The sequence below is a fragment of the Streptomyces sp. NPDC044704 genome (assembly GCF_056433525.1).
Map to the genome: position 1 here is coordinate 632,845 of NZ_JBWKGY010000001.1, position 115,343 is coordinate 748,187.

Genomic DNA, 115,343 nt, shown 5'->3' on the forward strand with positions numbered 1-115,343 from the left:
CGGTTTGCTGCCGTGCGGACGCCGGGCGAGCCCCCGAAGGCCGTTGTGGCCCGGCGGCCGGGGGCTACGCCGCGACCCGTCCGGCCCCCTCGTAGGGGCTGTGCATGGTGAGGAACCGTATGTCGAGGTCGGTCTCCAGGTAGTCCATGCGCCGCTCCCAGAAGGCCTGCATGTGGGGGAGGGCCAGGTGGGCGTCGAGATCGGCCTGCGAGCTCCAGGCCTCGTAGAAGACGAAGACGCCGGGGTCGTCGCGGTCCTCGTGGAAGTGGTACTCGAGGCAGCCGGCCTCCTGCCGGGTCGGCTCGACGAACGAGAGCAGGAGCTCCTTCAGCTCGTCGGCGCGTCCGGGCTTGGGGCGAGCGGTGCCGACGAGTACGAACGGCTGGGGCATGGGGTTCCCTCCCTGATAGGTACGATTGATCTCGTACCTGTCGGACGTTATCGAACTCGCAGGTACGATGCAATCCGTACCTGAAGGAACCCGAAGGAAGGTGCCCCGCATGCCGGACGACGAAGGTCATCCGAGCGTCGAGGAGATCGAGCTCGGCTCGGTGCTCTCCGCCCTGGCCGATCCGCTGCGCCGCCGAGTGGTGCGCGAGCTGACGGCCGAACCCGACGGCGCGGCACGGACCTGCAGCTCGTTCGAGCTGCCGGTCTCCAAGGCGACCGTCACGCACCACTTCCGCGCACTGCGCGAAGCCGGGCTGATCCGGCAGGTCGACCGGGGCAACAGCCGGATGGCCAGCCTGCGACGGGCAGACATCGAGCAGCGGTTTCCCGGACTGCTGGGCCTCGTGGCGGCCGAAGCGGACCTGTAGCCGTCCCCGCCCCCGCGAGCGGCCGCCCCTGCGCGCCGCGGCGGGATCCCCCCGGCGCGGCGAAACGCGCGGTGCCTGCCGTTGCCGGCGCGGCGGTCCGGGCAGACTGGACGGATGACGACACCGGGTACCACGGGTCCGCGCCTGCGCAACGGCGCGTACGGCTACGGCCTGGTGACCAAGGCGCTGCACTGGAGCGTGGCCGGGCTCCTCGTCGTACAGTTCACCCTCGGATACCGGATGGCCGACGACGGCGGCCACGGACGCGGGCGAGGGCGGGACGGGGACTCCGGCCGTGGGCGGGGCAGGGGCGGCGAGGACGGGTTCGTACTGTTCGGCGAGGACCGGCTGCTGACCGCACACGCGCTGATCGGAACGGCGATCCTCGTCCTGGCCGTCATTCGTCTCGTCTGGCGCCGGACCACCCCCCTGCCCCCGTGGTCCCCTGCGCTCTCGCCGGCCGAACGCAGACTCGCCCACTGGACCGAAGCCGCCCTGTACGCGCTGCTGTTCGCGATGCCCCTCACCGGAGTGTGGCTGTTCGCCGCGGGCGACGACGACGCGCTCGCACCGCACGTGGCGGCACACCTGGCGTTCTTCGCCGTGCTCGCCGTCCACCTCGCACTGGTACTCGGCCACACCCTCGTGCGCCGCGACCACCTGCTGCGCCGCATGCTCTGAACCACCGGGCGCAGCCACGCCGGCCCGCCCATCGGACCGCCCGGGGACTCGGGGTCGCGAAGGGCTTCGGTCGCCCTGACGTCCGTACCGGCATGCCGTGAACGGCGTCGGGCGGACCTTCTATCTCCAACCGGCGTTGTTCCTAGAATGGCCGCATGGAGGACATCGATGCGATCGCGGCGTTGCAGGACCCGGTACGGCGCCGTCTGTACGAGTACGTGGCGGCACAGGGCCGGGAGGTCGGCCGCAACGAGGCGGCCGAGGCCGTCGGGGTGGCGCGCACGCTCGCCGCGCACCATCTGGACAAGCTGACCGGGGCGGGGCTCCTGGAGAGCGGCAGCCGCCGCCTGTCGGGCCGTTCCGGGCCGGGCGCGGGCCGTCCCGCGAAGGTGTACGTGCGGGCGCGGGCCGAACGGTCGGTATCGCTGCCCGCCCGCGACTACCGGACCGCCGCCGAACTGCTCGCCGAGGCCGCCGAACAGGCCGGGCTGGATGCCGGGTTGTGCGCGGCCGCGCGTCGCCGGGGAGAGGCCCTGCGCGGGTCGGCGGCGCCCTGCGGCGACCTCGAAGAGGCGATGGCGGCACTGTCCGCCCGCGGCTACGAACCGCACCTGGAAGAAGCCGGGAGCGCCCAGAATGCTCGGGGCGCCGAAGACGGCGACGAGCCGGCCGGGGCGGCCGAGCGGGTCATCCGCATGCGCAACTGCCCCTTCCACGCCGTCGCCGAACGCTTTCCCCCGCTCGTCTGCGGGATGAACCTCGCGCTGCTGGAGGGGCTGCTCGGTGCGGACGGTCCCCTCCGGGCCCGCATGGACGCCCGTCCGGGGGCGTGCTGCGTGGTCGTCGAGTCTTCTAAAAACAATGGGGATTGACATAGAAAACGGGGCCGTGCTGGGATGAGGTCATGACCGCATCCCCGCACGCCGCATCCCCGCATGTCGCATCCCATCTCGCCCAGTTGAACGTCGCCACGCTCCGCCACCCCCTGGACGACCCGCGCACCGCGCCGTTCGTCGACATGCTCGACCAGGTCAACTCCGCCGCCGACAGCGCACCCGGCTTCGTCTGGCGGCTCGTCGAGGAAGGCGCCGCCGACGCCACCGGCCTGCGCCCGGCGGGTGAGGACGTCATCGTCAACCTGTCGCTCTGGGAGAACCAGGAGACCCTGTGGGACTTCGCCTACCGCAGCGGGCACCTGGAAGTGATGCGGCGACGCCGGGAATGGTTCGAACGGCACGTCGAGGCGCACATGGTGCTCTGGTGGGTCCCCGCCGGACACGTCCCCACCGTCGGCGAAGCGCTGGAGCGGCTGGCGGAGCTGCGCTCCCACGGGCCGTCCCCGCGGGCGTTCACCTTCGCCTCCTCGTACACCCCTGCCGAGGTTCCGCCGCGCAGTTGAACGGCGCCGCCTTCGGCCCCGCGGGCTCCTGCTCAGGCCCCTGGCGCGAACCGCTTTCGGCACACCTTTGGCATGATCACCGCATGCATCGAGAAGACGGTCCCCCGGACGGCGCGAAGCGGCTCGGACGCGCGGCGCAGGAGGGCGACGCGGATCTGGTCACCGAACTCCTCGCCTCGGGAGTCGAACCCGACGCGCGGGACGGACACCGGCCCACGGCTCTGGAATCCGCGGTCAGCGCGGGCCACGCGGACGTCGTCGCCGCGCTCCTCGGCGCGGGCGCCGACCCGTGCCAGTACACCGGCGAATACGCGGAGCAGACCCCGCTCTGCCAGGCCTTGGCCTGGGGACACACCGACGTCGCGAGGCTCCTCCTTGCCGCGGGAGCCCCCACCGGCATCCAGTCCCGGCACGGCCACCTGCTCCCCCTCGTCCTCGCCGCGAGCTGTGACCGGACCGACGACCCGGCCCCCCTCGTCGACCTGCTCCTGGAGTACGGCGCGGACCTGGAGGACCGGTCGATGAAGGGCGAGACCCCTCTCGAATGGGTGGCGGGCATACCCCACCCCGAGAGGGTCCGTCACCTGCTCGCCCGCGGCGCCGCCCCCACCCCGTTCGCCGTGGCCCGCGCCCGCGGCGCGGCCCAGAGGCATCCGGAGCTCGCCGCCGTGTTCCGGGAGATCGAGGAGGCGGTCCTCCGGGCGGCTTCCGCGAGCCGCTGACCGGGGCCGGCGGCTTCCGGGCGCCAGGAGGACCCGGCCGGAGACCACCCGCGCCTGCGGGGCGACGCCTTCCGAGCTCGTTCACGATCAGCGTGCATCGCATCGGTTTCGGCGGGCAGGTGCCTCAACGGGCCGCACCGCGGGGGTGGGTCTTCGAAGGGATGTGATCTTCATGAGCGTTGACGTTCTCCCCTCACCGGGACCGCAGGGCGCCACCGCCCCGGAGGCTTCGCCGCTTCCCGAGCCGGCCGTGTCGTGGGCGGTGGGCATGCTGATGGCGACCGTCCCCGGCCCGGCTCACGTGGCGGAACGGGTGCTGTCCACCGCAGCCGCGCAAGCCCGTCTGACCGTCGCCGAGTTCGCGCGGGGGATGGCCGCCGGATCCCGCGGCACGCTCGTCGCCGCCCACATCGACGGGGCCCTGCACCACGCGGTGCGGGCAGCCCAGCAGCCGGGCTCCGAACCGCCGAGGTCCGGCCCGTACCTGATGCCGACCCGTGCGGACGCCGCCCACGCGCTCGGCCGGTTCTACGACGCCCGCGCCCGCCTGGTCGCCGCCCCCACCGACGACGCGGCACGCCGCACGATGGAGGACGCCGTGTACACGCTGTGCGTCCTCATGGCGCAGCCTTCCGCGCACGCGGCGGAACGGGAAGCCCTCCAGTACACGCAAGGCTGAGGGCGTGGCCGACGCCGCGGGCGCGCCGGGCGAACGGCCGCCCCGGCTCCGGAACGAAGTCCGGCCGCATCCTCGGCGGGGTCCGGGTCGTTGATTTCGCGGTTCCGGCCCGCGATCGAAACGAGACCCGTGTGAGCAGCCCGATCGGCCTGTCGCAAGAGAGCGTCGACGCTCTCCGGCACCTCAAGGACAGGCGAGAGGTCAATACCGTGATCCTCCGCTCCACGGAGGTACAGCCCCGGGCCCTGGTGCCGGCGGCGGAGGCCAACCTGACGCACGACGAGCTGATCGCCGCGCTGCCCGCGGACGAAGCGCGGCTGGTCGTCCACGAGTTGTCGTTCGCGACCCGGGAGGGCACCCGCAGGAACGAGCCGCTGCTGATCCTGTGGGTGCCGTCCGACGCCGGCGCCGAGGAGGGTTCCTACACCACCGCGTACGCGGCCCTGAAGGAGTTCCTCGCCGACGTCCACGTCCACCTCACCGCCCGGCGCAGGGAACACCTGGAGTACGGACGTCTGGTCGCCCTGGCCGGCTGAAAGCCGCCACCGCCGCGAACCCTCCGACTCCGCTTCGGCGAACAGGGTGAAGCGCCGCGACCCGGTGGACCTTTCCGGCCACGGCACTAGCAGGACCGGGAGCAGCGTGCGCGCCCGAGCACCTTCATGGCCGAATCGTGCGGGGGCCTGGGCAAACTCCGCACACCACAAGATCACCTCATCGGGGTAATCACACCGGCGTTTGCGGGACGAATGACCTTGGGCCGATAGCGTTCTCAACGGATCTGGGCCAATTCTCTGACGTTTGTTCCCCTTTGCTCCTGGCCTGGATCGCGTGCGCACCGATTCACCGCCCCTCGTGAAGGAGAACCCGCTCATGACCGTTGACAGCAGCCCGGAAGCGCAGCTGGAGCCGCCTCGGCAGTCCAGTCTGGGGACGGCGGCTGCGCGCAACCTCGCCACGACGACCAAGTCCGCCCCGCAGATGCAGGAGATCACCTCCCGCTGGCTGCTGCGGGTGCTGCCCTGGGTGGAGACGAAGGGCGGCACCTACCGGGTGAACCGCCGGCTGAGCTACACCGTCGGAGACGGGCGCGTCGAGTTCGTCCAGGACGGTGGCAGCGTCCGGGTGATCCCCCGCGAACTCGGCGAACTGGCCGTGCTGAAGGGCTTCGACGACCTGGAGGTGCTCACCACGCTCGCCGGCCGGTGCGTGCAGCGCGACTTCCGGGCCGGCGAGGTGCTCGTGGAGCGCGGTACCGCCGCGGGCCAGATCCACCTGATCGCCCACGGCCGGATCAGCCAGACCTCCGTGGGCAAGTACGGGGACCAGATCGCGGTCGCGGTGCTGGCCGACGGCGATCAGTTCGGTGAGAACGCCCTGCTGGACGCCGACGCCACCTGGGACTACACGGCCACCGCCGAGACCCCGGGCACCCTGCTCACCCTGTCCCGCGCCGATTTCGCGGCCGTGGTCGCCGCGGCGCCGAGCCTCCAGACCCACGTCCGGGAGTTCAGCGCGCTGCCCCTCCAGCGGCAGAACAAGCACGGCGAGGCCGAGATCGCGATGTCCGCCGGGCACACCGGCGAGGCCGACCTGCCCGGCACCTTCGTGGACTACGAACTCAACCCCCGCGAGTACGAACTCTCCCTCGCGCAGACCGTCCTGCGGGTCCACACGAGGGTCGCCGACCTCTACAACGAGCCGATGAACCAGACCAAGGAGCAGCTCCGGCTCACCATCGAGGCGTTGCGCGAACGCCAGGAGCACGAGCTGATCAACAACCCTGAGTTCGGCCTGCTCCACAACGCGGACTTCAAGCAGCGGATCCAGACCCACTCCGGCCCTCCCACCCCGGACGACCTGGACGAGCTGCTCTGCCGTCGCCGCGGTTCGAAGTTCTTCCTCGCCCACCCCAGGGCGATCGCGGCGATGGGACGGGAGTTCAACGCCCGGGGCCTCTACCCGGACCACGTCGATCTCGGCGGGCAGCAGGTTCCGGCCTGGCGGGGGGTCCCCATCCTGCCCTGCAGCAAGATCCCCATCACCAAGGAGAACACCAGCTCGATCCTCGTCATGCGAACCGGTGAGGACAACCAGGGCGTCATCGGCCTGCACCAGACGGGCCTGCCGGAGGAGTACGAGCCGGGCCTGTCAGTGCGCTTCATGGGCATCGACGAACGGTCGATCATCTCCTACCTGGTCACCACCTACTTCTCCGCCGCCATCCTGGTGCCCGACGCACTCGGCGTGCTGGAGAACGTGCAGATCGGGCGCCGGCGCGACTAGGTCGCGTCCTCGCGGTCCTGCCCGCCCCGACCTGCCCGGGCCCGGGCCTTCCCGGGGCCTCCGGACCGGTCGGGCGTGCCCGGCACCGCACATCGCTCACCCACCTCACCAAGGAGCAACGGATGCCCGACCCCGGGCTTTCCCCCTTGCAGTCGGGCCTGCCCGGCGCCGCGACCCACTTCGGGGCCCACGTCCTCGCGAACGCCCGGACCCACCTCACCGCAGCCCCCGACGCCCTGACCACCCTGCCCGAGATGCCTGCCCTCCCCGGCCCGCCCGCCGTTCCCGGCAGCAGCGCGGAAGCCGCCGCACCCGTGCCCGCGGCGGGCCCCGCGCCCGTACCAGAACCCGCGAACGGCCCCGCGCCCTTCGGTGACCCGGGCGCCCTGGGTCGGATCCTGCGAGGCCCGAGCGGCCTGGGTACCGCGGGCCTGTACCTGACGAGCCGCCCGGAACCCGCATCCCCTCCGGCACCGGCGGTGCCCGCGCAACCGGCGGCCGGCCGGCCGATCCCGGGGCTCTACCACCACCCGGTGCCGGAGCCCGATCCGGCACGGGTGGAGGAGGTCAGCCGCAGGATCAAGGCCTGGGCGATGGACGAGGTCGAGCTGTATCCCGAGGAGTGGGAGGACCAGTTCGACGGCTTCTCCGTAGGCCGCTACATGGTCGCCTGCCATCCGGACGCCCCCAGCATCGAACACCTGATGCTCGCCACACGGTTGATGGTCGCCGAGAACGCGGTCGACGACTGCTACTGCGAGGACCACGGCGGCTCGCCCATCGGTCTCGGCGGACGGCTCCTGCTGGCCCACACCGCTCTCGACCCCCTCCACACGACGAAGGAGTACCAGCCGCAGTGGGCGGAGTCGCTCCACGCGGACGCCCCGCGGCGCGCCTACCGCTCCGCCATGGAGTACTTCGTCCAGCAGTCCTCGCCCTCCCAGACCGACCGGTTCCGGCACGACATGGCCCGGCTGCACCTGGGCTACCTCGCCGAGGCCGCCTGGGCCCAGACGGACTACGTCCCCGAGGTGTGGGAGTACCTGGCGATGCGCCAGTTCAACAACTTCCGCCCCTGTCCCACCATCACCGACACCGTCGGTGGCTACGAACTCCCGGCGGACCTCCACGCGCTGCCCGCGATGCAGCGGGTCATCGCGCTCGCCTCGAACGCCACCACGATCGTCAACGACCTCTACTCGTACACGAAGGAACTCGCCTCCCCCGGGCGGCACATGAACCTGCCCGTGGTGATCGCCGAACGCGAGGGCACCTCCGAGAAGGACGCGTACCTGAAGGCGGTCGAGGTCCACAACGACCTCATGCACGGCTTCGAAGCCGAAGCCGCCGCCCTGGCCGTCGCCTGCCCCGTCCCGAGCGCGCTGCGCTTCCTGCGCGGGGTGGCCGTCTGGGTCGACGGCAACCACTACTGGCACCAGACCAACACCTACCGCTACAGCCTGCCTGATTTCTGGTAATAGCTGCTGAAGATGGGACGATCCATGACCAGTACCGACCTCGGCACCACCACCAACTCCGTGTTCATCCCCTCGCCGGCCACCGCCTACCAGGGGGACATCGCCCGCTACTGGGACCACGAGGCCAGGCCCGTGAACCTGCGTCTCGGTGACGTGGACGGCCTCTACCACCACCACTACGGCATCGGTGACGTCGACCGTGCCGCCCTCGGCAGCCCTGACGACAGCGGCTACGAGCAGAGGCTGATCGCCGAACTCCACCGCCTGGAATCGGCGCAGGCCGAAGTCCTCCTGGACCACCTCGGCCCGATCGGGCGCGATGACACCCTCGTGGACGCGGGCTGCGGCCGCGGCGGTTCGATGGTCATGGCCCACCAACGTTTCGGAAGCAAGGTCGAGGGCGTCACCCTGTCGGCGAAGCAAGCGGACTTCGCCAACCAGCGTGCCCTCGACCTCGGCATCGAGGACCACGTGCGCGCCCGCGTCTGCAACATGCTCGGCACGCCCTTCGAGACCGGGCAGGCCGCGGCCTCGTGGAACAACGAGTCGAGCATGTACGTCGACCTGCACGACCTCTTCGCCGAGCACTCCCGCATCCTCGCGGTCGGCGGCCGCTACGTGACCATCACGGGCTGCTGGAACCCGCGTTACGGCCAGCCCTCGAAGTGGGTCTCCCAGATCAACGCCCACTTCGAGTGCAACATCCACTCCCGGCGGGAGTACTTGCGCGCGATGGCCGACAACCGTCTCGTACCGCAGGCCGTGATCGACCTGACCCCCGAGACCCTGCCCTACTGGGAACTGCGGGCCACTTCCTCCCTGGTGACCGGGATCGAGGAGGCGTTCATCAACTCCTACAAGGACGGCTCGTTCCAGTACGTCCTGATCGCGGCCGACCGCGTCTGACCGACCCGACCCGACCCGACCCGACCCGAACCAGCCCCGGCCCGGCCGCGTAGCAGCGGCCGGGCCGGGGCGTGTGGTGAGGCAGTGCGACCGGTTCCGGGGCCCCGCCGCCCCTGGGGGAATCCCAGCAACAGGCGGACCACACGACGGCCTCGCGGACGGCAAAAGCAAAGGCAAGGAGAGCTCTCTCCTTGCCACTCTCAAGATATAGCGCACCGGGGGGCTTGCGGCAAGACCCGGGTGGTGCCGCAAAATCATCCGCCGAAGCCACCACCTGCGGAAATGAGGGGCACGACGTGCGTGAGTTGTCGACGGACGGGGGCCGCCTCGGAGGTATCACGATGACCGAGCAGCAGTACGTACTGGACCTCCGAGAGGCCGACGGGACGCGGATCGACGCCGTCGGCGGCAAGGGCGCGCACCTGGGCGTGCTGTCGCGGATCGAAGGCATCCGGGTACCGGACGGCTTCTGCGTGACGACGGACGCCTTCCGGCGGATCATGGCGCAAGCGCCGTCGATCGACGACCGGCTCGACCAGCTGTCGCGCCTGAACCCGGACGACCGGGAGGCGTTCCGCACGCTCAGCGCGGAGATCCGCCGGACCATCGAAGGCACCGCGATCCCCGGCGATCTCGCGGAGGCGATCACCGGCGCGCTCTCCCGGCTCGGCGAGCGGACCCCCTGCGCCGTCCGGTCCAGCGCGACGGCGGAGGACCTGCCGACGGCCTCCTTCGCCGGCCAGCAGGACACCTACCTGAACGTGGTGGGGCCGGCGGCGGTCCTCCGGCACGTCAGCCGGTGCTGGGCCTCGCTCTTCACCGAGCGGGCCGTGGCCTACCGCCAGCGGAACGGCATCGACCACCGTACGGTCCACATGGCCGTGGTCGTCCAGCGGATGGTCTTCCCGGAGGCGGCAGGCGTCCTGTTCACGGCCGACCCCGTCACGGGCAACCGGAAGGTCGCCACCGTGGACGCCGGCTTCGGTCTCGGCGAGGCCCTGGTCTCCGGCCTGGTGAACCCGGACGTCTTCAAAGTCCGGCACGGTGAAGTCGTCGAGAAGACGATCGCCGCCAAACAGCGTGCCCTGCACGCCCTGCCGGCCGGCGGTACGCGGGAGGTCGCGGTCGACGCGCGGCGGCAGGAGCAGCCGGCGCTGACGGATGCGCAGGCCGTACGGCTCGTGCAGCTCGGGCGGCGGATCGAAGCGCACTTCGGCCGCCCGCAGGACGTCGAATGGTGCCTGGTCGACGACGGGTTCCACATCGTGCAGAGCCGGCCGATCACGACACTGTTCCCCGTCCCGGAGACCGGCGACGAGGAGAACCACGTCTACGTCTCCGTCGGCCACGGGCAGATGATGACCGACCCCATGAAGCCCCTCGGGTACTCCATGTGGCAGCTCACGGCCATGGTGCCGATGCACGAGGCCGGCGGGAGGCTGTTCGTCGACGTCACCCGGCGCCTGGCCTCGCCCGCGAGCCGCGCCGGCCTCCTGGATGCCTTGGGGAAGGGCGATCCGCTGATCAGGGACGCTCTGGAGACCGTCCTCGACCGCGGCGACTTCATCCCGTCGCTCCCGGACGCGGGCCCCGGCGGGCCGCCGGCCGGCGGCGGGGAGTCCGACCCGGTCGACGCCGATCCGGGCATCGTCAACGAGCTGATCGAGCGCAGCCGGGCGTCCGTCGCCGCCCTGGAGCGCGACATCCGTACGAAGACCGGACCGGAGCTGTTCGAGTTCCTGCTGGAGGCCTTCGAGGAGCACAAGCGAGTCCTCGGTGATCCGCTGAACCTCCAGGCGATCATGGCGGGGATGGAGGCCACGTGGTGGCTCAACGACAAGCTGTACGAGTGGCTGGGCGAGAAGAACGCGGCGGACACGCTCACGCTGTCCGCCCCCGGCAACGTGACGTCGGAGATGGGGCTGGCGCTGCTCGACGTCGCGGACGTGATCCGCCCGCATCCGGAGGTGGTCGCGTTCCTGCAAGGAGTCGGCGGCGAGGACTTCCTCGACGAGCTGGCGAAGCTCGCGGGCGGAGCCGAAGCGCGCGACGCCATCGGGACCTACCTCGACCGGTACGGCATGCGCTGCGTCGGCGAGATCGACATCACGAGGCCGCGATGGCGCGAGCGCCCCAGCACGCTCGTGCCCGTGATCCTCGACAACGTCAGGAACATCGAGCCGGGCGCCGCCGGGCGCCGCTTCGAACAAGGGCGGCAGCGGGCACTGGAGAAGGAAGGGGACGTACTGTCCCGCCTGCGGGCCCTGCCGGAGGGGGAGCGCAAGGCCGAAGAGGCCAAGCGGATGATCGACCGGGTCAGAACCTTCATCGGGTACAGGGAGTACCCGAAGTTCGGCATCGTCAGCCGCTACTTCGTCTACAAGCGGGCCCTGTTGGCGGAGGCGGGGCGCCTCGTGGAGGCGGGCGTGCTTTCCGAGGCCGAGGACATCTTCTACCTCACGTTCCAGGAACTCCACGACGTCGTGCGCTCCAACAGGCTGGACGAGCAGCTCGTCCGCCGGCGCGAGGAGGCGTTCCGCGCGTACCACGCGCTCACCCCGCCCCGGGTCCTCACCTCGGACGGTGAGGCGGTCACCGGGGCGTACCGGCGCGACGACGTGCCGGCCGGCGCGCTGATCGGCGTACCGGTGTCCGCCGGGACCGTCGAGGGGAGGGCCCGCGTCATCCTCGACATGGCGGAGGCCGATCTCGAAGCGGGCGACATCCTGGTCACGACCTTCACCGACCCCAGCTGGTCGCCGCTGTTCGTCGGAATCGCGGGCCTGGTGACGGAGGTGGGCGGCCTGATGACCCATGGTGCGGTGATCGCCCGGGAGTACGGTTTGCCGGCCGTCGTGGGCGTGGAGGGGGCGACCCGGCTGATCCGGGACGGGCAGCGGATCCGCGTACACGGCACCGACGGGTACGTCGAGATCCTGCCGTGACCCTCACCCGGCCGCGTGGCCGGCCCCCTCCACCGCGCCGGCTTGACCGCCCGGACGACGGCGGGGATCCGCCGGGGGAGCGCCCGCGCGGATCAGGGGCCGCAGGCCGAGGGCCCGGGTGCTCAGCCGGCGGCCGTGCCGAACCACTTGGCCAGGTGGCCGAGCAGCTCCCGCTGGTCCTCGCCGGCCCACGCCACGTGGCCGTCCGGCCGCAACAGCACTGCGGGGACGTCCAGTTCCTCGCTGACGTCGACCACGTGGTCGACCCGGTCCGCCCAGCCCTCCACCGAGAGCCGGCCGGTCTGGTCCAGGAGCAGGCCGCGCCCGCCGCGCGTCAACTCGTAGAGACGGCCCTGCTTCAGCCGCAGGTCCCGCATCCGCCGGCCGAGCAGTTCGTCACCCTCGCCCAGGTCGTAGCGGACCCCGACCGCCGTGATCATCTCGGTCACGTACCGGTTCACCTCCTCGAAGTCCAACAGCTTCGAGAACAGTTCCCGCAGTGCCTTCGCACCCGCACCGGACTCCAGCAGCACGCCCTGCGCCAGGGTGCTGGTCAGCACACGGGCGCCCTCCGGGTGCCGTTCGGCGTGATAGCTGTCCAGCAGTCCCTCCGGCGCCCAGCCGGCCACCTCCGCCGCCAGTTTCCAGCCGAGGTTGAACGCGTCCTGGATGCCGAGGTTGAGCCCCTGCCCGGCGGTCGGCGGATGGATGTGCGCCGCGTCGCCGGCCAGCAGCACGCGTCCGACCCGGTAGCGCTCGGCCTGCCGGCTGGCGTCGCCGACCCGGGAGATCCAGCGCGGCGAATGCGCGCCGAAGTTGGTCCCGGCGAATGCCCGCAGCCGCTCCTTGAACTCTTCGAACGTCGGCGCGGCCGTACGGTCCTCGGCCAGCCCCTCGGCGGGCACGATGATGCGGAACACCCCGTCCCCCATGGGAACGGCGCCGAACCGGACGTGGGTCTCGCGGATCTCGGCGACCACGGCCGCCAGCTCCGCCGGTTCCGCGGTCACCTCGACGTCGCCCAGCAGCGTCTCGACCTTGGCGGGCTCGCCGGGGAACCCGACGCCGAGCAGCTTGCGCACCGTGCTGCGGCCGCCGTCGCAGCCGACGAGGTAGCGCGAACGCAGCCGCGTACCGTCCGTCAGCTCGACGGTGACCCCGTCCCCGTCCTGGCTCAGCCCGGCCACTTCACAGCCGCGCCGGATCTCGGCACCGAGTTCGACGGCACGCTCGTTCAGCAGCCGCTCCGTGACCGTCTGCTGGATGGCGAGGCCGTACGGATGCGCGGTGTCCACCCCGTCCGGCCACGGCTTGATGATCGCCGCGAAGAAACCACCGGCCTGGAACTGCTCCCCGGCCGCGAGGAACCGGTCCAGCAGGCCGCGCTGGTCCAACGCCTCGACGCTGCGCACGTGCAGGCCGCGCGCACGGGACTGGCCCGCGGGCTCGGCCAGCTTCTCCAGCACGACCACGTGCACACCGTGCAGCCGCAGTTCGGCGGCCAGCATCAACCCGGTCGGTCCACCGCCGGCAATGATCACATCGGTCATCAAGAATTCCCCGTTTCCGCAGGTCCTGGCTTTTCCCGCTGATCTTGCAGCATGGCGGGGCCCTTGCCGCAAGCCCCCCGGCGCACGGTATCTTGATCTTGAAGCCGAGGTCGTCGGCTGGGCCTCGCGCCCCAAGTCCAGCCGCCCGCGCCTCACCCCACGAGATCCGGCGCCCGCAGCACGGCGGACGGGACGCCCCACGCGTCGACGAGGTCGACCGCGAGGGGACGGACCTTGCGGCAGAGGTCGTTCACCTGGCGGCTGATCGCCTTGGAACGCTGGACGGTCAGCCGCCCGTGCTCCATGAACCAGGCCCGGTCCTCCTCGATCGCCGACAGGGCGAACAGGTCGCAGAGGAGGGCGAGCGCCGCCTTCTCGCCCCCTTCGGGCAGCCCGCGCACCTTGTCGACGAAGGCCTCCGTCACCAGCCGCTCGACATGTGCGCGCGCGAGCGCGATGACGTGGTCCTGCACCTCCGAGAAGACGGCGCCGGCCTCGCGCTTCCGGTCGATCCCGCCCTTGATCCGCCGGGCCAGTCCGGCGAGCATGTGCTCCTCCCGGAAGCGGACCATGGCGAGCTGGTACTCCGGATCGAGCAGGCCGGCCTCCCGGTCCCACTCGTCGCCGCCGGGCAGCAGGTCGCGTACCCGTTCGAGCAGTTTGTGGGCCGACGTCCGCTCGATGACCGTCTCGACGGCGAGGCCGGTGACGTAGCGGACCACGCCGAGCTGGTCGAGGTCCTCGAACTCGCTGGCGTGATCGGTGAGCAGCCCCTTGGCCACGAGCTGCAGCAGGACGTGGTTGTCACCCTCGAAGGTGGTGAAGACGTCGCTGTCGGCCTTGAGGGCGGCGAACCGGTTGACGGCGAGATAGCCGGCGCCGCCGCACGCCTCCCGGCACTCCTGGACGACCCCGGTCGCGTGCCAGGTGCCGAGCGCCTTGAGGCCCGCGGCCCGTGATTCGAGCCGCCGCCGCGCCGTCGCGTCGTCCTCGATGCCGGAGAAGACCTCGTGCAGCTGCGTGCGCACGACGTCCTGCGCGAAGTGCAAGGCGTACGTCCGGGCGATGAGCGGCAGCAGGCGCCGCTGGTGCAGGCCGTAGTCGAGGAGCACCTGCTCCCCGCTGTCCGGGGCCGCCTCGAACTGGCGGCGCCGCACCGCGTACCTGGTGGCGATCGTCAGGGCGACCTTGGCGACGTTGATCCCGGCGCCGGCGACGCTGACCCGGCCCTGCACCAGGGTGCCGAGCATGGTGAAGAACCGCCGGTTGGGGTCGTCGATCGCACTCTCGTAGACGCCCTCGGGGGTCACGTCGGCGAACCTGTTGAGCAGGGCCTCGCGCGGCACCCGCACGCCGTCGAACCAGATGCGCCCGTTGTCCACCCCGTTGAGCCCCATCTTGCGGCCGTCGTCCTCGATCCTGACGCCGGGCGCCGTCTCACCGCCCACCCGGAGGGGGACGACGAAGGCGTGCACGCCCCGCGACCGGCCGTCCACCTCCAGCTGGGCGAAGACGACGGCCAGTTCGGCATGCCGGGCCGCATTGCCGATGTAGTCCTTGCGCGCGCGGTCGTCGGGGGTGGTGATGACGAACTCCCGGCTCGCCGTGTCGTACTCCGCTACGGTGCCGAGCGCCTGGACGTTGGAGCCGTGCCCGGTCTCGGTCATCGCGAAGCAGCCCATGAGCTCCCCGGTGATCAGGTCCGGGAGGTAGGCGTCGTGGTGGCGCCCGGTGCCCAGGTGCAGGATCGCACCGCCGAACAGCCCGAACTGCACGCCGGCCTTCACCAGGACCGACAGGTCGCCGTAGGCCAGCGTCTCGAACGCGGCGATCGAGGCCCCGACGTCGCCGCCCCCGCCGTACTCGGCGGGAAAGCCCATGCCGGTCTGGCCCGTCGCGGCCATCTCGACGACGATCTCCCGCACCCGCTCGCGGAACGCGTCGATGTCGAGCTCTTCGGCCTCTTCCAGGACGGAGGCGTACGTCGTCAGGTTGGTCCGGACGAGGTCGCGGATGCCGGCGTACCCGCCGTCGAGCACCTCGGTCAGCGAAGCGACGTCGATCTCGGGCCGCACGTGACCGGTCGCGGGGGCGGAAGCGTTTTCGGGAGCCATGCCGCTCCGCTACCCCGCCGCGGGACGATCAACCGGGAGCCGCCCGGCAGGGAGGCACGCGGTGCGCCCCGGTGCGCCGGTCCGGGCCCGGTCAGGGCCGGACCGGCGCACCGGGGCGTCCGCGGCAGGCGGGTCAGACGTGCTCCGGGACCGGGGTGCGGAGCATCGTCGCGCAGCGGTGGAGTTCCGCCGCGAGGGTGTGGCAGCGCCGCAGCAGAGCCCCGTCGGGCAGGGGGGCCGTGCCGGACGGGCCGGGGGCGAAGTCGGCCGGACAGGCCGCGATCTGCGTGGGAGCCACCCAGCCCCCGAGCGCCTTGGCCACCGTACGCAGGTGCTCGCACACCACGCCGCCGGTGCGCGGGCCGGAGCCGTGGGCGACGAGCCCCACCGCCGTGTCGGCCAGCCAGTCGCCCGGTACCTCGTCCAGCGCGAGCTTGAGCAGGCCCGAGTAGCTGGCGTGGTGCACGGGACTGGCCAGGACGACGGCGTCGTGGTTCCGCGGCAGGGCCCGAAGACGGGGGCCCGCGGGATCCCCCAGCTCGATCGTCGTCACGGTGGCGCCCCGGGCGAGCAGGGCATCGCCCACCAGCGCGGCCAGCGCGGTGGTGCCGGAACCCGCCCGGGGGCTCCCGCTGATCAGGAGGGCGTGCACGGTCGGTTGTCCTTTCCTCGGGCGGGTGGCGGCAGGCGCGGGAGGTGGCGGCGGGGCCGGGCCCCGGTCCTCACGCGGCGTCGATCAGCGTCCACGGCACCGTACGGCCGAGCGCCTGACGGGGCTTGCTGCGCGCCCAGTGCAGCACCGACGCCGCCATCACCCCACCCGGGTCGGTGACCTTGTGCGTGGGCTCGAAGGGCTCGCTCATGCTGGTGTAGCTCTGGAACATCGCCAGCAGCTTCACGGCCTCCTGCTGGACGGGGGAGAGCCACTGCCCGGCCAGCGGCAGGAAGAACCGGTTCCAGCTGTCGGTGGACACGGTCGGCGGCTGCGCGATCGGGTCGACTCCGTGCTCGGCCCGGAACGCGTTGAGGGTGTCACAGGTGATGCGGACCAGGTCGGACAGGCGCATGCTGTCCTGCCCCGCCGAGATCACCTCGGTGCGCGGCGACCCGGGCGGGGTGCCGAGGGCGGCGCCCGCGATCACCTCGGCGACCTCGTCGACGGGGCTGATCTCGGCGTATCCGTCCGGGTCCCCGACGACCACCGCCGCCAGGCCGGAGACCAGTGCCGGGAAGAGGCTGTAGGGGCCGGAGAAGCGGCCGATGCGGCCGTCGCCGCGGCGGCCCAGCACCAGGGGCGGGCGGACGATCGTCGCCGGTCCGCGGTGTTCGGTGGCCACGATCTCCTCACAGGCGGCCTTCGACCACTCGTAGCCGTTGCGGTAGCCCTCGAACTCCTCGCCCCTGAGGTCCTCGGGGGCGCGTACTCCGCCCACGTAGGCGGTGGAGACGTGGACGACGTGGGTGTCCGGGCCGGCGAGCGAGAGCACCGCCCGCAGGGTCCGTATGTTGGCGTCCGTGGCCTCCTGACGGGTCATGGTCCACCGGGTGGACGCCGCGGTGTGCACGATGACGTCCCAGGGACGTCCGGTCAGGGGGTCCGGGGCGGGTTCGGCGCCGATGTCCCAGGGCACGGGCCCGGCGTCACCGCCGGCCGCACGCCGCGCGGTACGGACGAGGGCGGGAGCGGCAGGGCCGTCGGCCCCGGACGACGCCCCGGTGGCTTCGGCGGCGAGCCGCTCGGCCACTTCGGTGCCTACGACGCCGGAAGCGCCGGTGACGAGGATGCGCATGGCAAGGCTCCTGGGGTTCAGGTGGCGGGTTGCAGGACCAGGCAGACGTTCTGTCCGCCGAAGCCGAAGGAGTTGGAGAGCACCGGCGCACTGTCGACGCCGCGCGGGGCTCCGGCGACCACGTCGATCCGGTCGGCCTCCGAGGCGGTGGTGAGGTTGGCGACGGGCGGTACGATCCGCCGCTCGGCACAGACCAGGGCGATCGCCGCCTCCAGCGCGCCGGAGCCTCCGATGAGGTGCCCGGTGACACCCTTGACGGCGGTCACCGGCGGGGCCTGCCCGTTGAAGCACCGGTGGATGGCGGCGGCCTCGGCCCGGTCGTTGGCCTGCGTCGACGTCCCGTGCGCGCTGATCTGGCCGATGTCGGACGGCAGCAGCCCGGCGTCCGCGATGGCCTGCGCCATGCACGCCGCAGCGACGGCCCCGTCGGCGTGGGGGGCCACGATGTGGTGGGCGTCGGCGTTGGTGGCGTACCCGGCGATCTCGCCGAGGATGGTCGCCCCGCGGAGCAGCGCCGACTCGCGCCGCTCCAGTACGAGTACGGCCGCGCCCTCGCCCATGACGAACCCGTCGCGCTCGGCGTCGAAGGGGCGGCTCGCCTTCCCGGGATCGCCGTTGCGGGTGGACAGCGCCTGCATCCGCGAGAACCCGCTCAGCATGAAGGTGGTCACCGCGGAGTCGAACCCGCCGGCGACGGCCACGTCGAGCTCGCCGTACTGGATGCGCCGGGCGGCTTCCCCGATGGCCGTGGCGCCGCTGGCGCAGGCCGTGGCGTAGGTGACGCAGGAACCCTGGAAGCCGAAGCGCATCGCCACCCGGGCGGCCGCGGAGTTGGCCATGGTCCGGGGGACGGAGTGCACCGGCATGGCCGTGGGGTTCGCGTCGTTGTCCCGTACGAGCCCCTCCATGGTGGGGAGACCGCCGATGCCGGTACCGAGGTGGACGCCCACGCGGGAGGGCGGGAGCTCGGGCAGGCCGGCCTGCCGTACCGCGTCGGCCGCCGCGCACAGGGCCAGTTCGGTCGGCCGGTCGATCTGACGGCGCTCGCGGCGGGTGATGTAGGAGTCGACGTCGAACTCCGGCACCCGGCAGGCGATGTGGACGGGGGAGCCCGCGTCGATCAGGTCCGTGTGCACCGCGGCGGCGGGGCGCGCCGCGAGGACGGTCTCCATGACCTCGTCGAGGGTGAGGCCGGCCGGGGACTTCACGCCGATCCCGGTGACGACCACGCGCGGGCGTTCGGCGGGGCGGACCGCGGCGGGCGCGGTGTGCTGCCGGGTCATGAACGGGCCGCCTGGCGCTCCGTGAGGAGGGCGACGGCATGGCCGACGGTTTCGGCCCGCATCAGGTCCTCGGCCGCGATGCGTACGTTGAGGGCGCGTTCGAGCTGGGCGCCGATCGACATCATCTCCAGGCTGTCGATGCCGTATTCGGCCCGCAGGTCCGTGCTCTCCTCGATGACGTCGGGGGTGGTCCCGAGGACATCGGCGATGGTCTCGCGGACGACGTCGAAGAGGTCGGCGGGAGACAGGGTGGTGGGTTCGGTGGGGTTCACCTGGTTCCTCCGGTGTGCTGGTGGGCTGGTGTGCTGGTGACGGGTGGGGTGGTGGTCGCGAGCGGGGCTGGGGCCGGTCGGCGGCGGGTGTCAGCCGGGGAGGCCGGCCGGGGCCGCCGCGCCCAGCGCCGCATCGAGGATGGACAGTGCCTCGTCGAGCTCCGCCTCGGTGGTGACCAGCGGGGGCAGCAGCCGGACGGTGGTCGGGCGTCCCAGGCAGGGCGAGACGAGCAGGCCGTTGTTGGCCAGGGAGACCACGGCCTCGCCGGCCGCCGCCGGGGTGGTGAACTCGATGCCCCACAGCAGGCCCCGGCCGTGATGGCCGGCCATCACCCGGGGGTGGCGTTCTTCGAGGGCGCGCAGGCCGTCGGCGAGCAGGGCCGACAGCTTCGCTCCGTGCTCCGCGAGTTCCTCGACGGCTTCCAGGGCCGCGGGGAGCGCGGCGCAGCTCAGCGGGTGGCCGCCGAAGGTCGCCGAGTGCAGGAACGGGTCCTGCGCCAGCGGGGCGTACAGCTCCTCGCTGCACACCACGGCCGAGAGCGGCACCACGCCCCCGCCGAGCGGCTTGCCGACGAGTACGGCGTCCACGGGCAGGCCGTCCGCGAGGGCGACCGAAGGCTCCCCGCAGCGGCGCAGCCCGCACTGGATCTCGTCCGCGATGGCGAAGGCGCCGTGGGCGTGCGCGTCCTCGCACCACTGGCGCAGGACATCGGTGCGCAGCGGCACGGCGCCGTTCTCGCCCTGTACGGGTTCGAAGACCACGGCGGCGACCGGGGCGGCCTCCAGCTGCGCGCGGACGGCGTACGGGTCCTCGGGGTCGATGTGGACCACGTCGACGACGGCGCCCCGCAGGCCGGCCCGGAACAGCGGGCTGTGCGTCAGGGCGAGGGCTCCCAGCGTCTTGCCGTGGTAGCCGCCGGTCACCGCCAGCACCCGGTCCCGGCCCGTGGCGAGCCGGGCCAGCTTCACGGACACCTCGACGGCGTCGGCCCCGTTCAGGCCGAAGTAGACCTTGGGGAGCCGGCCGCCCAGGTAGTCGGAGAGCAGGGCGGCGGACCGGGCGGCCACCGGGTTGGCCAGGCTGCGCGTCGACGTCGGCATCACCTCCAGCTGCCTGGCCACCGCCGCGACCACGCCGGGGTGACGGTGGCCGAGGAGGGCGACCGCGTAGGAGCCGAAGTCGAGTGCGGAGCGGCCGTCGGAGAGGGTGACGCGGGAGCCCAGCGCACTGGCCTCCACGGCCCCCTGGCCGGCGAACTTCCCGGTCAGGGCGAGCTTGGGGGACTGGTGGCGGCGGAGTTGGTCGAAGACCTCGCCGGCGGTGGGCGGGGCGGTCGTGGACGTGTCGGCCACGGGGGACCTCCTGGAGGGGGTGGGATGGTGGACGCGGGAGGCGCGGACCGCCTCGTCGGGTCGCGTCAGCGGGCGGCGTCGGCGGTGAGTCGTCGCTCCAGCGCGTGCAGCATCTGCTCGGCGTTCTCGCGCAGGGCGGTGGCGGCGACGGGGTTGAGCATGTCGGCGAGCAGCGGGATCCCTATCTCGAACTCGACGGTCAGGGAGACGTGGCTGCCGCCGTCGTCGGAGGGCCGCACGGCCCAGTGACCCACGAAGTGCGCCAGGTCGCCGCTGACCTGGTGGAAGTCGAAGCGCCGGGCGACGTGGTCGAGGCGCTCGGCCTCCACCCACTCCAGGACCGAGCCCTTGAGGTGGACGGACCAGGCCGTCGTGCGCTCGTCCTCGCCGGAGCGGTCGACGATCGTGACGGACTGGACGCTGTCCATGCAGGAGGCGTAGCTCTCGACGTCGATGACGGCGTGCCAGCTGTCCTCGGGGCGGGCGGCGATGGGGATCTCGACCTGGACGAGGGGCATGGTGGTTCTCCTTCGAATGCGGAATGCGGAATGCGAATGCTGATGCGGACGAGGAGCCCGTACGGGGCTCGTCGGTGATGTTCGGGAAGATCCCGGGAACCCGGCAGAGCCGGAGCCGGAGCCGGGACGGGCTCCGGGCGGGCGCGTGGCCCGTCAGGACTTGGGCGCCAGGGCCTGCTCGCGGGCGGCCTCCAGGGCCGGCGGCAGCAGGAGGCGCAGGACCGTACGGGGCAGCCGTCCGGTGTGGGTGAGCGCGTACGACTGCTCGACCAGCTCGCAGCCGAACTCGCGCTTGGGCTCGTACGCGGTCTGCGCGAAGCGGATGTGGCGGCAGCCCCGGCCGATGGCCAGCTCGATCGCCGCGTAGTGGAGGTTGTGGTAGAGCCGCGCCCGGTGGGCCAGCCCGTAGTCCAGGCCGATCCGGGCACCGACCGCGCCGGTGCCGCGGAACAGGCAGTGCAGGTAGCCCACGAGGCGGTCGCCCTCGAAGCAGGCGACCAGCCGCTGATCGGTGACCTCCCGCTCGCCGTCGCCGGTGTCGGCGCCGTCGGCCAGGGCCCGTACGAAGTCCTCGTCGAGCACGTCGAGGGTCTGGTCGGCACGGTCCATGACCTGCCGGTACAGCCCCATCATCTCGGGGACGAGGTGCCCGAACCCGTCGAGGACCTCCATCCGCAGGTCCTCCTGCTGCCGGAACTTCCGTATCTTGTTCCGGGCGTTACGCCGCGGCTTGGCCGGCAGCGACGCCAGGAAGCTCTCGAAGTCCGCGTGTCCCAGGTTCAGTTGGGTGTCCGGCAGGGAGGCGACGGTGAAGAAGCCGGCAGCCTCCAGGGCCGGTCGCAGCACGTCGAGGTCATGCGGGGCGAAGTCCTTGAAGACGACGGTGCCCAGGCGGTGGTCGCGGGCGAAGTCCATGACCTCCCGCACCAGAAGCCGGGCCGCCGGCGCCGGGAGCGGGCTTCGGCCCATCACGTGGCCCTGCCCGAGGAAGTTGCCGCAGAACAGCATCGGCACCCGCAGGAGCCGTGGGAAGACCCGAGCCACCGGTGCCATCAGGCGGCGTTCGCGCGGCCCCACGACCCGGTCGAGCCGCAGGCCGCGTACGGCGCTGAGCGGCAGGACCGCGACCGGCAGGCCGTCCCGGCGCACGAGCAGGTAGGCGTACGCGTCCGGGCCGATCTCGGCGCGCTGCATGGCGGCGAACACGTCCCGGCCCCACATCGGGTCGTCGGCCGGGGCCAGTTCGTCCCACACCTGCCGGGGCACGTCCTCGGCGCGGTCCAGCCGCTCCACCGTGTAGGCCGCTTCCCGCCCGGGCGGTACGGCCGCCCCGACCGCCCCGCCCCGGCCGGCCGGGGCGGCCCCGCCGTCAGCCGACACGGAGCGGCCCGCCGTCGAGCGCCGCGCACAGCGGCTCGGCCATCCGGGCCCGGGCCGGCGGGTGGAAGTTCAGGCCCGCGGCCGCCGAGGCCAGGTAGGTGCCCTCGTCGGAGCCGATGAACGACATGCCGCCCAGCGCCTCCAGGGCCGCCGCCGTGGTCCGGGCGATGGCGTCCTGGGCCGCGTACCGCGCGGTGAGCGCGGCGACCAGCAGGGGTTCGCCCCACTCCGGGGATTCCCCCATGGTCCGGGCGACGGCCTCGACGGCGAGCATCGCCGCGTCGACCTCGGTCACCAGCGCCGCCCGCACCGCGGCGGGGGCGCGCCCGTGCAGGGTGACGCGCTCCACCAGGGCGCTCGCCGTGCCCAGGTAGCCGGCGGTCATCAGCAGTTCGAACCAGAGGAAGCCCGCCACGTTCAGGGAATCCAGCACGGAATCGGCGGTGACCTCGGTCAGTACGACCATCTGCGGGTCGAGGGCGACGTCCTCCAGGACGACCTCGTCGCTCTCCGCGCCGGCCAGCACCGTGCTCTGCCAGAAGGGACGGACCGAGACGCCCGGCGTGTCGGCGGGGACGATGGCGACCGCGAGCCGTTCGGTGCCGTCCTCGTCCGCCATCACCACCGAAGCCGTCAGCAGGTCCATCGAACGGGCCAGGCTGCAGGGCTTCTTGCTGCCGTTCAGCACCACCTCGCCGCCACGGCGCTCGGCCCGGATGCCGGGCCGCAGGATGGACTGGCCCGTCACGCCCTCCGAGAAACCGGACGCCAGCAGCATGCGCTTGCCGACGATGGCCTCCAGGAGCATCCATTCGAAACCGGCGCCGTTCTTCGCGGCCTCCACCAGGCTCGCCACGGAGAAGTGGTGCATCGTCGTGGCGACGGCGAGCGACGGGCAGCGGGCGCCGACCGCGCGCTGCAGGCGCACGGCCTGGAGGGGGTCCGCGCCGATCCCGGTGTTCTGCCGGGGTACCAGCAGGGCCGCGCCGCCCGCCTCGCGGAACGCGGCGATGGCCGGGCTGCCCGGCCGCTCCAGCTCGGCCAGCGGATGACGGGCCAGCTCGGCGTCGAGGCCGGGGAGCAGCGCTTCGAGCACCGCCCGTTCGGTGTCCAGAAAGGCCATGGGTCAGTCCTTCGTCGTCGTGGCGCCGGCCGTGGCCCGCGTACGGGTCGTTCCGGCTGCGTCGGTGGTGGTCAGGGGCAGGTCCTCGTACATGCGGAGGCTGAAGGACTCGCGCCGTACCGGCGTCCCCGCCAGGGCGAGGCCGGGGAACCGGGCGAAGAGCCGGCGGACGGCGATGGAACCCTCCAGCCGGGCCAGGGCCGCACCGAGGCAGTAGTGCGGGCCGGCGCTGAAGCTCATGACCCTGCTCCCGGACCGCCGTACGTCGAACCGGTGCGGGTCGGGGAACTGGGCCGGATCCCGGTTGGCGGCGGCGAGCACCGTGGTGACGTTGGCCCCTGCGGGCACGGTGACCCCGCGGATCTCGGTCGCCACGGAGGCGATCCGCTCGGTCATCTGGACGGGCGTGTCCCAGCGCAGCGCCTCGTCCACGGCCTGGGCCGCGAGTTCCGGATCGGCGTCCAGGGCGGCCCGCTGACCGGGATGGGTCAGCAGGGCGTGGGTGACGATGCCCAGCATGGCGGCGGTCGTCTCGAACCCGGCGACGAAGGTGAGGATCAGGGTGTCGACCACCTCCTTCCTGGTGAGCCGCTCCTGTCCCTCTCCGGTCTCCAGCAGCACGGTGGCGAGGTCCTCGCGGGGCTCGGCCGCCCGGCGCTGCAGCAAGTCCTCGAAGTACACGCGCAGTTCGGTCACCGCCGCATCGGCGCGGGCCCAGTCCTCCTCGGTGCGGACCGGCTCCAGCAGCCGGCTGGCGTCACCGCCCAGGCGCTGGAAGCGGAGCCGGTCCTCGGCCGGGACGCCGATCAGCTCGCCGACGACCGCCACGGGCAGCGGATAGCCCACCAGTTCCTGGAAGTTGGCCGCACCGCCGTCCGCCGTGGCCTCGGCGAAGGCGTCGAGCAGGGAGTCGGTGAGCTCCTCGACGGCGCCGCTGAGGGCGGCGACGCGCCGCGGGGTGAACCCCGCACCGATCAGCCGGCGCAGCCGGGTGTGGTCGGGCTGGTTCGCACGGAGCATCGAGGCGTAGAAGAAGTCGGCGGCGGGGTGCTCGCGCCAGTCCGGCAGGTTGTCCTCGCACCAGCTCAGGTCGGGCGTACGGAACGAGGAATCGGTCAGGACCGCCTGGCAGTCCGCGTACGTCGTCAGGAAGTAGGTGTCGAGGTCCTTGTCGTAGTAGACCGGAAAGTTCTCGCGGAGCGTTTCCAGCGCGAGGAACGGGTTTTCCCGGCCTTCCGGTGTGAAAAGGGAGAAGAGCAGGGCCTGGGGGTCCAAAGGGGGGTCCTCAGCAGATCGGCGTGCGGCCCCGGGATGCCGCGGAGTGCCCGGGCCGCCCCCCGGCAGGGACGTCCGGAGGGGGAGAGGACATCCGTGCGGGGGGCGGTGACAAGAGCCTGTCACCGCCCTGCTCGCGCGGCCTCAACAGCGCATCAACGGAACGTCAACCGGACCGCGCACCCCCCGTGGCGGGGAAGGCCCGGGCCGTCCCCGAGGGGAAGGACCGGGCCGCCGCGTCATCCGCCGCCGAGCCTGGCCTCGACATCCGCCGCGTCCGGCATGCGCAGTTCACGGAAGAGCTGCAACGCCTGGCGGTGGTAGTACCCCGCCTGGCCCGGCCGGCCCAGGGCGCCGACCGCGTCACCGAGTTGCACGAGCGCCCGCCCGAGCAGGTACGTGTCCCCGTGCAGGGTGGCGACGTCCCGGGCCTCCGTGGCGTGGGCCACGGCTTCCTCGTGGCGGCCCAGCAGGTTCAGCGCCTCGGCGATCCCGCCCAGCACCAGCGCCTCCCGGAACGCCGAGCCCGTCGTCCGCCACAGCCGCAGACTGGTGCGCATGCAGGCCAGGGCCTCCTGCCGCTGCCCCGTGTACAGCAGGACCTGCCCGAGGGCGCGCAGCGCGTTCGCCTCACCGGGCCCGTCCCCGCAGGACCGCGCCAGCTCGACGGCGGTACGGGCCGACCGTACGGCTTCCCCCGCGTTTCCCGTCGCCAGCTGCGCCAGGCACAGGAAGCCGAGGGTGACGGACTCGCAGGCGGGGCTGCGCGGCTCCAGGCTGAGCGGCAGCGCCTCCGTGAGGTGGCGCACCGCGGTGGGGAAGTCCCGCCCGGCCAGGGCGCACCCGCCGAGGGCGTTCAGCGCGTGCGCGAGCAGCGGCCACCGCTCCTCGCGGCGGAAGACGTCGGCCGCCTCCCGCAGGTGGGGCAGCGCACGGCCCATGTCGAACCGGATCGCGAAGGAACCGCCCAGCATGAAGTGCGCGATGCCGCCGGCGACCGCGTCGGCCGCCCCGCGCGCCGCCGCCAGGACGGCCCGGGCGGCACGCTCCAGGTTCCGCGTACCGGTGCTGTCGCGCCCCAGCGGATCGGTGGCCAGCAGCAGGCGCGCGCAGACGGCCGCCGGGACCTCGGCGAAACCGGCGGCCTGTTCGACGAGGGCCAGCAGGTGCTGCCGTTCGTCGAACAGCCAGGTGGTGGCCTCCGCCGGGCCGGTGAAGGCGCGGGCGGGGTGCGCGCCGGAGCCGGGCCGTCCCGCCGGAGCCCGCACCTCCGCGGCCGGTATCTCGTCGGCGGGGAAGGGGTCCCCCACGGTCGAGGCCCAGTAGGCGTCCCGGGCGACGTCGGTGTAGGTGCTCAGCAGCCGCAGCATCGCGCCCCCGCGTTCCGCCGCGGGCAGCTCCTCGGCCCCGGACGTCCGGGCGAACAGCCGCAGCAGGTCGTGGTAGCGGTAGCGGCCCGGCGCCGGCGACTGGAGCAGGCTGGCGTCGACGAGGTCCTCGCACAGCACTTCCGCCTCCTCCCGGGTCCGGTCCAGCAGGGCGGCGGAGCTCAGCCCGCCCAGCTCCGGGACGTCGGGCAGGGCCAGCAGCCGGAACGCCCGCAGCTGTTCCGGACCCAGGCGTGCCGTTCCCAGCCGGAAGGTGGCGTCCACCGCGCCGCCGTCCCCGCTGAGCTCCGTCACCCGCCGCCGCTCGTCCGCGAGCCGCTCGGCCGTCTCCGCGACCGACAGGGCCGGTGAGGCGGCCATCCGGGCGGCGACGACCCGCAGGGCGAGCGGGAGCCGTCCGCAGTCGGCCACCAGCGCCCGGGCCGCCGCTTCCTCCCGTCGCACGCGCTCCTCCCCGACGAGCCGGACCAGCAGGTCCAGCGCCACGCCGTCCGTCAGTTCCTCCAGGTGCACCAGTGCCGCTCCGGCCAGGCTGCCGAGGCCGGTGAGCCAGTTCCTGCTGGTCACGAGGAGGCCGCAGCCCGGTGAGGTCGGCATCAGATCGCGTACCTGGCGCAGGTCGTGGGCGTTGTCGAGGACGAGGAGCACGCGCCGCCCGGCGAGGAGCGAGCGGTGGAGCGCGACCCGCTCGGCGGTCTCGGCCGGAAGCTGCGCCGGTGTCACCCCGAGGGCCCGCAGCAGGTCACCCAGGACCTGGTGGGGATCGGCCGGCCGGGCGTCCATCCCGCACAGGTCGACGAAGAACACCCCGTCGGGGAAGCTCGCGGCCGCCTCGTGCGCGACCCGCACCGCCACCGCCGTCTTGCCGACTCCGCCCATCCCGCTGACCGCGCCGACGGCCGCCACCGAGCCGCTCTCCAGGACCTGCCGCAGACGTACGACCTCCGCGTCGCGGCCGACGAGGTCCGCCGGGTCGGGCGGGAGGCTCAGCATCGGCGACATCAGGGCCGTGGGGGCGGGTGCGGGGGCGGGCGGGGCGGCCGCCGCCGGCGCGGTCGTACCGGGTGCCGCGGAACGGAGCGGCCCCGAAGTCCGTGCCGGGGCGCCGCCCGGGGGAGGGGACTGCGGGCTCCCGGGGCCGTTCGCCGCCGCGGGCCCGTCCGCCTCGGGAGCGCCGGGACCGGCAAGGATGCGCAGCCGGATCCGGTCGAGGCCCGTACCGGACCCCGGCCCGTCCGCGCCGCGCAGGGCTTCCCGGGCCCGGGCGTACACGTCCAGGGCCTCGGTCTGACGGCCCGTCTCGTACAGCGCCGTCATCAGGAGTTCCTGGAGCCGCACGCGCCCCGGATGGGACCGGGCCGGCCCGCGCAGCTCCTCCACTGCCCGCGCGTGGCCGCCGAGCAGCAGCGCCACCTCCCACCGCGCCTCCAGCACCGCTAGCCGCCGCTCGCGCAGCGCGGAACGCTGGGCGGCGGCGAACGGACCGGGCACCCCCGGCAGGGGTTCGTCCCCGTCCCAGAGGTCCAGCGCGGAGTCGTACAGCGCGAGCGCGTCACCGGTCCGCCCGGCGAGCACCGCCCGGGCCGCGCTGCCCGCCCGCCGGTCGAAGACGGTCAGGTCCAGGGCGTCCGGCAGCAGGTGCAGGGCGTAGCCGTTCGGCCGGGACACCAGCACCCGGGCCGGGGTGCGGGGCGCCCGTCCGGGTTCGATCACGCGGCGCAGCGCGGCCACGTGGCCGCGCAGGGCCCCGGACGCACCGCCGGGTGCCGCGTCGCCCCAGACGGCGTCGATGAGGGCCTGCGTGCTGCCCCTGCGGCCGTGACGGAGCAACAGGGTGGCGAGCAGGGCTGCGGCCAGGGGTGGACGTACGTCGGTCCCGCCCGCCCCGGTGTGCACGCGCAGCGGGCCGAGCACCCGGAAGGACAGGGCGGGCGGTGGAGCGTCCAGGGCGTGGATGGCGGGGGAGGGGGAGGGGCGGTGGGCGGGTGGCACGGGGAGGTTCTCCAACGGGTTCACGGGCGGGAACGAACGCCGACGCAACGGCGGCCGGGGCGTGTGGGCCCCGGCGACGCGGCCGGACAGGGGTGAGGCGCCCACGCGGGCGCCGCGCGCGGAACAAGGCCGCGAGTGGGGAGGGGGTACGGGCCGGGCGGGGCGCGGGGAGGAGGTGGGGGCGGTACCGGGGCGCCGGACGGGGTCTCGCCGAGGGCAGGTGCCGGGGGTCGGGGGCCGGGGCGTCGGGGCGTCGGGCCGCGCACCGTGGTGCCGCCGCGGCCCCCGCCCCCGCACCCGTCAGGAGGCCAGGCCCTCGCGCGCCCCGCGAGCGGGCCGCAGCGGGCCGCCGCCGAGCCGGAGATCCGTGCCGCCGGGAGCGAAGAGGACCGGCGCGGGCCGGTCCCGGTCCGCCCGGGGCGCCAGTTCGTCCTGCTGGACCGAGACGGCGAACTCCCGCAGGAGGCCGTGCACGTGGTAGCGGTCGGGCCGTTCCGACTCCAGCCAACTGCGGTCCACGAGTTCCTCGCACAGGGCGCGCGCCTCGCCCGACGGCAGCCCCAGGGCCAGGGCCACCGCGGTCGGCCCGAACCGCCCGTCCGGCTCCCGCAGCAGCGCCACCCGGGCGAACGCCGCCCGCAGGGAGGCCGGCAGGTACCCGTACTCCCGCTGGAACGCCTCCCGTACGGACAGGTCCGCGATGGCGAGCGCGGCCAGCCGGTGACGGCCGCGCAGGGCCCCCACCACCGAGGCGATCGCCCAGGCCGGACGCGTGGCGAGCCGCATCGCCACGATCCGCAGGGCCAGGGGCAGCCCGCCGCACAGATCGGCGAGCTCGGCGCAGGCCTGCGGTTCCGCCGCGACGCGCTGCGCGCCGATCGCCGTCTCCAGCCATGTCAGGGCCTCGGCGCGGGAGAGCACGCCCAGGTGGGTGTGGTGGGCTCCCGCGAGACCGGAGAGCCGCGCGGTCGTGGTGATGAGTGCGGCGCAGCCCGGGCCGCCCGGCAACAGGGCCCCGACGGAAGCCGGTTCCGCGACGTTGTCGAGGACCACCAGGACGCGGCGCTCGGCGAGCTCCGAGCGGTACAGCGCGGCCCGGTCGGCCTGCTGCTCGGGGACCGGCGCACCGGGCCCGCCGAGCGCGCGGAGGAAGGACTCCAGGACCACCGCCGGGTCGATCGGTGTGCCGTCGGCGGCGCGCAGGTCGGCGTACAGCTGCCCGTCGGGGAACTCGGCGCGCACCCGGTGCGCGGCGTGCACGGCCAGTGCGCTCTTGCCCGTGCCGGTCGAGCCGGACACGACGACGACCGGAGCCGGACGGGCCGCTGCCGGGGACCGCAGGCCGTCCGGGGTCCGGGCTCCCGAGCCGGTCAGCTCGGCGGCCACCTGCGCCAGCGCCTCTTCCCGGCCGGTGAAGTCGGCCAGATCGCGCGGAACTTGGGCAGGCCGCCGGAATGCGTCCGCCCCGGGCTCCGGCCCGGACCGTACGGCGGCGGCCCCGGCGGCGGGCACCTCCCGCGGCGCCCCGTCCGCCGCCGTCACCCCTGCCGTCCCCGCCGCGGGGTGACGTCCGGTGGCGCCCCCGCCCGCCGGGTCCGCCCCGCCCGGCCCGCTGGTGATGCCCTCGGCCATCGTGGCCATCTCGCGCCCCGGGTCGATCCCGAACTCCGCCGCGAGGAGCCGCCGGGTCCGCTCGTGGACGGCGAGCGCCTCCGCGCCCTGTCCGCTCAGCACGTACGCCCGCATCAGCAGGGCGCCCAGCCGCTCGCGCAGGGGATGGCGCTCCGTCAGCTCGCGCAACTCCGGCACCACGCTGACGTGTTCTCCGAGTTCCACGTCCAGCGAGAGGCGGGTCTCCAGGGCGGCGAGCCGCTGTCCGGCCAGCCTGTTGCGCTCCGCCTCGACACCGGGCCCGCCCAGCCCCGCGAGGGGTTCGTCCCCCCACAGGGCGAGCGCGGTGCGCAACAGGGCCCGCGCCTCCTCGGGGCGCCGCGCCGCACGGGCGAGGTCGGCGGCGGCCACGTCCCGCCGGAACAGCCCGAAGTCCACCGCTTCGGCCGGTACCCGCAGGGCGTAGGCCCCGTGCTCGGAGACCAGTACCCGCGTCCCGTCGCCTTCGCCGTCCGGCGCCTCGATCTCCTTGCGCAGCCGCGAGACGTACGTGCGCAGCGACCCCACGGCGCGGGCGGGCGCCCGGTCACCCCAGATGTCCGCCACCAGCGCGTCGACCGGCACGGGCCGGCCCTCCCGCAGCAACAACAGGGCCAGCAGCGTCCGTTGCTGGCGCGACCCCAGTTCCAGTTCGCGCGGGCCGCGCCAGGCCCGCAGGTGGCCCAGCAGGGCGAATCGCAGGGTTATCGCCTCGGTGGTCATGTCATGCCCCCATGTTCCGTACTGTCCGGCCCGGCGCCGCCGGTCCTCCTCCTGTGCCCCACCGGGAAGGAGTGCCAAGTGCCGCGGGAGGTCGACCCGCCGAACACCCGGTGTGCTACGCCGATTTCGGCCGGGGACATCACCCCGGCCGCGCGAAAGCCCACCTGAACAGCAGTTTCTCTCATGGCCGGGAAACGGAGGGCCTTGTTCGGCCACCGGCGCGTCGCCCGGACGCGACCGCGGGCGGGCAGCAGGACGCCCGCCCGCAGGAGCACGGGCGGGGCGGCCGCACTCCCGCCGGGCCCGCGCAGGCGTTCCGCGACGGTAGCGGTGCCGGGCGGACGTGGCCGCCGCGCCGCGCCGCCGGGATGCGGAGTCGGCCGGATTCTTGCCTCCCGCCGCACGGTTACCGAGAGTACGCACCGTCAGGGGTGTGAGCCGGGTGACCGGTCGAGCCCGGTGCGTGACAGGACGGCCCGCCCTCCGCCCGCGCGAGGGCCGGCACGATCCGGAAGAGACGGCCTACGCGGCCAGCCGTGCCCCGGCAGCCGCCCGTACCTCGGGCGTCTCCATCGGGTCGTCGCGCAACCCCCTGATCCGCCGCAGGGCCTGGGGCCGGTCCGGTGCCGAGGCGATGCCCAGCAGCCGTGCCCGCTCCTCGCAGTCCCAGAGCGACTCCGTGTACGCGTCGTCCAAGCCGGACGGGTCGATCGCGGCGAGCGCTTCCAGGTAGTCGGCGCGCTCGTACGAGTGCGGGGTGCTGCGCCAAAAGCGCCACAGGACGGGCGCCGCGGCCGCCGCTCGGGGTCCGAAACGGGCCAGTCGCCCGGCCGTCGTGTCGGGGCCGCACCAGGCGCGTGCCTCCCACTGTCCGGCGAGTTCGGCCACGAGCCCCGGCAGCGCTTCGGGCCCGGGGTGGTCGGCCAGGACGTCCGCCCCCAGCCGGGCCAGCCACGGTCGCCCGTCCTCGGCCCACCCGCGCGCCGCCGGCACGGCGAGGGCTCCGAGGCGGTCGACCGCCCGTCGGAGCAGCGGCAGGGGCCGGCGGCCGTCCGGGGTTCCCAGCGAGGGCACGAGCGGGATCAGCGCCTCGGCCGGCTCCCGCCCGGCCAGCGCCCGCAGTGCGTCGATCCTCGTGTCGGACTCCGTGCGGTCGGCGGCCAGCAGGGCGAGCAACTCCTCGTCATCCAGCTCTCCGAGGGACGGCCGGGGAGGGAACCGGCGGTCCGGCACCTCGATCCCGAACCGGCTCCACGGCTCGCCGGGCCACGGAAGGTCCTCCTCCGCGCCGATCCGGGCGCGCGCCACGTCGCCGAGGTCCTCCCACCACTCGGTCGGCCAGCCCTCCGCGACCGACTCCAGTACGGAGACCCAGTGCTCGCCCTCCCGTATGTACGCCCGAAGCGCCTCCCGGGCCTCCTCCGAACCGGCGAGGCCGAGCGGTTCCAGTACGTCGGCGGCCCGCAAGCAGGCCTCCTCGTCCCCCGCCAACTGGTCGATCAGCGGCGTCGGCGACAGCTCCAGGTCCCTGATCAGCCGCGCCTGGTAGAGGTAGCGGGTGTCGGTCTGGCCGTCCCACTTCCAGTCCCGGCGGATCCCGTCGTACACGAACGGAGCGGCGGCCGCCGGATCGTGCCGTGCGAGCTCCGCGCCCAGCCCCCGGCCGCGCTGCAGCAGCCCCTCCAGGGTGTCGTGGCGGGCATAAGGCAAGGTGGGGGACGTCTCGTCGTGATGGCTCATCGACCACACCCTGCCTGGCCGGGGGCCCGGTTGCCATGCGTTATCGGCGGGCCCGCCGCCGTGCGGGCGGTCAGGCGGGGATGTCCACCACGCCGACCGGGGCCGTGGTGGGGCCGGTGGACCCGGCGGCCGACTCGACGGTGACGCCGACGGCCGTCGCCTGTTCGACCGGCCCGTCCAGGAGCTGGATGTGCCAGTTGCCGCCGCCCGCCAGGGTGCCGGCCGAACGGGTGGTGCCGTCGTCGTCGTACCAGAGCGCGTACACCTGGTCGGCGGGGAGCTTCGGCAGACCGGTCGCGATGAACGCGGCCCGGCTCTGGCTGCGGGAGACGATGACGCAGCCGGTGGCTCCGTCCTCGAACCGCGCGGCGCTGACCCGGGCGTCCGGAGCCGCGAGTACCTCCGCCAGCTCCTGGGCGGGGCCCGCGGGACGCGCCGCGGTCAGCCCGGCGCGGGCCTCCTCGGCCTCCTGGTGCTGCCACAGGGCGATGCCGCCGAAGGCCGCCGCGACGGCGGCGCAGGCGGCCAGGGCCCACCGCAGGCGCCGTACGCGGCCGGCCCGGCTCCCGGGAGCGGCGGCCCGGCCCCCGGGCGCGCCCGGGGCGTGGGACGGGGCGGTGAACGGGACGGGACCGGGGGAGCCGGACGGGTCCGCGCCCTCCTGCGGCGTACCGGCGATCCGCTCCAGCACCACGGCCCGCAGCTCCGCCGGCGGCGACACCGGAGGGGAGGCGCACAGGCCCGCGACGACGGGCGCGAGCGCGGCGGCCTCGCGGCGGCAGGACACACAGCCGGCCAGGTGCCGGGCGAAGGCGGCCTCCTCGTCGGGCGGCATCGCGTGCAGCAGGTACGCCCCGAGCGACGCGTGGGGGTCGGGCGCGATGCTCATCGGGACGCCTCCAGACAGTCACGCAAGCGGTGCAGTCCGTCGCGGAGCCGGGATTTGACCGTCCCCTCGGGCGCCTCCAGCGAGCGGGCCACCTCCCGGTAGGTCATCCCCTCGTAGAAGGCCATCCGTACGGCCTCCCGCTGGGGCCCGCTCAGCCCGTCCAGGCAGCGCCGCACCCGGGCGTACTCGTCACGCCCCTCGACCTCGTCCGCGACCTCGTCGAAGGGCGGCGTCAGGTCGAGCAGGGCCGCCTTCTCCTCACGAACGCCGCGCGCCTCCGCCGAACGCACGCGGTCCACGGCCCGCCGGTGGGCCAGCACCAGTACCCAGGCCTTCGCGGTCCCGATCTCGGGGCGGAACCGGGCGGCTGTGCGCCACACCTCGACCATCACCTCCTGGGTTACCTCCGCTGCCTGGTCCTCGTCCCGCAGGACCCGGCACACCACCCCCGTCACCGGGGCGACCAGCGCGTCGTAGAAGGGGGCGAAGGCCTCCGCGTCGCCCTGGGCGACCCGCAGCAGCAGCGCGTCCGGCCCGTCCACGGGGTCGGCGCCCGCGCCGTCCGCGCTCACCGCCCTGTCCGTGCTGTCTGCCGTGCTGTCCGCCATCTAAGGTCCCGTGCTCCTCGGGTGCGTGGGGTTCCGATCCCATCACCGCTCGGGACCGGGCGCATCCGGAGGACGGGTCCCACGCGGGCGAGGGCCCGCGGTGCGGGCCCTCGCCTACCGTGCGTCCTGCGGGTGGAAACAGCCGCTACCAGCGGTGCTTGTACGAGCAGTCCCAGTGGCCCTTGACCCACTGCTTGTCCCACTGGCCGGGAACGTACACCCACTTCCAGTGGCCCTGGTTGCCCCGCTTGGAGTCGTCGTGGCCGCCGTTGCGGTCACGGTCCCTGTCGCCGTTCCCGTTCCCGCGCTCGTCCCAGCGGTTGTCCCAGCGGTTGTCCCAGTGCTTCTTGACCCACCGCTTCTCCCAGTGGCCCTTGACCCACCGCTTCTCCCAGTGACCCTTCTTCCAGACGCACCGCTTGTCGTGGTCGCTGGTGACGGACGTGGAAACGACCTGGGTGGCGGCCGGGGCCGCCATCGCGGGGGCCGCGGCTCCGAGCGCCGCCCCGCCGACGAGGATGCCGGTCGAGGCGACGGCCACCGCCATGTGTCTGACACGGATGGGAACGGACATGGATCCCACCTCCTCGCCCCCACCGAAGTGAGAGCACCGACTGATCTGACACAAGTAATACGAGGCTGCCGATGGGGGTGGATGGGATGGTTCGTCCCCTTTTTTGAGGCGTCCGGCGTACCTGTCGCACAGGACGCCGGGCGACCCGGCAGAACCGGCGTCCCCGGCCGCTGCGACTACGGACGCTGCGACCACGGCCGGCGCGGGGAGGGCCGTGCGGGCGGGAGCGCCCGGTGCACCGTCCGTAGCACGACCGAACGCGGAGGCTGCCAGACGCCGCGGTCCTCGAACGGCCAGGCATAGACCGGGGCTCCGTCGCGGACGCAGCCGAGCAGGTCCGGCGCCGCGAGTTCGTGAGCCGACCACGCGTAGAGCTGTTGCAGTCGCGGGACGATCACCCCGAAATCGAGGAGGCGGCCGAACCCGGTCTCCGCGTCGAGATAGGTCCGCACCGGGTCGCGGAGCGGGTACTCGTCGGGGAGCACGCGCGACAGCTGCAGGAAGATGCCGGTCATGCCCAGCCTCGGATCGCCGAGGAGAGGGGCGAGCGGACGCAGCGGGCCGAGGGAGAGCCGGGGAGCCACGACGAGGGCGTGGGCGTACAGAACGCGGACGAGGACGACGTTCATGAAGAACCGCTCGGTCTGGTTCTCCGCCTCCGCGAGGCCGCGGTTTTCCAGGTAGGCGGCGACCACGCTCCCGTTGTGCGCCCGGTACCAGGCCCGGGCGGTGGGGTGGCCGACGAAGTCCAGCCAGTGGTCGACCGTGCGCGAGGAGGGAGGCCCGGGAAGCCCGCCGCTCAGGCCCACCGCCTCGCAGCCGTCGCGGAGAACGCGTTCGTTCACCGCACGCCACCACGCACTGCCGGGCCGGCCGTCGGACGCCGGCCGCAGCACGCCCCGCCGAAGCTGCCAGCGCATGAACGACATCGCGGCCCGCCGGAACGGCAGGTGCCGCGGCGCCCTGCCGAACGGGCCGGAGTAGCAGCGCCCCATCAGGGCCATCCGCCCGGCCGGGTCGTCACGGACGGGTGCGACCTGTCGCGCCGCCCACGCCGCGGCCGTGACCTCGGACGTCATGCCCACAGGATGACACGACCCGGCCTACGAGGATCCGGCCCGCCGGTCCGGCAGGTACCAGCGGTACGGCGCGACGAGCGCGTCGATGCCGGCCGGCCCCCAGCTCCCGGGCGCGTACGGCTCCACCGCCGGCGGGGCGTCGAGCAGCGGGGCCGCCACCTCCCAGAGCCGTTCGATGCCGTCGGACCGCGTGAACAGGGACTGGTTGCCGCGCATGGCCTCCAGGAGCAGGTGCTCGTACCCCTCCAGGAAGTTCTCCGCGGCGAACGAGGTGCGGTAGTTGAACACCATGTCGCCGTCCGCCAGCCGCATCGACGGCCCCGGTTCCTTCACCAGGAAGCGGGCGGTGATGGAGCCGGGATCGTCGAAGTCGATGACGAGTGCGTTGCCCCGGCCGTCCGCGGCGGCGCGCGCGTCCAGCGGAAACATCCGCAGGACGGGCTCGCGCAGGCCGAGCGTGACCACGTGCCGGCCCTCGGCCAGGGCCTTGCCCGTGCGCAGGTGGAACGGCACCCCCGCCCAGCGCCAGTTGTCGATCTCTACCCGGACCGCCGCGAACGTCTCCGTGTCCGACGCCGGATCGACGCCCGGCTCGTCGCGGTAGCCGGTGTACTGGCCGCGGACGACGTGCGCGGGGTCCAGCGCGCGCATGCTGTGGAAGACCTTGACCTGCTCGTCGCGGACCGCGCCCGCCTCCAGGGCCACCGGCGGTTCCATGGCGACGAACCCGAGCAGCTGGAACAGGTGGGTGACGACCATGTCGCGGAAGGTTCCGGTGCCCTCGAAGAAGCGGGCGCGGCCCTGGATGTCGATGTGCTCGGGCACGTCGATCTGTACGTGGCTGATGTGCTCGCGGTTCCACAGCGGCTCGAAGAGCCCGTTGGCGAAGCGGAGCGCCAGGACGTTGTCGACGGCCTCCTTCCCGAGGAAGTGGTCGATCCGGAACACGCGTGACTCGTCGAAGACGGCGTGGATGGCGGCGTTGAGCTCCCGGGCGGACGCGAGGTCGGTACCGAAGGGTTTCTCGACGATGACCCGGCCGTCCCCGGCCAGCCCCGTCGCGCCGAGCAGGTCGATCATCGAGGTGAACGCGACGGGGGGCACGGCGAGGTGGAAGAGCCGGCGCGGCTTGCCCCCGAGGGCCGACTCGGCCTCGCGCACCGCCGTCATCAGCGGTTGAGCCGCACCCGTGTCGGCCGCGCCGAAGGACAGAGCGGCCGCGAATGCCTCCCAGGCCGGGCCCTCGGGCCGCGAGCGCCCGAATTCCGCCACGGCCTGCTGGGCGTGGGCCCGGAACTCCTGGTCGCTGAGCGCCTCCGCCGCCGGTGCGGTACCGACGATGCGGTAGCGCCGCGGCATCAGCCCGGCGCGGGCCAGGTGGAACAGCCCGGGCAGGAGCTTGCGCCGGGCCAGGTCGCCCGTCGCGCCGAACAGGACGATCACATGGTCGGCAGGGGGCTCGGAGGCCGCGGCGGCCTCGGGGGGCTGGGCGGGCTGGACCATCGGGCATCCTCACTCGTCCGCGCCTGAGCGCTGCACCGGCACGGCGCGGGGCCCCGTGCCGTCTCCGCCACCGGGGCGGCGGCCGTGCGTCCTCAGGCCCCACTCTGCGCGCCCCGCGACGATCCGGCACCCCGGGCCCGTCCGAACCGGTCCGGGCCGCGAGCGGGGTGCACCGGCCGGCCGCTCCGGGCTGCGATCCTGTCCACCATGGAGACGGACCCTGACGACGTCCTCGGCCGGCGCGTCGCGCCGGTGCCGGAGCCGCTGCGCGGTGACGAGGCGTTCACCGGCGCGTCGGGTCCGACGGACCCGTTCACGGTGCTGGACTTCTGGCGCTACGCGATGCCGGACCTGCGGACCAACACCACCCGGGGCCTGCTGGCGGAGTTCCTGGTTCACCGGGCGCTGGGCGCGCGGGTGCGGAACGGGGAGTGGGAGAGCTTCGACGTCCTGACCGACGACGGCCTGCGCGTGGAGGTGAAGGCCAGCGCGTACGTGCAGGTCTGGGATCAACGAGGCCCCTCCGCCATCCGGTTCACCCGGCTGCGCGGGCGGACCGGGACCGCGCGCGGCGGCGACGGGTCGGAGCCCACCTACAACGCCGACGTGTACGTGTTCGCCCTCCACACCGCCCCCGACCACGCCGCTTACGATCCGCTCGACCTGGGCCAGTGGTCCTTCTACGTCCTGCCCGGCCCCCGGGTGGAGGCGCTGGCCCAGACCAGCCTGGGCCTGGCCACGCTGAGCCGGCTCGCCGGACCCTCCGTCCCCTTCGACGCCCTCGCCGCGCGGGTGCGGTCCGCCGATCCGCGGCGTGCGGCGGGGGCCGCGCCGGGATCCGTACCGGCCGCCCGCGTTGCGGCGTCCGGACCCGCATCGTGGCGGGCCGCGTCCGCAGCCCCCGCGGATCACATCGGCGAGGGGTGACCGGCGGCTTCGTGGACGCGTGACCGGGTCAGCGCAGGCGAAGCCCGCCCGGCAGCTCCTCCTCGATGATCTCGACCAGCCAGTCGAAGGCGGTGGGGCCGCGTCCGGCACGCGCCTCCGCGAGCCTGACACCCACACCGGCCCTGTTCGTCGGATGGCACCGCGCGAGCACCAGTTCGAGCTGGCGGGCCGTCTCGGCGTGGCCGAGGTTCCGCCGGGACCTCTCGTGATCACGCCATTCGATCGCGAAGTCGCCGTCGTCCGGCGTTCCGAAGCCACCGCGGAGGCAGTCGGCGAAGGCGTCGAGGTTCCGGCCGAAGTAGCCACCGCAGCCGATGCTCTCGCCGGCGACCCGCCAGAAGTCTTCCAGCGTCCCGACCCGGCTCCCGTCCAGCACGTACGTCACCGTCACAGCCCGCAGACTACGTCCGGCCGGGCGGCCCGCCCACTGCTTTTTTCGCCCTCGCGGACCTCTGACCACCCGCACCCCCGCCCGTAGCCGCCCGCCCGTCGGGTGCGGTCTCGGCCAAGGCGTAGGGTGATCCGCGCAGCGGTACCGCAGTACCGCACGGCGAACAACACCAGGGGAGGGGACCCACCACGATGAAGCTCGGCGAAGCGCTGGCGGAGCGCGCGGAGGCGGCACGCCGCGTCGAACAGCTGCGGGCCCGCATCGTGGCCAACGCCCGCCACCAGGAGGGCGAGACCCCCGCCGAGGACCCGGCCGGGCTGCTCGCCGAGGTGACCGAGACCCTCGACGCCCTGGAGTCCCTGATCCGGCGCATCAACCGGACCAACGCCGCCGTCGACATGGGCGCCGACGGCACCCTCACCGACGCCCTCGCCCGCCGCGACACCCTGCGCCTGCGCCACTCCGTACTCACCTCGGCCGCCGACGCCGCCGCCGGCAGCGGGGAGCGCGGCCACGGCCGCCAACTGCGCTCCGAGCTGATGGTGCTCCCCGCGCTGCCGGTCGCCGAGCTGCGCACCCGCGCCGACGACGCCGCCCGGGAGATCCGCGAGATCGACGTACGCATCCAGCGCACCAACTGGGAGTCCGACCTCCTGGACTGAGACCCGCGATGTGGAGCAGGTAGTCGCTCCGGAGGCGTGCACGACCGAGGGCCGGCGGTTACCGGCCCGGCTGGCGCGTGGAGAGCAGCGCATCGGGTTCGACTCCCGAGACGACAGTGCCGCTCAGCAACGTGACGAGTCACAGTGCATCGCGCACCGTTATCACCATGTGCAGATCCGGTCGTGACGAGGGCGGGCTCGGGGCATCCGCATCGCAGGACGGCGCCCGGTCCGGGAGTTCACGCTCCCGGACCGGGCGCCGCGTCGTGTGACCGGCCTTCCACCGGGATGCCTGATCACGGGTGGGGCGTGGTGGTGAGGCGGTGCAGCGCGGCGTGGGCGGGCGGGCCCCAGGTGGGCTTGCCTCCGGGACGGCCCAGGACGCCGGCGTGTCCGATGTGGATGCCGGAGAGGGCGCGCAGTACCGCCCAGCCGCGGGCGCGACGCAGGGTCGCCGCGTCCGCGGCCGGGCGGTAGGTCTCGTGGAAGCGGACGCCGGCGCCGTCCGGCAGCAGGATCCAGGCGGCGGCGAGGTCGCAGGCCGGGTCGCCGGCGAAGAGGTCGCCGAAGTCGATCACGCCGGAGAAGGTGCCGTGCGTGGTCAGGATGTTGGCCGGATGCAGGTCGCCGTGCAGCCAGAGCCTCGGGCCCGCCCCGGGCGCGGCGGCGGCGTCTTCCCAGACCGCGCGGACGGCGTCGGGGTCGCGGATCAGCCCCAGTTAGGTCGCCGAGACGAGCCCTTGGGTGAAGCGTTCGGCGGTGGCGGCCAGCGGGCCACCGCGGTCCCGGCCCGTCGGGGCCCCCTCGGGGGCGGGGCGGTGGAGGGCGGTCAGGAAGCCGGCCAGGGTGACGGCGGCCTCCGCGGGCCGCGTCGCGGGGGGCACGGTCGGCGGGCTCGCCCGGGACCCAGGTGGTGACGAGCCAGGGCCGCGGGAACCGCTCGGAGGGCTCCCCGAGGCGCTGCGGGACGGGGACCGGGAGGGGCAGGTGCGGGGCGAGGAGGGGAACCCAGGCGTGTTCCTTGCACAGCAGCGCGTCCGAGGACCGCGTCGCCCAGGGCAACCGGACGGCCAAGTCGTCGCCGAGGCGCCACAGTTGGTTGTCCCAGCCGAGCGCTGCGAGCTGCAACGGGCGGTCCGCCAGGTCGGGGTGCTGCTCGCGCAGCAGATCCCGGACCACGTCCCCGGTGATGTCCCTCTCGGTGGTCGTCATGTGCGGCAACGGTAGCCGGACGACGGCCCGCCCCGACTCTCACGGTCGGGCTTCCGGCTCGTAGGCGGTGAGGGCCAGGGCCGCGTCCTCCCCGGCGACGACGTGGACGGTCAAGCTGCTCGCTTCGTCGAAGCGCAGGGTGAAGACCGGGTCGAGGTCCATGAGGAAGTCGAATACCTCCTGGTCGTCCTCGGACAGGGGAGGGTCGAGTACCGCGTCACACGCCCAGAGGGCGTCACTGGCACTGACTCTGATCCGCAGGCCGAACGCGCCCAGGCAGGTTGACTGGTTGGCCCACCATTCGAGCACCGCTGTGCCCTCCCAAACGTCCATGCCGGGAGTATTCCGGCTGTACGGCCGGCCGGGCATCCGAGATTTTCACGAGCTCGGCAGCACTGCCGCGGGCACGTCACGGCAAGGCTCCGACGCAGTCGGGTGGTTGAACTGGTAACCGGTTGTGAAGGGTTGGCGCTCGTGCCCCGGGCGGCGCATGATGGAGACAGCGCTCTCACCCGCATGGACGGAGGAGAGTGACAGCCCTTCTCGGCTCTCACGCCCGTCCCGTACAGCCGGCGTGGTCGATGCCGATCCGAGTGTTCGGAACACTCACACACGCACACACTCGCGTGGACGCATCATGGAACGAGGACACCGTGGCCGCTTCCAAGCTCTCACTGTTTTCGAACAACTTCCCTGACTTCTTCATCATCGACCGCAGCGGTGTCATCGACATCGCGAAGATCGAGACCGAAGAAGACCGTCGTAACGCCACGTTCCAGTGGACCGGCCCCAGCATCGACTTCGATGAAACGGGAATGCTGGTGCGCGCGGTCGCTCCGCTGGGGTTCTGCCTGCGCATCGCGACGTTCGACGACTTCCGCATGCACAGCAAGTTCTTCACCGGGATCATCGACCCCCAGGTGAAGGCCGAGGTCATCCAGGAATCGACCTTCGTCCTGCAACGGGCGGAAATCGACCCGAACCAGGCCTCGTTCCGTTCCGTGAAGTTCCCGGAACGATTCATCCGGCACCGGAACTTCGAACTCTTCGCCGAGCCGGTGGTATCCCCGGACGAGCTTCAGTCCGCCTGCTTCAGGATCACCCAGCCGCTCCACCCGGACGATTTCTGACGGGTCAGCGGTTGGCGTTCGACGGGCCGAAGAACTCGATCTCCGTGATGGCGACCTGTTTGTCGGCGGAGACCGCGTGCGACGACTCGACGGTGAAACGGACCTTCGTGACCTCGCCGACGCGGAACGGACGCCGCTGACCGCCCGCCCCCTGATCCAGGGTCAGCCGGCGCGTGGTGACCTTGCCGTCCTTCCCGGTGATCGTCGCCGTGACACGGTGCGGCAGGGCGGACTCGCCGATCTTGTCGGCCCGCGCGGAGACGCCCGGGGTGATGATCAGGTCCAGCAGCCGGGTCGGCTCGTTGAAGGTGGCCTCGATCCACTCGCCCTGGCCGGACTGCGAGACGCCGGGACCCCACCAGGTGTTGCTGCGCTTGTCGAAGGCCAGTTCCGGCGCGTGGTCCGGATACGAGCGGGAGGCAGCGATCCGGTCCGGTGCGACCGGGGCGCGTTTGGCGAAGTGGTCCAGGGTGGCGTGGACGCCGTCGGGCAGGTACACGAAGCCGAGGATCGCCAGCGTGACGACGACGGCCAGGGTGATCCACGTGCCGATGCGGTCGAAGACGCGGCGCAGCCGGGGCCGCTCGCCCGCCCAGGGCGTCTCGTGGTGCCGCCCGCCGAAGAGCCGGCGCCACCAGGGAGCCCGCCGTGGTGCGGCGGCCCCGTCAGTCCCGGCCAGCGGCATCGCGCAGCGCACGCAGTAGTGACGGTCGGGACCGTTGGGAGTCGAGCACCAACGGCACGGCGGGCCGCCCGCGGTGCCGGGCTGCGGGCCGGGGGCGCGCACGGCAGGCCGGTCGGCGTCCGGCCGGCCGGGCAGGACGGGCACGGCGGCAGCCGGACCGGGGTGCGGTGCCTCCGGTTCGGTCACCGGCACCAGGAGGGAGCGCGCCCGGTCGGACACGGTGTCGCTCAGCGCGTGCGGGGCCGGGGCGGCGGGCCCGGATGCGGCGGGCGCGGTCCCGTCCGGCGGCGGTACGTCGCCCGGCGGCGCGGGGTCCTCCGGCGACGGGGGACCCGGGCGCGACGGAGCGGGTCCGGCGGACCGACCGCCGTCGGAGGCCCGGGCCGGACCGGCCGGCGCCGCGCGGCCCGGCCCGCCTGGCCGCGCCGACGGGCAGGGCCGATCCGGCTCCCCGGCGCCCCGGTCCGACCCGGGGCGTCCAGGCGCGCCGGGCGCTCCCGCGGCAGCGGAAGGTCCCGTACCGCCGACGGATTCCGGCGGTTCCGTGACGGTCGAACGCCTCGCGGTCCCCGGCCCTTCCGGCCCGTCCACCGGCCGCGCCGACGGTCCCCCCGAACCCTCCGGGGCGGACGCCGCGGCGGGTCCGCGCTGGTGTGAAGGGCCTGCGGGCCGTGCGGTGCGGGCCGCCCGGTCCCAGCCGAGCACGGCGCCGCACGCGTCGCAGAAGGACTGGCCCGGCTCTGCGCGCGTTCCGCACTCGGCACAGTTCTGCGTGGTCATGTCTCCGGGGTCCTTTCGGCGGCGGTCACCTTGACCGAGTAGGGCATGTGGGCGGGGCGGGCGGCGGCGACGAGGGAGTCCAGGCGGTGGACGTCGGCCGGAGTCGGGTCGGGCAGCCGGAGGGTGACGCGCAGACGGGGGCGGGGGGCGCCGGGGAACGGGCCGAGCGGGCGGGCGTTCCAGTCGGCGCCGCCGCTCTCGGTGATCTCTGGTGCCACGCCGAACGCCAGTCGTACCGCCTCCGCGAGGCCGCGGCGGGTGCCGCGGATCCGGTGGAGCGCGACGGCCGCCGCGACGGCGGCCCGCAGCCGGGGCTCGGGTTCGCCGCCGTCGGTCTCGGCACCCACCCAGGTGCCGAGCCAGCGGGTGAAGTCGGCCGGGGCCAGCGCCGGGTCGAAATAGGTGTCCAGGCAGTCCAGGACGTTCAGGATGGGCGCGAGGACGTCGTCGAGCCCACCGACGAACCGCTGGGCCAGGTCGTCGTCGGCGAAGACGGCGGGGAGCATCGGGCCCAGCGGGAGGGAGGAGCCGAGGCCGTCCACGGAGCCCCGGTGAGGAGCGGCCGTCATCCGCCGTCCCCGATCACCCGGACGCGGTGGTCGAAGGAGAAGACCAGCGAGGGCCGCTCCAGGTCGATGCGGTCGGTCGGGCTGCCGCGCTTGCCGGTGAGGGGATCAGCGGGGTGCAGGACGACCTCGTCGACGAGCTCCACTCCGGGGACCCGCTGCAGGACGGCGAACACCTCGCCGGTCTGGACCGGTCGGCCGAAGGGCCAGCCCTGACCGTCCGCGCCGCCGGTCAGCGGATCGAGGTGGCGGTAGAGAGCGTCGTGCGCCTGGCGGCGCACCCGGTCGGTGTCGACTCCACGGAAGGCGTGCACCGTGGCGACGACGGTGACGCCCTGGTAGTACGGCGGGCCGACGGCCAGCCGGGTGCCGATGAGACGGCGTTCGTCGAGGTGGCGCGTGATCCGGCCCAGCAGGGCGTCGCCGGGCACCAGCTGCTCGAACCGCAGCCGCCCGCCCGGGTCGGGAACGGCCTGGGGGACGACGAGGACGCGGACCGCGTAGGCGCCGTGCTCACCTTCCTCGCCCTCCAGGCAGGTGATGCGCGCGGTTTCGGGCGCGGCACGGCGGGCGAGCTCCTCGTAGTCGCGCAGGGTGACGGCGCGGTCCTGGGCGCGGAGCGTGATCGGCGCCCGCAGCTTGGCCTCCTCGACCGTCTCGCCGTCGACGCCGCCGCGCGCCGCCTCCCGGTTGACGACCTCGGCGACGTACGGCACGGAAGTGCGCAGCACCTGGACGGCGCCGCGCGCCACGTTGCCGCCGCGTCCGCCGCCGGTGCGGTAACGGTGGGCGCGGACGACGGCGCCCTTGGGGGCGACGGCCCCGTACTGGCGCAGGGTCCCGTCCGCTTCGCGGACGGCCGGGCCGAAGGCGATCTCGCCGGTGGCGGCGTCCAGGGTGACGTGGCGGTCGCCCGGCCGGGACGCGGCGAAGTGCGGGACCACCTGCCAGTCCCGCCAGCCGACGTCGTCGGCGGTCTGCAGGAGCAGCGGCGGGTCGTCGGCGACGACCGGGGCGTGGGTGAGCCGCAGCCGCTGGCCGGGCAGCCCGGTGGCCTCGCCGAGGGCCTCGTCGTGGACGGTCTCGGCGTGCACGGCGCGGGTGGTGCCGCCGACGGTGTAGGCCTCGACGGAGCGGATGCTCGGCGAGCTGGTGTAGAAGGGCTGGCCCGGCACCGGACGGGTGACGCGGCAGCGGACCCAGCCGGCCTCGTGCCCGCCGGCCCGCGAGAGCACGTGACCGCCGGGCAGGTGCAGGACGACGTCGCCGGGCCGGTTGAGACCGCCGGTGCCGTCCCGGTCCACCTCGCAGGGCTGCCAGCCGTCCTCGGTCCACGCCTCCCACACCAGCGGCGGCTGGCGGGGATCGACACCCACGCCGTCGACGCGGCTGTCGAGCTCCAGCGCGAGCGCGCAGTGCGGAGCGGCCGCGGTCAGACCGAGGAGCATGCAGTCACCGGGGCCCGGAGCCTCGGCGAAGCACAGGACGTCCTTGCCCTCGACGAGGTCCGTCGTACGGTCCACGACGGGCTGCCCGTGGTGCTGCACCACCACGTGGGACAGCGCGCACGGGACGACGGCCAGGTCGCGCTCGGTCGCGAAGACGACGGCCTCCTCCCGCTCGGTGCGCAGCGTGGCGACCTCGGCACCGGCCGGGACCAGGATCACGTCCTCCTGCGGTGCGGACAGCCAGAAGGTGACGTCCGTGCGCGCCGCGGAGGGCGGGAAGAGGGTGATGCCCACCAGGTCGAGGAAGGCGAGGTGGTTCTTCTCCGGGACGCGGTTGAGCCGGTAGACGATCTGGTCCGCCATGTGCGCGACCGTCTCGACGAGCGTGACGCCGGGGTCGGAGACGTTGTGGTCGGTCCACTCCGGGGCGCGCTGCTGGATGTAGCGCTTGGCGTCGTCGACGAACTGCTGGAAGCGCCGGTCGTCGAGGTTGGGGGAGGGCAGGGACATCAGCGGTCGCTTTCCGAGGAGCCCGGCGCGCCCGGCTCGTCGTGGGAGGGGATGACGTAGAAGGGGAAGACGAGGCTGCGCGGGTTGTTGGTCCCGCGGATGGAGTACCGGACGTCGATGAACAGGACGCCCTGGTCGGAGCCGGTGGAGACCTCCACGTCGTGGACCTCGATCCTGGGTTCCCAGCGGTCCAGGCTCACGTACACCTCGTGCTGGATGCGTCCCGCGGTCTGCTCGTTGACCGGTGCGAAGACCAGGTCGTGGATGGCGCAGCCGAACTCCGGGCGCATCGGCCGTTCGCCCGGGGCGGTGGCCAGGACGAGCCGGATGGCCTCCTCGACCTCGCGCTCGCCACTGACCAGCGCGATGCCCCCGGTGGGTCCGATGCGCATCGGGAACGCCCAGCCCGAGCCGACGAACTGTTCGGCCATCAGGGGGCCACCTGCCTCTTCCTGCTGCCGACGGCACGGGCGCGCCGGTGCGGTCGTCCGGTCATCCGAGGGGGTACTTCACGGTGTTGACGAAGAGCAGACCCTGGAGGTCGACCCGTACGGCGCGGATGCCGACGTTGGCGATGGAGTTGACCTGGACCGCCCCGCCGGCGGAGATCATGGCGGCGCCCAGGGCCTTCAGGTTGAGCGCGCCCAGCGCGTCGACGGTGACGGCGCCCCCGAGCGAGCGGAGGTTGACGAGGCCGCGGCCCTGGATGTCGAGGATGCCGCCGCTCTTGATGGTGAGGCGGCGCCGGGCGCTGAGCGTCAGGTCGGTTCCGGCCTCGACGGACACCGAGCGGCCGCCCTTGATGGTCACCGACCCCTCGCTGTCGACGGTGATCTCCGTCTTGGTGCGGTCGAGGTTGATGGTCAGCCGGTCGTCACCGCTGGCGATGCGGACGCCTTGCCTGCGCCCGCCCGTCCGCTGGCTGAGCAGGTCGACGCGGTTGGCCTGCCGGTCGGACAGGGTGTGCCGGGCGGCCTTCCTCTTCAGCCCGTCGTGCAGCGGCACGTCGTCGACCCGGGTCGGCAGGTCCCGGCCGTTGTAGAGACCGCCGATCACGAACGGGTGGTCCAGCGCGCCCCGGTCGAAGGCGACCAGCACCTCGTCGCCGACGTCCATGGGGAACACGCCGCCGCCGCCCACGCCTCCGGACTGCACGCTGCGGGCCCAGTCGCTCACGTACGTGTCGTCCAGCCAGGGGAACTGGAGTTTGACCCGGCCCTGCTTCAGCGGGTCCTGCACGTCGGTGACGACGGCGTTCGCCACACCGGGCAGCCGGGCCGCGCTCGTCGTGTCCGCGCCGCCCCCACCCGACGCCAGCCCGTAGAGGGAACGCCACTGGCGTCCGCTCACCGTGATCCAGGACTCGTAGTGCCTGCCGTCGCCGAAGACGTGCCGCACCGAGGTGACGGTGTACTTGCCCTCGAACGGCTTGCCCACGTCGCCGAGGGCCACGGGCACGCCCGGCCGCAGCTCGGGACTGCCGTACACCGCCACCTCCAGCTCCGCGAACGACGAGGTGACGTCCGCGGCGAGGGCCTTGGCGGCGTTCTGGACCTCGTCCTGCCGGTCGTACGGCGTGGCGGTCTCGACGAGCTGCGCCGACGCGAACTTCCCGGCCGCCTGGCCCGGCGTGAGCCCGATGGAGATGCCCGGATCGGTGGTGACCGGCGCCGTCTCGACGATCTTCTTCTTGGTGGTGACGTTCCAGCCGCGCGACTCGACCGTGCCGACCTGGTCGGCGGCGGTGACCGCCGCCCGCAGCCGCAGGATGTCGTGGCCGGCCTGGAGCACGAACGGGCTCTTGTCACCGTCCGTCTGCGGGGACGGCCCGCCGGCGGACGGGGTCGGCGTGACGAACCGGAACTTCCCCCTGGAGTCCAGGGACATCACCATGTTGTTCTCGTCGGCGAGCCGGGAGAGGAACTCCCAGTCGCTGACGTTGGACTGGCTGATGAAGCCGTACGTGCCCTTCGTCGGCTGGATCCGGCCGATCGGTACGCCGTCCAGCGCGGCGAGCTTGCGGGCGATGTCGGAGGCCTTCTGGTTGCGGTAGGCGACGACACGGCGCCGGCGCACCATCCGGTGCCCGAGGTCGTAGCCGCGGATCACGGTGAAGCTTCCGGTGCCGTCGTAGTCGGCCTCCAGCGCGGTGACCTCGCCGGTCAGCAGTGGCTTGCCGCCCCCCTGGCCGTCGGAGACCGGCGTGAGGACCACCCGCGTGCCGAACGTGACGCCGAGCTTGCCGAGGACCAGACGGTACGGGTCGCGGAAGGTCAGCCGGAACGCGGCGGGCACGCCGACGCCCTGGTCGACCCAGCCCTCGACGAGCAGCGGGGCGATGTCGTCGGGGAGCTTCGCGGAACCGATCCGCACCTGCATGATGCTGGAGAACGCGGGCTGCACCATCAGCGCGACACCTCCTCGGGCGCGGGAAGCACCAGTTCGGTGCCCGTCGGCAGCCGGGACGGGTCGTCGATCCCGTTGATCTCGGCGATCGCCCGCCACACGGTGGCCGTGCCGTACTCCCGCCACGCCAGCGACTGCAGCGAGTCGCCCGCCACGACCCGGTGCACGCGCTGGGCGGTGAGCGCCCCGGACGTCGGGTTCTGGCCCTTGGTCTTCCCCGGGATCTCCACCAGGTGCACCTGACAGGTGGCACGAATGGGTATGCCCGTGGTCCCGAAGAGGCTGTACGACGCCTCGACGGAGCTCACGTACGCGACGAAGCGGGCGGTGGAGAACGACCCCCACTCGAACACCACCCACGGTGGCGACGGCTGGTCGGCGGCGATGCTCTTCGCCGTCACCTCACAGCATCCCAGCAGCGACTCGACCTTCTTCAGCACCGTGTTCCCGGTCGGCGCGGTCGACGAGTCCAGGAAGATCTCCAGGGTCATCTCGCGCGGCTCGGCGCCCATGAACTCCGGCTTGGAGCCGTCGCGCACGGCCATCGTCGGCGTCGCCTTCCACTGCGCGCGCTGACTCAGGGACAGCTGCGCCGGATTGAACTCGAAGCCGAACGTCCGCATCAGCGTCCCGGGCGTCGTGCTCGTTCCGACCGGGGGCTCATGGATCGCCAGCGTCGCGCGCACCAGGCTCTTGCCGGCGCCCCTGCTGCTCGTGGCCATGGGTGTGTGACTCCTTTCCGCTCCGTCGCGCCGTCAGTCCGTGAACCCGTGGTGCGCGATCTCCAGGACCTCCGTCGCCACGGCCGGACTCGCGGGGTCGAGGGTGGGCCCCTGCCAGCTCACGGGCAGGACGTCGATGAGCCCCCAGCGGGCCACCAGCGACCCGTCGGCCCGCAGCGCCGCGATCTGTGCGGTGGGCCGCTTGATCCCCGTCTGGACCGACGAGATCCACTTCGCGACCTTCGCGGTGTCCGGGGTGAGCGGCCGGGTGAGCCGGATGGTGGAGAACGTGACCCGGGTCGGCAGGTGCCACACGAAGCCGTTGTTGCCGCCCTCCTGGCGGTGCTCGACCTCCACCTGGGACGACAGCCCCTCGCACCCGTTGAAGTACCCGAGGCTCTCACCGTCGATGGTGAGGGTGAACCAGATGGTGGACCCGGGGTCCTGACGGGGCATCCGAGATGGGCCTTTCTGTCGTTCTGCGGGGGTGGCGCGCGCTGACCGAACTGACCGGCAGCGGGCGGCCGGTACGGGACGTCCGTCAGGCGCGCGGATCGCGGAGCCTGCCGATCCGTTCGCGGTCCATGCGCAGTTCGGTTCGGACGAGGCGGGTGACCCGGTCGATGATCCGGTGCACCAGCTCGTCCAGCTGGAACTCGGTCAGCTCGCGCGGATCGAACGCGCCGGCGAGCACCGCGGTGTACTCGGGCGGCGGATCCGGCGGTGCCGGCGGCTGCGGCGGCTGCGGCGACGGTCGGCTCCCCGGCGTCGAGGCCACGGTGGCCGCTACGGCGTCGGTGGACCGGCCGGAGCCGGAGTCGGAGCCGAGGGAGGGAAGCCGCTGGACCGTCGGCCCGGACGGCGCCGAACCCCCGGACGCCGGGACGGCGGGCACCGTCGGGGGCGCGGCCGCGGGCGGCGGAGCCAGCGGAACCACGGGGAGCGGACCCCGCGCCGTGGCGTCCGCGCCGGACGCGGCGGGCCTGCGCGGGGGAACGCCCTTTACGGAGAAGGCCCGTTGGACGGGCAGGGCGTCGGCGGTACGGGGAGGGGCCGGCGCGGGCGGCAGGGCCCGGGGCAGCCGGGCCACTGCGTCCGGCGTGAACGGCGCGGTCGGTGCGGTCGGTGCCGAGGGCCGCTGGACCGGAGGGGCGGCGGAATCACCGGAGCGGGGACCACGGTGCTCGGGTGTGACGACCGGCGCCGTACGGACGGGCACGCCCCCGAGCGGGGCGCCGAGCGGGGAGCGTCGCCGCGGGGGCGTGCGGACGGTTGCCGGGACGCGGGCGAGGGCCGTGGGTGACGCGGGAGTGGGAGCGGAGCGCGCCGGGGACGGAAGCGGCGCACCGAGCCCCGCGCGGGGAGGCACCGCACTGCGCTGCACCGTGGCCGGGGCCCGGTGCTCCGGTCCGGAGCCCGGGGCAACGGGCCCGTGCTGAGACCCCGTACGGCCGGGGGCCGACGGGGGTACGGCCGCGGAGCGTCGCACCGGGGGCGTCGCCGTGCCGGGACGGGCGGCCGGGGGACCGCCGTCGGGCGCCGGGGCGGGGGAGCTGGTGGGCCGGCCGTCGTGCGGGGACGCGGAGGCCGCGGTGCGCTGGACGGGCTGAGTGCGGGGAAGGCGGGTCGGCCCGGGAGCGGCGTAGCGGGGGGTGGTGTGCGGAGTCGGCCGGGGCGACGCCGAGCCGCCGGTCCGCGGCGCCTCGCCCGGCGCGGGCGTCGAGCGCTCGGCGCGGACGGTGGGGTGCGCTTGCGGGGGAGCGGCGTGCGCCGCGGGCACGCCGGTACCGGCCGCCGGGACACTGCTCTCGGTCGGCGACGGCGTGGGCGTGGGCGTGTGGGGTCGGACGTCCCGCTGGGCGGCGGGCCTGGCGGCCGTGCCGCCGGACACGGCAGAGGGGCGGCGGTCGGCAGTCGGGGCGGGCGGCGCCGCTCCGGGTGCGGGCGCCGGGCGCCGACCGGGCGAACCGGCCCCGGGCACCGGTGCCGGGGAGGCGGGTGCGGGGCCGGAGGTACCGGTCGCGGGCGACCTCTCGCCCGCGCCGGACGGGTTCGCGCCCGTCTCCCGGGAGCCGGCCGCTCCGGCGGGCCCGGCCAGGGGCGCCCGCGTCGGCGCGACGCCGGACGCGTCCGCACGCGGCGCCGCCCCGGTGGACGGCGTACCCGGCCGGGACACCGCACGCCGCGCGACGGACGCCACCTCGGAAGCCGAAGGCCCTCCCCTGGCCGGAAGCCCGGACCCGCCGGACTTGTCGGATCGGCTGGACCTGTCGGACCCGCTGGGCACGTCGGACGTGCTGGGCACGTCGGACCTGTCGGTCCCGCCCTGTACGCCGGACACGTTGTTCCCGCCGGACGCGCCGGACCTGCTGGGCACGTTGGACCTGTCGGTCCCGCCGGACCTGCTGGGCACGTTGGACCTGTCGGTCCCGCCGGACCTGCTGGGCACGTTGGACCTGTCGGACCCGCCCGGCACGCCGGACCCGCCGGACCCGCCGGACCCGCCGGGCTTGCCGGACCCGCTGGGCACGCTGGACGCGCCCGACCCGCCGGACCTGCTGGGCACGTTGGACCTGACGGACCCGCCCGGCACGCCGGACACGTTGTACGCGCCGGGCACGCCGGATCTGTCGGCCCTGTCGGCCATGTCGGCCATGTCGGCCCTGTCGGACCCGCCGGACGGGACGGGCCTGTCGGACCCGCTGGGCACGTGGGGCCCGTCGGAGCCGCTTGGCCCGCCGGACCCGGCCGGCACGTCCGTGTGCGGTGTGGCGTCCTCGGGGCGGCGGACCGCATTTCGCTGTACCGGCGCGCCAAGTCCCGCCCGCCCACTGCCCGGAGCCATACGTTCCGGAGCCGGGGGACGGGGCGGGGTGGCCCGTACCGGAGCACCGTCCTGTACGGAGCCGTTCCGCAGGGGGCGGGTGGTCTGCGGCTCGCCCGTGGGCGGGGCCGGAACGACGGAGTCACCCGGGGAGGGCGAAGGGGCCGGGGGCGTTGCCGTGGGCCCGGGGCGGGCGGCCGCAGCCCGCTGCGCCGGGGCCACGGGGCTCGGGGCGGAGGCGGCCGCGCCGGGGCCGCCCCGGTCGGCATCGGCCGACGGGGGCGCCGCCGGTACCGGAAGGGCGGTCCGGCGCGTAGCGGCGAGGGTGCGTTGGACGGCCGGGGCCGCGGGAGGCGCCTTGGACAGGAGCTGCCGCGTCCGGGGCGGAGCCGGCCGCAGGGGCGTCACCTGGACGCCACGGTTCGCCTCCCGCGCCGGCGTCCGGCTCGTCGCCTGAGTCCGCGTCCGCGACGGGGCCGGTCCGCCGACGGGCGAGCGCGGTGCCAGGGGTGCCGGGGCTACGCCCACCGTCGGCACGGACCCGGCGGCCCGGGCCCCCTCGCGTGCCGAAGGGGCCCCGGTCGCCTCGGGGGACCGCGATTGCGCTGCGGACCACGTCTCCGTCGGGATCGCCCGGAGCGGCGCCACGGGCAGGCGCCGCACGGCGGGTGCGTCGGCCGGCCGGCCCGACGGCAGGTCCGGGGCGGGCCGGCCGAGTCCCACGACCGGCCCGGCGGCCCCGGTCAGCGCGCCGGAGAGCAGACTGCCGCCCGCCGCGGGGTCCAGGACCGCGGGGGAGGGCGCCCCGGTGAACGACGGGTTCTGCCAGGTCGGCAGCCGCCCGCCGAAACCGGCCTCCGCGACGCCCGTCGGCCCGGCGTCCGTGGTCCGCCGCAGCGGCGGCAGCCCGGCCCAGGCGGCGACGGCCACCGGAGCCGGGGCCGGCGCGGAGGCCGGGGCCGGGGCGGAGGGCGCGGGAGCCGTGCCCCCGGCGGCCGCCCCCGTGCCCGCGGGTCCGCTGCCCGGCGTCGGGGCGCTGCCGGGCGCCGCCGGGACGTCGTCGTTCCGTCGCCCCCGCAGCCGGTCCAGGAATGCCACTGCTCAGCCCTCCGGCGCGGCGCGCGTCACGAGGGACGCGATCTGCTCGGTGTACCGGCGCCGGTCCTGGTGTTCCAGGTCCAGGATCGCGTCCGGGCCCCAGTGGAAGTGGAAGGCGACGTACGCGATTTCCTCGTGCAGCCGGTCGGTCGCGTACGTCACGATTCCCCCAGGCGGCTCCCGCCGAGTTCCACCTCGAAGGGCTCCGCGCAGTGCGGGCACCGCACGGCCGCACGGGTGTGGCCCTCCGCGTTGATCTGGCGGTAGAAGTCCTGGAGGAACGCCAGGTCGGACGCGAACATGTTCTCCACGATCCCGTCGTGCACCATCGGCAGCTCGCCCAGCCGGGTGATGACCCGGCCGAGCAGCACCACCGAGAGGTACGCCGGGTTCTCCTGCACGCGCACGTCCCGCAGCGGGACCAGCTCGTCGCGCGCCGTGGACAGCCGCATGACACCGGCTCGGTGCACGGTGCCCGCGTCGTCGACGTACCCGCGCGGCAGCTCGAAGGGGAACTCGGTGCGCAGCGACTGCCGCGGTGCCGGATCGGCCGGCGGGACCGCGGGTGCGGCGGCGGGAGCCGAGCGGGGGAACTCCGCCCCCGCCGCCGCGGTCTGGGGCGCCGTGCAGGCCGGAGCCTTGGCAGCCGAACGCCGCATTATTCGATGACCAGTTCTTCGAACACGATGGTGACGGACTCGGTCAGCGCCGCCGCCTCGCCGGCCTTCACCGTGCTGGTCTCGATCTTGCTGCACCAGGCGTTGCGCAGGTTGTAGCGCTTCACCGGGTTGTCCTGGTAGTCCATCATGATGATGGAGGCGTTCTTGCGGGCCGTGCTCATCTGGCCGCGGATCGAGTCGTTGATCCATTGCGTGAACGACCCCGACTGGGTCATGCCCCGCACGACCGTGCACTGGCCGTTCTTCTGCACGCCCGGCATCAGCGACACCTCGGGCCGGCCCTGCGCGCTGTTCTGCTGGAAGGTGATGACGTCCTGTTCGAGGGTGAGACCGCTGACCTCGGCGAGGTACTCGACCATCACCCCGTCGATCTGGAGGCCGAAGTTGTGTGACGTGAGGGCGTCACCCGGCTGGAGACTCATGTGTTCGCTGTCCTTCTGAAGAGGGGAGGGGCACGAGGAGGCGACGGGGACGGACGCGGGTTCCGTCCCCGGTCACTCCTCCAGCTCCCCGTTGCCGCTGGAGAACTGAGCCAGCCGGAAGATCACGAACTCGGCGGGTTTGACCGGCGCGATGCCGATCTCGCAGATGACCCGGCCGAGGTCGACCGACTCCGGCGGGTTCGTCTCCTCGTCGCACTTGACGTAGTACGCCTGCTCGGGGCTCTGCCCGAACAGGGCGCCGCTGCGCCACTCGTTGACCAGGAACGCGGAGACGTTGCGGCGGATGCGGGCCCAGAGGTTGTGGTCGTTCGGCTCGAACACCACCCACTGGGTGCCGATCAGGATCGACTCCTCCAGGTAGTTGAAGTACCGGCGGATGTTCAGGTAGCGCCAGGCCGGGTCGGAGGAGAGGGTACGGGCGCCCCAGACGCGGATGCCGCGGCCGGGGAAGGCCCGGATGCAGTTCACGCCGATCGGGTTGAGGAGGTCCTGCTCGCCCCGGGTGATCTGGAGTTCGAGGTCGACCGCGCCGCGGACGACCTCGTTGGCAGGGGCCTTGTGGACACCGCGCTCGCTGTCGTTGCGCGCCCAGATGCCGGCGACGTGTCCGCTCGGCGGCACCAGACGGGACTGCCCGGTCGCCGGGTCGAAGGACTTGATCCAGGGGTAGTACAGGGCCGCGTACTTGGAGTCGTAGTTGGCCGTCTCCTGGCGCCAGACCCGGATGTCACGGGCGTTCAGGCCGGGTGGCGGATCGATGATCGCGACCCGGTCGCCCATCAGCTCGCAGTGCGCGATCAGACCGAGCTGGACCGCCTTGAGGGCCTCCAGGTCGATCGCCCCGCGCTGGTAGGCGGCCATCAGGTCGGGCACGGCGACCATGGAGATCTCGTCCACGGCCTCCAGGCCGCCGAAGCCCGTGCGGTCCGCCGAGTCGCCGAGGTACTGGGCCGGGCCGGGGTGGGAGCCCTCGGCGCGGCCGGCCGGTGCGGTCGGCCCGTCGGGCGCGGGCGGCGGCGCCGGCAGCGCCACGGTCTGGTTCTCGGGACGGGCCGGCGGCGCGGACGGGGCCGCCTCGGTCACGGCGATGAGCTTGGAACGTTCCTTGACGTGGGTGACGACGTACGCGCGGCTGCCCTTCTTCGCGGTCACGTCGAAGGTTTCCACCGGCTTGTCGCCGTCCTTGACGATCAGCTTGAAACGCTCGGCGGGCCCCTCGCCCTCGGCGTCGGCGACCTCGACGGACAGCGGCCCGCCGCGGCCCTCCGCGAGGGCGGCCACGGCGAAGGTACCGAGCGGCCGGGACTCGGCGGCGGGCAGCGCGGCCGGGGGCGTCGCACCGGCGACCGCGGCGGGCGCGGACTCCTGCCCCCGGCCCGCGGAGTCCTCGGCGGAGCCGCCGACGCGCACGACGTACGCCGCCGAACCGCCGTTGTTGAAGAACCCGTAGAGGGAGTGGGCGAGGTAGTAGCCGTCGGTGAAGTCGCCGAACGCCGCGACGTACTGGGTCCAGTTGGTCACCAGAGTGGGCTCGTTCAGCGGGCCGGTCGGCGCCAGACCCACGAACGCGGCCACCGACGTGCCGACTCCCTCGATCGGGCGCGAACCGCTCGCCACCTCCTCGACGTAGACGCCGGGCGACAGATAGGACGGCATGCTCTGCTCTCCTCGGGTACGAGACAGGACACCCCCACCTTGACGCGCGCGTCGCGCCCGTCGAAACGTCCCCCGGTACCCGGGCGGGGGCACCGTCGTTGCCCCCGCCGGTGCCTGGAGGGGCAGCGCCGGGACACGCGGCGGCGGGGACCGCCCCGGCTGCCCCGAGGTCTGCCCCCGTGACTCCTGACCGGCGGCGGGCGCGCCGTTAGCGTGCCGGGGGTGAGCCTATGGACTTCCCTGGAACCCGCCTCCGTCACCGTCGACCCCGGCAGCAGTACGCGCGTGCGTCTGCGCGTGCGCAACACCGGTGACGTGGTGGACGAGTACCGTTTCGAGCCCGTCGGCGACGTGGCGCCCTGGACGACCGCGGAGCCCGCGACCCTGCGGCTGTACCCGGGCACCACCGGGACGGTGGAGCTGACGTTCGCGCCGCCCCGGACCCCCGACGCCACGGCCGGGCCCAACCCGTACGCCGTGCGGATCACGCCGGCCGAGCACCCCGAGGCCGTGACGGTTCCGGAGGGGAACCTGACGATCACGCCGTTCGCCGAGGTGCGCGCGGAACTCGTGCCGCCGACCGTCAAGGGCCGCTTCCGCGGACGCCCCAGACTGGCGGTCGACAACCTCGGCAACACCAAGGTGACGGCGTCGGTCGCGGGCAGCGACACCGGGGACCACCTCGCGTACGAGATCCGCCCCGGCAACCTCCAGATCGAGCCCGGCCGGGCCGCGTTCGTCGACACGACCCTGCGGCCCCGGCAGATCATCTGGTTCGGCTCCAAGGAGGAGCGGCCCTACACCCTGGCGGTGCGCCGCTCCGGAGCCGAGCCGCTGGAGATCGAGGGGACCTACGTCCAGCGCGGCTTCCTCCCGCGCTGGCTGGCCACGTCCTTCGGGCTGCTGCTGGCCCTGGGCGTCACCTTCGTGATGATCTGGATCGCCTACCAGCCGCAGGTCCGCACCGAGGCCACCGAGCAGGCGGGCTCCGCCCTGCCCACCGCCCTGCCCCTCTCCCCACCGCCGCCCCCGCCGCCCTCGCCCAGCGCCGCACCGCAACCGCCGAAGACGGAGGAGCCCAAGGACGACGACGCCGACGACAGCGCCGACGGCGGCGGGCAGCCGCCGGAGCCCTCGGAACCGCCGCCCGTGGTGCCCGCCGAGAACGTCCTGCTGCGCAACGCCGCGACCCGCAGGTGCGCCGATCTGCCGGGCCGCGACAAGGGCGCGGTCAACACGGTCGTCCAGCAGGGCGACTGCGTCGAAACCGCCGGGGACAACCAGCTCTGGAACCTTGAGGTGAAGTACCCGAAGCTCGGGCCCGGCGGCAGTCCGCTCTTCCAGATCCGCAACGTCAAGGACCAGTTCTGCATGGACCTCGGCGAGTACGGCGGCCGGCCCGTGGGCACCGGCATCGGCGAGTTCCACTGCGACGGCACCACCGCCGACAACCAGCTGTGGTGGATCGAGCAGCAGGAGAGCGGCGACTACTGGATCCGCAACTACGCCAGCAACAACAAGTGCCTGAACGTGAACGGCGGGGCCGCCGCCGCGGACCGGCTGAACATCGCCGACTGCACCAACACCGGCAACCAGGAGTGGAAGGTCATCCGCCCCAAGGCCGACTGAGGCCCGCGGCGGCCGGTCCCGCGGCGGCCGGTCCGGTCACCGGGCCCGGCCGCCGGATCACCAGCAGCCCTCGCCCGGCACCAGCCGCCCCGCCTTGCGGTACTCCCGGCGGGCGCCCTCCAGGAGGTCCTCCGCCGTCACCTCGCCGCCGCGCCCGGCGGCGAGGTAGGCGGCGGTGACCACCGCGCAGCGGATGGAACCGCCGGCCAGCTCGAAGTCCCGGGCCAGCGGGGCCGCGTCGATGCCCTCGGCGGACGGTACGTGCGCCAGCCCGTGCCGCCACAGCGCGAGGCGCTGCCCGGCGTCCGGGAAGGGGAAGTCGACCACCAGGTCGAGCCGCCGGGTGAACGCCGCGTCCATGTTCGCGCGCAGGTTGGTGGTGAGCAGCGCGATCCCGTCGAACGACTCCAGCCGCTGGAGCAGGTAGGAGCTCTCCATGTTGGCGTAGCGGTCGTGCGCGTCCTTGACCTCGGAGCGCTTGCCGAAGACGGCGTCGGCCTCGTCGAAGAGCAGCACCGCGTCGGTCCGGTCCGCCTCCGTGAAGATCCGCTCCAGGTTCTTCTCGGTCTCGCCCACGTACTTGTCCACGACCGACGACAACTGGACCACGTACAGATCGAGACCCAGGTCGGCCGCGACGACCTCCGCCGACAGGGTCTTGCCCGTACCGGACTCCCCGGCGAACAGGCCGAGGACGCCCCGGCCCCGCCCGCCGCCCGCGCTGAGCCGCCAGTCGCCGAGCACACGGTCGCGGTGGCGGGCCCGCAGGGCCAGTTCGCGCAGCTGCCCGAGGGGCCCTTCGGGCAGGACCAGGTCCTCCCAGCCCACGGCCGGCCGGATGCGACGGGTATGGCTCTCCAGCCCCGAGGCCGACTGGCGGCGCGCCGCGCGCCGCACATGGGCGGCGGTGACCGGACCGCCGTCGAAGGCGGCCAGCGCGCGTGCCGCCCGCGCCCCCCGCCGTACCCGGTCCCCGCCGAGCCGGTACGGGGCGACCGTCGCGGCCAGGTCGAAGCCGTCGGCGTCCGCGCCCAGCGCGTCCCGCCAGGCGGCCGTTCCCCCGTCCCGGCGGCCCGGCGCGTCCAGGACCAGGGGGTCCTCGGGGCACCAGTGCGGGTCGTAGGGGCGGGCATCGGCCAGCAGCACCGTCACGTCGGGTGTCGCGGCCAGCGCCCGCACCAGCGGGCCGGGCCGTTCGGGCAGTGACGGCACGACGACGGCCCGGCCGCTGAGGCGGGCCTCGCGCAGCAGCTCGGCGACGTGTTCACCGGGCGCGGCGCAGCACAGCGCGTCCAGGCCGGCGGCGCGCAGGGCCGCGGAGTACGCGGCCAGGCCCTCGCCCTCGCGCTGTTCGCGCAGGTAGACGGTGGCGGGTCCGGACTCCAGGAGGGCCGCGAGCCGGTGGGTGAACCGCTCGGAGGCCGTGTCGCAGGGCAGCGGCTCCGGCATCGGGCGCAGCAGGCCGAGCAGCGCGGCGTCCGGGGTGTCGTCTCCGAGGAGGTGCCCGGTCAGGCGGTCGGGCACGCGCAGCGAACGGGTCAGGAAGGGACGTTCGGGCTCGTCGACCTCCAGCAGGCCGAGGGCCGTGAGGGGCGCGGAGGCGTGCAGCCGGGCCCGGGCCGCGGCGGATCGCGCGGGTACCGCGCACAGGTCGAGGGCAAGGCCGACGGTGGCCCGGCGCCTGCTCACGTCGTCGTTGAGATAGCCGTAGAGCGGTTCGAAGGTCCGGTCGACGTCGGGAGCGAGGGCGACGAGTACGACGGCGACGTCGAGTGCGGTCAGACCCGCCCGCCGGGCCAGCCGGGCCAGCCGGTCGCCGGCCGCGTGCCCCTCACCGACCGGATGCCCGGCGTCGGCACCGGATCCGGTCACGTCGTCCGTCATCGCGGGCCAGGTGCCGAGGAGGTGGCGCACCGCCTCCTCGGACAGGTAGAGCCCGCGCAGGGGGTCGTCGGCGGTGGGATCGCCGGCGGTCCGCCGTTCGACGAGCGCCGACACCCGCCCGCGCAGCCCGTCGAGACGGGCGAGCAGCGCCCGGGCGGGGGCGCCGACGGCGTCGTCCGCCGGCGCCCCGGCGCCCGCCGTGTCCGGGCCCGGCGCCGAGACGGCGTACGGGGCGCTCACCGCGGGTCCGGGCGGCGGAAGGTCTCCTGGCGGGAGGCCGCGCCCTTGCGGGCGGCCCGTGCCTCCCGGGCGGCCGCCACCTGGCGGGGACGGTGCGAACGGCTTTCGGACGCCGGGCCGCCGTCCGGACCGGCGACCCGGAGCGTCGCGCCCTCGGTGACGGGCGGCCCCGCGTCGTACTCCGGGAAGGCCGGGAAGGGCGCGGTCACCACGAGGTCGAGGGACGGCTTCAGTTCGCCGCCGAGCGCGGACCAGATCTCGGCGAGCGACCGTGCCTCCGTCTGGGTTCCGGCCACCGTCAGCGGCACGGAAAGCCCCAGCGTCCGCAGGGAGCCGGGCAGTTCGTCCGGTGGCAGCACCTCGCGGGGTAGCAGCGTCGCGAGCACGGCGGACAGCAGCCGGTGTTCGTCCCGTGGGGTCTTCGTCCACGCCGTCACCAGGTACGACAGCCTGAACCAGCGCGGCGGCTGCCTCCGCCGCACGACCACGTCGCGGTCGTCCCGCACCGCGGTCTGCCCGCGCTGACGCCGGGCCACCTCCTCCCGGATGTCGTACAGGTAGGTGTTGATCACGGGGGCGTTGCGGCGGGCGGCCCAGTCACGGGTCGGCGCCTCGAAGGACACCTCGATGCCCGCCCCCGTCAACGCCCCGCCGCCCAAGAGGCCCTTGAGCATCTCGTCCACCTCGTGGATCACGCCTGCACTCCCGATTCCGCCCGCACGGCCGCATCCGGCCCCGCCCGTCGTCCACCGTCGATCGTCCCCCGAACGGCCGCCCGGGCCGCAGGGGCACGGGGGACGGCAGCCGGGCAGTGCGCCCTGCCCCCGCGGACACGCCCCCGCCGCCTCCGGCTGCCCGGACGGTCAGATGTAGCCTTCCCGAAGGGCAAAAGCCACGGCATGGGCCCGATTGCGCAGGTGGAGCCGTGTGGTGAGGCCGTGCACGACGTTCTTGACGGTCCGTTCGGAATAGGACAGCTTGCCCGCGATCTCACCGGTGTCGAAGCCCTCCGAAACCAGACGCAGGACGTCCACCTCACGGGAGGTGAGCCCGAGGAACGGCGCCCCCGGCGCGCCCGTCGCACCCCGGTGCAGCGTGCCCACCTGGTGGATGAGCCGGCCGAGCAGATCGGCGGGCAGGTCGCCGTCACCGCGGTGCGCGGCAAGTACCGCCTGCGCCAGCCGCTCGGCGGTGGCCTCGTGACGCCAGACGATCGCGCCGACCCCGCACTCCACCACCTCCAGCAGCTCGTTCTCCCGCATCGCCCCCACCACCAGAACGACGCGCGCCCCCTCGCCGCGCACGATCCGGCGCAGCCGGGTCAGAGCCGCCTCGTCGAGAGCGTCCTCCACCAGCAGGGCCACCGTGCCCGGACCGGACTCCTCGCGCAGCTCGACCTCCGGGCGTCTGCGCAACTGGCCGACCGCTCCCTCGAAGCTGATCGGATCGGCGGCGGACACCGCCACCGGAACGCGCCGGTTCGTGGAGCCCGCGCAGCGGACCGGGGGAGAGGACGTGGTCGTGGTCCGGGATGAGTTGAGCAACCGTTTCCCCTGTTCGGCGGCCCACCCCGCAGCGCGGGCCGTAGCGGATGAGCAGCTCCCACCCTTCTGCGGGCGCCACGGGGACCGCAATCGTGGAGCACCACGAGCCACACCACGAGACCCCGTCGGCGACCACCACGAGACCGGCCTCCTGCCCGTGCGTCGCAGCAGGTCACGGCACGTCCCGTCGGAGTCGGGGCACTCCCGGACGCCGGCAGTGAGGTACGCCACTCCACACCACCCCGGCACGGATTCCGTCGTCTCACCCGGCGGCGGAGCACAACCCTTCAGCGCAGGAGGCACCCATGACCGAACCGCTCCTCGAACGCGACGGCGCCCAGACCCTGATCACGGACGAAACGGAACGGGCCCGCTCCGGTTCCGGCCGCCTGGTGCTGCTCCAGGGAGCCACCGGCACCGGCCGCAGCTCCGTACTGGAATCCGCCGTCCGGGACGCCGCGGGCCGGGGCCTGCGGGTGCTGCGGGCGCGCTGCTCGCCCGAGGACACCGCGGTGCCGTTCGCCACCGTGCTGCAACTCCTGGGACCCGTACCGGACTTCAGTGAACTCGGACCCGACCGTGACGACCGCGGGAGCGCCGCCCGGCTGTGGCGGCTGCTGCGTGCGTACGCGGCCGAGGGCCCGCTGCTGCTGGCGGTCGACGACGTCCACCTGGCCGACGCCCCGTCACGCCGCTGGCTGCGCGAAGCCGTACGCCACATCGACCGATTACCGCTCCTGCTCGTGGCGAGCGAACGCAGCCAGTACGACATCGACTCCCGCAGCGCCGGGCTCGCCCGGTCCCTGCCGCCGTCCCTCGTGCGCACCCACACGATCGACCCGCTCAGCGACACGGCCGCCGCGCGGCTCGTCCGCGCCGCCGTGCCGGCGGCCGGACCCGACTGGACGGCGGAGTGCTTACGGGCGGGCGCGGGCAGCCCGCTGCTGCTCCACGCCCTGCTCGACGACCTCGGCGGCGCCCGGGAGACCGGCCCCGTGGCGGACACGGTCCCGCCACTGCCGGACACCTGCGCCGCGCTGTATCCCGGCAGCTACCCGGCGGCCGTATCGTGGTGGCTGGACAGCGCGGGCGCCGCGACGGCCGAGGTGGCCCGCTGCCTCGCGGCGCTGGAGGAGGCGTGGCCGGACGCGGAGGAACAGCCGCCCCGGCGCGAACCGGGCACCCCGCTGGTACCGGACGTGGCCGGGGTGCTGGCCGAGGCCGCCGGTGCGGATCCCGCACGGGTCAGCGGCTGGCTCACCGCGACGACCCGCATCGGACTCCTGCGCCCGGACCCCACCGGCCTGCCCCGTTTCGCCCACCGGCTGCTGCGGGACGCCGTGCTGAACGGCTGGCCGACGGAGCGACGGGAGGCGGCGCACCGGGTGGCGGCGAAGGCGATGCTGCGCCGCGGAGACCGCGTCGAGGCGGTCGCCGCCCATCTGCTGCGCGCACCGGGCGACGGGCTCCCCTGGGCACTGCGCGTCCTGCGGGACGCGGCGACGGTCGCGGTGCACGACGCCCGCCCCGGCGACGCCGCCGGCTACCTGCGCCGCGCCCTGGACGAACCGCTCCCCGACGACCGGCGCCAGCAGCTGCTGACCGAACTGGGCTCACTGGAGTACGCCTCGGCCGACGGCACGGTCGCGATCGCACGTCTGGCGGAGGCACAGCACCTGCCCGCCGCGCCCCGGGACCGGGTGCGTGCGGCCGTCGCCCTCGGCACGGCCCTGGTCGGCCGCGGCGAGGTCACCACGGCACTGGAGGTGCTGCGGCGCACGGAGGGCGGTCTGGCGGGACATCCGGGGCTCACCCGCACCGTGCAGACCGCCACCGCGCTGCTGTCCGACGCCGACCTCGCGACCCGTCAGGAGACCTACCGCAGGCTCTCCGAGAGCGGCGAGTACGCGCCGGAACTCGTCGGCACCGCCAGCCGGGCCCTGCTGGTGCGGTACGAGGCGACGGCCGGGCTGATCTCGGCCGGCACGGCCATGAACCGCGTACGGGCCCTGCTCGCCCAGCCCTCCGACCCGCTGGCCGAGCCGTTCCTGCTGGGGACGGCGGCGGCGGTCGCCGAATGGGCCGGCGAACTCGACGAGGCCGAGCGGCTCGTGGACCGGGGCCTGGCCGGCCAGCACCCCGCACTGCTCCACCCCATGGAGCACGCCCTGCTCAACACCCGCGCGGACATCGCCGCGGCCCGCGGAGACGTCGCCCGCCTGATCGCCGTGCGCGGCGACGGCGCGGCCGTCGCCGCGCGCGCCCACAGCGGCCCCTCCAACCGGGACGCCCACGTGCTGATGGCCCTCGTACACACGGGGCGCGCACAGGAGGCCGCACGGCTCGCCGACGCCTTCGACCTGAGCCGGGCCCCGGAATCATGGGAGCTGAACCGCTTCCTCTACGCGCGGGGAGTGCAGCGCCTCGACGCCGGCGACCCGGCGGGCGCGCTCCACGACTTCCTGGAGTGCGGCCGCCGCCAGACCGCCCGTGAGGTGCTCAGCCCGGTCGTCACCCCCTGGCGGACAGCGGTCGCCCAGTGCCGCCTCGCGCTCGGCGGCAGCCAGGAGGCCCTGGCCCTGGCCACCGAGGAGCTGCGGCTGGCCCGGGTGTGGAACACCCCGCGGACGGTGGGACGCGCGCTGCGCGTCCTCGGCGCGGCGACCGGCGGCCGCCGGGGACTGGACCTCGCCGAGGAGGCGGTCGAGACCCTCAGGGACGCGCCCGCCGACGCCGGAATGGAACTGGTCGAGGCCCTCCTCGCCCAGGGCCGCCAGCTCCTCGCCGCCGGCGAACGGGGGCGCGCCCGTGACCGGCTGCGCGAAGCGGCGGACCTCGCCGAACGCAAGGGCGGCCTGCGGCTGCTCGCCCTGGCCGAGCAGGCCCTCCGCGAGGGCGGCGCCCGGGTCCCGGCCGCGGCGCGGACCGGTTCGGGAGCCCTGACGGGCAGCGAGCGCCGCATCGCGGAACTCGCCGCGGCGGGGCGGACGAACACCGAGATCGCCGACCTGCTGCACCTGGCCCGCCGCACCGTGGAGACCCACCTGACCAGCACCTACCGCAAGCTCGGCATACGCCGCAGGGCAGACCTGCCCGCCACCCTGGCCCGCGCCCGCCCCCCGGTCGCCGACGTCACGGAACCGGCCTGACACCGGAGCGGGGCCCCGCCGCCGGTTCGGGGAGCGACTTCGACGGCGACACGACCTGGTTCCGCGGCCCCCTGCGAGGTGGCGGCCGTAGGGTCGGTCCTGTTCCCGAGGAGGACTTCAGATGCGCAGCGTGACCTACTCGATGGGTGTCTCCCTTGACGGCTACATCGTCGGGCCGGACGGCGGCTTCGACTGGACGACGCCCGAAGAGGAGGTCTTCCGCTTCTGGATCGACGAGATCCGACAGGTCGGCGTCCACCTGATGGGACGACGGCTCTACGAGACGATGCTGTACTGGGAGTCCGCCGACCAGGACCCGTCGCTCGGCGTCCCCGAACGGGAGTGGGCCTCGCTCTGGAACCCGCTCCCGAAGGTGGTGTTCTCCACGACGCTGTCGACGGTCCAGGGCAACGCCCGCCTGGCCTCCGGAGGGGTGGCGGAGGAGATCGAGCGGTTGCGGGCCGAGCCGGGGGACGGCGACATCGCGATCGGCGGCGCGACCCTCGCCGCCGAGGCGGCCGCGTCGGGTCTGATCGACGAGTACCAGGCCATCGTCCACCCGGTACTGGTCGGCGGTGGCATCCCGTTCTTCCCCCGGGACGAGCGCCGGGTGGATCTCGAACTCGTCGACACCCGCACCCTCGGCTCGAAATGCGTCTACCTCCGCTACCGCGTGGCACGCCGGCCCCCGCCCCAGGCGAGCCCGTAGGGGGACCCCCCGGCCGAAGCCCCGCAGCGCCCTCCGCCGTGAGCCGCCCCCGTCCAGCATCCCGACGGGGGCTCGGTGGCCGGCCGGGTGGTCGCGCTGGGCGGGGACACCCTCGCCTACCGGAGCGGCGACGCCCATCTCACGCTCAACGGCAAGGTCCTCGCGGAACCGTACACGGACCACGCCGTCGTGAGCGGCGGTTCGGACGACTTCGAGGTGAAGGTGCCCGAGGGGAGACTCATCGTGCTGCCGGACAGCCGCTCCACGCCGATCAGCGACCAGTTCGAGCCCGAGGAAGGGGCCGCGTCCTCCGAGGAGACCGGCACGTTCCCCGTCTCGGCGGTGCAGTACCGCGTCGTCGCCGCGGACGGGAATCCCGCAGCGGCCTGGATCGCCGGCCGGGCCGCCCTGTTCGGCGGTCTGGTCCTGATCGCGGTGGGCGCGACCCTGGCGTTCGCCTCTCGGGTCGTCCGCCGCCGGGCCGAGCGGGCGGTCGTCTACCCCTGGAGCTGACCGCCGAGGAGACCCGTACCGGTCCTCAGGTCGACGCGGATGTCCCCACGGCGACCGCCATCCTCCGCCAGGGACTCGAAACATGGCTCGGCGACCTGAAGGCCACCGCCGAGGCCCGCACCCACTGATGAGCCACCCCGGCGTACCGGCCCTGACCGGCGGCCACGTTCACCGGGGCGGCTCGCACCGCCTGGGCAGCGTCACGGTTCCGGGCCGGTGCTCGAAGGTGTCCATGACCAGCCACTCGTCCAGCTCGGGGTCGTACAGGTTCTGGACGCCGAACTGCAGTACCTGCCAGAAGGTGCCCCGGTCGTTCTCGTCGACGTAGATGTCGCCCAGGGCGAGCGGCAGACGCGGGTAGTTGCCGGGAGGCAGCTCCGGGAGGACCACGCCCACCCTCCAGTGGTTCACGTGCCGCTGCGGGGTGCGCCGCAGGGTCTCCCGCCCGACGAACCGGGCGTTCTCGAACCCCTCATTCAGTTGCTCCAGGTTGAAGCCCGGGATGCGTGAGCAGGGGTGTTCGGTCAGGCCGGGCCATTTGTACGTCAGCGTGTAGAGCGTGTCGTGGTAGATCAGGTTGGTGAACCAGATCGGGTACTGCGGTCCCCCCGCGGTCATCTGGCTGTCGCCGTCCCGCCCTTCCCAGGTGAACGGCACCGTGATGTCCAGGTCCCGGACGATCCACTTGCCCTTGCCGCGGAAGTCGCGGGGGAGCCGGGGCGGAGGCGGCGTCGGGGAGGAGTCCCCGACCGACGGCGCGGTCCCGGTCCGGGGCTGGGCGCCGACCGAGGGGGGCGCCCCCAGGACGAGGGCGATCGCTCCGGCAAGAACCGCCGACGTGGCCGTCCGGCGTCTGCCCTTCCAACCCATGGTCTACCTCGGCTGTCGCGTCGGGCGCCGTCACGGCGCGGGACAATCATGGAGATGCTGGGACAAAGTCCCCGCAATCGGAGATTCCGAAACCGATCAGCCGGATCTCAGGGCCGCCAGGAAGTCCAGTCTGGTTTCGAGACCGGACAGGTCACGACCGGTGAGCTGTTCGATGCGGGTGACGCGGTGGCGCAGGGAGTTGGTGTGCAGGTGGAGTCGCGCGGCACAGTTGGTCCAGGACGCGTCGCAGTCGAGGAAGGTGCGGAGCGTGGTCACGAGGTCCGTCCGGTGGCGTCTGTCGTGATCCCGCAGGGGGCCGAGGAGGCGGTCGGCGAAGGCTCGCCGGCTGTCGGCCGGGATGAGGGGGAGCAGGGACAGGATGTGGGTGGTGAGGTCGTCCGGGCCCCGCACGGTCACCCGTTCGTGGCCGGCCCGGGCGATCCGTAGGGCGTTGCGGGCTTCTTCGAGGGCGCGCCGGGCGTTCCCGGGTTCGTCCACCGGAACGCTGACGCCGGCGCAGACGCGGTCCGTCGGGCCGAGCCACCGCGCGAGTGCCGCCGCGAGGCGGCGCTGGAGGGCGGCGCAGTCGAGGGAAGGGTCGGGGAGGCCGGGCGTGGGTTCGGGCACCAGGACGAGGAGGACGGCCTGTTCGCCGTCGACGGTGGAGGCGATGTCCTGCGGCGACACCCGCACCGGGCCGTCCGGTTGGAGCAGGGCCTCCTCCAGGAGCACGCGCAGGGCCGCGGCGGGGACGGGGCGGCCCCCGTGCCACTCTCCCCGGGCGATCACGAACTGTTCGCGCGGCCAGGTCAGCTGCCCGCTGACGATGGACTGCGCGGTACTGCGCAGCCGGACGGGTATCTCCTCGGCCGGGACGGTGCCGTGCAGCAGTTCCAGGGCCCGGCCGGCGAGGTCCCGGAGCGCGGCCTTCGACCGCTCGTGCGCGGATCGCGCGTCGGTGACCAGTTCGACGAGCCGGCCCAGGAGTTCCGCGTCCGGTGCGGGCCAGTCCGACATGTCGGCCTCGACGACGACCAGCCAGTCGCCCAGCTCTTCGGCATGCGACCCCGGCCCGAGGGCGTCGGGAACGCCGGAACCATCGGAAACACCGGAAACACCGGGTACCTCGCTCGCGTCGGGTACCGCCACGAGGGAGTAGGGCCGGCCCCCGACCGTCACCACGTGGGGAGCCGCCGCCTCGCGTGCGCGGCGCGCGGCCAGGTACCTCGCGGCCAGCGCCGCCGCGGTCCTGGCGCGCAGCGGGGGCCGGGCCCCGGATATCTGACGGCCGGTCGCGGACAGCACCCGTACGTCGACACCGAGGCTCTCCCGCAGGAGGTCGAGCACCAGGTCCGCCGAGCTCTGGTCGGCGAGGAGCATCCGGTGGCGTTCGACCACGGCGGCGAGGCTGCCGACACCGTCCTGCCGGTGCAGACGGTGCAGGACGTGCTCGGTGACCGCGGCGAACGAGGTTTCCGGTCGCACCGCGACGAGGGGGAGGCCGTGGCGGCGGCAGGCGCGCACCAGGTCGTCCGGAACGCGTCCGTGTTCGACCTCGCCGGCGGCGAGGGCCGTGACACCCGCCCGGGCGAGGACGCGTACGAAGGCCTCGGCGTCTCCGTCCTCGCGCCACCAGGCGAGCCCGGTGAGGACGAGTTCGCCGCCGGTGAGGAAGCGGCCGGGGTCTGCCCGGTCGATGGTCGGGACGGCGGATATGGCTCGATCGAGCATGTCGTCGCCGAGGTCCGCGCCCGCGAGCGGACGCAGCCCCAGCTCGTCGACGTCCAGGAGTTCACGTAGCCGCATGATCGCCACCCTCTCATGCCACGTCCTCCGCGGGACATGGATCACCACAGGTCACCGGGGTGGCGCGGTGAGAAAGCACCGTCTTCCACAGGTACCGGCGCAGCGGTCTCTGAGTGATCGGTGACTGCCCCGTCCCGCTGTCCGCGCTGTCTACTTCTGAGCGTTCGGCCGACAGCGACCAGCGAGTTCAGGCCCCGGATCGGCCGAACCGGAACGGGGCGGGGAGCGTCGTGCGGCGCGCCGCGCACGGGGGTCGTGGCACCCGGCGATCCCCGCTCCCGCCGACAACATCCGGAACGTCAGGAAGAGGCGGTCACATCATGGCTGGTACCACCAGCGGCATCCCCACCAACGTCACCCAGGGCTCGCGGACGACGGGCGGCGTCGGAGAGTCCACGCTGCGCCCGGACGGCACCTTGAAGGTCACCGGCGAGTTCGCGTACTCCTCGGACATGTGGCACGAGGACATGCTGTGGGGCCAGCTCCTGCGGTCCACGGTCGCGCACGCGGAGATCGTCTCCATCGACACCTGCGAGGCCGCGGCCGTGCCGGGCGTCCACGCCGTCATGACCTACGACGACCTGCCGGCCGCGATGAAGAACTACGGCATGGAGTTCCAGGACACTCCGGTACTCGCGCACGGCAAGGTGCGTCACCACGGAGAGCCGGTCGCCCTGGTCGCCGCCGACCATCCGGAGACCGCTCGCCGCGCCGCGGCGAAGATCAGGATCGAGTACCGGGAACTGCCCCTCGTCACCGACGAGGCATCGGCGACCGCCCCCGATGCCGTACTCGTGCACGAGGACCGCGACGACCACCACATCGGTCACGTCCCGCACCCGAACATCGTCCACCGCCAGCCGATCATCCGCGGCAACGTGGCAGAGGCCCGCGAGCGCGCCGACGTCATCGTGAAGGGCGAGTACACCTTCGGCATGCAGGACCAGGCCTTCCTCGGCCCGGAGTCCGGCCTCGCGGTGCCCTCCGAGGACGGCGGCGTCGACCTGTACTGCGCCACCCAGTGGCTGCACTCGGACCTCCGGCAGATCGCCCCGGTCCTCGGCCTGCCCGAGGAGAAGGTGCGGATGACGATGGCCGGAGTCGGCGGCGCGTTCGGCGGCCGGGAAGACATCTCGATGCAGATCCACGCCTGCCTCCTCGCCCTGCGCACGGGCAAACCGGTGAAGATCGTCTACAACCGGTTCGAGTCCTTCTTCGGCCACGTCCACCGGCACCCGGCGAAGCTCTCCTACGAGCACGGGGCCACCAGGGACGGCAAGTTGACGCACATGACGTGCAAGATCGTGCTCGACGGCGGCGCCTACGCCTCGTCCACGGCCTCGGTCGTCGGCAACGCCGCGTCCCTCTCGGTCGGCCCCTACGTCATCGACGACGTCGAGATCGAGGCGATCGGCCTCTACACGAACAACCCGCCCTGCGGCGCGATGCGCGGCTTCGGCGCCGTCCAGGCCTGCTTCGCGTACGAGGCCCAGATGGACAGGCTCGCGGCGGAACTGGACATGGACCCGGTCGAGCTGCGGCAGCTCAACGCCATGGAACAGGGCACGGTCATGCCCACCGGCCAGGTCGTGGACTCACCGGCCCCGGTGGCCGAACTGCTGCGCCTGGTCAAGGCCCGCCCGCTGCCCCCGGTCCGCCAGTGGGAGACCGCCGACGGAGAGGCGGACGTGCGCGCGCTGCCGGGCGGCCTGTCCAACACGACGCACGGCGAGGGCGTCGTCCGCGGCGTCGGCTACGCGGTCGGCATCAAGAACGTCGGCTTCTCCGAGGGCTTCGACGACTACTCGACCGCCCGGATCCGCCTGGAGGTCATCAACGGCGAAGCGGTCGCCATGGTCCACACGGCCATGGCGGAAGTCGGCCAGGGAGGCGTCACCATCCACGCGCAGATCGCCCGAACCGAACTCGGCGTCCAGCAGGTGACCATCCACCCCGCCGACACGCAGGTGGGCTCGGCCGGGTCGACCTCGGCGGGCCGCCAGACGTACATGACCGGCGGATCGGTGAAGAACTCCTGCCGCATCGTCCGCGAGAGGGTCCTGGAGATCGGCCGGCGCAAGTTCGGCGCCCACCACCCGGCGTGGGAGGGCGCCGAACTGCTCCTGGAGGGCGGCAAGGTCGTCACGAACGGCGGCGAGGTCCTCGCCTCCCTCGCGGACGTCCTGGAGAACGAGGTCGTGGAGGTCGAGGAGGAGTGGCGCCACCGCCCCACCCAGGCCTTCGACCTCGTCACCGGCCAGGGCGACGGCCACGTCCAGTACTCCTTCGCCGCGCACCGCGCGGTCGTGGAGGTGGACACGGAACTGGGCCTGGTCAAAGTCGTCGAGCTGGCCGTCGCCCAGGACGTGGGCAAGGCGATCAACCCGCTGTCCGTCGTCGGGCAGATCCAGGGCGGCACCCTCCAGGGCCTGGGCGTCGCCGTGATGGAGGAGATCATCGTCGACCCGAAGAGCGCGAAGGTCCGCAACCCCTCCTTCACCGACTACCTGATCCCGACCATCCTCGACACCCCGACCATCCCGGTCGACTACCTCGAAATGGCGGACCCGAACGCGCCCTACGGAGTGCGCGGCATCGGTGAGGCCCCGACCCTGTCGTCCACCCCGGCCGTCATCGCGGCGATCCGGGCGGCGACCGGCCTGCAACTCACCAAGACGCCGATCCGCCCCGAGCACCTCATCGGGGCCTGACCCGGCCCACACGGCTCCAGGGCGCCGCCGCCCCGTCGGCAGTGGCGCCCGGCGACCCACAGGGAGGCCGCCGGCCTGGGACGCCACCTGCCGACCCCGCCGTGTGGATCATGCTGATGTACCGTTCGCACGACACGTGCGGGGCGAACGGGGGCGGTATGCGGGTGACGAGTACGACGATGCGGGCGGTTGACGAGACGGTCGACGCGGTCAACGGGCTGACGGCACGCTGGGCGGAGCGGACGGACGGCGGAACGACGTTCTCCGCCGCGGGCGTCTGGCCGCTCCTGGCCTTCCTCGCCGACGCCGCGAGCGGTGAAGCCCGCGCGCAACTGGCCGAGGCCGTCGGACTTCCCGCCGAGCGGGCGGCCCGGGCGGCACGTGAGGGCATCGTCGCCCTCGACGCCCTCCCGGGAGTGGACCTGGCGGTGGGCCTGTGGAGCAGCCGCAAACTGAAGGTGCGCGAGGAGTGGGCCGCCGGACTGCCCTCCCATGCGCACCGGAAGCTCTCCGGCTGGCTCCGGCACGACCGGAAGGCACTCGACGCCTGGGCGGCGGAGCGGACGCGCGGACGCATTCAGCGCATGCCGGTCGAGCTGAACAAGGATTCCCTCCTGGTGCTGGCCAGCGCACTCGCCCTGGAGACCCGGTGGATACGCCCCTTCACCCCTGACTCGGCCAGACCCGTGTCGGGCCCCTGGGAGGGCCGCGAGCTGGCCGGCCTGAGCCGCACCACCGCACTGCTCGACCGCGTCGGTGTCGCGGACACGCCTGACGGGCAGGTGACCGACCTCAGGGTGGTGGGCACCGGCGGCATCGACGTGCATCTGCTCCTCGGCGAGGAACAGATGACCGCGGGCCGGGTACTGAAGGCCGGTGTGGACGTCCTCGCGGGCCGCCACCGGCTCGTGCCGGGCAGCCGCCTCCCGTACGGAGAGGCCGGACCCGGTGTGCGGGTGGCCGAGGTGCGCAGTTTCCGTCCCGTCCCGCCGAGGCTGCACGTCAGCACCGTCGCCTTCGACATCGCCGCCAACCACGATCTGATGGCGCGGGCCGACCTGTTCGGGCTGGGTTCGGCGGGCGACCCGTCCGCCGGGCACTTCCCCGGGATCAGCGGCCGACCCATGGCGATCGGCTCCGCGAGACAGGCCGTCACCGCGGCGTTCACCGACGAGGGGTTCAAGGCCGCGGTGGTCACCGCCATGGAAATGGCCGCGGGAAGTGCCCCGCTTCCCGAGGAGAAGTACGTGAACACCGAGGTGTACGCCACCTTCCGCCGCCCCTTCGGCTTCCTCGCCGTGCACCGGGCCTCGCGCCTCGTCCTCACGGCCGGCTGGGTCACGGACCCGAACCCGTACCGCGAAGCGCGGGGCGAATGGTGACGCCGTCGGCCGACCGGGCCGGTCGGCCCCTGCTCATGGGGCGGTTCCCGCCCGGTGTCGGCCTTCCGGGTCAGCCCGGCGTGAGCCCGACGGGTTTCAAGGTCGTCCCTGCTGTATATTGGATCTCGTACTCGCGGCCGTGAACAGCGGCTGACGGGTCTGGCGTTGGTGGTCCAAGGAAAGACACCCCACTTCCCGTGGGGGGATGCAGGTGCAAGGCCTGCCCAGCGCTCAACCAAGGCCCCGGCCTCCTTCAGGAGACCGGGGCCTTTTTGCCGGTCCCGAACCCGAATCGGGCGGCCATCGAGGCCCTCGGCCTCATACGAGGGTGACAGCGGCCCCGGAACTCACCCGACCGGGCGTCACGACGGTGGCCAGCGCGTCCAGCCGGGCGTGATGGGCCTTCGCGATGGCCCGCAGTACCAGCGGGGAGTGGGGCAGGTCCTGCTGCGCCTCGTTGGTCATGACGCACCGTTCGCTGGAGCGCACGAACTCCACGCACAGGGCGGACCCGATCCACGCCCTGCACCCGAACCATTCGTCTTCGACGAACGCGCGGGTGCCCGGTGGGGTCCGTATCAGGAGGTTCGGCCGGAAGCGTCTCTCGTCGACCCGAACCCCGGGGACGGCCGCGCGCACCCAGTCGAGGGTGGCCGTGGTCAGGACGCTGAGCGGGAGCTGGTCGAAATGGGAGATCGTTTGCTCGCGGGCCAGTTCGACGTCGTCCCGGCCGAGGTATCGGCGAAGGTAGGCGGTCGGTTCCGCGACGGTCACGCCGTCCGGATCGAGCAGCTCGGGCCGCTCCGTCCCCTCCGGGTACCGAGAGCGCAACTGCAACAGGCCGGGCATCCGGCGGAACCTTCGGGTGTTCTTCCCCGAGCCGAACCTGCCCTCGCCGTCGCGCACCGCGAAGAGGCGGTCGCCGACGAGACCGCGGGGGTCGACATCCGCTCGCTCCAGTCGTTCGCCTCCCGTCGACTTGATCGGATACCGCCAAATGCGCTCGACCGTTCCCACCGTGTGAGTCATTCCGCAGAGGCTACAAGAGAGTTCCTGCCCGATTTCGGGCAGGAAGTGGGAGGTTGGCGCCCTGTGTAGGGCCCCTACGGGCGAACGGCAACAGCATCGACGCCAGACGCGCGCAGTTTGCGGGCCAGGAACTCCATCTCGGGCATCGTGCCCGAGTGGGCTCCGGCCGCGATCTCCCGCAGCAGGGTCTTGACCTCCGCCAGACCGATGCCGAGTTCTGCCCGCAGAACCCGCATGACCGAGGTGTTCCTCGCCGTCGGGTCCACCTGGAGGCGGGCCGGCCCCCGCTCGGAGAGCAGCCGGCCCCGCAGCGCGGACGGCAGCTCACCGCCGCAGTCCGCCACGGCGAACCCGCAGGCCGCACAGCGGGACTCGGTGTCCCAGACCACGGAGCCGTGGGCCAGCGTTTGGACGCCCCAGCACTCCAGCTCCGCACCGCAGTCCGGACAGCCGGCCGAGTAGCCGATGGCCTCGGAGACCGTCTGATCCATATCACCACCCCTTCGACCAGTTGAGGCTAGACGACGAGCGAGCGCCTGCGACACGAGCAGGCGGCGCAGCCCGCCGTCGCCCGCCACCGCGCCGGCCGGCCGGTTTCACCACGCGGGCAGGTTGAGGCGGTACTCGCGGCAGGAGTCCCCGCGCAGGGACTCGGCCAGTGCGGCGACGTGCTCGGCCTGCGCCTCGGACAGGTACCGGAGCTCCCACAGCAGCCCGGCGGCGTCCACGGCCTCGGGAGCCGGAGGCGGGGGCGGCTCGGGCAGGGTGACGCCGGTCAGTACGGCCAGTTCGCCGGCGTCGATCCCCAGCAGGGCGGCGAAGTCCGTCACCAGGCGGGGCGTCAGTTCCTTGCGGCCCGCGCCGATCACACCGTAGGTGGACGGTGACAGGTAGGTCGGCGTCAGGACCGCCATCACCCGTGCCAGGCCCGACCAGCGCAGGTTGCGATGGCAGAACATACGGATCAGCCGGCCGCCCGGGCCGTCGCCGATGTGCGCGAACTCCCATGGCGCGAAGGGCGAACGGGGTTCCTCCCGCGGCAGTGAGCGGACCAGGCGGAGGAGTTCCCGCCGGTCCGCCGGGGGGAGGTGGGCCGCGTTCATCACGATGCGCGGGGCGAACGGGGCGGCCGCCTGGTCCGTCGGCGCCATGTCGTCGGGCACGTCCAGCCCCGCGAGGACGAACAGGTCGACGGCGTGGAGCCCGAGCGTGGCCGCGAGCTGCCGCAGCACTTCCTCGTCGGGCGCCTCCCCCGCGAGCACGAGCCGCACCGCCTCGGCGCCCGCCCCGGCAGGCCCGTCGGAGGCCCGGGCCTGCGGCCCGGACCGCCTGCGGTCGAGCAACCACGGCAGGACCGCTGCGAGTTCGGGGGATTCCGTCATCCCCCGACCCTAAGCCGGACGGCCCGCGGACCGCCGCCCGGGTGGGCTCGGTGCCGGGGCGTCCGCGCCCCGCCCCTCAGGGCCGCAGACCGGCCCGCCTCAGGGTGACCTCGGACAGCTCGGCGATGACCTGCTGGTCCCCGCGCCGCCACGCGTCGGCGAGACCGCCCGCAGGGGCCGGGAGCGCGGCGAGGTCGCGCAGCGGGCCGGTGAGGGCGCGCAGGGCGAGCAGGTCGGCGCCTCCGGGCGCGTCGAGGAGGCGACGTACGGTGGCGCCGCGCCGGATCCAGCGCAGGCGTGCGGGGAGCCACAGGAGGAGCACGAAGGCCACCGGGAGGACGATCAGTACCGTGGCGGCCAGGTCGGCCACCTGGCCGACGGCGTCCTGGAGCGACTGTCCGGCGTCGGCCAGCCCCGTCCCGGCGCCGGCCGCCGACCGGAGCGGCTTTTCGAGCAGGCCGCCGACGAGCGGCACGTTCGAGGCCGCGTCCCCGGCGTTGCCGAGTGCGGTGGCGAGGCCGTCGCCGGAGCTCTCGACCCTCCGCCCCGGCTCGGCGAGCCGCATGATCGCTTCGTGGACGGCGAGGGCGAACCACACCGCGACGGCCATCAGGGCCACGGCGATCAGGTCCGCGAGTACCTGGCGGTTCCGACGTGCTGGGATCTGAGCGTAGAAGCGCATCTGCGGGCTCCCGTCCGGGGCAGGGCGTCGAGGAGGACCGGCCCCCGCCGGGGAGGCTCGGCCACTCGGTCGACCGTACGCCGCAGGCGGTGCTTCCACGGGTGTCCGTGCCGGAATGTCCACGACGTGAGCCGGAAGCCGGCGGTGGGCGGGCGGCGGGCGGCGTGGGAGGCGGCCGGCCGTAGGATCGGCGGGTGAACCCTGCGCTGATCCTGATCGATCTGATGCCCCGTATCGTCGCCCTGCCGCTGGCCCCGTACTCCGGCACCGAGGTGGCGGAGCGCTGCCGCCGGCTGGCCGAAGCGTTCCGGGGACGGGGACTGCCCGTGGTGGTGGTGCGGGTGGAACGGCCCGGCGTGGCCGAACAGCCGCCCGGCAGCGGGTACGTGGAGGGGCTCGTGCGGCCCGGGGACGTCGAGATCGTCAAGCGGACCGTCGGGGCCTTCGAAGGCACCGGGCTGGACGAGCGGCTGCGCGAGCGGGGCGTGGACACGGTCGTCCTCGGCGGCCTGGTGACCACGATGGGGGTGGCGGCCACCGCCTGGGCGGCGTCGGACCGCGGGTACGAGGTGGAGTTCGCGGAGGACGCCATGTCGGGCTTCGCCGCCGACGAGCACACCCTGACCGTGCAGCGGGTCTTCGCCCGGATCGGCGAGGTCCGGACCACCGCGTCCTACCTCTGAGGACGCCGCGCCATGCCACGTCCCGGGCGGGCGGCGTCCGGCCGAGGTGCGGTGACGCGCTCGCCCGCCCCCCGTGGACAGGCGACCGCGTCACCGCAGGATCAGTACCAGCCCGTACAGCGCGTGGTGCCGGTCGTGTCGTTCCACGCGCAGGCCCGCATCACGTAACCCGCGTCGTCGTACGCGGGGGTGTGCGTGTCGCTGCCGGAGTTGACGGTGGTCATGCCCATGGGCCCGGTCCAGGTGCCTCCGCCGTTGGAGGAGCGGTCCACCCACACCTTGTCGCCCGGGTCGGCCGAGTAGATCCGGCCCCAGGCGCAGCGGCTGGAGGTGCTGTACCGCAGCTCGATCTGGATGGAGTCGACGCTCGCGGTCCTCTTCGTGACCGCGTTGGACGTCGAGCAGGCCATCGCCGCCGCCCCGCCCGCCCCCGCACCGGGAGCCGCCTGCGCCGCCGTGCCCGTGAGCCCGAGGCCCGCCAGCAGTGCGACTCCCGCCGTCAGTACGCCCGCCCTCTTCTTGATGTGCACGTGATCCCCCTACGTCGACCGGTGGAGTGATCCGCACGCCGGACGGCGTGCGTTCGGACCCCTGTACGGTCCCCCCGGACGCCCCCGCCAGGCGTCAACCGCAGAGTGGACAACCGCGGTAAACCCCTGCGTCAGTACGGCACCCCCGCCCGCTACACCCCTGGTATGACGACCGCGCCGGGTGCCGCCGCGTACAGTGCGCCGATGCGCTTCGGGCTCTGGCAGGCCGACCGGCTCCGCTCCGTCGATCCGCGGCTCGCCGACGCCGCGCTGGCCGTGGGCCTGACCGCCGCCGCCGCCATCACCGGCCGGCAGTACCACCCGGCGGGCTGGCCGCCCTTCGACACCACCGCCTACGTACTGACCGCGTCGGTCGGGCTGCCGCTCGCCCTGCGCCGCCGGGCCCCGGTGTGCGCCCTGGTCGTCTCCTGCCTCGCCTTCGCCTGCTACCTCCTGGCCGGATACCAGCCCTCCCTGAACTTCTGGGCCCCCGCCGTGGCCCTGTACGGCGTCGCCGCGCGGCGCCCGCCGCGCACGGCCGCGGCGTGCGCGGCGCTGTACGGGGCCGTCGTCTTCTACAGCGGCCTCACCGCACCCGAACTCGGCCTGACCGTCGCCGTGGTGCAGGCCGTGGGCGTTCCGGTCGTGGTGTGGCTGTTCGGCAACGGCGCCCGGAAACTCACCGAACGCAACGGTCAACTGGCCGCGCTCACCGCCCGTTTGCACCGGGAGCAGGAGTGGCGGGAGCGTCAGGCGGTCTCCGAGGAACAGCGGCGCATCGCCCGGGAACTGCACGACGTCGTCGCGCACCACATGGCGGTGATCAACGTCCAGGCGGGGATGGCCGGTTACGTCTTCCCGTCCGCCCCGGACCAGGCCCGCGCGGCGCTGGGGACGATCTCCGAGACCAGCCAGGAAGCGCTGCGGGAACTGCGCCGCATCCTCACCCTGCTGCGCTCCGCCGCGGACGCCGAGGACGGCGGCGCCCCGTACGCCCCGATACCCGGGCTGGGCGGTCTGCGGGAGGTGGCCGAACGGGTGCGGGCCGCGGGAGTCGCCGTCGACCTGCGGACCGACGGTGCGCCCCGGTCGCTGCCGCCCGGCGTGGAACTGTGCGCGTACCGGGTGGTGCAGGAGGCGCTCACCAACGTCATCAAGCACGCGCGGCACGCGGCGGTCACCGTCCTCGTCTCCTACCGGCCGCACGAACTGCTCGTCACGGTCTCCGACGACGGCGCGGAGGGCAGCCCGGGTGCCGACACGGAGCGATGCGGCGACCATCCGGATCCGGCCAACGTTGCACCAGGGCCCGGACACGGCTTGATCGGCATGCGCGAACGCGCGAGGCTCTACGGCGGAACGGTCGACGCCGGGCCACGACCCGAAGGGGGATTCCGCGTGCGCCTCACCCTTCCGGTCGCCGCGCCCCCGCCCGGGGCCCAGAACCGGCCTCCGGCATGATCCGGGTCCTCGTGGTCGACGACCAGGTCCTGATCCGGGCCGGCCTCGTGGCCCTGCTCCGGGCGGCGCCCGGCATCGAGGTCGTCGGCGAGGCCGAAGACGGCCACGACGCCGTCGAAGCCGCCGCCCGCACCCGGCCGGACGTCATCCTGATGGACATCCGCATGCCCGGGCTGGACGGCACCGCCGCGACCGAGCGGATCCTCGCCGCGGCGGTGGACCCCCTGCCGCGGGTCCTCGTCCTGACCACCTTCGACCTCGACGAGTACGTGTACGCCGCCCTGCGCGCCGGTGCGTCCGGCTTCCTGCTCAAGGACACCGGGCCGGACAAGCTGATCGAGGCGATCGCGGCGGTGGCCCACGGCGACATGCTGTTCGCCCCGAGCGTCACCCGCCGCCTGATCGAGTCCTACGTCACCCGCTCCGACCCGGTACCGGACACCCCGGCCAGTCTGGACGCCCTCACGGCCCGCGAGCGCGAGGTGCTGCGCCTGGCCGCGAAGGGCCTGTCGAACACCGAGATCGCCGAACGGCTGTACATCAGCGAAGCCACCGTCAAGACCCACCTCAACCGCACCATGACCAAACTGTCCCTGGACAGCCGCGCCCAGGCCGTGGTCGTGGCGTACGAGGCGGGCCTGGTCGTCCCGGGCACCCCGTAGGGCTCGCCCGCCACATCGCCCGCCACACTTCCCGGGAAAACCCGCTTGGCGTCCCGCGGCGGCCACTGCTACGTTTCCGGAGGCCGTGCGAGAGAACGAGGAGGTGGTACCCGTGAACACAGCAGAGACATGGGTGCTCCCCTCCGGGGTCACGGTCGGACGGTAGACAGGTCGTCCGGGAGCGCCGTTCACGAGCACTCCCGAAAGGCACGACCATGCACATCACTTCCGAACGACGCCTCGACGACGGCGTCCTCGAACGCGAATTCACCCTCGGCGAGATCCCCGGCACCCTGTGGATGCCGGAATCCGCCACACCGGTCCCGCTGATCCTGATGGCCCACAACAACGGCCTCCCCAAGGGGGCGGACCGGCTGGTGGCCCGGGCGCGGCACTCCGCGGCGCAGGGCTACGCGGTGGCCACCATCGACGCCTCCGGGTGCGGCGACCGGCCCCGTTCCGCCGCCGAGGAGCGGGCCCGCGCCGACTTCCGCCGGGCGATGCGGGCCGGCGGACCGGTCGACGAGGTCTTCGAGTCCTTCATCGGCCCGCTGGTCGAAAACGCGGTCCCGGACTGGCGGACCACCCTGGACGCCCTGCTCGCGCTGCCCGGGATCGGCGGCCCGGTCGGGTACTCGGGATGGACCGCCGTCGGCATCCGGCTGGCGGTGGTCGAGCCGCGCATCGCGGCCGCCGGTCTCTTCGCCGGGGGCTACGTGCCCCGCGCCCAGCGCGAGGAGGCCCGGCAGGTCACCGTTCCCCTGCTGTTCCTGCTGCAGTGGGACGACGAAGGGAACCCGCGGCAACGGGCCCTGGACCTGTTCGAGGCCTTCGGTACCAGGGAGAAGACGCTGCACGCCAACCTGGGCGGGCACACCGGTACCCCGTGGTTCGAGGTGGAGGACGGGAACCGGTTCTTCGACCGCCATCTGAAGTGAGACCCGGCCGGACGGGCGGGCCGGTCAGTCGTCCGATTCCGCCGGTGCCCCGAGGTCGAGGAGGGCTTGTGCACCGCCGCCCTCCGGGTTCGTGAAGCGGAGTTCGGCTCCGATGAGGCGGGCCTGTCCGGCGGCGATGGTCAGTCCGAGTCCCAGACCGGTGCCGGCCGCGCCGGTGCGGAACCTCTGGGGCCCGCAGGACAGCAGGTGTCCGGGGAAACCCGGTCCGTGGTCGCGTACGCGTATCACCGGCCCCGTCACCTCGATCACGACGGGCGGGGCGCCGTGGCGGAAGGCGTTGGTGACGAGATTGGTCAGCACGCGCTCCACGCGCCGCGGGTCGGTGTGCACGCGCGCGTCCTCGACCACCTCCACCCGCACGTCGGGTTCGGGCGCGCCGGGGGCGGTGCGTGCTTCCACCGCGGCCCGGGCCGCCCTCCGGGCGAGCCTGCCGGCCTCCACCCAGCGGAGGTCGGCTTCCTCGGCATCGTTGTCCAGGCGCGCGACTTCGAGGACGTCTTCCATCAGGTCCCGGAGCCTGCCCGCCCGTTCCTTGACCATGTTCTCGGCCCTGCCGTCGGGCAGCAGCCCGGCGGCGGCCACCATGCCCGCGACGGGGGTGCGCAGTTCGTGCGCGATGTTGGCGGTCACTTCGCGTTCGGCCTGGAGGCGGCTGCCGAGCGCGTCGGCCATCGCGTTCACGGTGCGGGTCAGGGCGGTGATCTCGTCCCGGCCGCCTTCGGGCAGACGTGCCGTCAGGTCGCCTTCCGCGATCCGCTCCGCGGTCCGTGCGGAGGCGCGGAGCCTGCGCCCGAAGCCGGCCGCGACGGCGACGCTGACCAGCCCGGTGACGCCGACACCGACGGCGCCCGACTTCCACAACGCCTGTTCCACTTGGGTGACGACGGCGCTGACCGGTGTGTTCATGACCAGGAGGTGGCCGTTCGTGGAGACGCCGGCCCAGATCATCCTCCCGTCAGGGGTCTCCTGGAGGTAGGTGCTGTGGCGTCCCTGCGCGAGACGTTCGCGAAAGGCGGGCGGGACGCCGGGCGGATCGAGCCGCGCACCGTAGGCAACCCTCCCGGACTCCTGATGCACCCGCTCGGCGAACCGGAGCCGGTCCAGGACGGTTTCCCGCTCGTCGTCGACGAGCATGGCGGGCACCTGTACTCCGGTGACCAGCACCGCGACGGCGGCGGTGGCGGTGATCGTCGCCCCGATCTTGGTCCTCAGACCCATGCGAAGGCTCTCCCGGCACTGTCGTCGTCTCGTGTCCCCATCCTTCGTGCCGTCTGACCGCGGACGGTTCATCTGTGAAGCGGGGTGGTGATTCTACGTCAGGGGCGATGGCCGATCCGGCCCGGAGCCTTGGAATCCGAGGCGGCGGATGGCGGGCCGGTGCGGTGCGGATTCCGCCGAACCTGGACGGTGGCCGGGACGGCGCTGGGACGGCAGCGGGGCGGTCGCGCCGGCCGGCGCGACCGCCCCGGCCGTGACCCCGGTGTCAGCAGCGGCGGGCGCGGGCCTCGCCCTCGTCATCGCTGATCAGCCAGGCGAGCATCGCGGGGGTGGCGTCGAAGTGCCCGCCGTGGCCGGCGTCGGCCTGTCTGATCAGGGTCGCGGTCGGCATGCGTGCCGCGAGCCAGTCGCCGTGCGCCGGGGGTACCAGGGTGTCGAGGCCGCCGTGCCAGATCCGTGCCGGGACGGTGATGTCCGCCGGGTCGAACCCCCATTCCGTGCCGAAGAGCGCGGTGACGTCGTCCACCCAGCCGTCCAGCCCCGGCCGGACCGCTTCGGCGAACGCCGGGCCGATCATCGCGCTGATCTCCGGCCTGGAAAGGACCGCCTGTTCGATCTCCGGCAGCGGCGGCAGACCGGCCGTTCCGACGTTCGCCAGGTGTTCCGTGACGGCTTGCCTGCCGGTCAACGCGACGGCGGCGCTACGGCAGTTCCCTTCGTTCATGCCGGCGGTCCAGTCGAGCCCGGCCGCGTGACGCGGAGCCAGACTCGCCAGCACCCCGAGGCGGGTCACCCGTTCGGGATACCGGGCGGCGAAGGCCAGGGCGTGCGGGCCGCCGCCGGACACCCCGAAGACGGCCAGGCGGTGCAGGCCGAGCGCGTCGGCGACGGCGGCCACGTCAACGGCGGCATCGACGACCCGACGGCCCGGCCTCGGTGTGGAGCCCCCGAACCCGGGCCGGTCATAGGTGATCAGCCGGATGCCGAGTTCGTGGAAGAGGGAATCGTCCGGGTACTGGGCCAGTCTGCTCATCGGGCTGCCGTGGAGGTAGACGACCGGTGTCCCGGCGGGGTCGCCCCACTCCTCCACAGCCAACGTCCGACGGTCGTCGGTGATCAACTCGCGCATGGCGGCAAAGCTAGCCCCGGCTCCGACCGACGGCCAAGGCCTTTCTTTCACAGCGCAACACCGCCGTCCTGCACCGGTGGTGGTCCGGACGGCCGGTCAGTGGTCGCGGCCGACCGTCCGGCCGGGCCAGGTGGGTGACATTGCGGCCCGGTCGGGCGAAGCCGGGCGGGCGTCGCGGTTTCGGCACGGTGGGCGCCGGTGAGGGTGGGTAACACCCACCCGACCCACGGTGGGCCGTCCTCACTGGGAGTGTGCGTCGTGCGCCGTTCCGTACCCGTCCTGTTCGCCGCTGCCGCCCTGACCGGAACGCTCGCGGTACCCGCCGCCGCGGCCGCCGATCCGGCACCCATCACCTCGCCGTACGTGCAGGCCGCCGCGGACGTCACCGCGACGGGCGTCCTGAAGCGCGCGAAGCACATCAACTGGGTGCGCCGCTTCGACGTCGGCCGGTACTGCGTGAACGTCAGCGACCGGGTCAACGTGGCCTTCAGCGTGGTGCAGGTCGAACTGCCCAACAGCAACCGCCGCAGCTTCAGCACCGCACCCAGCGCCACGTGCGGGGCGAACGCCGTCACCGTCTACACCTACGACCTCAACGGCCGGTACGTCGACAACGCCTTCACGGTGGCCGTCCTGTAACCGGGGCGCACTCCGCGAGGCGCCGGCCACGCCCGGGGACACCCGCTGCCGGGGTTGCGGGTGCCCTCGCCCCGGAAGAGAATCCGAAGGGAGTGCGCGATGTCCCCGTTCGCGCGGACCGGACACGCGTCGGCCGCCCGTACGTCTGCAGCGGCCGTCGGTCCGGGACCACGCACCGACCACGATGCCGCGGACGCCCCGGCGACGGACCGGGACACCGCGACCGTCCCGTACCGGCCCGTTGGCCGCCGATCGCCCCACAGCGACGGCACCCACGCCCGGCCGGCGAACAAGAGCCCGACGCCACCGCGACGGTGACCTCGAGGCGCGTGCGCGAGGTGAGCAGGACATGAAGCCTTCCACCGATCCGGTCCCCACGGCCGTGGGCGGCACACGGGTTCCGGGCCGCGCCCTGAGGCGCGGCCGGTGGGCGTGTGCCGTCGCCGGCCTCGCCCTGGCCGTTCCGCTGACCGGTACCGCGTCGCAGGCTGTCGCGGTACCGGCGGCGGACAGCGCCCCGTTCACGTGTTCCGTCCGGCCCGGCCCCTTCGAGCGCTGTGACAGGGTCTATGCGAGTCCGGGCGAGACGGTGACCGTGAGCGTCAACGAGTCGGGGACGGTCACCCGGGGCGATTTCGAGGCCGTCGCCCGCGGCACCGGCGACGTGCTCGGCACCGTTCGCGACGTGACCCCCTCGTCCGGCGACGTCGTCCTCTGGCGGAACGACACCGACCGCATGGTCATCGTGGAGTTCAACGCCACCTCCGCCGACCGCGGCGGCATCAACGGCATGCTGGTGTCCGCCCCCTGACGCTCCGGGGCCCCTCGGACCAACTCGAACGTGGAAGAGGCGCGCGTCCGCGCGCCTCTTCCACGTTCCGTTCAGGCCGACTACTCACGAGTAGTCCGGACGTTCGCGACATTGCTCCGGATGATTTCACCAAGAATTTACTGCCCCGGCCGGCCGCAATTGCTGTGTGATGAGCGCCACAGTGAATTTCCTGGACGTGCCCCCCGACGCTGTCTCTAATAGATCTTCGTGTCCGGCCGACGACCTTGGCCGGATGCCTACGGGGGGAATTCCCGAATCTTGTCGTTGGCAATGGTGCTGAACGAGAGGTCGGAGCGGTGTCAGTGATCCTGACGGTCGAGAAATGGTCCAGACAATTCAATCCGAGTGACGCGGTGCGGCAATGCTGAGCCGGTTGCTCCCGAAGCGCGGCCCTGCCCGCACCCTCACCGGCATCACGCTGGTGCACACCTTGGGACAAGGCCTGTGGATGGCGCTGAACGCCATCTACGCCACGTCCGTCCTGAAGCTTTCGCCCGGACAGTTCGGCATCGGGGTCGGTGTCGCCGCGGGCGTCGCGCTGGCCTTGAGCACCCCCAGCGGCCACCTGGCCGACCGGATCGGCGCCCGGGCCGTACAGATCTGGTCCTTCCTCGCCCTCGGGCCGCTCACCGCTGCCCTGCTGCTCGTCGACGGGTTCCACCAGTACCTGCTGGTGCTGTCCCTGCAGGCCGTCGCCTACAGCGCCAGCCGCAGTGCCCGCATGGCCATGGTCGCCGGACTGGTCCCTCCCGAGGACCGGGTCTCCGTCCGCGCCTACCTGCGGGCCACCAGCAACGTCAGCGTCTCCGTCGGGGCCGCCCTCGCCGGCTTGGCGCTCGTGATCGACACGCCCGCCGCCTACCGGGCCGCCGTGGCACTCAACGCGGCAACGTACCTGGTCAGCGGCCTGCTCACGCTGCTGCTCCCGCCCGTGCCGCCACAGCCGGCCAGACCGGGACCGGCGCTGGTCGTCCTGCGTGACCGGCCCTTCCTCACCTTCGTCGTGCTGGACGGCCTGCTCTCCATGCACAACCTGCTGCTGGACGTCGTCCTCCCGCTCTGGGTGCTCCACCACACCGGCGCACCCCGCTGGATGATCGCCGTCATCCTCATCACCAACACCGCCCTGGTCGTCCTGCTCCAGGTCAGGGCCGCGCGCGGAACCGACGAACCGAACGCCGCAGCACGCGCGTCCCGGGCGGGATCCGTGTGCCTCGGCGTCGCCTGTGTGGTGTTCGCCCTCACCGAGGGCGCCTCGGCGGCCGTCGCCTGCGCCCTCCTCGTCGCCGGTGCGCTGGCACACGTACTCGGGGAGATCCGGCAGTCGGCCGGCAGCTGGGGCATGTCGTTCGGCCTCGCGCCCGAGCACGCCCAGGGCCAGTACCAGGGCACGGCCGCGATGGGCGCCGACCTCGGCAAGATGATCGCGCCCGCCGTGCTCACCTGGCTGGCCATCGAACACGGCGCCGTCGGCTGGCTGGTCATGGCCGTCGGGTTCGTCGCGGTCGGGGCCCTGATGCCGCCCGTCGCGCGCTGGGCCGCCCGGAGCGAATACTCCACGCGCACGCGCGAACCCTCCACTCTGTGAACCCGCCTAATTCTTCCGCAATCCTCCATCCTTAATTCACAATTCGGCGCTCCGTCCTTCGCTGCTGCATTCGCATTCCATCATTCCGTACCGCTCATACCCCTCCGGGCCCCCGGGTTCCGTCGGTATGCGCGCATTCCGGAAGTATCGCGCACCCATCAGGACGCCTTTCCGTGCACCGCGCGTCACGGAAAGGACGGTCCGCCGTGCCCGCAGACCGAACAGCGCCACCGAACGAGGGGAATCAAGCCCGTGGGTGAAATGCCCGCCGTCACATCCGCCGCGCCCGAAGAACCATCGACCGCAGCTCCGGCCCTCCAGCTCCCCGTCAGGGACTCCGGAGGCGCATCGCAGGCCCCGGTCACGCACTCCTGGACCGACAACGCGTTCCTGCCGCTGAGCGAGTTCCTCGGGGCCAGGGGGTTCGAGGCCGCAGACCTGTTCGGCGCGGCGTTCACCGTGCTGCTGCACCGCTACAGCGGCCAGGACGACCTCGTCCTGGCCCGAGCCGACGGACCGGACGCCGACCGGGTCCATCCCGTCGCCGTCCGCTCCCGGATCGGGGACGACGTCGCCTTCGTGACCCTGACCGCCGCGCTCTCCGCCCGCTACCGCGCCGCCGTCGGGAACCCGGAGCACGCCGACGTGCCCGCCGACCTCGGCACCGGACTGCGCGTGGGCTTCGTCAGCCGCGACACCTCGGCCCCGGCCGGGCAGGCGGGCCCGCGCCCCGACGGCTTCGACCTCCTCCTGGAGGTCGAGCACGGCCCCGGCACCATCCGCTTCGCCCTGACCTACGACGGCGGCCTGTTCACCGAGGCGTTCGTCTCCCGCATGGCCGCCAACTACCGGACCCTCCTCCTCGACGCCTGCCGCCGCCCCACGGCCCCGGTCGGCGAGCTGGCCGTGGTCTCGGAGGCGGAGGCGCGCCACCTGCTGACGGACCTCAACGACACCGGCCGCGCGTACTCCCGCGACACCACGCTCCACGAACACGTCGAGGCCCAGGTCACCCGCACCCCGCAGGCCCCGGCCGTGGAGTGGCGGGGCACCACCCTGACCTACCGTGAGCTCGACGAGCAGGCCAACCGGATCGCCCGCGCCCTGCTGGCCCACGGCGTCACCCCGGGCTCGCGCGTCGGCGTCTCCGTCGCCCGCACCCACCGCACGGTGTGCCTCCTCCTCGCCGTCCACAAGGCGGGCTGCGCCTACGTCCCCCTGGACCCGGCCTACCCCGCCGACCGGCTCAGCGGCATCGCCGCGACCGCCGACATGGCCGCCGTCGTCTTCGACGACGCACCCGCGAACGGACCGGGACCCGCGAACGGACCCGCACCCGCGAACGGACCAGCGTCCGCGGCCTGGCTCGACGCCGTGCCCGCGACCGCCCTGCCCTGGTCCGAACTGTGGGAGAAGGCCGGCGCCGAGCGCCCCGACCCACCGGACGTCGACGTCGACCCGGCCGACACCACCCACCTGATCTACACCTCGGGTTCGACCGGCCTGCCCAAGGGCGTCGTCATCAGCCACCGCAACGTGACCGCGCTGCTCGCCTGGGTACGCGACACCTACCGGCCCGCGGACCTGGCCCGGGTGCTCTTCGCGACCTCCCTCAACTTCGACCTCTCGGTGTTCGAACTGTGGGCCCCGCTCACCACCGGCGGCTGTGTCGTCGTCGTCGACAACGTCCTCGCCCTCACCGAGTCCGACACCCTGCGCCCGAGCCTGGTCAACACCGTGCCCAGTGCTCTGAACGTACTGCTCCAGCGGTCGGCCGTACCCGACGGCACCACGGTCCTCAACGTGGCCGGCGAACCCCTCGCGAAGGAACTCGTCAACGCCGCCTTCGCGAGCACGGGCGTCGAACGGCTCTACAACCTCTACGGGCCGTCAGAGGACACCACGTACTCGACCTGGAAGTGTTTCACCGGCCCCGTCACCGAGAGCCCGACGATCGGCACACCCGTCCACAACACCACGGCCCACCTGCTCGACGCGCGCGGACAACTGGTGCCCCGCGGTGTCGTCGGCGAACTCCACCTCGGCGGGGACGGCCTCGCGGGCGGCTACATCAACGACCCGGAGCGCACCGCCGCCGTGTTCGTCCCCGCCCCGCCGCACCTGCCGGCCGGCACCCTCTACCGCACCGGTGACCTGGCCCGCTGGACCGAGGACGGCGAACTGCGGTTCATGGGCCGCAAGGACAACCAGGTCAAGGTCCGCGGGTTCCGCATCGAACTCGGCGAGATCGAGTCCGTGCTCCGCGAGGTCGTGGGCCTGAGCGACGTCGCCGCCCTCGCCGTCCGCACCGACGACGACACCCGGCTGGTCTGCTACGTCGGCCTCGAAGGCGCGGACGTCCCCGTCGCCGCGATGGCCGACCACCTGCGCCGCAAACTCCCGCACTACATGCAGCCCGCCAGGATCCTGACCGAGGAACGGCTCCCGCAACTGCCCAACGGCAAGGTGGACCGCAAGGCCCTCGCCGCCCGTGACGTCGACTGGAGCGCCTCCGTCGGCGGCGAGCGCGCCTTCACCACCGACGACCCCGACGAGGCGGCCGTCGCCGCCGTCTGGACCGACCTGCTCGGCGTCGCCCACCTCGGAGCCGACCGCGACTTCTTCTCCGTCGGCGGACACTCGCTGCTGGCCAACCTGCTCGCCGCGCGGCTGGGCGACGCCGCCGGCCGCACCGTGGGCGTCGCCGAGATCTACGAGCACCGCACCCTGACGGCACAAGCCCGGCTGCTGCGCCGCAAACGCGCGCAGGCCCCCGCCGCCACGGCGGAGGCGGGCTCCGACGCCCGGCTCGCCGCGGTGGCCGAGACCCTCCACGCATCCGGGCGCGGCCACGGCGTCCCCGGAGCCGCCGCCGCCGTGTACGTCGACGGTACGCTCCGCTCCACCTACCACGGCGTCGACGACATCGAGACCGGCGCCCCCCGCGGCGAGGCCTCCCGCCAGCGCGTCACCTGCATCACCAAGCCGATGCTGGCCTTCACCGCGCTCCGGCTCGTCGACCGGGGCCTGATCGGTCTCGACGAGCCCCTCACCACCCTGCTGCCGCAGGCGTTCCGGCGCAGCGGCGGCCGCACCGTCGAGGTGACGCTGCGCCAGCTCCTGTCGCACACCAGCGGCATCGACGACTCCTTCGAGGTCTGGCACGACACCGACCTCCCGGATCTCGACCGCTACCTCGACACCTTCTCCGGGTACGGACAGCTCTTCGAGCCGGGCGAGGTCTTCGCGTACTCCGCCTGCGGCACCTCCATCGTCGCCGCGCTCATCGAGAAACTCCTCGGCGTCCCCTGGCGCCGCGCCGTCAACGAGCTGATGCTGGCCCCCCTCGGCATCAAGGAGATCCCCGAGACCCTCACCGAAGGCGGTCACTACGAGGACACCGTCTCGGCCGGCTACCTGTGGAGCGAGACCGCACAGCGCTACGTACGCCACGACCCGCCGCCCCAGACCATCGCCGACGACGCGGCCGGTTCCTTCTCCGTCTGCCTCACCCTCGACGAACTCGCCAGGATCGCCCTCCTCGCCCTCGACGACGGCGTCGCCCCCAGCGGGGAACGGCTGCTGTCCGCCGGCCTCGCCGAAGAGATGCGCACCCCGCAGATCGACGTCCCCGGACACCACTTCATGCACGCCTGGGGCCTGGGCTGGCTGATGTTCGGGCCGACCGCCTTCGGGTTCAACTCCAACGGCAGCGGCCACCACAACTTCATCCAGATCTTCCCCGAGCAGCGCACCTTCCTGATCCTGCTGGCCAACGCCTACCCCGCCTTCGGCCTGTACGAGGACCTCCTGCGCGCCCTGACCGGCGAAGGCCTCATCCGCACCGGCCGTCCCTTCGAGATGGACCTCGACGCCTGCGCCGGCCTGTACGACTCCGACGGCTACCGCCTGAACGTCCTGCGGGGCCGCGAACACCTCGGCTACGAGTACTCCGAACGCGACCGCGACGGGCAGTGGCAGCGCCTCGACGAGGGCGACCTCGTCCTCTCCGGCGCCGGCGGCTTCAGCTCCATGTCGAAGAACAACGTCCTGGCCGGCTCCATCTCCTTCATCCCCGCACCCGGAACCAGCCGTCCCGCCTTCGTGCGGATCGGCCAGCGGTTCGCCAGGAAGGTCCGATGACAACGCCCCGCGAAACCCGCAGACACGTCCTCTTCGTCACCTGGAAGACCGGCAACGCACCCGCGTTCGAAGCGGCCAAACGGCTCGGACACGAGGTCACCCTCATCCGCTCGCTGCGCATGGAGAAGACCCAGAACATCGACTTCGACGCCTCGCCCTACGGAGAGTTCGTCGACTCCGTGCACGTCCTCGACGACGCCACCGAGTACGAGGCCCTGCGCGCCTGCGTCCTCGACGTCCACCGCCGCAGGCCCGTCGACGGGTTCGTCGCCACCGTCGACGCCCTCGTCGTACCGGTCGCGGAGATAGCCGAGGAGATCGGCGTCCCCTTCACCTCCGCCCGCGGCGCCCGTGCGGCCAAACTGAAGCACCGCTGCCGGGAGGTCCTCGCCGCCGCCGGAATCGACACCACCCGGCACACCGTCGTCACCGGCTTCGAGGAGGCCGCGGCCTTCGCCGAGGACACCGGATACCCCGTCGTCGTCAAACCCGCCCGCGGCTCCGCCAGCGAGGGCGCCCACGTCGTACCCGACGAGGCGGCCCTGCGCGAAGCCGTGGCCCGGGCCACGGCGGACGACACCACCTACGAGGCGGGCATCCTCGTGGAGGAGTACCTGACCGGCCGCTTCGTCTCCGCCGAGATCGGACTCTCCCACGGCCGCTTCCTGCGGCTGGCCGTCAGCGAACGCTCGACCTGGGACCGCCACGAAGCCCTGGAGACCGGCACCACCATCCCCGCCGCCATCGGCGCCGAGGAGCACGCGGCCGTCATGGACTTCGCCGAGGACGTCGTCGGCGCCCTCGACCTGCGCCTCGGAATCTTCCACGTGGAGATCATGCTGGGCGCCGACGGCCGCCCCCGGCTCATCGAACTCAACCCGCGCATCATGGGCTCCTGCCTGCCCAACCTCTACCGGCTCGCCGGCGGCGGAGACATCTTCGACCTGCTGGTCCGCGTCCACCTGGACGAAGAGGTCGAGCCCCGCACCCCCACCTTCGACCGGTACGCGACCGTCCGCTGGTTCGGCGCCGCGGACCCCGCCCCCCGACCCGACCGCGTGCCCGCCCTCGACTGGGCCGCCACGGAGTACGGCGACGCCCTGCACGCGCTGACGGTCCGCTTCCCGGACGGCGACGTGCTGCCCGCATGCCGGGGCAACCTCGGCAACTTCGGCGAGGTGCAGGTCGTCCACGCCGACCACACGACATCGATCGGGATCGCGGAGCAGATCGTCGGACGGACGGCGGAACTGCTCGGCATCGAGGTGACGGGATGACCATGACGACACCCACGACGGCCCCTGCCACGGCCCCCCATGCCGCATCCGGACACTTCTTCGCCGAGACCCGCGCCCAGCTCGCCCGCCTCGGACTGCCGGACGCCGACCCCTCCGTCACCGAGGGCTCGGGGAAGACCTTCGACGACGGCTGCCACTTCCGCATCGAGGTGCCCACCGTCAACTCCGTACAGGCGGCGGAGACCCTCCTGTCCCAGAGCCGCCGCCGGGGCTTCACCATCAACCGCATCACCGAGACCCGCGGCATGTACCGGCACACCGCCCGGGAGATCGGCGCGTACGTCGCCCTCGGCAGGGAGTACGGCGCCGAGATCCTGATGTCGGTCGGCCCCCGCGCCAGCTACGACACCGGCGGCAGCGTCCAGACCCCCGAGGGCGTCCGGATCGGCTACCGGCTGCGCGGCCAGGAACAGATGGTGCGGGCCGTCGAGGACGTCAAACGCGGTCTCGAACTCGGCGTACGCGGCTTCGTCGTCTACGACGAGGGCCTGCTGTGGGTGCTGAACCGGCTCCGCACCGCCGGAGAACTCCCCGAGGACATCCACCTCAAGGTCTCCGCCCACTGCGGCCACGGCAACGCGGCCTCCGCCCAGATGCTGGAGATGCTCGGCGCCGACAGCTTCAACCCCGTCCGCGACCTCACCCTGTCCATGATCGCGGCGCTGCGCCAGGCGGTGTCCATCCCGCTCGACTGCCACGTCGACAACCCCCGGATGTCCGGCGGATTCGTCCGCACCTACGAGGCCCCCGAGTTCGTCCGCGTCGCCGCCCCCATCTACCTCAAGACGGGCAACAGCGCCCTGGAGGGGCACGGCGTCAGCCCCAGCCTCAACCAGCTCGACGACATCCTCCGCCAGGTCGAGATCGTCACCGAGTTCCTCGCCCGCCACCACCCCGAGGCCCGGCAGAGCCCGTCCGGCCACCACCTGACGCCCGTCGGCCCCTGAGCCCCGCCCCTCAGCCCCGCCCCCCCCGCACACAGACAGAGGTCACCACCATGTGCCGCATCTACGGCCACTTCGGAGCGGAGCCCGTCGACCGCGACGTCCTGCACGCCGTCGCACGGGCGATGCACCACGGCGGTCCCGACGACCAGACCGTCCACACCGCCGCCACCTGGGCACTGGGCAACAACCGGCTCGCCGTCCAGGGCATCGACCACGGCCGCCAGCCCTTCGTCCTGGGCGACATGACGTGCGTGTTCAACGGAGAGATCTACAACCACCGCGCACTGCGCGCCGAACTCGCCGCGGCCGGCCACGCCTTCGAGGGCGACTGCGACGGCGACGTCCTGCTGCCCCTGTACGAACGCTACGGGGACGCCTTCGTCTCCCGCCTGGAGGGCATGTTCGCGATCGCCGTCGTCGACCGGCGCACCGAGCCCTGCCTGAAGCTCTTCAACGACCACGCGGGCATGAAGTCGCTCTACTACCACCTCTCCGCCGACGGCCGCCGGCTCTGCTTCGCCTCGGAACTCCAGGCCCTCTCCCGCTTCCCCGACTTCCCCGACACCCTCGACCCCCTCGCGATCGACCGCTACCTCGGCGGCAGGGCCGTATGGGGCCCCGACACCGTCTACGCCAAGGTCCGCACCATGGCCCCCGGCACGACACTGCGCTTCGCCGACGGACGCCTCACCGTCACCCGGACCCCGCTCCCGCCCGCCGAACCGCACTGGCCGGACGGGAGGCCCGGACTCGACGCGGCCGCCGACCTCCTCGACGGGACGCTGCGCCACGAACTCACCCGGATGCTAGACGCCGACGTCCCCGTCTGCGTCATCACCAGCGGGGGCCTCGACTCCAGCTACACCTCGGCGATCGCCGCCCGCATCGTCCCCGGCCTGGCCTCCTTCAACGTCGCCTACCGCGGCGACTGGCCCGCCGACGAACGGCACTTCGCCGCGGAGGCCGCCCGCCACAGCGGCACCCGCCACCACCAGGTCCTGCTCGACCCCGCGGACTTCCCCTCCCTCGTCGACCGCTTCGTCCGCCACCTGGACCAGCCGAACAACGCCCCGCACAGCCTCAGCACCTTCGCCCTGTTCGAAGCCATCCACCAGGCCGGGTTCAAGGTCGCCCTCACCGGCGACGGCGCCGACGAACTCTTCGGCGGCTACGCCCGCTTCGTCAAGGCCGCGCGCGACGACTCCGCCACCTGGCACCGCGGCTACCAGGACACCATGGCCGCCATCGGCACCAGCACCCTGGAGCGGCTCTACACCCCCGCCCACCGGGCCCACCTCGCGGCGAACGGCGGCTTCTTCGGCGACCGCACCGGCGACGAACTCGACCGCCGGGTCCGCTCCGGGAAGCTGGACAAGCTGGAGACACTGCTGCGATACGACCAGTCCGAACGCTTCCCGTACTACATCCTGCGCCGCGTCGACCACCTGAGCATGGCCCACTCGGTGGAAGCCCGGATCCCGTTCCTCCAGCCCTCCGTGATGCGCCTCGCCCACGCCCTGCCCGCCGCGCTCAAGGTCGTCGGCGACACCGTCAAGGCGCCGGTCTCCGAAGCCGCCCGCCGATGGGTCCCCCGGAGCGTCATCGACCGCCCCAAGCAGCCCTTCACCCTGCCCATCGCGGCGATGATCAGGCCCGGCGAAGCGCTGCACGAGCTGATCGGCGACACCCTCCTCGCACCCGGCGCCCGCTACCGCGACCACGTCCGCCAGGACGTCGTCCGCGACCTGTTCCGCATGCAGTCCGAGAACCCGGGCGCGCACACCGCGGAAGTCCTCTGGTCCCTGTTGATGCTCGAAACCTGGCTCTCAGCCAGGAACCTCACCCCGTAGGAGACAGACATGTCACGGTCCACCCAGCCCATCCACTCGCTGCTGGCCGGCGTCACCAAGGACGACATCCGCCGCGACCCGTTCCCGCACATCGTGATCACCGACGCGCTGCCCCGGCCCCTGTACGACGCGCTGGCCGCCTCGATGCCCGACGTCGAGTACATCGGCACGCGGATCGGCAAGGAGATCACGTCGAACGAACGCTACAACTACATGTCGGAGCACATCCTCCAGGACGAGGCGACGGCCCAGGTGTGGAAGGACTTCGTCACCTACCACGCGTCGCCGGAGTTCTACTCCCAGTTCCTCGACCTGTTCGAGGACGACCTGCTCGCCAACCTGCCCGACGCCGAGAAGCAGTGCGGCCCCCTGCGCGACCTGCGCGTCGGCCGCCGCAATCGGGACGGCTTCGACACCCACGACATCCTCATGGACTGCACCGCCGTCATCAATTCGGCCGTGACCGGCCGGCCCTCCGCCTACCGCGGCCCCCACGTGGACAAGCCGTACAAGCTCTTCGGCGGACTCTTCTACATGCGCCTCGCCGAGGACGACGCCATCGGCGGCGACCTCGTCCTCTACAAGTACCGTGAGGGCGCCCACAAGTTCACCACCAGCGCCTCCGAGTACGGCGACAACCGGTTCGACATCGATCCGCAGTACGTCGAGGAGGTCGCGACCGTCCCGTACCGGAGCAACACGCTCGTGATGTACCCCATCAACCCGCTGGCCCTGCACGGTGTGTCGGTGCGCAGCCTCACCCCGCACCAGCGGCGCTTCGTCGCCCTCGTCGGTGATCTCCAGAACCCGCTCTTCGACCTTGCGCTCTGAGGTGCCCCCCTTGCTTCCCTTCGACCAGCGAACCGGTCACATCTGGCTCGACGGCCGCCTCGTGGACTGGGCCGACGCCAAGCTCCACGTCCTCACCCACGGCCTGCACTACGCCAGCAGCGTCTTCGAAGGCGTCCGCGTCTACGGCGGCGCACCCTTCATGCTCCGCGAGCACCTCGCGCGGCTGCGGACCTCGGCACGCATCCTCGACTTCGACCTCGAACACGACGAGGAGACCCTCCACCGAGCCACCCTCGACGTCGTCGCCAAGGCCGGCATCACCGAGGGCTACGTACGCGTCAACGCCTGGCGCGGCTCCGAGGTCATCCAGACCGCCGCGCTCAAAACCTCCGTGCACACCTCCGTGGCCGCGTGGGAGATCCCGGCGGGCTACTACGCGGCGGCCGACGCCCTGCGTACGGGCATCTCCCTCGTCACCGCCGAGTACCGCAGGCCGTCCCCGCTCTACGCCCCGGTCAAGAGCAAGGCCGCCGGCAACTACATGATCGGCACGGTCAGCAAGAACCACGCCCTGCGGGCCGGTTTCGACGACGCGCTGCTCCTCGACGACCAGGACAACATCGTCGAGGCCACCGGCGCCCACGTCTTCTTCACCCGGGGCGGTACCCTCCACACCCCGACCACGCGGTGCACCATCGACGGCATCACCCGGGCCTGCGTCCTGGCGATCGCCGACCACGAGGGCATCCCGTACGAGATCGGCGACCTGGGCCGCGGCTTCCCCGCCGAGGCCGACGGAGCCTTCATCTGCGGCACCGCCTGCGAGATCCTCCCGGTCGCCCGCATCGACGACCACCACTACGACCTGACCGGAAACGACGTGATCGGACGGCTCATCACCGGCTACCACGACCTGATCGCAGGCCGCAGCCCGGTGGAAGTGCCGCACACATGGGGGCGGTAACCGCCCTGGAGAAGCTGCTGCCGGTGGTCCTGGCCTTCGGCTGCGGCGTCCTCCTCGCACGACGCAAGATCGTACCGGCGGAAAGCTCCAAGGTCTTCGCCGACTACGCCTTCCTCTTCGCGGTGCCCTGCTACCTGTTCGGCAACATCTACGCGAGCGACCTGGCCGCCCTCTTCGACTGGCGGGCGATCGGCGGCTACGCGGCCACCGCCGCCTGCGCGGTGGCCGTCGTGGGCACCGCGGCCCGGCTGTCCGGCGTACTGGACCCCCGGGGCGTCGCCCTGCGCATCATGGCGGGCGTACAGGTGAACACCGCGTACTTCGCCGTCCCGGTGTTCATCATGCTCTTCGGGAACGCCGCACCGATCTTTCCCGTGCTGCTGTTCCAGGTCTGCGTGCTGTCCCTCGTCGTCATCTCGATCATGGAGCTGGGCCGGCCCGAGCGCACCGGCGGGCCCGGCGCGCGCCTGGCCCGGGCCGTCGGAGCCTCGCTCGTGACGCCCGTCGTCCTCGCGTGCAACGCCGGGATCCTGCTGAACCTGCTGTCGGTGCGCCTGCCGGAGGCGGTCCTGGACAGCTTCGCGTTCGTCGGCGACAGCGCTTCCCCGGTGGCCCTGTTCGCCCTCGGCCTGCACCTGGGCGGTGCGGGCCTCAACCTGCGGGGAACCACGCTGGAGGAGATGTGGCTCGTCGCCTTCAAATGCCTGGTCTTCCCCTTCATGGCCTGGGCGGTGTGCCGCTACGTCTTCGGCGTCGACGGCGACTGGCTCGCCTACCTGGTCCTGATCGCCGCCATGCCGGCCCCGCAGAACCTCTTCATCTTCGCGCAGCGCTACGACGTCGACGTGGCCATGTCGGCGGAACTCGTCGTCAAGAGCTCCCTGGCGTCGCTCCTCGTGCTGCCCCTGTGGGTGCAGTGGACCGTCCACTTCGGCTGAGGCCGAAGCGGCCGGTCCGGCCCCTGAACCGACCTGCCCCCCTGCACCACCAACCGAGAGGTGGAACCGCACCGTGACCCAGACAGCGACCCAGACCGTGCCCCAGACAGCGACCGAGACGGCACAGGCCGCCCGGATCACCGTCCGTCAGATCGCCGGACACATAGGCGCCGAAATCTCCGGCGTGGACCTGCGGGAACACCTCGACGACGCCACCGTCGCCGAGATCCGCCGGGCCGTCCTCACCCACCGCGTCGTCTTCTTCCGCGGCCAGCACCTCGACCACGCCCGCCACGTGGCCTTCGGCCGCCGCTTCGGCGCCCTCACCCGCCGCCCCGGCAAGAAGCACGGCGTCTCGCCCGAGGGCTTCCCGGAGATCCTCACGGTGGACGCCAAGGCGGACGTGGAGCGCTACGGGAAGAACTTCGAGGAGCACTACCGGCGCAAGTGGGTCTCGCCCATCGCCGGCTGGCACAGCGACCTCACCCAGGCGGTCAACCCGCCCGACCTGTCCATCCTGCGGGCCGAGACCACCCCGCCCTTCGGCGGTGACACCCAGTGGACCAACACCGTCGCCGCCTACGAGGCCCTCTCGCCGCAGCTGCGCGACCTGGTGGACACCCTTCGGGCCGAGCACGCCTTCTTCACCGGTGTCCACCTGCGTCACTCCGACGCCCGTGACCGGGAGATCCTCGACATCTACTGCCAGGACCCTCAGGTGGCCGTCCACCCCGTGGTCCGCGTGCACCCCGAAACGGGGGAGCGGGGGCTGTTCGTCAGCCCGGGTTCCACCACCCGGATCGTCGGCTTCAGCGAGATCGAGAGCCGCCATCTGCTGGACCTGCTCTTCCAGCACATGACCAGCGCCGAGTACACCGTGCGCTTCCGCTGGGAACCGGGCAGCATCGCCTTCTGGGACAACAGGAGCACCTGCCACTTCGCCCCCACGGACTTCGGTCATCTCGACGTCGACCGCGTCATGCACCGCGTCACGGTCCTCGGCGAGCCCGCCACCGGCCCGGACGGATTCACGTCGGAGCTGATCGCGGGAGACCGGCTGGAGGCCTGGTAGAGCGCCTCGCGCCGTTCCCCTCGCGGCCCGGACGGGGAGGGCCGCGAGGGCGACGGCGAGATTCGACGCGGCGTGTGTTTCCATGTTCGGAAAGCCGCATCGGACGGGGGAGGGGCGCGCGGCATGGCGATGGGAGTTCCACCTGCTGACGCCTTCCACCACCCGGCGCTGTTCTACGGCACCGAGGACGAGTACCTCGACGGCGTCGGGACGTTCGTCCAGGACGCCCTGGAGCGGGAACGACCGGTGCTGGTCGCCGTGCCCGGACCCCGCCTCGCCCTGCTGCGGGAGCTCGTCGAGGGCAACGGCAAGGACGTCGAGTGGGTGGACATGCACCGGGCGGGACGCAACCCGGGGCGCATCCTGTCGATGCTCCACGAGTTCGCCGACCGTGCGGGGGACGCACCGGCACGGGCATCGATCGTGGGGGAGCCGATCTGGGTCGGGCGCACGCCCGCGGAAACGCGGGAGGCGACCCGCCACGAAGCGCTGATCAACCTCGCCTTCACCGGGCGCCCGGTCAGCATCCTGTGCCCCTACGACACGGCGTTGCCCGAGGAGGTGCTGGCACAGGCGCACCGCACCCACCCGGTGGTCGGCGGCCCGGGCGCGTACCGTGCCAGCTCCCGCTACACCGATCCCCACCAGGTCTGCCGCGACTGCGACACCCCCCAGCCCGAGGCGCAGGACGCCGTCGTCGTCACGTTCGACCGGCGACGTCTGGGATTCGTACGGGACGAGGCCCATCGCTGGGCGGCCGCCGCCGGCCTGTCACGGGCCCGCGGCACGGACTGGCTCCTGGCCATCAGCGAGGCGACCACCAACTCGGTGCGCCACGGAGGTGGCCGCGGAACCCTGCGCATGTGGTGCGCCGACGGCGAGCTCATAGCCGAGATCAGGGACCAGGGGCTGCTGGCTGACCCCCTCACGGGTCGCCGCCGGCCCGACCCGCGTGGGGCGACCGGCGGCCGCGGAGTGTGGATCATGCACCAGCTGTGTGATCTCGTCGAGATCAGGGCGACGGGGCAAGGGCTCGCCCTGCGTCTCCACATGCGACCGGAATGAGCCCGGGGCCCGCCCCGCGGCCGGACCGGACGTGCCCCAGCCCGCCCTCACCGGGGCCCCGCCGCCCGGCGGAGGGCCGCGAGGAGGTCCCGGTTGCTCACCCCTTTGACCAAGTACTCGCACACCCCGGCGCTCGTCATCTGCTCCACGGTGCCCTTGTCGTCGTAGGCGGAGAACACCACGATGCGGCTCGCGGGGGAGCACCGTGCGATGTCCAGGGCCACGGAGCGGCCGCCCCCGGGGAAACGGACGTCCAGCACCACGAGGTCCGGTTGATGACGGCGCGCGAGCTGACGGGCCGCCTCGCCGTCGCTCGCGGTGCCCACGACCTCCAGGTCGGGTTGTGCCCGCAGGACCTCCCGCAGGGTCTCCAGGAGCAGCACGTTGTCATCGCACAGGATCACGCTGAGCGGTCGGCGGGGCGGACCGTCCGGTGTCGCCGTGGTCACGGCGCGTCCTCCGTCGGTGCCGGTGCCGGTGTCGGTGCCGACGCCGGAACCGGAAGCGGGTTCGGCACCCAGAACTCGACGGTGGTCCCCGTTCCGGGCCGGCTGTGCATGGACCACCATCCGCCCGCCGTCTCGGCCCTCTCCCGCATCTCGATGACCCCGAAATGGTCGCGGGCACCGTCCCGGGACACCGGCGCTCCGGTTCCGTCGTCCACGACCCGCGTCAGAACGCCCCCGTCACCCGACGTGAGGCGGACGCCGACCCTGGTGGCACGTGCGTGCTTGTACACGTTCAGCAGCGCTTCCTGGACGATGCGGAAGATGGTGATAGCCGTTTCGGGCGTGGGTTCCCGCTCCAGCCGGTGTTCGAAGGAGTAGGCCAACTCCCACGGGCCCAGCACGTCGGCCAGGTGCGTGGCCAGCCCTTCGACCAGGCCGTGTCTGTCGATCCCGGGCGGATGCAGCCGGAAGGTCAGACTGCGGAGGCGTCCGATCGCTTCGCGCACCGAGGCGTCGAGACGCTCCAGCTCCGCGGAGTACGGCTCCGGCACCCGATCTGCCAGCAACTCCAGCCGCATCCCGACGGCGACCATGGCCTGGATGGAGTCGTCGTGGACGTCCCACGCGATGCGGCGCCGCTCCGTCTCCTGCGCCTGCACCAAGTGGTCGAACAACCGTCGTCGCTCGCTGAGGGCGTGCTGGGCCGCCCGCCGTTCGGACATGTCGCGGGTGACCTTGCCGAAACCCTGGAGTACGCCCTTGTCGTCCCACAGGGCCGTGATGACCACGTTCGCCCAGAACCGGGAACCGTCCTGGCGGACGCGCCAGCCCTCGTCCTCCAGCCGCCCGTCGGCCACGGCGGTCTCCAGCTCCCACCGCGGTTTGCCGGACGACTGGTCCTCGGGCGGGTAGAAGACCGAGAAGTGCCGCCCGAGGACGTCCGCGGCGGTGTACCCCTTGATCCGCTCCGCCCCCGCGTTCCAACTGACGATGTAGCCCTGGGGGTCGAGCATGAAGATGCCGTAGTCCAGCACGCCCTGAACCAGCAGGGTGAAGGCCGCCTCGGACAACGGAGCCGCCTGCTTGCGCGCCGACGTCGGCTGTCGCGGTTCCCTCGTCACGTGAGGAGCCCCTCACGTCGTGCGATCACCACGGCTTCCAGCTGGGAACGCGCTCCCAGCTTCTCCAGCACCCGCTGGACGTGGTTGCGGCCCGTGTTGAGAGCCACCCCCAGCTGATCACTGATCTCGGCGGTGGTGAGCCCTTCCTGGAGCAGACCGAGGGCTTCCCGCTCCCGTGGTGTCAGGTTCGCGCCGAGCCCCTGGGTCCTGCCCGTCAGGCGTCCCAGCACGTCGCCGAGCAGGTCCTGGCTGAACACCATCTCACCGGCGGCCACCCGACGGACGGCGTCCTCCAGTTCGCTCAGACCGCGGGCCTTCAGGATCAGACCGGCTCCCCCCGCCTCCGCGACGCGCGCAGCGGTCGATCCGCCGGCGCCTTCGCCCGTCAGGACCAGGACGCGCACGTCCGGGAGGAGGGCCAGCAGGCCGGCGATGGCGGTGACCCCGTCGCCGTCCGGCAGGCGCCGGTCCATCAGGACGACGTCCGGCTCACATCGCTGCGCGTCGGCCAGCGCCGACGCCACCGACGCCGCGCGCCCCACGATCCGCAGGTCGGGTGAGCGCTCCAGGGCGAGGCACATGGCCTCCGCCACCATGTCGTGGTCCTCGACCAACAGGATCCTGACCGGTCGACCGGGCGGCGAAGACGAAGGCATGGGTGCATCCTTGCAGGTGGCGGACCGCACGATCATGCCAGAAGGTCCCGGAGCGGTGACTGCGCCGTGGCCGCCGTTCCTGCCCCACGGGGAGTCGCGAGCGTGCCCGGAGGGGCGGTGAGGACCGGGCCGACCCCGGTCACGTCGAGCAGGTGCGCCAACTGCGCGCCGATTCCCGCCACGACGACGTCCACGCCTGCCGCATGGGCGGACGTGCGCGCCCCGAGCAGGACGTTCAGGCCGGCGCAGTCGCAGAAGGTGACACCGGTCAGGTCGAGGTGGAGGCCGGTCGGCCGCTCCTCCAGACACGCCGCGACGGCGTTGCGGACCAAGGGGGCGGTGTCCCAGTCGAGTTGGCCGACGAGGGTCAGCCGGGCGGTACCCGACTGAACCACGGCGTGCGACATGAACTCGGAACCGGTCACAGCATCCCGTACCTCTCCGTGCTCACACGGCGCGTACCCGCGCGATGCGATCCCACGAGCCTCTTGTGGGGAGCTCCTGTTGCCGACCGTCGACCGCCGCCCCTCCTGCTTCCTAGCGCGAGGACACCAGTCCCGCCTAGTGAATCTGCACTAGGTGAGGAAGTCAACACCGGCCGACGGAGGGTGACATGCGGCCGGCGCGGACGGGCCACGGCGAGGGAAGGACCAGACGGACCGACGGACCGTCCGCGCGGGCCTGGGCCTCCGCCCGCACCGCCCCTGCCGGATCCCCGTGGCCGGCCATCCGCTGAAGACTCCGGAGCGGGCCGCGCCCACGACCGCGTAGATCTTGTTCATGGACCGACGGTCGCCGTCCCGGGCAGGTGAACACGGTCGGGTGCGCCCGCTCCGCGTGCTCCCGGGGCCCCGATGCCGGACACTCCTGTATATGGGGTCCGCCCCGTAGAGGGGCCCGCTCGTTCCGCGCGGGCCGAGGTGAGGGTGTTCGGCGTGCTTGAGGTCCCGCTGTGGTTGTGGGGGGCGTTCGCCGCGACCGTCGTCGTGTCGCTGGCCGTGGACCTGCTGTCCCACCGCACCGCGCACGTCATCGGCTTCAAGGAGGCCGCCGCCTGGAGCGGACTGTGGGTGGGCCTCGCCCTGACCTTCGGCGCCGTCGTCTTCCTCGTCCTCGGCACCGACGCCGGCACCGAATACACGACGGCCTGGCTGCTGGAGAAGAGCCTGTCGGTCGACAACCTGTTCGTCTTCGCCGTGATCTTCGCGTACTTCAAGGTGCCCCGCGCCTACCAGCACCGCGTGCTGTTCTTCGGTGTCATCGGCGCGCTCGTCTTCCGCGGGATCTTCCTCTCCCTCGGCGTGGCCGTGGTCAGCCGCTTCACCGCGGTGCTGTTCGCCTTCGCAGCGGTCCTCTTCTACAGCACCTACAAGCTCCTCAAGGACGAGGAGGAGAGCTTCGACCCGGGCAAGAGCTTCGCCGTGCGGATGCTCCGCAAGGTCATTCCGGTGCGGGACGAGTACGCCGGGGCGAAGTTCTTCGTCAAGGAGGCGGGCAAGCGGGTGGCGACGCCGTTGCTCGCGGTGGTCGCCGCGATCGAGGCCGCGGACCTGATCTTCGCCGTGGACAGTGTCCCGGCGGTCCTCGCGGTCAGCGACGACGCCTTCGTCGTCTACACCAGCAACGCGTTCGCCATCCTCGGCCTGCGGGCCCTCTACTTCCTGCTCGCCGGCCTCTTGGACCGCTTCCACTACCTGAGCAAGGGCCTGGCGATCATCCTCGCCTTCATCGGCGTCAAGCTCATCCTCCAGGCCTGCCACAAGATGATCAGCCCGAGCATCCCGGAGGTCCCCTCACCGATCAGCCTCGCGGTCATCGTCGTCGTCCTGACGGCTTCCGTGGTGCTCAGCGTCAGAAGGCCCGCTCCGGCCGACGGCACGGCGGGAAACGAACCACTTCCCGACCCGCCAGTACGGGCCTATCGTAAAGAAATGGTCAAGATGAAGCGTGAGCGAGAAGCGTACGTGTGTCAGGCCTGCAATCAGTCCGTGCCGGCCGCGGTACACCGACAGAAGACCCTCGGCATGTTCGTTCCCGTCTGGGGTCCGGGCGCCTGCCAGAACCGTGACTGTCCCGACTTCCGGCTGGACCCCAGCCACAGGCACCCCCGCCCCTCGGCGCGAGGGCGGGAGGAAGAGCCTCTAGGACAGCAGGAGCCGCCGGTTCACGGTCCGGACGCGTGAACCACGGGCCGAGCCGTTCGGTCTCAGAGGTCTCCGAGGACTCCGAGGTCTCAGAGGCCCTGTGCGGTCCGGAGCCGCTCGATCTGCCGGAGAACGGGACCTTCGGCCAGCCGTGGGTACGGTTCGGACCCCAGCCCGGAGAGGTCGGCGATGCACGCTCCGACCCGGGTGACGACGCGGTCGATGACGTCGGCGGGTCCGGTGGAGCCTTCATCGGTGGTGGTCATCCGGATGCGGATCGTGTCCTCGGGAAATCCCGCTCCGTCGAGGTCCTCGTACCGCACGGTGACCGTGCGGCCGTCCTCACTGTCCGAGGGGCAGGCCGCGACGGCCGAGCGCAGTCGGGTGTAGACGGCCTCCGCCCCCGCATAGGAGGCGAGGAAGTTCACCTGCGGGTTCCCGGGTGTGTCGGTGGCGAAGGTCTGGCTGACGGCGGCCCGGGCGCCCCGCTGGCTGAGCAGGCCCCACATGGCGGAGCACGGGGCCGACAGCTCGGACGGTGACAGGGGCCTCAGCTCGCCGGCGTGCATCGGGTGGCTTCCGGACTCCCCTTCCGCGACTCCGGCGGTCTCGCCCGGCTGCAGAGCCAGTTGACGCAGCCGCGCGGTGTCCGGTATCTCGCCGGCCGCCCCAGGCTCGGGCAGGGCGACGGAAGGGGTCGGGGAAGGCGCCGGCTTCGTCTGCGGGGCGGAGGAGGTGCCGGGCGTCCGCGTTCCCGCCGGCGCGCGGTCGGCACTCACGGAGTCCGCACCACCGGCACACGAGGAGATCGCGAGGCAGCCGACCGCGACGAGTACGACAGAGGCACGGTGCTTGACCAACTGGAATCCCCCTGACAGCTAACGGATCCGCATGATCCGCCCGCACTGTAGCCGGTCAGGTCGTCCGGGGCCGGGGCCGGGGAACGCCCCACCCCCGCCGACCCATCAGCCGGGCGTGCCGCGCCGTGCGGCGTCGGCCTGCCGCCATTGCTCGGCCGCCTGGATCATGGTCCGGCCGACGTGCTCGAAGAAGTGGCCGATGTCGCGCATCCGGGTACCGGCGGGCGTCGTGGCGCCGAGGACCTGGGCGCCGCGAAGGGTGAAGTCGGCCAGCATGGCGTTCTGCCGGGCGCTGGCCATCCAGCCGCGGAACCAGGCATCGGCGTCGATGACGTACCGGTCACGCCGCCGGCCCGTGTCGCGTTCACGCCTGATGAGCTCCTGCTGTTCGAGTTCGCCGACGGCCTTGGAGACGGAGGCGGGGCTGACCTGGAGGCGCTGGGCGAGTTCGGCCGCGGTCAGGCTGCCGCCGTCGGTGACGTACAGGCACGTCAGTACGCGGGCGGTCATCCGCGGCAGCCCCGTACCGACCATCATCGCCGTGAACTGTTCCTCCAGTTCGGCGACGGCCTCCGGGTCGCGTCCGTGCGTCTCGCCCGCGCTCGGTGAGGTGGCGGCCGGGGCGGGTGTCAGGGGCTGCTTGCGGCGCTGGGCGCGCCCCTTCGTCGCGCGGTGCGCGGCGTCGGCCCGGTAGTCGGAGGGGCCGCCGTTGCGGGCCACTTCCCGGCTGACGGTGGAGATGGGCCTGTCCAGGCGGGCGGCGATGTCGGTGTAGCTGAGTCCCTCCCTGAGCCCCTCGGCGATCTCCAGCCGCTCGTGGTGGGTCAGTCTGCCTCCGGGCATCGGCATTGCCTCCGTGTCGGGTCCGTGTGTGAGCAGTATTGCTTTCACGGTCAGCTCAATGCAAATGCCGTGAAGTCGTTTTGCATTCTGTTCCACGGTCATTGCAAGAGTTTTGCGATCTGACCTGCAATGATGCGCTCCATGCTCCTGATTTCGTTGACGGAAGAGTGAAAGCAATTTAGCTTTTAGTCATTCGCGAACAGGCGATGCGATCCGAGCGGGCCCGGTCGACGGCCGCTCGTTGCCCTGAATCGGAGCCCCCATGACGTCCTTCCTCACCCCCCTTCGCACCTGGCACCGGCCACTGGTGGCCTGCGCCGTCCTGATGCTCGGCCTGGTGCTCGCCGCCGGCGTCGGAGCCGTCGTCGACGGACGGACGCTGCTGGGCGAGTCGGTGTGGGTGAAGCCGCTCAAGTTCGGCTTCGCCTTCGGCCTCTACGCGCTCACGCTGGCCTGGCTGCTGACCAAGCTGACGCGGGGCAGACGGCTGGGACGGTGGCTGGGCACCGTCTTCGCGGTCGCCGCCACGGTGGAGGTGGGCGCCATCACGGTCCAGGCGGCACGCGGCACCTTCAGCCACTTCAGCGCGGACCAGACCGACCCGGTCACCCTGGCCCTGGTGCCCCTGCTGACCTTCGGGGTGATGGTCATCGTCATCGCCCAACTGATCCTGGCGGTCGTCGTGCTGATCCAGCGGACCGGCGGAGCGGCGCTGAACCGCGCCATCCGCTCCGGTCTCGCGCTCGCCACCTTCGGCATGGTCGTGCCGGTCTTCTGGATGGTCACCGAAATCCACTCCCGTACCGTCACCGATGCCAACGGCCACTCCGTGCAGATGTACCAGGGCCACGGCATCGGAGACCCCGACGGCCACGGCATGCCCCTCACCAACTGGAGCGTGACCGGCGGCGACTTCCGGGTACCGCACTTCTTCGCCCTGCACGGCATCCAGGTCCTCCTCCTGATCGCCGCGGTGCTCGCCGCCCTGGCCGCCGAGCGGGTCTGGCTGCGCGACGAGAAGGTACGGGCCCGCCTGGTCGGCAGTGCCGCCCTCGGCTACACGGGGCTGGTCGCGGTGGTGACCTGGCAGGCGTGGCGCGGACAGTCCCTGATCCATCCGGACGCCGCCACCCTCCTCGCCCTCGCCGCGGTGCTGCTCCTCACGGGGGCAACCACCGCAGTGGTGACCGTGACCGCCAAGCGCGCCACCGCCAAGCGCCCCACCGCCGAACCGATCGAGGCCCCCGTGTTTTCCCGACCGGCGTGCTGACGACGCCTCCCGCCCCGACGAACCGAACTCCCGAAAGGAAGACCGACATGACCGTGCACCCCTCCAGCGAGGCGACCGCGACCGCAGGGGCCGCCCCGACGTCCCCCGGCCACTCCGCGCTCCAGCAGGCCATGGACCGCGCCGCCGCCCAGGGCGGCGCACCCGGCATAGCCGTCGAAGTGCGCGACGGCCGTGGCGCGTGGTTCGGCTCGGCGGGCGTCTCCGACACCGGAACCGGGAGGAAACGCCGGCCGTCCGAGCGGTTCCGGATCGGCAGCACGACGAAGGCGTTCACCGCCACGGTGGTCCTGCAACTGGTAGCCGAAGGCGGCCTGGGCCTCGACGACACGATCGAGCGGTGGCTGCCCGGGCTCGTGTCGGGCAACGGCTACGACGGCCGCACGATCACCATCCGGCAGTTGCTCAACCACACCAGCGGCATCTCCAACTACGGCAACGACCCCGAGTTCTTCAAGAAGGGCATCGGAGCGGCGTGGTTCCAGCACCGCTACGACACCTACACCCCCGAACAGTTGGTCAGGACGGGCCTGGCCACCCCGCCGCCCTGCGCTCCGGGTGAGGCCTTCCTCTACTCCAACACCAACTACTTCCTGGCCGCCCTGATCATCGAGAAGGCCACGGGCGGCACCTTCGGGGAAGCCCTCATGCAGCGGATCGTCCAGCCGCTGGCGCTGACCGGCACCTACCTCCCGGGCACGGAACCGGCGATCCGGGGGCCGCACCCCCGGCACTACTCCACCCTCTTCGCCTCCGACGTACCGCCCCGGGTCCACGACGCGACCGAGATGAACCAGTCCTTCGCGTGGGCGGCCGGCGGCATCATCTCGACCACCGGTGACCTGCAGCGCTTCTTCGGCGAACTGCTCCGGGGCCACCTGCTGCCCGCCGGACAGCAGCAGGAGATGTTCACCACCGTCGACACCGCGGGCCCCGTCCCGTGGATCCCGCAGACCCGGTACGGCCTGGGCGTGTTCTCCTGGACACTGCCGTCCGGCGTCACGGTCTGGGGCAACGCGGGTGCCACGTACGGCTCGTGGACCTGTGCCCTGGGCTCCCGCGACGGCGAGCACCTGCTCACCGGCCAGGTCAACGGCGACTGGAGCGGCCTGCCGGTCTTCGGCGGCATCCTCACCGCCGAGTTCGGTGCGGCCGCCGGAAGCTGACGGCCGGCCGGGAGTCGTGGAACCCCCGGTCAGGACCACGCGGGCAGGGACAGCGTCTTTCCCGTTTCGAGGTACGTCTTCAGGTTCGACAGCACCGCCGACCAGCCGCCGGCCGCCTGCCGGAACTCGGTCTCGTCGCGCAGGTTCTCGTGGGTCACGGTGAGCTGGACGGTGCCGCCGAGCGGCTTGAGGTCGAAGGTGACCGTGGAGGGGCCGTTCGGGCGGTCCTCGCCGGGGCCGGCCCAGGTGAGGACGAGCCGCTTCGGAGGGACGGCTTCGACGATGACGCCCTCCACGTCGGCGGTGCCGGAGCCGTCGGTGCGCCGGTGCTCCCAGCGCGAGCCCGCCTGCCAGTCGGAGACGTTGCCGTGGCCCCAGTAGGCGGCCGTCATCTCGGGGTCGGTGAGAGCCTCCCAGACCTTCTCCGGGGTGGCTTCGATGTAGGTGGTGTAGACGAACTCGGGCTTGCCGCTCATGGCCTGTTCCGCTCTCCGTTTGAGGGTGCTGAGCGCCCGCAGACGGGGACGCTCGAACTTGTCGATCCACCGCTCCTGGATCTGATGGAGCGGTACGGGGTTGAGGTAGTGGAGTTTTTCCCGGCCCCTGCGGACCGTGCTGACGAGGTTCGCCGCTTCCAGGAGTCCCAGGTGCTGGGTGGCGGCCTGGCGGGACATCGCCAGGCCTTCGCACAGCTCGCCGAGGGTCTGGCCGTTGTTCTCGCGCAGCCGGTCCAGCAGGTGCCGGCGGGTCGTATCGGAGAGGGCCTTGAAGACCCGGTCCATCTCGTCGCTCACACCTCCATCATGCAAGTATTTGCCTGCATGTCAATCGGGGGTGGGGTGCGTGCAGCCCGAGGTGCGCCGGGGACCGCGCACGCCGAGAGTGGAAGGGCCGGGGCGGAACCCCGGGCGGTCCGGCGGTACGCGCGAGGGAGGCGGTATGGCGCGTCACCACGTGAGGCGAGCCATGCGGGGCCCGCCGGACGGTCCCGCGCGCGGCGCCGGTCAGCCGGCCCCGCCCGGCCGGGGCGCGCCGGAAACCCCCCGCGCGGACGCGCCGGCCGTCGTGGTGGTCGTGACGGGCGTGGCGGGATCCGGAAAGTCCACGGTGGCACTCCGCCTGGCCGACCGGCTCGGCTGGGCCTACCAGGACGCCGACGACTTCCACACCCCGGCGAACCGCGCCAGGATGGCGGGCGGGCAGCCGCTGACCGACGAGGACAGACGCCCCTGGCTGGCCGCGGTCGCGGCATGGATCGACGGGCGGCTCGCGGCACGGGAACCCGCGGTCGTCGCCTGCTCCGCCCTCAAGCGCTCCTACCGGGACCAGCTGGTCCGGGGGCGGACCGGCGTACGCCTGGTCCATCTCCACGGGTCACGCGAGCTCATCGGCTCCCGGCTGCGGGCGAGGCAGGGCCACTTCTTCCCCCAACGGCTGCTGGACAGCCAGTTCGCGGACCTCCAGGAGCCGGAGCCCGACGAGCAGGCGTGGGTGGTCGGCATCGACCGGCCCCCGGACGCCGTGGTCTCGGACGTCGTCGCCCGCCTCGCCGCCGGGGCGGCGCCACCGCCCGCCGTACCGACCGAGGAGCCGCGCATGTCCCGCGAAGCATCCGCAGAACACACCGCATCCGCAGAACACACCGCGTCCGCAGAACACGCCACATCCGCAAAACACACCGCGTCCGGAGAACAATGGCGGCTGCGTCACGGCGCCCAGACAGCGGTGGTGGTCGAACTGGGCGGCGCGCTGCGCCTCTACGAGGTGGGCGGGAAGCCCCTGCTCGACGGGTTCGCCGCGCACGAACCGATCACCGGCGGCCGGGGCCAGCTCCTCGCGCCCTGGCCGAACCGGGTGGGCGGCGGCCGCTACCGCTTCGGCGGGCAGAGCCTGCGGCTCCCGCTGACCGAACCGGAGAACGGCAACGCGATCCACGGGCTCCTGAGGTGGGTCCCGTGGCGGCTGCTCGCCCGCAGCGAGGAAGGGGTCACGCTCGGCACCACCCTCTTCCCGCAGCCCGGATACCCGTACCGGCTGGAGGTCTCCGCCGAGTACCGGCTCGGCCCGGAGGGGCTCGAAACCACCGTCACCGCCACCAACACGGGGGACGCGCCCGCGCCCTACGGCGTGGGCCAGCACCCCTACCTGACCGTGGGCACCGATGCCGTGGACACCGCGCTGCTGACCGTACCGGCCCGCCTCCGCCTCCGTACCGACGGACAGGGCCTGCCGACGGGCGAGGAACCGGTCGACGGCACGGCGTACGACTTCCGCGCCGCCCGGCCCATCGGCGAGGAGCGGCTGGACACCGCGTACACGGGCCTCGACCGGGACCCGGCCGGTCACTGCGCGGTCCGGCTCGCGCACCCCTCGGGGCGGCACGGCGTCGACGTACGGCTCATCGAGGGCGTCCGGTACGTACAGGTCTACACGGGGGACACACTGGCGGAGCCCGGGCGGCGCCGGCGCGGCGTCGCCATCGAGCCCATGTCCTGCCCGGCCGACGCCTTCCGCAGCGGCACGGCGCTCACCGTCCTGGAACCGGGGGCCCGCCACGTGTTCCGGTGGGGCCTGTCCCCGTGGGGCTCCTGGTGAGCCCGGACCCCGGACCGCCGGCGCGCGGATCCATGACCGGCGCCGCCTTCCGCGCCCTGTACGAGGACATGCGCCTCCGGAGCAGGCCTGACCCCGACGGCCGTCCCGGTGCGCTCGGCCACCTGACGCCGGAGCGCGTGGTGGCCGCCGCCGCCGAGGTCCGCTCCGGGCTCACGGTATCGCTGGCCGCCCCCGTCGAAACGCGTTCCGGCCCGGACAATCCCGACCCCGCGCACCACCGCATGATCGGCCCCACCGAGGGTGAGGCCGTGGCCGACGGACTGCACTTCGCGCGCGACCGCTTCGCGATGAACGTGCACGGGGACGCCGACAGCCACCTCGACGCGCTGTGTCACGTGCTGTACGACGGTTCGCTCTACGGCGGAGTGCCGGCGAGCAGCGTGACCCCCGACGGTGCCCGCGCCCTGTCCGTCGACGTCGTCCGGGACGGCATCGTGGGCCGCGGTGTCCTCCTGGACGTGCCACGGTCGCGGGGCGTGCCGTGGCTGGAGCCCGGGGACCACGTGAGCGCCGACGACCTGATCGCCGCGGAGGCGGCACAGGGGGTCCGGGTCGGGCCGGGGGACATGCTGTTCGTGCGCGTGGGGCACCGCGCCCGGCGCCAGGAGCGGGGGGCGTGGGACGCGGCCCGGGCCCGGGCCGGTCTCCACCCCGGGGCCGTACGGTTCCTGGCCGAGCGGGAGGTGTCCGTGCTGGGATCGGACGGCAACAACGACACCGCCCCCAGCGCGGTGGCCGGCGTCGACTTCCCCGTGCACGTGCTCGCCGTGCACGCCATGGGCGTGCACCTCCTGGACTACCTGCAGTTCGAGGAACTGACCCGGGCGTGCGCCCGCGCGGGCCGGTGGTCGTTCCTGTGCACGGTCGCGCCGCTCCGGCTCCCGGCGGCCACCGGCTCCCCGGTGAACCCGATCGCCGTCCTGTGACCCGGCAGCGGGGGAGGGGCCCATCGGCTGCGGGGGAGGGGCCCGTCCGGTCGCCCCCCGTGGGGAGGAGGGATACGTTCGAAGGGGTGGGGTGGCTGCCGTGCACCGGCGGCGCGCAAGGATGAGGTCCCGCCGGAAGGGCGCGGTCCACGAGCGCAAGGACGGTGGTCGCCGTGGGCGACTCCCCGCACTACGACGTCATCATCATCGGTACCGGCGCGGGCGGAGGCACGCTCGCCCACCGCCTCGCTCCGTCCGGCAAACGGGTGCTCATCCTCGAACGCGGGGACTACCTCCCCCGCGAGCGGGACAACTGGGACTCCACCGCGGTGTTCGTGAGGGGCAAGTACCGTGCCCCGGAGTTCTGGCTGGACAAGCACGGCAAGGAATTCCCGCCCGAGGTCAACTACTACGTCGGCGGGAACACCAAGTTCTACGGGGCCGCCCTCTTCCGGCTGCGGCCCGAGGACTTCGGGGAGCTGCGCCACCACGACGGGCTGTCGCCGGCCTGGCCGATCCGCTACGAGGACCTGGAGCCGTACTACACCCAGGCCGAGCACCTCTACAAGGTCCACGGCCACCACGGGGAGGACCCGTCGGAAGGGCCGTACAGCGCCCAGTACGCCTACCCGCCGGTGGCGCACGAGCCGCGGATCCAGCAGCTGAGCGACGACCTGGAGAAGCGCGGCCTGCACCCCTTCCACCTGCCGATCGGCGTCGACCTGCTCCAGGACGAGAACGGGCGCGCGACTCCGTCCAGCGTCTGCATCCGCTGTGACCGCGTGGACGGGTTCCCCTGCCTGGTGCGCGGCAAGTCGGACGCCCAGGTGATCTGCGTGGAACCCGCGCTGCGTCACCCCAACGTCGAAATGATCACCGATGCCCGGGTGGTCCGGCTGGAGACCGACCCGGCCGGGCACACCGTCAGCCGGGTCCTGACGCGGAGCGGGGACGGGTCCGAAGCCTCCTACTCCGCCGACGTCGTGGTGGTCGCCTGCGGGGCGGTCAACTCGGCGGCCCTCCTCCTGGCCTCGGCCGACGACCGCCATCCCCGCGGGCTGGCGAACAGCTCCGACGTCGTCGGACGGCACTACATGCGCCACAACAACCTCGCGCTGATGGCCGTTTCGAAGGAGCCCAACCCCACCCGCTTCCAGAAGACCCTGGCCCTGCACGACTGGTACCTCGGCTCCGACGACTGGGACTACCCGCTGGGCGGCATCCAAATGCTCGGCAAGTCCGATGCCGAGCAGATCCACGGCGAGGCTCCCCGCTGGGCCGGCGCCGTGACCCCCGACATGCCGTTCGCGGTACTGGCCCACCACGCCGTCGACTTCTGGCTGTGCGGCGAGGACCTGCCGCTCCCCGAGAACCGGGTCACGGTCGACGGCGACGGACAGATCACCCTCGCGCTCGACGAGAACAACAACACCGCCGGGCTGAAACGGCTGCGGCACGAGCTCCAGAGGATGCTGGGCCATCTGGGCATGCACGAACACCAGTTCCTGTCGCGCAGCATCTACCTCCACAAGGGCATGCCGATCGGCGCCACGGCGCACCAGGCCGGCACGGTGAGGTTCGGCGACGACCCGGCCACCTCCGCCCTGGACGTGAACTGCAAGGCACACGACCTCGACAACCTCTACGTGGTCGACACGAGCTTCTTCCCGAGCATCGGCGCGGTCAACCCGTCGCTCACCGCGATCGCCAACGCCCTCCGGGTGGGCGACCACCTCCTGGAGCGGCTCCGCTGACCCCGCGGATTGCCCCGACCGGGCATTGATGCTCGGCCGTGTGGCCCAAAGCCGCCCCGCCCCGGCCCCTGATCTCCCCTGGAGATGCTTCCGTGGCGTTCGGATCCGCCGGGCCGCCGCCCTGCGGACCGGACCGGGCAGTCGAGGAGGCAGCCGACCGTGAGTTCCACCGAGGGCGCACCGCAGGGAGTGATCCCCGCTCGCCTGCTCAAGGGCCAGAAGGCACTGGTGACCGGTGCCAACAGCGGCATCGGCAAGGCCACGGCCATCGGCCTCGGCCGGGCCGGCGCCGACGTGGTCGTGAACTACGTGGCCGGCGCCGACGAGGCGCAGAAGGTGGTCGAGGAGATCACCTCGTTCGGCGTGCGCGCCGCCGCGTACGAGGCCGACGTGTCCCAGGAGGACCAGGTCGTAGCCATGATGGACCGGATGGTCCGCGAATTCGGCACGATCGACATCCTGGTCGCGAACGCCGGGCTGCAACGCGACGCCCCCTTCGAGGACATGACGCTCGCCCAGTGGCAGAAGGTGCTGGACGTCAACCTCACGGGCCAGTTCCTCTGCGCGCGGGAAGCGACGAAGGAGTTCCTGCGGCGCGGCGTCGTCCCGGAGGTGTCCCGGGCGGCCGGAAAGATCATCTGCATGAGCTCCGTCCACCAGCTCATTCCCTGGGCCGGCCACGCCAACTACGCCTCCTCCAAGGGCGGCGTCCAGATGCTGATGGCGACCCTGGCCCAGGAACTCGCGCCCAAGAAGATCCGGGTGAACGCGATCGCTCCCGGCGCCATCAAGACACCGATCAACCGTTCCGCGTGGGAGACCCCGGAGGCGCGCAAGGACCTCCAGCGGCTGATCCCGTACGAGCGCATCGGCGAACCCGAGGACATCGCCCACGCGGCCGTGGCGCTCGCCTCGGACCTCATGGACTACGTCGTCGGCACGACGCTCTACGTGGACGGCGGGATGACCCTCTTCCCCGGCTTCGCCACCGGCGGCTGAGCCTCCTCCGACGTCACCTCGAGCGGCAAAGGAACGCATGGGCATCACGCTCCACCTCCTGGCGGCCGACGCTCCCGCCCAACTGCTCCCGGCTAGGGAGCTCATGGCGTTCACCCTCGCCTCCCACATCATCCTCGTGCCGATGGGGGTGGCGCTGCCGCTGATCACCCTCGTCATGCACTACCGCGGCCTGCGTCACGGCGACGCGACGGCCCTCCTGCTGGCCCGGCGCTGGTCGGCGGTGATGGCCGTGCAGTTCGCGATCGGCGTCGTGACCGGCACCGTGCTGTCGTTCGAGTTCGGGCTGCTCTGGCCGGGCCTGATGGGCAGATGGGGCGACGTCTTCGGCATCGGATTCGGCGTCGAGGCATGGGCGTTCTTCCTCGAAGCGGTGCTCATCGCCATCTACCTCTACGGCTGGCGCAGGCTGAAACCGCGCACCCACTTCCTGCTCGGGCTGCCGCTGCCGGCCGTCGCGCTGCTCGGGACCTTCGGCATCCTGGCCGCCAACTCGTGGATGAACACGCCCCAGGGCTTCTCCCTCGACGCGCAGGGCAACCCGGTCGACGTGAACGTGTGGAAAGCCATCTTCACGCCCATGTTCGGGCCCCAGTACTGGCACTTCGTCATGGCGATGCTGATGACCGCGGGCTTCGTCGTGGCGGGCGTCTACGCCGTCGGATGGCTCCGGGGCCGCCGGGACCGCTACCACCGGCTCGGCTTCGCCGTCCCCTTCACCATCGCCGCGGCCGCGACCCCCGTACAGCTCGTGCTGGGCGACTCGATCGCCCGGGCCGTGTTCCAGAAGCAGCCCGTGAAGTTCGCGGCCATCGAGATCGTCTGGGACACCAAGAGCCACGTCCCGGAATACCTGTTCGGACGCCTCCACCCCGACGGAACGGTCTCCGGCGGCATCCCGATCCCCCAGCTCGACTCCATCCTGGCCGGGTTCAGCCCCGACACCGTGGTGACGGGGCTGTCCTCCGTACCGGCGAGCGACCGGCCCAACGCCACACAGGCCACGATCGCCCACTGGGCCTTCGACATCATGGTCGGGATCGGGTCCGCGCTCGTCCTCCTCGTCCTCTGGTACGGCCTGGTCTGGCTGCGCCACCGGCGGCCGCCCCGCTCCAAGTGGTTCTACCGCAGTGCCGCATGCGCCGGAGTCGGCTCCGTCGTAGCGGTCGAATGCGGCTGGATCACGGCCGAAGTGGCCCGCCAGCCATGGATCGTCTACCAGAACATGCGGGTCGCCGAGGCGGTGACCTCGACCCGCTCCACCACCCTCTGGATCATGTTCGGCCTGGTGGTCATCGTGTACCTGCTCATCTTCGGGGCGTTCCTCATGGTCCTGCTCAAGATGCGCGACCGCTGGCGCCTGGCGGACGAACAGCCGGACGGGCCGGAAGGGGAGGCCCCGGAGGCCGTCACCCCCTACGGGCCCCGGCCCGCGGTCCCGGCCGGTGACCTCCGGTCCGCGCAGGACGGCGGCTCCGCCCCGTCGGCGGGCGGTGAACGGTGATGGCCGAACTCGTCGCCTTCGTGCTGCTCCTCGCCGTGGCCGCGTACGCGTGCGCGGGCGGGACCGACTACGGGGCGGGATTCTGGGACCTGACGGCCGGCGGAGCAGAGCGCGGCAAGCGTCCCCGATGGCTGATCGACCACGCCATGGCCCCCGTGTGGGAGGTCAACAACGTCTGGCTGATCTTCGTCCTCATCCTCATGTGGACCGGATTCCCCGTGTTCTTCCAGACGGTGTTCACGGCGATGTGGCTGCCGCTGGCCCTGGCCGCCCTCGGCATGGTCCTGCGCGGCGCGGGATTCGCCCTGCGCAAACCCACCCGCCGGCTGGCCCGGCGGCGCCTCTACGGCGCCGTCTTCGCCATCGCCTCCCTGCTCACCCCGTTCTGTCTCGGTGCGGCGGCCGGAGCCATCGCGTCCGGCCGGGTCGCACCGGGTACCGAGGCCTCCGACCACGCGTGGGCCAGCTCCGCGTCCCTCGTCTTCGGGCTCCTCACCGTCGCCGCGACCGCCCTCCTCGGGGCCGTGTTCCTGACCGCCGACGCCGCGCGCTTCGACGCCCCCGACCTCGTCGGATACTTCCGCCGCCGGGCGCTCGTCAGCCTCGGGGCGGTCGCGGCGGCCGCCGTGGCCGTACTCCTCGTCGCCCGGGGCGACGCGCCGCACGTCTGGCACGGCCTCACCCACGGCTGGGGGCTCGCCCTCGCGATCGTGTCCGCGCTCGCCTTCGTCGCCACGGGACTGCTCGTGCTGAAGGCCGAAGCCCGCTGGGCCCGCTTCACCTGTGTCGGCATCGTCGGGGCGGCGGTCATCGCCTGGGGCATGGCCCAGCGCCCCTACCTCATCCCGACGTCGCTGTCCGTGGCGGACGCGGCCGGCGACTCCCAGACCCTGGCCTGGCTGACCGTGGTCAGCTTCGTCGCCCTCCTGCTCGTCGCTCCGGCCGTCTTCCTCCTCTACTGGATGGACACCCACGGGGAGCTCGAATCCCTCACCGATTCCGACCTGCGCCGGACCGGTCCCCCGCGGGGCGCCCCGGCCGACGGCGACTGACCCGCTCCACCGGCAGGAAACGTCGTAGAGCCCCCACCGCGCCCGTGAGGCGAGGAAGGAAACCGTCGTGAGCGAGGACGACATCCTCCTCGGCATCGCCCTGATCGTGGCCCTGGCCACCGCCTGCCAGATCCTCGCGGGCAAACTCCGCGTACCCGCGCTGATCCTGCTCCTGCCGGTGGGCTTCGCGGCGGGCGCCGTCACCGACATCATCCATCCGGACCAGCTGATCGGGGAGGAGTTCTCCGCCCTGGTCTCGCTGTCCGTGGCGGTCATCCTCTACGACGCCGGACTCGGCCTCGACCTGCGGAACCTGACGGGCCAGACCCGCGCGATGGTGGGCAGACTGCTGCTCTTCGGAGTGGCCTTCACCTTCCTGGCCGTCTGTGCCGTCGGCCCGGCCCTGTTCGGCATGTCGCTCCGGGTGGCCTCGATGGTGGGCATGATCCTCGTCGTGTCCGGGCCCACGGTGGTGGGCCCCCTCCTCCAGTACGTACGGCCGACGGACAAGGTCCGGCGCCTGCTGATCTGGGAAGGAACACTGACCGACCCGATCGGCGCCATCCTCGGAGCACTCGTCTTCCACGCCATCGCCACGACGCACCAGATCGACATCGGCCGCGGCTACCAGATCGGTCAGTTCGTCATCAGCATGGCGGTCGGCCTCGTCGGCGGAGCCGTGGGCGTCGCGCTGCTGTGGCTGACCCTGCGCGTGCTCCGGCTCGGCGAGGCGCTCGGAACGCTGGCGCAACTGGCCACGGTGATCGC

98 protein-coding genes and 2 pseudogenes (1 of these 100 running past the window's edge) are annotated in these 115,343 nt (G+C 72.9%); 46 read left to right on the forward strand and 54 right to left on the reverse strand.

Annotated features, from left to right (window positions below):
* Positions 1-64: 64 nt before the first annotated feature.
* On the reverse strand, positions 65-391 hold the full coding sequence (locus AC07B0_RS02945) for a putative quinol monooxygenase (protein WP_467297595.1): 327 nt from the start codon (positions 389-391) through the stop codon (positions 65-67).
* Between the two features lie 109 nt (positions 392-500).
* On the opposite strand from AC07B0_RS02945, the gene AC07B0_RS02950 reads away from it, so the two are divergent.
* The 11 genes from AC07B0_RS02950 to rph all read left to right on the forward strand — a co-directional run bounded on the left by AC07B0_RS02950 (position 501) and on the right by rph (position 11,914).
* On the forward strand, positions 501-818 hold the full coding sequence (locus tag AC07B0_RS02950; RefSeq protein ID WP_356871466.1) for an ArsR/SmtB family transcription factor: 318 nt from the start codon (positions 501-503) through the stop codon (positions 816-818).
* A 114-nt stretch (positions 819-932) separates the two neighbouring features.
* Positions 933-1,499, forward strand: coding sequence for a cytochrome b (locus AC07B0_RS02955; protein ID WP_478896395.1), 567 nt, complete (start codon positions 933-935; stop codon positions 1,497-1,499).
* 155 nt (positions 1,500-1,654) lie between these two features.
* Positions 1,655-2,371, forward strand: coding sequence for a helix-turn-helix transcriptional regulator (locus AC07B0_RS02960; protein ID WP_356871470.1), 717 nt, complete (start codon positions 1,655-1,657; stop codon positions 2,369-2,371).
* Positions 2,372-2,403: 32 nt separating this feature from the next.
* Complete coding sequence (locus AC07B0_RS02965) at positions 2,404-2,898, forward strand: DUF3291 domain-containing protein (RefSeq protein WP_356871472.1); 495 nt, start codon at positions 2,404-2,406, stop codon at positions 2,896-2,898.
* A gap of 83 nt (positions 2,899-2,981) precedes the next feature.
* On the forward strand, positions 2,982-3,620 hold the full coding sequence (locus tag AC07B0_RS02970) for an ankyrin repeat domain-containing protein (protein WP_478896397.1): 639 nt from the start codon (positions 2,982-2,984) through the stop codon (positions 3,618-3,620).
* A 172-nt stretch (positions 3,621-3,792) separates the two neighbouring features.
* A complete protein-coding gene (locus AC07B0_RS02975) occupies positions 3,793-4,299 on the forward strand; it encodes a DUF5133 domain-containing protein (protein ID WP_469382021.1) in 507 nt (168 codons plus the stop codon).
* A gap of 131 nt (positions 4,300-4,430) precedes the next feature.
* The gene (locus tag AC07B0_RS02980; RefSeq protein ID WP_478896399.1) at positions 4,431-4,835 is read left to right on the forward strand and encodes a cofilin family protein; all 405 of its coding nucleotides are present in this window, start codon (positions 4,431-4,433) and stop codon (positions 4,833-4,835) included.
* A 337-nt stretch (positions 4,836-5,172) separates the two neighbouring features.
* On the forward strand, positions 5,173-6,585 hold the full coding sequence (locus AC07B0_RS02985) for a family 2B encapsulin nanocompartment shell protein (protein WP_467297582.1): 1,413 nt from the start codon (positions 5,173-5,175) through the stop codon (positions 6,583-6,585).
* A 122-nt stretch (positions 6,586-6,707) separates the two neighbouring features.
* The gene (locus AC07B0_RS02990) at positions 6,708-8,063 is read left to right on the forward strand and encodes a family 2 encapsulin nanocompartment cargo protein terpene cyclase (protein WP_478896401.1); all 1,356 of its coding nucleotides are present in this window, start codon (positions 6,708-6,710) and stop codon (positions 8,061-8,063) included.
* 24 nt (positions 8,064-8,087) lie between these two features.
* A complete protein-coding gene (locus tag AC07B0_RS02995) occupies positions 8,088-8,969 on the forward strand; it encodes a geranyl diphosphate 2-C-methyltransferase (RefSeq protein ID WP_356871482.1) in 882 nt (293 codons plus the stop codon).
* Positions 8,970-9,310: 341 nt separating this feature from the next.
* Complete coding sequence (rph, locus tag AC07B0_RS03000) at positions 9,311-11,914, forward strand: rifamycin-inactivating phosphotransferase (protein ID WP_478896403.1); 2,604 nt, start codon at positions 9,311-9,313, stop codon at positions 11,912-11,914.
* Between the two features lie 122 nt (positions 11,915-12,036).
* On the opposite strand, the gene rox is transcribed toward rph, so the two are convergent.
* The 19 genes from rox to zwf all read right to left on the reverse strand — a co-directional run bounded on the left by rox (position 12,037) and on the right by zwf (position 36,718).
* Positions 12,037-13,464 carry a rifampin monooxygenase gene (gene rox, locus AC07B0_RS03005; protein ID WP_478896405.1) on the reverse strand — a complete coding sequence of 476 codons (1,428 nt, stop codon included), beginning with the start codon at positions 13,462-13,464 and terminating at the stop codon, positions 12,037-12,039.
* Between the two features lie 152 nt (positions 13,465-13,616).
* Entirely contained in the window at positions 13,617-15,578 is a 1,962-nt protein-coding gene (locus AC07B0_RS03010) for an acyl-CoA dehydrogenase family protein (protein WP_478896407.1), read from the reverse strand.
* 133 nt (positions 15,579-15,711) lie between these two features.
* Complete coding sequence (locus AC07B0_RS03015; protein ID WP_356871499.1) at positions 15,712-16,230, reverse strand: NADPH-dependent FMN reductase; 519 nt, start codon at positions 16,228-16,230, stop codon at positions 15,712-15,714.
* 70 nt (positions 16,231-16,300) lie between these two features.
* A complete protein-coding gene (locus tag AC07B0_RS03020; RefSeq protein WP_469382030.1) occupies positions 16,301-17,368 on the reverse strand; it encodes an SDR family oxidoreductase in 1,068 nt (355 codons plus the stop codon).
* A 17-nt stretch (positions 17,369-17,385) separates the two neighbouring features.
* A complete protein-coding gene (locus tag AC07B0_RS03025; RefSeq protein ID WP_469382031.1) occupies positions 17,386-18,651 on the reverse strand; it encodes a beta-ketoacyl-[acyl-carrier-protein] synthase family protein in 1,266 nt (421 codons plus the stop codon).
* Positions 18,648-18,923 (reverse strand): acyl carrier protein, encoded by a 276-nt coding sequence (locus AC07B0_RS03030; RefSeq protein WP_356871505.1) that lies wholly within the window; start codon positions 18,921-18,923, stop codon positions 18,648-18,650. The genes AC07B0_RS03025 and AC07B0_RS03030 overlap by 4 nt, the downstream gene beginning before the upstream one ends.
* Positions 18,924-19,013: 90 nt before the next feature.
* Positions 19,014-20,276, reverse strand: a complete 1,263-nt coding sequence (locus AC07B0_RS03035; protein ID WP_467297565.1) for a class-III pyridoxal-phosphate-dependent aminotransferase — start codon at positions 20,274-20,276, stop codon at positions 19,014-19,016.
* Positions 20,277-20,341: 65 nt separating this feature from the next.
* Complete coding sequence (locus AC07B0_RS03040; RefSeq protein ID WP_356871509.1) at positions 20,342-20,794, reverse strand: type II toxin-antitoxin system RatA family toxin; 453 nt, start codon at positions 20,792-20,794, stop codon at positions 20,342-20,344.
* A gap of 153 nt (positions 20,795-20,947) precedes the next feature.
* The gene (locus AC07B0_RS03045; protein WP_469382032.1) at positions 20,948-22,174 is read right to left on the reverse strand and encodes a GNAT family N-acetyltransferase; all 1,227 of its coding nucleotides are present in this window, start codon (positions 22,172-22,174) and stop codon (positions 20,948-20,950) included.
* Positions 22,164-23,297, reverse strand: coding sequence for an acyl-CoA dehydrogenase family protein (locus AC07B0_RS03050; protein WP_469382033.1), 1,134 nt, complete (start codon positions 23,295-23,297; stop codon positions 22,164-22,166). Before AC07B0_RS03050 ends, AC07B0_RS03045 begins: the two co-directional genes overlap by 11 nt.
* Before the next feature lie 3 nt (positions 23,298-23,300).
* A complete protein-coding gene (locus AC07B0_RS03055; RefSeq protein WP_469382034.1) occupies positions 23,301-24,572 on the reverse strand; it encodes a cytochrome P450 in 1,272 nt (423 codons plus the stop codon).
* 239 nt (positions 24,573-24,811) lie between these two features.
* Positions 24,812-27,976, reverse strand: a complete 3,165-nt coding sequence (locus tag AC07B0_RS03060) for an AfsR/SARP family transcriptional regulator (RefSeq protein WP_478896411.1) — start codon at positions 27,974-27,976, stop codon at positions 24,812-24,814.
* Between the two features lie 276 nt (positions 27,977-28,252).
* A complete protein-coding gene (locus AC07B0_RS03065) occupies positions 28,253-30,325 on the reverse strand; it encodes an AfsR/SARP family transcriptional regulator (protein ID WP_478896413.1) in 2,073 nt (690 codons plus the stop codon).
* 522 nt (positions 30,326-30,847) lie between these two features.
* Positions 30,848-32,065: a hypothetical protein gene (locus AC07B0_RS03070; RefSeq protein WP_478896415.1), complete on the reverse strand. Its 1,218-nt coding sequence runs from the start codon at positions 32,063-32,065 to the stop codon at positions 30,848-30,850.
* Positions 32,066-32,135: 70 nt separating this feature from the next.
* A complete protein-coding gene (locus AC07B0_RS03075; protein ID WP_356871523.1) occupies positions 32,136-32,954 on the reverse strand; it encodes an anti-sigma factor in 819 nt (272 codons plus the stop codon).
* Positions 32,951-33,562, reverse strand: coding sequence for an ECF RNA polymerase sigma factor SigK (sigK, locus tag AC07B0_RS03080; protein ID WP_356871525.1), 612 nt, complete (start codon positions 33,560-33,562; stop codon positions 32,951-32,953). Before sigK ends, AC07B0_RS03075 begins: the two co-directional genes overlap by 4 nt.
* 145 nt (positions 33,563-33,707) lie before the next feature.
* On the reverse strand, positions 33,708-34,136 hold the full coding sequence (locus AC07B0_RS03085) for a hypothetical protein (protein ID WP_478896417.1): 429 nt from the start codon (positions 34,134-34,136) through the stop codon (positions 33,708-33,710).
* A gap of 176 nt (positions 34,137-34,312) precedes the next feature.
* The gene (locus AC07B0_RS03090; protein WP_478896419.1) at positions 34,313-35,215 is read right to left on the reverse strand and encodes a hypothetical protein; all 903 of its coding nucleotides are present in this window, start codon (positions 35,213-35,215) and stop codon (positions 34,313-34,315) included.
* A 24-nt stretch (positions 35,216-35,239) separates the two neighbouring features.
* Entirely contained in the window at positions 35,240-36,718 is a 1,479-nt protein-coding gene (gene zwf / locus AC07B0_RS03095; protein ID WP_356871531.1) for a glucose-6-phosphate dehydrogenase, read from the reverse strand.
* Between the two features lie 207 nt (positions 36,719-36,925).
* Here zwf and AC07B0_RS03100 point away from each other — a divergent pair, with 207 nt between their 5' ends.
* The gene (locus tag AC07B0_RS03100) at positions 36,926-37,645 is read left to right on the forward strand and encodes a hypothetical protein (RefSeq protein WP_478896420.1); all 720 of its coding nucleotides are present in this window, start codon (positions 36,926-36,928) and stop codon (positions 37,643-37,645) included.
* Positions 37,646-37,673: 28 nt separating this feature from the next.
* On the opposite strand, the gene AC07B0_RS03105 is transcribed toward AC07B0_RS03100, so the two are convergent.
* Entirely contained in the window at positions 37,674-38,057 is a 384-nt protein-coding gene (locus AC07B0_RS03105; RefSeq protein ID WP_356871535.1) for a barstar family protein, read from the reverse strand.
* Between the two features lie 191 nt (positions 38,058-38,248).
* On the opposite strand from AC07B0_RS03105, the gene AC07B0_RS03110 reads away from it, so the two are divergent.
* On the forward strand, positions 38,249-38,719 hold the full coding sequence (locus AC07B0_RS03110) for a DIP1984 family protein (RefSeq protein WP_478864843.1): 471 nt from the start codon (positions 38,249-38,251) through the stop codon (positions 38,717-38,719).
* A 296-nt stretch (positions 38,720-39,015) separates the two neighbouring features.
* On the opposite strand, the pseudogene AC07B0_RS03115 reads toward AC07B0_RS03110, so the two are convergent.
* Both AC07B0_RS03115 and AC07B0_RS03120 read right to left on the reverse strand, forming a co-directional pair.
* Positions 39,016-39,931 (reverse strand): annotated as a pseudogene (locus tag AC07B0_RS03115) (phosphotransferase).
* A 39-nt stretch (positions 39,932-39,970) separates the two neighbouring features.
* Complete coding sequence (locus AC07B0_RS03120) at positions 39,971-40,264, reverse strand: hypothetical protein (protein ID WP_469382041.1); 294 nt, start codon at positions 40,262-40,264, stop codon at positions 39,971-39,973.
* Between the two features lie 320 nt (positions 40,265-40,584).
* Between AC07B0_RS03120 and AC07B0_RS03125 the strand changes: the two genes are divergently transcribed.
* Positions 40,585-41,061, forward strand: a complete 477-nt coding sequence (locus AC07B0_RS03125) for an AbfB domain-containing protein (RefSeq protein WP_469382042.1) — start codon at positions 40,585-40,587, stop codon at positions 41,059-41,061.
* Positions 41,062-41,065: 4 nt separating this feature from the next.
* Here the strand turns inward: AC07B0_RS03125 and AC07B0_RS03130 are convergent, their stop codons facing one another.
* From AC07B0_RS03130 to AC07B0_RS03185, 12 genes are all read right to left on the reverse strand, one after another.
* Positions 41,066-42,526, reverse strand: a complete 1,461-nt coding sequence (locus AC07B0_RS03130) for an NADase-type glycan-binding domain-containing protein (protein WP_478896423.1) — start codon at positions 42,524-42,526, stop codon at positions 41,066-41,068.
* A complete protein-coding gene (locus tag AC07B0_RS03135; protein ID WP_469382044.1) occupies positions 42,523-43,095 on the reverse strand; it encodes a phage tail protein in 573 nt (190 codons plus the stop codon). Before AC07B0_RS03135 ends, AC07B0_RS03130 begins: the two co-directional genes overlap by 4 nt.
* On the reverse strand, positions 43,092-45,050 hold the full coding sequence (locus tag AC07B0_RS03140) for a putative baseplate assembly protein (protein ID WP_478896425.1): 1,959 nt from the start codon (positions 45,048-45,050) through the stop codon (positions 43,092-43,094). Before AC07B0_RS03140 ends, AC07B0_RS03135 begins: the two co-directional genes overlap by 4 nt.
* On the reverse strand, positions 45,050-45,481 hold the full coding sequence (locus AC07B0_RS03145; protein WP_469382046.1) for a GPW/gp25 family protein: 432 nt from the start codon (positions 45,479-45,481) through the stop codon (positions 45,050-45,052). The genes AC07B0_RS03140 and AC07B0_RS03145 overlap by 1 nt, the downstream gene beginning before the upstream one ends.
* 61 nt (positions 45,482-45,542) lie before the next feature.
* Positions 45,543-47,456, reverse strand: coding sequence for a VgrG-related protein (locus AC07B0_RS03150; protein WP_356871553.1), 1,914 nt, complete (start codon positions 47,454-47,456; stop codon positions 45,543-45,545).
* Positions 47,456-48,178: a CIS tube protein gene (locus tag AC07B0_RS03155; RefSeq protein WP_478896427.1), complete on the reverse strand. Its 723-nt coding sequence runs from the start codon at positions 48,176-48,178 to the stop codon at positions 47,456-47,458. Before AC07B0_RS03155 ends, AC07B0_RS03150 begins: the two co-directional genes overlap by 1 nt.
* A gap of 33 nt (positions 48,179-48,211) precedes the next feature.
* Positions 48,212-48,634 carry a phage tail protein gene (locus tag AC07B0_RS03160; RefSeq protein WP_356871557.1) on the reverse strand — a complete coding sequence of 141 codons (423 nt, stop codon included), beginning with the start codon at positions 48,632-48,634 and terminating at the stop codon, positions 48,212-48,214.
* Between the two features lie 85 nt (positions 48,635-48,719).
* Positions 48,720-49,268, reverse strand: coding sequence for a hypothetical protein (locus tag AC07B0_RS03165; RefSeq protein WP_478896429.1), 549 nt, complete (start codon positions 49,266-49,268; stop codon positions 48,720-48,722).
* 2,835 nt (positions 49,269-52,103) lie between these two features.
* On the reverse strand, positions 52,104-52,262 hold the full coding sequence (locus tag AC07B0_RS03170; protein ID WP_469382049.1) for a DUF6760 family protein: 159 nt from the start codon (positions 52,260-52,262) through the stop codon (positions 52,104-52,106).
* Positions 52,259-52,759, reverse strand: coding sequence for a hypothetical protein (locus tag AC07B0_RS03175; protein WP_478896431.1), 501 nt, complete (start codon positions 52,757-52,759; stop codon positions 52,259-52,261). The genes AC07B0_RS03170 and AC07B0_RS03175 overlap by 4 nt, the downstream gene beginning before the upstream one ends.
* Positions 52,759-53,202: a phage tail protein gene (locus AC07B0_RS03180; protein WP_053688317.1), complete on the reverse strand. Its 444-nt coding sequence runs from the start codon at positions 53,200-53,202 to the stop codon at positions 52,759-52,761. The genes AC07B0_RS03175 and AC07B0_RS03180 overlap by 1 nt, the downstream gene beginning before the upstream one ends.
* Positions 53,203-53,274: 72 nt before the next feature.
* A complete protein-coding gene (locus AC07B0_RS03185; protein WP_478896433.1) occupies positions 53,275-54,879 on the reverse strand; it encodes a phage tail sheath family protein in 1,605 nt (534 codons plus the stop codon).
* Positions 54,880-55,101: 222 nt separating this feature from the next.
* Between AC07B0_RS03185 and AC07B0_RS03190 the strand changes: the two genes are divergently transcribed.
* Positions 55,102-56,508 (forward strand): RICIN domain-containing protein, encoded by a 1,407-nt coding sequence (locus AC07B0_RS03190; protein ID WP_478896435.1) that lies wholly within the window; start codon positions 55,102-55,104, stop codon positions 56,506-56,508.
* A gap of 57 nt (positions 56,509-56,565) precedes the next feature.
* On the opposite strand, the gene AC07B0_RS03195 is transcribed toward AC07B0_RS03190, so the two are convergent.
* The 3 genes from AC07B0_RS03195 to AC07B0_RS03205 all read right to left on the reverse strand — a co-directional run bounded on the left by AC07B0_RS03195 (position 56,566) and on the right by AC07B0_RS03205 (position 60,176).
* Complete coding sequence (locus tag AC07B0_RS03195) at positions 56,566-58,539, reverse strand: ATP-binding protein (protein WP_478896708.1); 1,974 nt, start codon at positions 58,537-58,539, stop codon at positions 56,566-56,568.
* A gap of 89 nt (positions 58,540-58,628) precedes the next feature.
* Entirely contained in the window at positions 58,629-59,327 is a 699-nt protein-coding gene (locus tag AC07B0_RS03200) for a Pvc16 family protein (protein WP_478896437.1), read from the reverse strand.
* Positions 59,328-59,495: 168 nt separating this feature from the next.
* Positions 59,496-60,176: a helix-turn-helix transcriptional regulator gene (locus AC07B0_RS03205; RefSeq protein ID WP_478896439.1), complete on the reverse strand. Its 681-nt coding sequence runs from the start codon at positions 60,174-60,176 to the stop codon at positions 59,496-59,498.
* A gap of 305 nt (positions 60,177-60,481) precedes the next feature.
* Between AC07B0_RS03205 and AC07B0_RS03210 the strand changes: the two genes are divergently transcribed.
* The 3 genes from AC07B0_RS03210 (at position 60,482) to AC07B0_RS03220 (ending at position 64,547) form a co-directional block, all read left to right on the forward strand.
* Positions 60,482-63,325 (forward strand): AAA family ATPase, encoded by a 2,844-nt coding sequence (locus AC07B0_RS03210; protein ID WP_478896441.1) that lies wholly within the window; start codon positions 60,482-60,484, stop codon positions 63,323-63,325.
* Between the two features lie 121 nt (positions 63,326-63,446).
* Positions 63,447-64,034 (forward strand): dihydrofolate reductase family protein, encoded by a 588-nt coding sequence (locus AC07B0_RS03215; protein WP_478896443.1) that lies wholly within the window; start codon positions 63,447-63,449, stop codon positions 64,032-64,034.
* 75 nt (positions 64,035-64,109) lie between these two features.
* Positions 64,110-64,547 carry a S26 family signal peptidase gene (locus tag AC07B0_RS03220; RefSeq protein WP_478896445.1) on the forward strand — a complete coding sequence of 146 codons (438 nt, stop codon included), beginning with the start codon at positions 64,110-64,112 and terminating at the stop codon, positions 64,545-64,547.
* Positions 64,548-64,715: 168 nt separating this feature from the next.
* Here the strand turns inward: AC07B0_RS03220 and AC07B0_RS03225 are convergent, their stop codons facing one another.
* Both AC07B0_RS03225 and AC07B0_RS03230 read right to left on the reverse strand, forming a co-directional pair.
* Entirely contained in the window at positions 64,716-65,417 is a 702-nt protein-coding gene (locus AC07B0_RS03225) for a hypothetical protein (RefSeq protein WP_356871579.1), read from the reverse strand.
* A 96-nt stretch (positions 65,418-65,513) separates the two neighbouring features.
* Complete coding sequence (locus AC07B0_RS03230; protein ID WP_478896447.1) at positions 65,514-67,223, reverse strand: PucR family transcriptional regulator ligand-binding domain-containing protein; 1,710 nt, start codon at positions 67,221-67,223, stop codon at positions 65,514-65,516.
* 320 nt (positions 67,224-67,543) lie between these two features.
* On the opposite strand from AC07B0_RS03230, the gene AC07B0_RS03235 reads away from it, so the two are divergent.
* Together AC07B0_RS03235 and AC07B0_RS03240 are read left to right on the forward strand one after the other, a co-directional pair.
* The gene (locus AC07B0_RS03235; RefSeq protein ID WP_469382059.1) at positions 67,544-69,934 is read left to right on the forward strand and encodes a xanthine dehydrogenase family protein molybdopterin-binding subunit; all 2,391 of its coding nucleotides are present in this window, start codon (positions 67,544-67,546) and stop codon (positions 69,932-69,934) included.
* Positions 69,935-70,092: 158 nt separating this feature from the next.
* Complete coding sequence (locus AC07B0_RS03240) at positions 70,093-71,316, forward strand: serpin family protein (protein ID WP_469382080.1); 1,224 nt, start codon at positions 70,093-70,095, stop codon at positions 71,314-71,316.
* A gap of 318 nt (positions 71,317-71,634) precedes the next feature.
* Here the strand turns inward: AC07B0_RS03240 and AC07B0_RS03245 are convergent, their stop codons facing one another.
* From AC07B0_RS03245 to AC07B0_RS03260, 4 genes are all read right to left on the reverse strand, one after another.
* Complete coding sequence (locus AC07B0_RS03245) at positions 71,635-72,345, reverse strand: MOSC domain-containing protein (RefSeq protein ID WP_469382060.1); 711 nt, start codon at positions 72,343-72,345, stop codon at positions 71,635-71,637.
* 74 nt (positions 72,346-72,419) lie between these two features.
* Positions 72,420-72,836 (reverse strand): hypothetical protein, encoded by a 417-nt coding sequence (locus tag AC07B0_RS03250; protein WP_469382061.1) that lies wholly within the window; start codon positions 72,834-72,836, stop codon positions 72,420-72,422.
* 105 nt (positions 72,837-72,941) lie between these two features.
* Positions 72,942-73,727 carry a hypothetical protein gene (locus AC07B0_RS03255; protein WP_469382062.1) on the reverse strand — a complete coding sequence of 262 codons (786 nt, stop codon included), beginning with the start codon at positions 73,725-73,727 and terminating at the stop codon, positions 72,942-72,944.
* Positions 73,728-73,803: 76 nt separating this feature from the next.
* On the reverse strand, positions 73,804-74,409 hold the full coding sequence (locus AC07B0_RS03260; protein ID WP_469382063.1) for a hypothetical protein: 606 nt from the start codon (positions 74,407-74,409) through the stop codon (positions 73,804-73,806).
* 194 nt (positions 74,410-74,603) lie between these two features.
* On the opposite strand from AC07B0_RS03260, the gene AC07B0_RS03265 reads away from it, so the two are divergent.
* On the forward strand, positions 74,604-75,092 hold the full coding sequence (locus tag AC07B0_RS03265) for an isochorismatase family protein (protein WP_356871595.1): 489 nt from the start codon (positions 74,604-74,606) through the stop codon (positions 75,090-75,092).
* A gap of 101 nt (positions 75,093-75,193) precedes the next feature.
* On the opposite strand, the gene AC07B0_RS03270 is transcribed toward AC07B0_RS03265, so the two are convergent.
* Positions 75,194-75,622: a DUF2690 domain-containing protein gene (locus tag AC07B0_RS03270; protein WP_356871597.1), complete on the reverse strand. Its 429-nt coding sequence runs from the start codon at positions 75,620-75,622 to the stop codon at positions 75,194-75,196.
* Between the two features lie 165 nt (positions 75,623-75,787).
* Here AC07B0_RS03270 and AC07B0_RS03275 point away from each other — a divergent pair, with 165 nt between their 5' ends.
* The 3 genes from AC07B0_RS03275 (at position 75,788) to AC07B0_RS03285 (ending at position 78,683) form a co-directional block, all read left to right on the forward strand.
* Positions 75,788-77,083: a sensor histidine kinase gene (locus tag AC07B0_RS03275; protein ID WP_478896451.1), complete on the forward strand. Its 1,296-nt coding sequence runs from the start codon at positions 75,788-75,790 to the stop codon at positions 77,081-77,083.
* On the forward strand, positions 77,080-77,745 hold the full coding sequence (locus tag AC07B0_RS03280) for a response regulator (protein WP_469382065.1): 666 nt from the start codon (positions 77,080-77,082) through the stop codon (positions 77,743-77,745). The genes AC07B0_RS03275 and AC07B0_RS03280 overlap by 4 nt, the downstream gene beginning before the upstream one ends.
* Before the next feature lie 215 nt (positions 77,746-77,960).
* Positions 77,961-78,683, forward strand: coding sequence for a dienelactone hydrolase family protein (locus AC07B0_RS03285; protein WP_478896452.1), 723 nt, complete (start codon positions 77,961-77,963; stop codon positions 78,681-78,683).
* A gap of 24 nt (positions 78,684-78,707) precedes the next feature.
* Here the strand turns inward: AC07B0_RS03285 and AC07B0_RS03290 are convergent, their stop codons facing one another.
* Both AC07B0_RS03290 and AC07B0_RS03295 read right to left on the reverse strand, forming a co-directional pair.
* Entirely contained in the window at positions 78,708-79,922 is a 1,215-nt protein-coding gene (locus AC07B0_RS03290) for an ATP-binding protein (protein ID WP_478896454.1), read from the reverse strand.
* A 265-nt stretch (positions 79,923-80,187) separates the two neighbouring features.
* Positions 80,188-81,051, reverse strand: coding sequence for an alpha/beta fold hydrolase (locus AC07B0_RS03295; protein WP_478896456.1), 864 nt, complete (start codon positions 81,049-81,051; stop codon positions 80,188-80,190).
* A 258-nt stretch (positions 81,052-81,309) separates the two neighbouring features.
* Between AC07B0_RS03295 and AC07B0_RS03300 the strand changes: the two genes are divergently transcribed.
* The 12 genes from AC07B0_RS03300 (at position 81,310) to AC07B0_RS03355 (ending at position 97,179) form a co-directional block, all read left to right on the forward strand.
* Complete coding sequence (locus AC07B0_RS03300) at positions 81,310-81,690, forward strand: hypothetical protein (RefSeq protein WP_356880698.1); 381 nt, start codon at positions 81,310-81,312, stop codon at positions 81,688-81,690.
* Between the two features lie 349 nt (positions 81,691-82,039).
* Positions 82,040-82,501: a hypothetical protein gene (locus AC07B0_RS03305; protein ID WP_478896458.1), complete on the forward strand. Its 462-nt coding sequence runs from the start codon at positions 82,040-82,042 to the stop codon at positions 82,499-82,501.
* 394 nt (positions 82,502-82,895) lie between these two features.
* Positions 82,896-84,110, forward strand: coding sequence for an MFS transporter (locus AC07B0_RS03310; RefSeq protein ID WP_478896460.1), 1,215 nt, complete (start codon positions 82,896-82,898; stop codon positions 84,108-84,110).
* 261 nt (positions 84,111-84,371) lie between these two features.
* A complete protein-coding gene (locus AC07B0_RS03315) occupies positions 84,372-88,253 on the forward strand; it encodes a non-ribosomal peptide synthetase (protein ID WP_478896710.1) in 3,882 nt (1,293 codons plus the stop codon).
* Entirely contained in the window at positions 88,250-89,530 is a 1,281-nt protein-coding gene (locus tag AC07B0_RS03320; protein WP_478864868.1) for an ATP-grasp domain-containing protein, read from the forward strand. Before AC07B0_RS03315 ends, AC07B0_RS03320 begins: the two co-directional genes overlap by 4 nt.
* A gap of 2 nt (positions 89,531-89,532) precedes the next feature.
* The gene (locus AC07B0_RS03325) at positions 89,533-90,498 is read left to right on the forward strand and encodes a peptidase (protein ID WP_356880690.1); all 966 of its coding nucleotides are present in this window, start codon (positions 89,533-89,535) and stop codon (positions 90,496-90,498) included.
* A gap of 50 nt (positions 90,499-90,548) precedes the next feature.
* Positions 90,549-92,348, forward strand: a complete 1,800-nt coding sequence (gene asnB, locus AC07B0_RS03330; RefSeq protein ID WP_478864869.1) for an asparagine synthase (glutamine-hydrolyzing) — start codon at positions 90,549-90,551, stop codon at positions 92,346-92,348.
* Positions 92,349-92,357: 9 nt separating this feature from the next.
* On the forward strand, positions 92,358-93,179 hold the full coding sequence (locus tag AC07B0_RS03335; protein ID WP_356880686.1) for a hypothetical protein: 822 nt from the start codon (positions 92,358-92,360) through the stop codon (positions 93,177-93,179).
* 10 nt (positions 93,180-93,189) lie between these two features.
* Positions 93,190-94,104, forward strand: coding sequence for an aminotransferase class IV (locus AC07B0_RS03340; protein WP_478896462.1), 915 nt, complete (start codon positions 93,190-93,192; stop codon positions 94,102-94,104).
* On the forward strand, positions 94,092-95,042 hold the full coding sequence (locus tag AC07B0_RS03345) for an AEC family transporter (protein WP_356880682.1): 951 nt from the start codon (positions 94,092-94,094) through the stop codon (positions 95,040-95,042). Before AC07B0_RS03340 ends, AC07B0_RS03345 begins: the two co-directional genes overlap by 13 nt.
* Positions 95,043-95,115: 73 nt before the next feature.
* Positions 95,116-96,114, forward strand: a complete 999-nt coding sequence (locus AC07B0_RS03350; RefSeq protein WP_478896464.1) for a TauD/TfdA dioxygenase family protein — start codon at positions 95,116-95,118, stop codon at positions 96,112-96,114.
* A 123-nt stretch (positions 96,115-96,237) separates the two neighbouring features.
* Positions 96,238-97,179 carry an anti-sigma factor RsbA family regulatory protein gene (locus AC07B0_RS03355; protein WP_478896466.1) on the forward strand — a complete coding sequence of 314 codons (942 nt, stop codon included), beginning with the start codon at positions 96,238-96,240 and terminating at the stop codon, positions 97,177-97,179.
* A 47-nt stretch (positions 97,180-97,226) separates the two neighbouring features.
* Here the strand turns inward: AC07B0_RS03355 and AC07B0_RS03360 are convergent, their stop codons facing one another.
* The 4 genes from AC07B0_RS03360 to AC07B0_RS03375 are packed head-to-tail and all read right to left on the reverse strand — an operon-like array spanning position 97,227 to position 99,830.
* A complete protein-coding gene (locus AC07B0_RS03360) occupies positions 97,227-97,628 on the reverse strand; it encodes a response regulator (RefSeq protein WP_478896468.1) in 402 nt (133 codons plus the stop codon).
* A complete protein-coding gene (locus AC07B0_RS03365; RefSeq protein WP_478896470.1) occupies positions 97,625-98,749 on the reverse strand; it encodes a PAS domain-containing sensor histidine kinase in 1,125 nt (374 codons plus the stop codon). Before AC07B0_RS03365 ends, AC07B0_RS03360 begins: the two co-directional genes overlap by 4 nt.
* Positions 98,746-99,405: a response regulator transcription factor gene (locus AC07B0_RS03370; protein ID WP_356880672.1), complete on the reverse strand. Its 660-nt coding sequence runs from the start codon at positions 99,403-99,405 to the stop codon at positions 98,746-98,748. Before AC07B0_RS03370 ends, AC07B0_RS03365 begins: the two co-directional genes overlap by 4 nt.
* 32 nt (positions 99,406-99,437) lie before the next feature.
* Complete coding sequence (locus tag AC07B0_RS03375) at positions 99,438-99,830, reverse strand: STAS domain-containing protein (protein ID WP_356880670.1); 393 nt, start codon at positions 99,828-99,830, stop codon at positions 99,438-99,440.
* A gap of 510 nt (positions 99,831-100,340) precedes the next feature.
* On the opposite strand from AC07B0_RS03375, the pseudogene AC07B0_RS03380 reads away from it, so the two are divergent.
* A pseudogene (locus tag AC07B0_RS03380) lies at positions 100,341-101,285 on the forward strand (TerC family protein); the annotation flags it as partial.
* 353 nt (positions 101,286-101,638) lie between these two features.
* Here AC07B0_RS03380 and AC07B0_RS03385 read toward each other — a convergent pair.
* Together AC07B0_RS03385 and AC07B0_RS03390 are read right to left on the reverse strand one after the other, a co-directional pair.
* Positions 101,639-102,328 carry a hypothetical protein gene (locus AC07B0_RS03385; protein WP_356880669.1) on the reverse strand — a complete coding sequence of 230 codons (690 nt, stop codon included), beginning with the start codon at positions 102,326-102,328 and terminating at the stop codon, positions 101,639-101,641.
* Positions 102,329-102,514: 186 nt separating this feature from the next.
* Positions 102,515-103,252: a GbsR/MarR family transcriptional regulator gene (locus AC07B0_RS03390; RefSeq protein WP_467297496.1), complete on the reverse strand. Its 738-nt coding sequence runs from the start codon at positions 103,250-103,252 to the stop codon at positions 102,515-102,517.
* A 262-nt stretch (positions 103,253-103,514) separates the two neighbouring features.
* Between AC07B0_RS03390 and AC07B0_RS03395 the strand changes: the two genes are divergently transcribed.
* Both AC07B0_RS03395 and AC07B0_RS03400 read left to right on the forward strand, forming a co-directional pair.
* The gene (locus tag AC07B0_RS03395; protein WP_478896473.1) at positions 103,515-104,522 is read left to right on the forward strand and encodes a hypothetical protein; all 1,008 of its coding nucleotides are present in this window, start codon (positions 103,515-103,517) and stop codon (positions 104,520-104,522) included.
* Between the two features lie 47 nt (positions 104,523-104,569).
* Positions 104,570-105,706, forward strand: coding sequence for a serine hydrolase domain-containing protein (locus AC07B0_RS03400; RefSeq protein WP_478896475.1), 1,137 nt, complete (start codon positions 104,570-104,572; stop codon positions 105,704-105,706).
* A gap of 29 nt (positions 105,707-105,735) precedes the next feature.
* Here the strand turns inward: AC07B0_RS03400 and AC07B0_RS03405 are convergent, their stop codons facing one another.
* A complete protein-coding gene (locus AC07B0_RS03405; RefSeq protein ID WP_478896711.1) occupies positions 105,736-106,488 on the reverse strand; it encodes an ArsR/SmtB family transcription factor in 753 nt (250 codons plus the stop codon).
* A 157-nt stretch (positions 106,489-106,645) separates the two neighbouring features.
* On the opposite strand from AC07B0_RS03405, the gene AC07B0_RS03410 reads away from it, so the two are divergent.
* From AC07B0_RS03410 to AC07B0_RS03440, 7 genes are all read left to right on the forward strand, one after another.
* A complete protein-coding gene (locus AC07B0_RS03410; protein ID WP_478896476.1) occupies positions 106,646-108,301 on the forward strand; it encodes a gluconokinase, GntK/IdnK-type in 1,656 nt (551 codons plus the stop codon).
* A gap of 32 nt (positions 108,302-108,333) precedes the next feature.
* A complete protein-coding gene (locus AC07B0_RS03415; RefSeq protein WP_478896478.1) occupies positions 108,334-109,248 on the forward strand; it encodes a cyclase family protein in 915 nt (304 codons plus the stop codon).
* Positions 109,249-109,421: 173 nt separating this feature from the next.
* The gene (locus AC07B0_RS03420) at positions 109,422-111,002 is read left to right on the forward strand and encodes a GMC oxidoreductase (RefSeq protein WP_478896479.1); all 1,581 of its coding nucleotides are present in this window, start codon (positions 109,422-109,424) and stop codon (positions 111,000-111,002) included.
* A 159-nt stretch (positions 111,003-111,161) separates the two neighbouring features.
* Complete coding sequence (locus AC07B0_RS03425; protein WP_356880662.1) at positions 111,162-112,001, forward strand: SDR family oxidoreductase; 840 nt, start codon at positions 111,162-111,164, stop codon at positions 111,999-112,001.
* Between the two features lie 37 nt (positions 112,002-112,038).
* Positions 112,039-113,523, forward strand: a complete 1,485-nt coding sequence (locus AC07B0_RS03430) for a cytochrome ubiquinol oxidase subunit I (protein ID WP_356880660.1) — start codon at positions 112,039-112,041, stop codon at positions 113,521-113,523.
* On the forward strand, positions 113,523-114,575 hold the full coding sequence (locus tag AC07B0_RS03435; RefSeq protein ID WP_356880659.1) for a cytochrome d ubiquinol oxidase subunit II: 1,053 nt from the start codon (positions 113,523-113,525) through the stop codon (positions 114,573-114,575). The genes AC07B0_RS03430 and AC07B0_RS03435 overlap by 1 nt, the downstream gene beginning before the upstream one ends.
* A 67-nt stretch (positions 114,576-114,642) precedes the next feature.
* Positions 114,643-115,343, forward strand: partial view of a cation:proton antiporter gene (locus AC07B0_RS03440; protein ID WP_478896482.1) — the 5' end (the start) only. It continues 1,102 nt past the right edge of the window; the window shows 701 of its 1,803 coding nt (coding positions 1-701); its start codon is at positions 114,643-114,645; the stop codon falls past the right edge of the window.

Excerpts from the sequence above, each read along its gene's own strand:
- AC07B0_RS03315 (WP_478896710.1), top strand. The coding sequence starts at position 84,372 with ATGCCCGCCGTCACATCCGCCGCGCCCGAAGAACCATCGACCGCAGCT.
- AC07B0_RS03130 (WP_478896423.1), bottom strand. The coding sequence starts at position 42,526 with ATGACCACGCAGAACTGTGCCGAGTGCGGAACGCGCGCAGAGCCGGGC.
- AC07B0_RS02995 (WP_356871482.1), top strand. The coding sequence starts at position 8,088 with ATGACCAGTACCGACCTCGGCACCACCACCAACTCCGTGTTCATCCCC.
- AC07B0_RS03075 (WP_356871523.1), bottom strand. The coding sequence starts at position 32,954 with ATGAGCATCGCGCCCGACCCCCACGCGTCGCTCGGGGCGTACCTGCTG.
- AC07B0_RS03390 (WP_467297496.1), bottom strand. The coding sequence starts at position 103,252 with ATGCCCGGAGGCAGACTGACCCACCACGAGCGGCTGGAGATCGCCGAG.
- AC07B0_RS03040 (WP_356871509.1), bottom strand. The coding sequence starts at position 20,794 with ATGCCCCTCGTCCAGGTCGAGATCCCCATCGCCGCCCGCCCCGAGGAC.
- sigK (WP_356871525.1), bottom strand. The coding sequence starts at position 33,562 with ATGGCGGACAGCACGGCAGACAGCACGGACAGGGCGGTGAGCGCGGAC.
- AC07B0_RS03185 (WP_478896433.1), bottom strand. The coding sequence starts at position 54,879 with ATGCCGTCCTATCTGTCGCCCGGCGTCTACGTCGAGGAGGTGGCGAGC.
- AC07B0_RS03070 (WP_478896415.1), bottom strand. The coding sequence starts at position 32,065 with ATGAGCCATCACGACGAGACGTCCCCCACCTTGCCTTATGCCCGCCAC.
- AC07B0_RS03085 (WP_478896417.1), bottom strand. The coding sequence starts at position 34,136 with ATGTCCGTTCCCATCCGTGTCAGACACATGGCGGTGGCCGTCGCCTCG.
- AC07B0_RS02975 (WP_469382021.1), top strand. The coding sequence starts at position 3,793 with ATGAGCGTTGACGTTCTCCCCTCACCGGGACCGCAGGGCGCCACCGCC.
- AC07B0_RS02990 (WP_478896401.1), top strand. The coding sequence starts at position 6,708 with ATGCCCGACCCCGGGCTTTCCCCCTTGCAGTCGGGCCTGCCCGGCGCC.
- AC07B0_RS03180 (WP_053688317.1), bottom strand. The coding sequence starts at position 53,202 with ATGAGTCTCCAGCCGGGTGACGCCCTCACGTCACACAACTTCGGCCTC.
- rph (WP_478896403.1), top strand. The coding sequence starts at position 9,311 with ATGACCGAGCAGCAGTACGTACTGGACCTCCGAGAGGCCGACGGGACG.
- AC07B0_RS03260 (WP_469382063.1), bottom strand. The coding sequence starts at position 74,409 with ATGCGCTTCTACGCTCAGATCCCAGCACGTCGGAACCGCCAGGTACTC.
- AC07B0_RS03230 (WP_478896447.1), bottom strand. The coding sequence starts at position 67,223 with ATGCGGCTACGTGAACTCCTGGACGTCGACGAGCTGGGGCTGCGTCCG.
- AC07B0_RS03370 (WP_356880672.1), bottom strand. The coding sequence starts at position 99,405 with ATGCCTTCGTCTTCGCCGCCCGGTCGACCGGTCAGGATCCTGTTGGTC.
- AC07B0_RS03110 (WP_478864843.1), top strand. The coding sequence starts at position 38,249 with ATGAAGCTCGGCGAAGCGCTGGCGGAGCGCGCGGAGGCGGCACGCCGC.
- AC07B0_RS03430 (WP_356880660.1), top strand. The coding sequence starts at position 112,039 with ATGGGCATCACGCTCCACCTCCTGGCGGCCGACGCTCCCGCCCAACTG.
- asnB (WP_478864869.1), top strand. The coding sequence starts at position 90,549 with ATGTGCCGCATCTACGGCCACTTCGGAGCGGAGCCCGTCGACCGCGAC.
- AC07B0_RS03250 (WP_469382061.1), bottom strand. The coding sequence starts at position 72,836 with ATGGATCAGACGGTCTCCGAGGCCATCGGCTACTCGGCCGGCTGTCCG.
- AC07B0_RS03255 (WP_469382062.1), bottom strand. The coding sequence starts at position 73,727 with ATGACGGAATCCCCCGAACTCGCAGCGGTCCTGCCGTGGTTGCTCGAC.
- AC07B0_RS03280 (WP_469382065.1), top strand. The coding sequence starts at position 77,080 with ATGATCCGGGTCCTCGTGGTCGACGACCAGGTCCTGATCCGGGCCGGC.
- AC07B0_RS03140 (WP_478896425.1), bottom strand. The coding sequence starts at position 45,050 with ATGTCCCTGCCCTCCCCCAACCTCGACGACCGGCGCTTCCAGCAGTTC.
- AC07B0_RS03090 (WP_478896419.1), bottom strand. The coding sequence starts at position 35,215 with ATGACGTCCGAGGTCACGGCCGCGGCGTGGGCGGCGCGACAGGTCGCA.
- AC07B0_RS03065 (WP_478896413.1), bottom strand. The coding sequence starts at position 30,325 with ATGACCACCGAGGCGATAACCCTGCGATTCGCCCTGCTGGGCCACCTG.
- rox (WP_478896405.1), bottom strand. The coding sequence starts at position 13,464 with ATGACCGATGTGATCATTGCCGGCGGTGGACCGACCGGGTTGATGCTG.
- AC07B0_RS03335 (WP_356880686.1), top strand. The coding sequence starts at position 92,358 with ATGTCACGGTCCACCCAGCCCATCCACTCGCTGCTGGCCGGCGTCACC.
- AC07B0_RS03020 (WP_469382030.1), bottom strand. The coding sequence starts at position 17,368 with ATGCGCATCCTCGTCACCGGCGCTTCCGGCGTCGTAGGCACCGAAGTG.
- AC07B0_RS03010 (WP_478896407.1), bottom strand. The coding sequence starts at position 15,578 with ATGGCTCCCGAAAACGCTTCCGCCCCCGCGACCGGTCACGTGCGGCCC.
- AC07B0_RS03210 (WP_478896441.1), top strand. The coding sequence starts at position 60,482 with ATGACCGAACCGCTCCTCGAACGCGACGGCGCCCAGACCCTGATCACG.
- AC07B0_RS02965 (WP_356871472.1), top strand. The coding sequence starts at position 2,404 with ATGACCGCATCCCCGCACGCCGCATCCCCGCATGTCGCATCCCATCTC.
- AC07B0_RS03155 (WP_478896427.1), bottom strand. The coding sequence starts at position 48,178 with ATGGCCACGAGCAGCAGGGGCGCCGGCAAGAGCCTGGTGCGCGCGACG.
- AC07B0_RS03275 (WP_478896451.1), top strand. The coding sequence starts at position 75,788 with ATGACGACCGCGCCGGGTGCCGCCGCGTACAGTGCGCCGATGCGCTTC.
- AC07B0_RS03240 (WP_469382080.1), top strand. The coding sequence starts at position 70,093 with ATGCGGGTGACGAGTACGACGATGCGGGCGGTTGACGAGACGGTCGAC.
- AC07B0_RS03325 (WP_356880690.1), top strand. The coding sequence starts at position 89,533 with ATGACGACACCCACGACGGCCCCTGCCACGGCCCCCCATGCCGCATCC.
- AC07B0_RS03285 (WP_478896452.1), top strand. The coding sequence starts at position 77,961 with ATGCACATCACTTCCGAACGACGCCTCGACGACGGCGTCCTCGAACGC.
- AC07B0_RS03135 (WP_469382044.1), bottom strand. The coding sequence starts at position 43,095 with ATGACGGCCGCTCCTCACCGGGGCTCCGTGGACGGCCTCGGCTCCTCC.
- AC07B0_RS03050 (WP_469382033.1), bottom strand. The coding sequence starts at position 23,297 with ATGGCCTTTCTGGACACCGAACGGGCGGTGCTCGAAGCGCTGCTCCCC.
- AC07B0_RS02970 (WP_478896397.1), top strand. The coding sequence starts at position 2,982 with ATGCATCGAGAAGACGGTCCCCCGGACGGCGCGAAGCGGCTCGGACGC.
- AC07B0_RS02955 (WP_478896395.1), top strand. The coding sequence starts at position 933 with ATGACGACACCGGGTACCACGGGTCCGCGCCTGCGCAACGGCGCGTAC.
- AC07B0_RS02985 (WP_467297582.1), top strand. The coding sequence starts at position 5,173 with ATGACCGTTGACAGCAGCCCGGAAGCGCAGCTGGAGCCGCCTCGGCAG.
- AC07B0_RS03305 (WP_478896458.1), top strand. The coding sequence starts at position 82,040 with ATGAAGCCTTCCACCGATCCGGTCCCCACGGCCGTGGGCGGCACACGG.
- AC07B0_RS02945 (WP_467297595.1), bottom strand. The coding sequence starts at position 391 with ATGCCCCAGCCGTTCGTACTCGTCGGCACCGCTCGCCCCAAGCCCGGA.
- zwf (WP_356871531.1), bottom strand. The coding sequence starts at position 36,718 with ATGGTCCAGCCCGCCCAGCCCCCCGAGGCCGCCGCGGCCTCCGAGCCC.
- AC07B0_RS02960 (WP_356871470.1), top strand. The coding sequence starts at position 1,655 with ATGGAGGACATCGATGCGATCGCGGCGTTGCAGGACCCGGTACGGCGC.
- AC07B0_RS03320 (WP_478864868.1), top strand. The coding sequence starts at position 88,250 with ATGACAACGCCCCGCGAAACCCGCAGACACGTCCTCTTCGTCACCTGG.
- AC07B0_RS03150 (WP_356871553.1), bottom strand. The coding sequence starts at position 47,456 with ATGGTGCAGCCCGCGTTCTCCAGCATCATGCAGGTGCGGATCGGTTCC.
- AC07B0_RS03245 (WP_469382060.1), bottom strand. The coding sequence starts at position 72,345 with ATGACTCACACGGTGGGAACGGTCGAGCGCATTTGGCGGTATCCGATC.
- AC07B0_RS03025 (WP_469382031.1), bottom strand. The coding sequence starts at position 18,651 with ATGACCCGGCAGCACACCGCGCCCGCCGCGGTCCGCCCCGCCGAACGC.
- AC07B0_RS03290 (WP_478896454.1), bottom strand. The coding sequence starts at position 79,922 with ATGGGTCTGAGGACCAAGATCGGGGCGACGATCACCGCCACCGCCGCC.
- AC07B0_RS03235 (WP_469382059.1), top strand. The coding sequence starts at position 67,544 with ATGGCTGGTACCACCAGCGGCATCCCCACCAACGTCACCCAGGGCTCG.
- AC07B0_RS03345 (WP_356880682.1), top strand. The coding sequence starts at position 94,092 with ATGGGGGCGGTAACCGCCCTGGAGAAGCTGCTGCCGGTGGTCCTGGCC.
- AC07B0_RS03415 (WP_478896478.1), top strand. The coding sequence starts at position 108,334 with ATGACCGGCGCCGCCTTCCGCGCCCTGTACGAGGACATGCGCCTCCGG.
- AC07B0_RS03120 (WP_469382041.1), bottom strand. The coding sequence starts at position 40,264 with ATGGACGTTTGGGAGGGCACAGCGGTGCTCGAATGGTGGGCCAACCAG.
- AC07B0_RS03395 (WP_478896473.1), top strand. The coding sequence starts at position 103,515 with ATGACGTCCTTCCTCACCCCCCTTCGCACCTGGCACCGGCCACTGGTG.
- AC07B0_RS03405 (WP_478896711.1), bottom strand. The coding sequence starts at position 106,488 with ATGGACCGGGTCTTCAAGGCCCTCTCCGATACGACCCGCCGGCACCTG.
- AC07B0_RS03215 (WP_478896443.1), top strand. The coding sequence starts at position 63,447 with ATGCGCAGCGTGACCTACTCGATGGGTGTCTCCCTTGACGGCTACATC.
- AC07B0_RS03100 (WP_478896420.1), top strand. The coding sequence starts at position 36,926 with ATGGAGACGGACCCTGACGACGTCCTCGGCCGGCGCGTCGCGCCGGTG.
- AC07B0_RS03225 (WP_356871579.1), bottom strand. The coding sequence starts at position 65,417 with ATGGGTTGGAAGGGCAGACGCCGGACGGCCACGTCGGCGGTTCTTGCC.
- AC07B0_RS03355 (WP_478896466.1), top strand. The coding sequence starts at position 96,238 with ATGGCGATGGGAGTTCCACCTGCTGACGCCTTCCACCACCCGGCGCTG.
- AC07B0_RS03175 (WP_478896431.1), bottom strand. The coding sequence starts at position 52,759 with ATGCGGCGTTCGGCTGCCAAGGCTCCGGCCTGCACGGCGCCCCAGACC.
- AC07B0_RS03145 (WP_469382046.1), bottom strand. The coding sequence starts at position 45,481 with ATGGCCGAACAGTTCGTCGGCTCGGGCTGGGCGTTCCCGATGCGCATC.
- AC07B0_RS02950 (WP_356871466.1), top strand. The coding sequence starts at position 501 with ATGCCGGACGACGAAGGTCATCCGAGCGTCGAGGAGATCGAGCTCGGC.
- AC07B0_RS03410 (WP_478896476.1), top strand. The coding sequence starts at position 106,646 with ATGGCGCGTCACCACGTGAGGCGAGCCATGCGGGGCCCGCCGGACGGT.
- AC07B0_RS03400 (WP_478896475.1), top strand. The coding sequence starts at position 104,570 with ATGACCGTGCACCCCTCCAGCGAGGCGACCGCGACCGCAGGGGCCGCC.
- AC07B0_RS03295 (WP_478896456.1), bottom strand. The coding sequence starts at position 81,051 with ATGCGCGAGTTGATCACCGACGACCGTCGGACGTTGGCTGTGGAGGAG.
- AC07B0_RS03435 (WP_356880659.1), top strand. The coding sequence starts at position 113,523 with ATGGCCGAACTCGTCGCCTTCGTGCTGCTCCTCGCCGTGGCCGCGTAC.
- AC07B0_RS03160 (WP_356871557.1), bottom strand. The coding sequence starts at position 48,634 with ATGCCCCGTCAGGACCCCGGGTCCACCATCTGGTTCACCCTCACCATC.